The sequence below is a fragment of the Nostoc sp. NMS9 genome (genome assembly GCF_017114995.1).
Classification (GTDB): Bacteria; Cyanobacteriota; Cyanobacteriia; order Cyanobacteriales; family Nostocaceae; genus Nostoc.
The window spans coordinates 173,014-277,475 of sequence record NZ_JABXKL010000091.1 but is presented as its reverse complement, the minus strand read 5'-3'; the positions used below and the strand labels follow the sequence as shown (position 1 = coordinate 277,475).

Genomic DNA, 104,462 nt, shown 5'->3' with positions numbered 1-104,462 from the left:
TGTTTATTAAACTGGACTTAATTTATTACTTTAGCATAACAAGTAATGAAGAACCAAAAGTTGAAGGAAATTTACAATCCAAGCCGCGAGGAAAGCCACAATTTAGTCATCTAATAAATGCTGATATAGAGTTGACAGAATTAGTTGCATCACATCCAGATGCAACATTGATAGAATTGTGTGAATTATTTGCAGACAAGACTGGCAATTTCGTAGGTCGAAGTGCAATGTGTCGTGCGTTACAGAAATTAGGATTAAATCGGAAAAAAAAACAAAGCGGAGTACCCAAGCAGGCACGGAGAGAGTCCTGAATAAAAGAAGAGATTTTTGGGAAAAGGTCAAACATATAGAGCCAGAAAATTTAGTATTTTTGGACGAAACTGGCGTTCTACTTGGTTTAACAAGGACTCATGCCCGTTCACAAATTGGAACAAGAGCTTACTCTCTTAACCCTTTCTATCGTGGATCAAAAGTTACAGTAATTGGAGCAATTAGTATTAAAAAAGTAGTCGCATTAATGACAATGAATAATTCAATGGATGGCGAAGCTTTTGAGGTATTTGTTGAGAAGTTTTTAGTGCCAGAGTTATGGTCAGGAGCGGTGGTAGTAATGGATAATCTATCCGCGCATAAACTCGATTCAATTGTGCCAATGATTGAAGCTGTCGGCGCTTCAGTTCTTTGTTTATCCCCATATTCTCCCGATTTTAATCCAATTGAATTATGGTGGTCACAACTCAAATCTTTTTTACGCAGTTTTGCTCCAACTACAACAGAAATGGTTGATAAACTAATATCAGTTGCACTCGACTTAATAAATCCTCAACATTTAAGAAACTGGTTTGCTAATTGCTGCTACTGTACCTCATAACAGCCGGAACTGCTGTAATCCCAAAATACCTGGAAATATTGCCTAAATGGCAACATTGCCCTGCTGAGTTTAGGTATTGTCAGTGTTAAGTTTTCCCATTGTGGATTCTACACTTACGCTTGTCTACTAACTACGCTAGCTTTGTATAAAGTATTGCATTTATTACCTCGCAACTACTTAATCTATAATTTGCACTGTCATCTGCTTAACTTTATATATATAGGAGGAACGAATTTGGTATAACTAATCATTTGTCTATACCAAAATCTACGTTAAAAAGAGAACAGATTAAATATCTAAGCAAGAGACACTATAACTATGCAAAACTACATTATGGCCTCTAATAACAGTTTATTTGACTGCACATAGCCAATAATAACCAAATCTGTAGGTTTTCTGTAGTTGACTAGTGCTAGATTTAAGTTACTCTTAAAGCGGATCGCTTACTGTAGGAATCTACTCTGACAGAAGTGTATAAAGATATAGTTAAATTTAGCAATTCTGTCCGAGATTTTGGATTTGCAAACTGAATAGTTTGATACGGCCCTCAAAATCCCGATCCACTACCCTAAACAAGGTAGTCAATTAACGACTCAATATCATCTGTCTGGTAATTGTAATGAATAGTCTACAATACCAATGGGTGAGAAAATCTAAAGAAAATATAAAAGAAACTCAAATTACTGTGGTGTCTGGAGGATAAAAGTGTTTCTGAGACTAGCACATCAACATCGACAATTCGTCCAAGACTTGGTAATGAACCTGCAAGCCTTGGCGATTGTATTAGAGCGGCGTGGGTATCCTGCATCCTGCTATACCTGTGGCGACCAAATGAATAGTGCATCGTTTATGGTTAGCTTAGGTGATAACCATCTGATTCGATTTTTAGTGTCCGATTACGGCATTACTTGGACGGAAATGCGAGATGACCGCGAATTAATGAAGCTAGAGGGTGCAGAGGCAATTAGCCAATTAGATGAATTGGCCGATCTTGTCAAGCAATCTATGCAAAGTGATACAGGCTCTAAAACTCTTGCCAAGAAGTATTAAGGTTTCAGAGGTCGATAGCAAATTAGAAATTGATTATCGGTAATAGTGGCTTAGTTAGCGATCGCTCTTACCTATTTCTCCATTACCATTAAGTGATTGGCTATGGCTGGCCCATCGCATGTTTTTTTGTATCTGCCAAAATCTCACGAGCCGGATTTTCAGCCTCTAGCTGAAGGTGTTAAAACTCACCAAAGTCAGAGGTTGGGTAATTGAGCGTTCCTCTTTTGCCATAATCTCATCAAAATGCGAATTCAAAATACAGAATGGGCTACGCTTCGCTGCGCTAACAGGAGTAAAACACGCTTTATACTTGGGTAACAGACGAATCGTTGTGTACCTCACCAGCTTCAAATTTGCTGTATCATGTCAGATGCGATACACCTAAAGTCCATTCCCAATTAAAATAAAGGGTGCCCAATAGTACGGATGACTAAAGTCATTAACTGCTGCTACGGGTGCATTATGACTTATTTCCTTCCAGTTTCCAGTAATTAATGAGACTTGAGCTTGGCGTAAAGCTTCAGTTTTAGTCAGCTTCGCAGTAGAGAGAATACCATAAAAAGCACTCATGAGTGCTTGCGTACCACCATCATCTACAGACCACAAAGAGGCGATCGCGGCTCTTGCACCGGTTTGTTGCATCTGATAGCCAAAGCCCAAAATTTCCTCACCGTTACCTAACTTGCCTCCCAAGCCGGTTTCACAGGCGCTCAACACTACCAAATCTACATTCGGGAGTGACCAAGTGGCGACATTTCTAAAATTAATGCGATCGCCATTTCCGAATAAAATAAACGAATCTTCTGGTTTACCCACTACAAAGGCTGCATGAGTCGCTAAATGGACAATTGTATAATCATCCATTTGGGGTACAGCGACTCTAGGGGTAAAGGCATCGTCTAAAAGCTTCGTAGTTTCAGGAACTGCAGCTGCCAGACTTTCCACCTCCCGCGTTGCAAAGGGTAAGCCAGCAAAAGCAACCTGTCGATTCCCAACTTTGATTTGATAATTACCTTTAGTAAAAGCACCTGCTAAAACCCGCAAAGTCGATTGTTTTGGGGTGTTTAAGTTAGTCAGACTAGCAGATGTAATGTGATTCACATTGAAGCGCTGCACTAGCCATTGTTTACCATCATATAAACCAGTTAAAGGAATGTAGCGTAAGCGATCGTCTGGGGCGTAAATCAGAGTTTGCGTACCTGATAGCTTCAAGTCTTTCTCTATCGGTTTAATTAGCCAGTCATACAATTGGCGTGCAGGTGCTTTGATATTTCGACTGGGATTGATTAAAGCTTGGCGGAAAGCATCAATTGTTTGATAAAGGTTTTCGCGTTTTACAGCAACGGTGCGATGGATTGGTGGGGATTCAGGAGTTACCAAGACCAATTCCAAACTATCTTTTAAAATCAGTGGGTAGAATAGTGCCGATTTTTGCGGCAATCGCGCCAAGTTATCCCGAAGTTCGTTGAGACTTTCCAAATCCAAATTTTGCCGCCTAGCTGTACGACTAATTTGCTCTACCTGTGCTTTCACTGAAGGACTATTGATAAATTCGTTAAATCCATCTAGAAGTTGCTGTTGATTTAAGACTAGTTGTTCGATACGTTGTTTCTGTTCAAGCGATCGCTGTTGGGGGGAAATTTTACGTAATGTTGTCAGTTCTTTACCCAGCACAACAGCATTATCCACACTTTGATCAAGCTTTTGTTTAATTGGTTTTTCTGTTGCTGCTATATTAATACCTTTGACAGTACGTTGATTACCTGGCACTGTCTGGAGATATTCCTCTAGTTCTTCAACTTTGAGTAAATCCATTGTCCTTTGTGCTTCAGCAACACGTTCCTGTTTCAGCAATCGTTCACCCAAAATGCGATATGTCTGGCTAACAGTTATGTTGTAAGCATCTGGTTGCGGCGCACTCAGTGCTGATGGATTCAAGCGAGCTTTCTCACGATTAATCAAGCAATGCTTGTAGAAAAAAATTGCTAACTCTGGTTGGTTTTGGATATCGAATAAGTAACCTATGTTACTGTAGGTTTTGCCAAGTCGAACCAGATCCCCAAGTTCTTTGTTAATTAATAAGGCTTGCTGATAGGATTGAAGTGCTTCAGAATACTTTTTTTGACTTTGGTAGATTCTGCCAATATTGTTGAATGTTACCGCTTCCCAAGAGCGCTCTCCAAGGTCTCTGCTGATGCCTAATGCTTTCTGTAATTTCTGCAACGCTTCTTTCGATTGACCTTGCCGAGATTCTTCGATAGCTTCTTTGTTAAGCCTTGCAATTTCTGAGAGTTGATTATTCTTGGGTAAAGCTTGAGCTTTTTCTCCAGAGTCGTACCTCAACCTTGTATTTGTGTTTACCTGGTTATTGTCTGGATACACCATCCCAAAACCTAGTAAGTTAAGTAGAGATAAAGTAACAACACTCACATGCCCGAGATTAAGCTGCATAACAAAACACTCCCTATACTCGGAAGGTAAATATTAAATCAATAAGTCCGGCAACGCAATTAATTTTTATGCTATTCAATAATTTGGAAAATTTATAGGTACTAAGAAATTTGAAGATGTCAGAAGAAAAACCTGGTCAACCAAAATTACCACCAACCAGCGCTCTTGACAATCCATCGAGTCACGAGTTTGGGAATTGGTTTGAATATCCTGTCAGAGTGCAACCCCACCACACAGACTATGCCGGTCTTGTCTGGCACGGTTCCTATATAGCTTGGATGGAAGAAGCGCGGATTGAATGCTTGCGATCTATAGGGATTGAATTTGCTGATTTAGTTGCTATAGGCTGCGATTTACCAGTTGTAGAACTGTCGGTGCGCTATCACCGTTCAATTCAATTGGGTATGGCAGTGCTGGTAAAAACCCGCATGGCTGAGGTGACTGGTGTGCGAATCAATTGGGACTATGCCATTGTCTCAACTGATGGACAACAATTGTACGTCACTGCCAAGGTGACATTAGTGGCTTTAGATCGCGAAAGAGGCAAGATTATGCGTCAGTTGCCGCCGAGTTTTAAGGATGCATTGGCTAAAATTTCAGTATTAAATAATAATTGAACAACAAAGGTTGTAAACACCACATAAACTTTGACGCCAGTTGCATCAAAGTTAAAAATTTTGTCATTTCATATTGATCGCAAAAGAATTCAGGAGCCGGGAGTCAAAATTCAGAAGTGGAGTCTGACTTTCCGTTGAATCCCTCACTTTCTTTTTCCAACTCCTAAATTTAGGTTTCTGAATTCTTCTTCAAGCTTCACCTTTTATTAGCAAAAGGGAAGTATATATTGTTACTTCCCAGTTTGGATCTGCGACAGATTTTGAGCAAACTGCGTTACGTAATGCCAAATATCTTGGGGAGTAATGCCAAAACTAATATTTAATAAAACAAGGATTGCCGCAAGAGTTAATGCAGTGCTCACGGTTGCTTTCAGCAATTTCCATAATATTATGAAGACTATCCAAGCTACAATCAATGTAATAATCATATATATTAATTCCTTAATAATTGCCCTTGTCTGAGAAGGTCTTTATTTAGAAAGGGTAAATTTTTATCTGAAGTAAAAATTACTACTGCTAAAGCTATTAGACCTAATTTGGAATAGATACTAAAGCTAAGATTTTTGTCTAACTGTGCCAATGCCATATTAGCTGAAAATGATCCAATTATTCGGGTAAAAGGCAACTTATTTGGCAATTTGGCAGAATTACTGGAAAGACTTTTTTAAAGTTTTTGTATCAATAATCACAAGATACAAGAGTTAGATTAGGACTCCGATTTGATTTTTGAAAACATACTGAGACTGAAAAGGCTGTTGTATCAGGGTTTCATTTTAAATTTTGTTCAGAAATCAGACAGGAGTCCTAATAGTTGCTAAAAAAATCTATTCGGCAACTAGTAAGATAATTACTGCATCAACTCGAAGGAGTCAAAAAACTTTCTGACATCACTGACTTGAGGATTTTTATCGCTTCCAACGAAGAGTATATACAACCGTTGATTAACAATAAAAACTCTACCCGTCATAAAAATTCCTTCTTTTTCATCCCACAGCTTCATTTCTATGCCGGGATATGCACCTAGAGTAATATTTTCCTGACTTAGTAATTTTTTCGCATCTTCTAATATCCCTTGTAGAGCGAAATCCAATAATTCACTTGAAGGAATCTGAGTCACATAACTGTTAAAGTCAGCATAGCTAACCATAAATACATTTGTTTCATTAGTACTCAGATACATTTTTGTAGACTCAATAATGTCAGGCTTTTCACTTTTATCTGGTGTGATGTCTGAAATTTCCTCACCCGGCATGAGAATAGAGAATTTACCTTCATCTGGAGAGAATTTTTTCCATTCTGGTGCTGGTGCGATCGCATTTAGGTTGATGGGAAAGAGTGCGATCGCATTTATTAGGTTTTGGAAATTGTGCGATCGCATTTCTTGTTGATGAGATGAAGTGCGATCGCATTTGTGATGTTGGGGAAGTGCGATCGCATTAGGGTTGATGGGAAAGAGTGCGATCGCATTTATTGGGTTGAGGAGAAAGTGCGATCGCGTTTATTGGGTTGATGGGAGAGTGCGATCGCAAAGTTTCAGCCTATTTTCTCCAATAGTGCTTCATTGATAACCGTTTGATAGCCTACTCCTCGCTTTTCTGCCTCTTCTTTTGCCCAGGCTATGATTTTAGGATGAAATCTGATAGAAATCGGCTCATACTTTTCCTCTTCATCCTTAGCAGGTCGTCCACGCTTTCTCGGTATAATCCCAAACTGATCTGCGATCGCATCTTTGAATTTTTGGTTTTCTTCTGGTGTAACTCGTCTTGCCCTCTCAAAAGGAAACTCAGGTTCCTGACTCATATTGTTGACACTCCCTTTTTGTCGCTTTTCTTGCACTAATTATCTTAATTCGTTCACCTCGCATGGTAAAAACAACCACAACAATTGAGCCATCTTCCATTTCACCAATTGCCCATTCCCTTTCTTCTCGCTCAGAATGACTAGAGTCCTCCGTAAACAGGAGATAGGGGTCAGCAAAAACTGTTACAGCTTCCTTGAATTGAATACCATGTTTCAAAAAATTCGACTCAGCTTTATTCTCGTCCCACTCAAAACGCATTTATAGTATATACCAAAAATATTTGCCTTTGCTATCCTACACCGACTTGGACTTTGGGATGGAGTGCGTAGAAGCGATCGCATTTATTGAGGTTGATGGGAAAGTGCGATGTCTAACGACAAGCCTTACGGCTACGCATTTATTGGGGTTGAAGAGAAAGTGCGATGTCTGACGACAAGCCTTACGGCTACGCATTTATTGGGGTTTCTGGGAGGGCGATCGCGCTCATTGACAAGTTGAGATAGGATTAAAAAATAGATATACAGACTGTGAGTGCGATCGCCTAATATTATGCAAAAAATAGATATTACTGATCTATCTGTTACCATAAATCAACTACTTAACCAAGTTAAAAATGGCGAAGAAATAGTGATTATTAGTCACGGTAAACCCGTCGCTCGGTTGTCATCAATCTCAGATATCCCTCAACCTTTAATATCTCGCCACAAACTAAGAGCTACCCAATCTCAAACACTAGCCAGTAATGTAGAAATTATTCAAAGTTTACGTCAAGAGGCAAGGTATTGATCTACCTATACACAAGCTTTCTTGCACCTTTTTACATCCAATAAGCAACCAGTACATCAGTTGAGACGGTTATATATACAAGCATATTTTGAAAGCTTTGAAGGATTCGATTTATCTAAGGTTGGTGATAGTCTAACTGTTCGTTTATCTAAAGACAACCTATTAAATCGACAGGCGATCAAAATATTTGCTAAATTTAAAAAGGATGTTCTCAGCCAGTTACAAGGAGTGATTCGTCATAATGGTTAGAGAAATTAAATTCACCGAATTAGAGAAATTGCTCTTAGAGACAGGGTTTGTAACAATGCAGACCTTTGGCTCTCAAAAGATTTACCAGCATCCATCATCTGGTACATTAATAGTTCTGCCTGATTACGAGCAACAAGCGTATGTCAGAACATTGCATTTAGTTGCAGTGCGACGAATACTGTCGGAAAATGGCTTGATGGATAGCGATCGCTTCAACAATTTTTTGAACAAGCTAGCAAGCTAAATACCAGCTTTTTTGTACGTTTTTTTACTATTAGACCAGATATATTGTAGATTTGCTGTATTTAGAGAACATTTCCTCACCATCAAAATTGCAGACAAGCCTTAAGGCTATGCAGTGTAGTGATTTTGCAAAGAGTGCGATGTCTGACGACAAGCCGCTACACGTCTACGCGTATAGTTGAATGTAGTTATCGCATTTGTGATGTTGGAGAAGTGCTATACCAGGGCTATTTCATTTACAATTAAAGAAAATATGCCTAAACAATCGTTATGAATTCTTTCTCATCTGCAACACCACAAATTAAAAACCAAGACAATAGCGAAGTATTAGTAAACGTTATTGTTAAACAAGGTAGTGATGGGAGAACAATTGCGATCGTTCCAGGTTTACCAGAATTACAAGTAGAAGCAAGCGATCGCGCAACAGCCCTAAGCCAAATTCAGCAACGACTAGAAATCCATTTAGCAGGAGCAGAGATTGTTTCTTTACCTGTCAAATTACCATCTCTTGAGCCGAAAAATCCTTGGTTAGAAATGGCTGGAGTTTTTAAACATGACCCACAATTTGAACAAATGCTCGAAGCTATTGAAAGCTATAGACATGAATTAGATAAAAATATAGAAGATGATTTTCCACACGAGTAGAATAATATTTGGTTCGGTATAAATAAAATGACACTATGGGTGCTTGATACTGACCATATTTCCCTACTACAAAGAGGACATCCAGTTGTTATTAGCAAAGTAGCTGCTATCAATCCTTCAGAAATTTCAGTCACAATAATAACTATTGTCGAGCAGATGTACGGTCGTTTAGATGTTATCAAACGAGCAAAATCAAAACAAGAATTAGTCACAGCTTACGCTTTATTGAAAGAAACATTTAATCGGTTATGTCAAGGGAATATTGTTGATTTCGATGAAGCAGCATTTGATATTTATAAAAAATTACGTGCAGCAAAAATTCGTATTGGTACACAAGATTTAAGAATAGCAGCCATTGCGCTTTCTGTAAGTGCTACATTAGTAACACGCAACCGTAAAGATTTTGAAAAAGTTCCTGGTTTAAAAATTGTGGATTGGTCAATACCTTAAGACTTTGCGATGTCTGACGACAAGCCGCTCCGCATCTACGCATTTATTGGGATTTGTGGGAGGGCACTCCCTTGAGGTAGCTTTTTTTGCACTAATTATCGCCCCTGAATTTAACCGTTAGCCTTCAGCCTAATGCTGAAGGCTAAACAAGAATTGGTCAAGAGCCAGAAAATCTGCTTTTTGGGTACCTGAGTAAAGGTTTTTATCGCAAAGAAATTATCCGCGAGTGAGTTTCTAACTTTTCAGTCGCTGTTAAAACTTCTTGTCTTGCCCATTTATCTGCTGCCAAAATGTCATCTAAAGAGGGATTTGCACGGTTATCATTTTGATGGCGATCGCACACCCATTCGATACACCGGGGAATATCTAAAAACCGAATTTTTTCATCTAAAAATAAAGCTACAGCTTGCTCATTTGCGGCATTCAACACTGCTGGCATCGAACCACCAGCTTTACCCACAGCATAAGCCAACTGCATACAAGGATACTTCTGGTGATCTGGTTCACGGAAGGTTAAATTTCCAGCTTTGACTAAATCTAGTCGTTCCCAGTTGGTGTAGATGCGATCGGGCCAAGATAGGGCATACAGTAAGGGTAAGCGCATATCTGGCCAACCGAGTTGAGCTAAAACTGAAGTATCTTGCAGTTCAATCAGTGAGTGAATAATGCTTTGGGGATGAATGACAATTTCGATATTCTCATAATCCAACCCAAACAGAAAGTGAGCCTCAATTACTTCCAGTCCTTTATTCATCAAAGTAGCAGAGTCTACTGTGATTTTCCGCCCCATCGACCAATTCGGATGCTTGAGGGCATCAGCAACGGTTACATCTGCTAACTTTTCTACATCCCAGTCGCGGAAAGCTCCACCAGATGCAGTGAGCAAAATCTTCCGTAAGCCATCTTTGGGGACACCTTGGAGGCATTGAAAGATTGCGGAATGTTCGGAATCAGCAGGGAGTAATTTTACACCATGTTTTTCGACTAGGGGTAGAACCACAGGGGCCCCAGCAATCAGCGTTTCTTTGTTCGCTAAGGCAATATCTTTACCAGCTTCAATAGCTGCGATCGTGGGTAGCAAACCAGCACAACCAACGATCCCAGTGACAACGGTTTGGGCATCACCGTAACGGGCTACTTCTATCACCCCGGCGTCACCTGCGAGTAGAATCGGTTGGGGATCGAGGTCAATGATAGCTTCTTTGAGCGCTGGTAATTTATCTTCTGAGCAAATTGCTGCTATTTTCGGACGAAACTGCCGAATTTGAGCAGCCAACATCTCTACATTGTTCCCAGCTGCCAATCCCACAATCCGAAACTGATCTGGGTACTGAGTAACAATATCTAAAGTCTGAGTACCAATAGAACCAGTGGAACCAACAAGAGTAATCGCTTTCACAATTGCTTAAGGATTTACAGACAACTCCCACTATAAATTGCTTGGGACTCTTTAATCACAGCAATCACCATAATCAATACACTGATGCAAAGAAGCAAGTAGACAAAGAAGTTTCCCCGTGTCCTTGTCCCTGCAACAGTTCCAATCCGTTAACTTCAACTCGATAGACTGTTAGCTACAAGTACATAGACGTAATTAAAGGTAAAATAAAACTTTTGTTCGTAGTGACTGATTTATCGCTCTATGTAAGATTCTCAAGGACTAAAGCCGCTTACTCCAAGCTTTAATTTAATCAAGCCCTTCTACTTAAAGTACTAAAGTTGCTCATTATTCATATATAGCGATTTTCATTTGAATGAGGTACACGGATAGGGGCCTACAGCTAGCTATGCGCTCCTACATGAATAATTTTTCTTTCTGTACCTTACCCATCTGGTTACTGCTGTAACTAGACAAATATAGTATTTATAAATACTATATTTTAAAAGATAAATTCCGAAAAAATTGGCAAAAGTAACCAAATAGGAAATAATTTCAATTAATCGCTAATCTGTCCAGTTTGTCAATTGTGTTGGTGGAGGATTTAATATGCAAAATATTACTCATAAATTGCTGTGTTACAGCCATAGGTAAAAGGATGCACAAAGGAGTTTGTTGAAGCACTCAACCCTATGGTCAAAGTTCAGATAGTTATAAAAAAAGTTTTATGGAAAAATGATTTCCTGTTTCCAGCAGCAATATGGCTTGCCAGTCGAATATTCATCTGGACAGCTATGTTGCTGATTGCGCCAAAACTACCGTTACCAGCAGAGGAATTTTTGCCTCATTTTGGCTGGGGGGTTTTTGATGCCTGGGATAGTATGCATTACCGAGCGATCGCAACTTCTGGTTATGAATTTGTGAATGACGGCAAGCAACATAATCTGGCCTTCTTTCCCCTGTTTCCCTTAAGTATCTGGGTTTTGATGAAGTTGGGCTTACCGTTTGAATTGGCAGGCACATTAATCAACAACTTGGCATTTTTTGCAGCACTTTACTGTTTGTACTTTTGGGTCAAGGAGCATCATGGCATCAATGCAGCGCACTGGGTGACTGCTGTGCTTTCTTTGTATCCAGCTTCGATGTTTACGGGGGTGATTTACACAGAGGGACTGTATTTGTTTTTGAGTACGGCAACTTTGCGGGCGTTCGATCAAAAGCAGTATGGCTGGACTGCCTTTTGGGGCGCGATGGCGACAGCAACACGTCCTACAGGTATGGCACTAATTCCAGCATTGGCGATCGCAGCCTGGAAAGAACGCCGACCACCCGTTGCCTATATAGCTAGTTTCACTACTGCTATTGGCATACTTCTATTCAGTTTGTATTGTGCGATTTATTTTGGCGACCCTTTAGCTTTTATCGAAGCACAGCGGGGATGGCGACCAACTCTGGGGTTTGATTGGCAGGGTTGGTTAAATATGTTCATGCAAATTGCCGTTGGCAGTAAAAATTGGCAATTTGGCTGGGTTCAAAACTCCTCTGGTGCGATTCAAGACCCCTGGTATCTCTTGTTATTTGGCGTGATTGTTGCCAGTGGCTATCTTTTATGGCATTTCCATCAACGTTTTAGTTCTGTAAAATTATTTTATGGCTTTTATGGTTTAGTCTTCTTTTTGTTGATTCTGGCAAGCGAACAGTGGATCAATAACTTCCTCAACTTGTTCATGGTCTTAGGTGGTGGCTATGTGTTGTGGCGCTTACACACGCAACTGACCCCAGTTACAGTTATTTATGGCTTTTGTGGTATTGGTTTGCTGCTAGCTTCTGGAGGCACTATCTCCTTAAGCCGTCTCGCCTACGGTATTGTGCCTTTGAATATAGCCATTGGTGTGCTGTTATCTCGCCATCCTCGTCAGGGATATTTAATATTGGGCGCTTTTGTGACACTACTAGCCAAAATAGCTATAGGATTTGCCCAAGAGCATTGGGTTGGTTAGAGGGTTCGATCCATTATTGCTAAGAAATTGAATTTAAATTTCCTAATGAATGTATCCAATCAAACGAAGATAGCGATCGCTTCATTATTTCTAGGTGTAGGTGCCATATCTTTTGGCTCTATTTTTATGAAATTGAGCGAAATTGAACTCAGCCCCAGTGCCACTGTATTTAATCGCTTTTGGCTTGCTAGTATGGTCTTCTTGCTTTGGCATGGATACAAGGCAATACGGCAGCGATTTTCTGGAGACAAACCTATAGAACAGCAACCCTATACCAGTCAGGATCTTTTGCTATTGCTAGGTGCTGGTATTCTTTGGGCTGCCACTTTAGTTTTGTTGGCTTGGTCGCTGACTCAAACTAGCGTTGCGATTTCTAGTGTGTTGCATAATCTCGCTCCCATATTTACTAGCTTAGGGGTGTGGCTGTTATTTCGTCAGGGTTTTGAGAACCAATTCCTGATTGGGATGATTATTGCCCTTGGGGGAGCGATCGCTATTGAATTTGAGGAGTTGCAAATTGCTACAGATGAGGTTCAAGGAAGCTTGGCTGCGATCGTTTCGGCGGTTTTCTTAAGTGCATACCTGCTGATCGTAGAAAAATTACGAACCAAATTTTCTCCGGCCACAATTCAGTTGTGGATCTGTGCGATCGCGGCTTTAGCTATCTTCCCTGTACTTTTGTTTACTCAAGATCAGCTTTTTCCTTCTACAGTCAGTGGGTGGCTTTGGGTAATTTTTTTGGCGCTGATTTGCCAAGTTTTAGGTCATGGGCTTTTGACCTATAGCCTTGCCAAGTTTTCCTCCGTGGTTGTCTCCTTAGTGCATCTGTTAGAGCCAGTATTTAGCGGCATTTTCGCTCTGGTAATTTTTTCGGAAACATTAACTTTCTCAAATTGGGTAGGTTTCGCTGTAGTTTTAATGGGTTTATACTTAGCCGTATCTAGCCAAGAGGCTGTTAATTTGCCGTTCCAAGAATCAGTCAAAAATATAATTAACACTTTCGTTCAAAGTATGACGATCAAACTGTCATTACTAAAGCAACAATTCTCCGAAACACCAGCTTTATTAGGAACTGTCTCATTATTGTTTGCTCTAATTCCCATATCTTTAGCACCATCTCTGACTAAATTGTGTCAACAAGAAATTGGTGCAAATGCTGTAGTATTTCATCGCAGTTGGATTGCGACAGTTGTCTTTGGGCTGTGGAATGGACTTGAGGCTTTCCGCTACCAACAATCTATTGAAGGAGGCAGGAGTCAGGAGATAGATAGCGCATTAGCGAGTCCGCGAGCGTCGGTTAATATTACTTCTGCCTTGCTTGATAACCAATCCATAGAACAGAAGCCTTTTACAAGTCAAGAAGTGTGGCTATTGTTGGCAATGGGAACCTCTGCTGGAACCTATCTTTTATTATGGGCTTGGTCGCTGAGTCAAACTAGTGTTGCCAACGTGGCTTTACTGTCTAATTTGAACTCCTTATTTGTTGCTTTGGCTGGGTATCTATTATTTGGTCGGCGTTTCGACAACAGATTCGTGATTGGTCTGGTCATTGCTTTGGGAGGAGCGATCGCATTTGAACTCAATAAGGTGCAATTTGCAACTGATCAAATATTAGGTGATGCATTAGCATTGTTAACTGCGGTTTTCATGGCTACGTGTATGTTGCTGATAGAACGGCTCCGAACCAGGTTTAGCACTGCAACTATCATGCTGTGGCGCTGTGGAGTGACAACAATGTTTCTACTACCAGTCCTCCCATTCCTCGAAAATAGACTATTTCCTTATTCCTGGACGGGTTGGTTTTTCATCATTTTCCAAGCTCTTTTTTGTCAAGTGCTGGGTCAGGGACTTTTGGCTTATAGCCTCAGCAGAATCTCTTCAGGCGTTGTCGCCGTCACGCTTCTTCTAGAACCAGTCCTAGCTTCTATTTTTGCTTGGTTCATTTTTTCAGAACAAGTAGGTTTGTTTGACTGGGCGACTTTTGCTGTAGTTTTAGCGGGTATCTATCTAGCCCAATCTAGTCAATCAATTGTTCCAGCAACGCATGAAGGCTCATAGCATTATGACAGGTAGTAAACACAGATAAGCTGTTCGATGTTTAATTTGTATAAGTAAGGTGAGCATCTTCCCCAAATTACAAAACTTTGATGAAATCAATACCAATTCAATTAATAATTGCAATATATCCTTTGGTAGAATGTTGCATTGCAACGTCTCTACAATAGTCTATCTCTTGATTTACAATGCTTTGCAAGTAAATAAAGTACACCCCTCGCCAACCCTTCCTTTTGGTAAGTGGAGGGTGCATGGCAGCACGGGTGGAGTACTTTTATACTTCACCAACTTAAAATATGCCGTACTATTTGGACACGGTCAACTGGACTGATGCAATTTATGATGAAAACTTCCGACAAAACATTATTAAAATTAGTGAAATCTCCGTTTAATAGGTTCTTAAACTCTCTGCCATTCCCGGTTCCTGGATACTTGCCTATTGGGATTATATTAGCAGTGGTGATTCGATTGGTTTGTGTTCCAAATAAATCAGTGGATTACAAGTTTTTTTTAGCACGCTGGTATGATTTCATTGCATCTCATGGCGGATTGAGCGCTCTTAAATATAGTTTTGCCGACTATACACCCCCCTACCTCTATTGGATTTTAATTGCTGGCACCCTGCTTTCTGGATTGCCGAAAATTTTCGCAATTAAGCTTTTTGCGATGACTGTTGATTTTCTTTGTGGCTTTTTAACTTACAAAATTGTTCGACTAAAATATCCAGAGGGTAGTAAACCAACCTTTGCTTTTTTGGCAGTTATTTTAAGTCCGACCGTTATATATAATAGTGCCCTCTGGGGTCAATGTGACAGCATTTATACAACCGGATTGATTGCCTGTATTTACTTTTTATCTATTCAAAAAGAAATTCCTGCCTTACTCAGTTTTGGTGTAGGACTTTCCTTTAAGTTGCAAGCGATGTTTTTAGCACCTTTATTATTAATTTTTTTGGTCAAAAAAAGAATTAATTGGTATTATTTACCATTAATTCCGGCGGTATATATAATTTTAGTTTTGCCATCGTGGTTGATGGGAAGACCGATACAAGAATTGCTGTTAGTATACTTTAACCAAGCTAATAAATATAAACAATTGGCTAAAGGTGCGCCTAATCTTTATCAATGGATTCCTAACAATTTTTATAATATTGTTGTTCCTATAGGTTTAACATTAACTGTATCTGCAATATTTTTATTGGCATACATTGTTTATAAAAGTAAGCTAAAAATTACTCAGGACAGACTGATACACTTAGCCACCATCTCAGTTTTGTTTATGCCATATATTCTGCCCAAAATGCACGAAAGATATTTTTATCCTGCCGATATCCTTTCGATTATCTTTGCCTTTTACTTTCCTCGATATTTTTGGGTAGCTATAGTTGTGCAAATGGCATCATTTTTCAGCTATTTGGGAACTCCCATATTTATCCAGTTATTTTCAATACCTTTAGGTTTTGCTCTCTGGTTTGTTGTGCGAAAGTGCGATCTGATTTATCCAAAGCTAAATTTTAGAGAATATGTACCTAAAGGATAAATTAATTAAGATTAAAAAAGTAAGATATCTTAGATATTTAACTTATGGTGAAATCAGTGTAAATCCTTTAGCTGATCCGATAATTTTACTACCAGTTAAATTGATTTGCTGTAAAGCCCCATTGTCTAACAACAAATAAGATTTATTAGATAACATTTGTTGTAAAGTTGGGACAGTTGCATGAGTTACCTTACAATCGCAGTAAAAGTCTAAACTAGGACGCCCATAAGCAAAAGAAGTATAAATTTGTGTTCCTGTTGAAACATTTGCCCGAATTAATTCTGCTATAGGTTTAACTGGAAAAGCTTCCTTTAATTCCCAAATCCATGATTGTGAACTCATCAACATTGCTAAAACTAAGTACATCCCAGAAAATAACACTGGAATAAAGTTACGATCGCACTGTTTAATTAGCCATGCTGCGATGCTCATACTTATTGCTAAAACAATGCTCATGACTATTAAAATAGGCTCTTTCTTTGCAAGAATAAAGTAAACACAACCTCCGAAGCCAGCAATAGCAATAATAGCCAGAAATATTGTCAAACTTCGCACCTTAAAATGACCGTACTGCCAAATTTCGCTAAGTTTAGCACCAATTGCCAAAGCTAAAAATGGATATACAGGCATAACATACCACGGCAGCTTAGTTCTCATTAAAGAGATAGTTCCTAAGTATACAATTGTACCAATAATAATTAAGCCACCCCAGGTAGTATGACGTTTTTTCCAAGCTAGATAAAAACCTCCTGGTAAAAATAGTAGCCAAGGAAAACTATACTTAATTAACTCAATTAAATAATACCAGGGTGGCCCACTATGACCTTCAACAGATTGTGTAAGGCGATCAAAGGTTTGTGTTTGAAAGTTCACTTGGAAGAAAGTTTCGCCATAATGTTGCCATTGAGCAGCAAACCAAGCGATCGCTGGTGCATTTCCTAAAAATATTCCCACTAATAAATAGGGGCTTGTTAACAAAGCAAACTGCCGATCTGCAATTAGGAATAAACAAGCGATCGCTCCTAGCGGCAAAACCATCATCCCTTTCGTGAGAGTGATTAACCCTAGACAAAATCCCACACCGAGAGCGTACCGACGATTCTGACGTGCTTTTAGCAAACAAAATAACAGCAGCAAGAAAAATGTAATAGTTGTACCATCTAGCATTGCTAGCCTTCCGTGACGCACCACAGGTAACATCGTCAGGTAAACTAAAGCGCTAAACAGAGCTGGTAAACTTTGGTTAAAAAGCAAACATCCCACCAAGTAAAGCAAAGGCACTCCCAAAGCAGTTAATACTGCACCCGCTAGACGCGTTGTCCACTCATTCACGCCCCCAATAGAGTAAGTCCAAGCAATTAACAAGTGCATCAAGGGTGGCTTATTATAATAAGGTTCTCCTCCCAAAGTGGGGTAAAGCCAATGCATTGAACCAAGTGGGGCACGCCAAATTTCTCGGGCAACCTGTGCCACAGTACCTTCATCCCAATCTCGTAAAGGGGAGTTTCCCAAAAATATCAGCCATAGAAATAGAGATATTACCAGTAAGCTAAATAACCATTCTTTTTCTCGGAATAGACGCATATCTAAAATCGGGATAATCATCTCAAACCTCTAGGATATACCCACGAAAACTTGCTTTATATGGCATCATAGCAGCTTCTTAAACCAGTCTTATGCTACAGCAAAGTTTTGTTCAGCCTTTGCTGAAATAATAGGTACTTTGACATGATTTCATAATTTCTGAATAACAGATACAATTTATGACAAAAGCTTCAGACAAGACATTATTAAGATTAGTGAAATCTCCATTTAATAGGTTATTAAACCTTTTTCCATCGCCGGTTTCTGGATACTTAACTATTGGAATTATTTTGGCAGTGCTGATCCGATTGGTTTGTGTTCCTAATCAATCGTCTGATTATAAATCTTTTTTAGCACCTTGGTATGATTTCATCGCATCTCATGGCGGATTTAGCGCTCTTAAATATAGTTTTGCCGATTATACACCCCCCTACCTCTACTGGATTTTAATTGCTGCCACCCTGCTGTCTGGATTACCAAAAATTTTTGCAATCAAGCTTTTTGCAATGGCTGTTGATTTTCTTTGTGGCTTTTTGACTTACAAAATTGTTCGACTAAAATACCCAGAGAGTAGTAAATCAATCTTTGCTTTTTTGGCAGTTATTTTGAGTCCGACTGTTATATATAATAGTGCGCTCTGGGGTCAATGTGACAGCATCTATACAGCAGGGATAATTGCTTGCATTTACTTTTTGTGTATTCAGAAAGAAATTCCCGCCTTACTCAGTTTTGGTGTGGGGCTTTCTTTTAAGTTGCAAGCAATGTTTTTGGCACCTTTATTATTAGCTCTTTTATTAAAAAAAAGAATTCATTGGTATTATTTACCATTAATTCCAGCAGTATATCTAATTGCAGTTTTACCACCTTGGGTTATGGGAAGACCTATACAAGAATTGCTGTTAATCTACTTTAGTCAAGCTAATAAATACAAAGAATTGGCTAAAGGTGTACCTAATATTTATCAATGGATTCCTAACAATTTTTATAATATTGTTGTCCCGATAGGTTTAACGTTAACTGTATCTGCAATATTTTTATTAGCATATATTGTTTATAAAAGTAGATTAGAAATTACTCAAGACAGACTGATACACTTAGCCACCATCTCAGTTTTGTTTATGCCATATATTTTGCCCAAAATGCACCAGAGGTATTTTTATCCTGCTGATATTCTTTCAATTATCTTTGCCTTTTACTTCCCTCGATATTTTTGGGTAGCTATAGTCGTGCAAATGGCATCATTATTTAGTTACTTGGGAACTCCCATATTTATCAAGTTATTTTCAGTCCCTTTAGGTTTTGCTCTCTGGTTTGTTGTACGAAAGTGCGATCTGATTTATCCAAAATTACAAGTTGGATTTTCTTCTAATCTTAAATAAAAAAATTAGTAAGGCAAGTAGAATTTAAATAACAGAAAGTTGTCAAAAATGAATAATATCAAAGTAATTATAGGCATTAGTACCTTAATTTTATTTATCTCCAGCAGCTTCCGACACGAATTATTTAATTCATCTGGGGATTTAGCATTTTTTGACCAATGTATTTACTTAATTAGTCAAGGAAAACCGCCAGTTTCTTCTGTACTTGGTTTTCATGTTTTAGCCGATCATGCTGCTTGGATTTTATATCCTTTGGCTTTATTGTACAAAATTTACCCTACTGTTTATTGGCTATTTGCAGTACAGTCTATTGCTTTAGGGTTAGGTGCTTTATCTACATATTTTCTTGCATTGCAAGCCAGTTTAAAAGAAAATTTAGCAGTCGCCATTATGGCTGTATATCTAATGTATCCGGTGGTTTACAATAGCAATCTCTGTGATTTTCACCCAGATACGATCGCAGTCCCTGCACTTTTGACAGCAGTTTTGACTGCTAGATCGAAAAAAATAGCTTGGTTTTGCGTCAGTATTCTTGTGGTATTGGGTTGTAAGGCTGTACTGTCACTGACTGTAGTGGCGATGGGAATTTGGTTACTCTTGTTTGAAAAGCGACGTTTATATGGTGCGATCGCAATTATTAGTGGGACAATATGGTTTTTGATTGCTAACTGGATGATCATCCCTTATTTTGGTAGCGAAGCAGCGTTATTGAACCGTCATCTTTATCGCTATAGCTATTTGGGAAACTCCTTTTCCGAAATGGTACAAATATTACTTTTTCAACCACAAATCATACTTAACAACCTTTTTTCAATTCTAAACTTAGAATATTTATGTTTTTTACTATTACCTGTTATTTGGGGTTTAAGACCACAATATCTCATGCCTTTGATAAGTATAATTCCTTGCATAGCACTAAATTTACTCGCCGATCATCCCTCACAAAAAAATCTAGTTTTACATTACTCTTTACCAGCAATTCCATTTCTTATTTTAGTTTTAATTGCTAGCCTAGCAGCAGGTAAAGCATGGCTAAAACAAAGAAAAGCAATTATTTTGTGGTCTTTAGTTTGGTTTTTAGTTTTCGGTAAATATGGTTTCTTTAGCTCAAAATATCTCCACAATATAGATAATTTGGCAGCCACAAAAGAGGCGATCGCTTTAGTGAAGACTAAAGATAGCGTTTTAACTACAGATATAATTACTCCACATTTAACCCACAGAGAGTTGATTAGTTTTAAATATAATTCTTCTCAAGATATTGCTGAATTGAATAAGTTTCATTATGTCTTGCTTAATGTTCGCCATCCAGGTTGGGCTGCAACTTCAGAATCTCTTTTTAACTTAGTAAATATATTGAAAAATCAGTCAAATTTTAACTTGGAATATCAACAAGATGATGTATATCTTTTTGAAAAAAGATGAAAAATCATTCAGTACTTCAGTTAAGACCATTTCACTGGTGACAATATGAGCAGGCTGTAAAGCTTTTGAGAGATTAATCGCTTTGTTATGTAAATCATTACGAGGATTAAGCAACGCAACCCAATACCCTGTATCTGCAAACACAACCCGCATCAATCTTTTCCTTGTTTTTGTTTCTGGTAGTAATCAAATCTCCTAGCTAAGTCTGTAGGTAGTTTTTGCCATTCTTCATCAGGGACTTGGGCAGAGATTTCAGCTACTAATTCCCAAATAGGAGGAGCATCAGGATCAAAAGAAAGTTTATTTAATTTGGATATCTCGCTGAACTGAATGGCGGTTGACAGGTTCTCAGAACCATCTGATGGAGATATCGGCATATATTACGGTTGAAAATTTTGTTTTACTATTCTATTAATTTTACCTGTTTCTTGCATATCTGAGTTTAGATGATGAGGCTTGAAAGGCGATCGCTTTATTTACTCAACTTAGTTTATTCTCCTTTCACCGCAGCCTCAATTGCTTTCACAAATGAAGCAACCCACCACTGATCTGAAACTTTTTGAAGTGCCTCAAATATAGATGCACTTTGATTTTTTGGCTTATTGCTCACAATCTGGAGAATCTGCTCTGGTTGAAGCGGTTGCCAAGTTTGGCGACGAGTCTAGCTTTTGAGATATTATGCGTCTGCGATCGCCTTCAAAATCTCAACTTTTAACCTTTGAACTCGGAAGTTGCACCTTTTTACTCGAATGTTGAGCTTCTGAACTCGGAAATTGCACCTTTTTGCTTGAACGTTGAGCTTCTGAACTCGGAAGTTGCACCTTTTTGCTTGAACGTTGAGCCTTTGAACTCGGAAGTTGCACTTTTTTGCTTGAACGTTGAGCCTCTGAACTCGGAAGTTGCACCTTTTTGCTTGAACGTTGAGCTTCTGAAGTTTAAGTTTCGGGTTCTGAGGTTAAAACTTGAAGGTATAAGGTTGGATGATAGTGATTGAAGAGGCGGTTTTCTGATTACCAGAAAGGTGATTAAGCTATTTTTTCTTCAATTTTGGAGTTAAATGCTCTGCAATGTTCTCTAATTGAATTGCATTACATCCAAATTTATAAGCTATTTCAATTGACTTCCCTGCTCCAAGAGCATCATAGAATCCTGTAGCAAACTTGATCGCAGCAGTATCTCCCACTGAATCACTCATACCAATTACATAATTAATATGCTGGACAATTGCGTTTGCTTGCACCTCAGAAAGGCAAGCATTCAGAAGAACACATTCTACGTCTTCAGCAAACAGTTCAAATAAACTTGCGAGAGCCTCTGTACTCACTAGTTTTGATTTACCTTCTTCGTCTTCTATCACTAGTCCTTCATCTCCAGCTCCATGTCCGCAGAAATGGACAATCTGTGGTCGAGTATCTAATAAAGCTCTACGTATATCATCAGTCCTAATAGCCCCTCTCTTCTCTAATCTGAATTGGTCACGCTTCTGAGATCGACGTAATCCCTCATCAATTTCACGCACCTCTTTATCCAAGCGTAATCTTGCCTCATCAACTGGGCTGGATGCCAAGATCAGAATTGTTTTCATAGTCTGTGATTCCTTTTTGCTAACAATCTGAAGAATCTGCTCTGGTTGAGGTGGTTGCCAATTTTTTCGCCGTTTAACGCTCTGAGCTTTCAGCAACGTTTTTTTAAGCCACGTTAATTCAGGAAACTCCTCAGCAATACGCTCAATCTCGATACACGCCTGAGATGTCCCAGTTTCCCTAAGTTGTGTTAAAACACTGTCTCTTAAGTTAGCAACGCTCTCTCTAGCGCCCATATTGTGAGCAAGAACATCATTACTGTAATCAGGATCTCCAGCATGAGGATACTGACAAACTAGCCAGATGTATAAATCCGCTAGCTGTTTTTCAGTCAGCTTCAAATGCAAACCATGCGAGTAGCGGTAAGTGACTGCTTCAAATACTTCTCGCCCAAAGTCTGTATTTTGGTGGATAGCCGACCAAATAACCGCCCAGCTAGTAGGTTCTGCACATTCAACTAATACCCTACCTGCAACTACAGCTTTCTGGTGTGCTTCTTCTTCTAAAGGTAGAGGAATAGAAACAAGGGATTTAGCAAACTCTCTAGCTCCAATCGATTCACGCTTTAAAAGTTCTTCAAGTAACTGTCCCATACATTGAGGTTTAATTGCTGTATCTCTAGCCTTTTCTAAAAGAACAGCTTTGAAAGGCTCATCCCAGCATTTCTCAAATTTATTAAGAATAAAGATATAGCCATGTTCCTCATTCTCCTTATTAATAATGGACAGCAGTGTATTTAGGGTTTCAGAGGGAGCATTTATGTATGCCCGCTTAACTAATTCGGTGTAGTAATGTTCTCTTTGGGTGGTGCTGCTATGAGGAAAGGCAACAATAACAGATGCCCACCGTTGCCATATCTCAGATGATATAGTGTCTAAAAATTCTGGAGTTTCTTGTAAAAGCAATAGTAAAGCTTTACAGCCAGCTAATGCTGGACGATCATACGTATTTGTCCCTATCCAGTCATAAGCTACTTGATTATATTCTTGAATATACTTTTTAGCGCCGTTGATAATTCTTTCACGAGTTTTTATATTAGCTTCTTGCCATCCAGGAAGTTTTGTTAAATCTGATTCAAGCTCTTGTTCATAAAATTGACTATCTGGCTTAAGCATCATCTCCATATTTATTTGCCACCAAGCTAATAGATTTCCTGACTCTAGTTGCTCTAAAAATAGAAGCACTCGTTCTTTAGGTGGTGGGTCTAAAATAGGTTTTTGTCTATTATTCTGTTGTTCTTGCATCATTTGATAGTCAGCCTTCAGTATTTCAGGCTGTCTTGCAAAATAAAGTGCAAATTCTCCATGCAAGATATTATTAGTCTGAGTAACTGTAAAAATAGCATCTCTCTGCTTTACATCTTGACCATTAAATTTCCACTGAATTAGCGCTGCCCAAATTCGCTCTTGCTGAGAATCAACATTTTGAAGTTTTCCGAGCATCCAAAAAACATCTTCTGTTGAAAGGATATTTTCTGTTAATGAATGCAATAAAAAATATATATTTTCTCCTGATTGGGAAACTATTATAACTACCTGCTCAATAAGCTTGCGCCGTTTTTCAACATTCTTAACAAGTGATAATTCAAATTGTGCTTGGATCTCGTTGTCGAAAGTTATGATTTTCTGGTGTTCTCTCCACTGTATTAGAGCGACTTTAGTAAAACTTTCTGCTATGTCAGGTAATTCCAGATGTTCCCAAGCTTTTAGCATTATCGCATCTGCAAGTCTTTCAAATGAGTGTCCAAAGCACCTAAGACCTTGCTTTTCGACCCACTTAAGAGCAACTAGCAAATCACATGACTGTAGTTTTGGTACGAGTTCAAAGTCAAGAAATACTCGATACGATCCTGTAAAGTTTCTCTTCTTAGGTGGAGTTAAGACATTAAACAATTCCTCTGCTGGTAGATGACCTGACCAAATGGCTCTGAAAATATACCCTTTAAGTTGGTCATCCTCGTCTTCTGGCATTTGACTAAAAATCAGAGACTTCAGCTGCAATCTTGCACTCGCATTACCAACTGTGCAGATTGCTTTTGCTGCACTAGCTCGTAGGTAAATTGATTGGGATGAATCAAGTGCTAGGTTTACCAACTCCTCCTGAAGTTCATCTACCTTACAAGCCTCAGCAATGTCTATCGCTACATCTCGTACATCGATTGGCTTGCTTAAATCCTGAATATATGGAAGCAATTGTACAGCTAACCCGGAATGTTTAAACTTCTCGTATGTGGGATAATTATCTCTATGTGAATCAAATAGCTTTCCCTGCTCATACTGTTTTAATAAGTTATCAACTATTGCTGCTCGAAGATTTGCATCTGTAGGTATGTCGCTTTGCAACAGTACATCAGGATCAGTCTTCATAATTTCCTGAAGTACGTCAGTCCTCATACTAGCTAGCCATGCTGCTGTCTCATGAAGTTGTGGGATTAACTTACATTCAGGATCTTCAGGTGAAACAATCAGTTTCATTACCTGATTCAAAGGTGTTTCGTGCTGAACTAAGTACCATGCTGCAAGAAATTCAGCATAGGTTTGGTGTGCCCATCCCATACGACTTAATTCACCACAAGATGAGAATAAACCAGTATCTAAAACTTCTTCAACAGCTTCTTCACTAATTTCAAACTCTTTACTATCAAGGCTTTCTGTTCCCTGGCATATCTTCTCAATGAGTACGTCATCTTTTGGAACACCACTTTGAATACCAATCCAGATAGCAAATTTATTACCATAAATTGTGATAGCTGCAAGCCTAGCCGCAATAATTAAACGTTGTTGTCGCTTAAGATTACCTTTTAATTTCGATGAAATCCGGCTCTTATTCCGTTCTTCACAAAGCCAGAGACATCCTTCAAGATAAAGTTCATGCAACCTTTGATTAGGAGGAAATTTACCATTGTAGCTACGATAAGTTTTAATCAGAAATTCTAATGTAATTGGTTTAATAGCCAAAGGTACAACATTTTTCCTGTTAATTTCTTCTAGAAATGCTTCAGGATTGTCGATGCCTTCAATCTTTGCGGCTTTACTCACATCTACACGCCGAAGTGGAGCTAGTTCATAAATTCCTACACTATCTTTACCCCAAATTTGCTTGAGTCCTTCCTCTAGGACTGGTTGCCAAACAGCCGTTCGACAGGCAATACGAAGATGTAAACGCTGGATATGATTCTGATAACGTTTGAACTCGTCAACTAGGAGCGTTGCTAATGTATCTATTCGTAGCAAGCATTCATCAAGACTATCTAAAAAAATATGTAACTGATGAGTGCCTTTTAACCATTGAGTAAATTCTGGGCTGTCAAATAATCTGCAAACTAGTCTGTCTTCACTTCCATAGGAACGGATATCTAACGAAAGTACCTGACCACCTTGTTTTTGAATTTCGCTAATAATTTCATTTTTCTCTGCCTCTATAGTATGGCTTTTACCAATTCCTGGCTCACCCAAGAGCGCTAAACATGGTAAGTCGGATATAGCCTCGAAGGTTACTAAATCTGGATTGTATATTTTGCCCCACTTCTCTTCTGGGTCGCACAGATAACCACCATCAGCTAGATTAAGGCGACCTGACCGAGGACACCAGAACCGCTTCCATTTGTAATCTTGACTTGGCATTTTCACCAACAAGAGGCTGAAAACATTTTTACTATGTTAACCTCACTAACCCTTAATAATGCCGCTTCAGAGACGAGTGTTCGAGATAAATATTTTTGCGATCGCCTTCAAAATCTCAATTTTCAACCTCTGAACTCGGAAGTTGCACCTTTTTACTCGAACGTTGAGCCTCTGAACTCGGAAGTTGCACCTTTTTACTCGAACGTTGAACCTTTGAACTCGGAAGTTGCACCTTTTTGCTTGAACGTTGAGCCTCTGAACTCGGAAGTTGCACCTTTTTGCTTGAACGTTGAGCTTCTGAACTCGAAAGTTGCACCTTTTTGCTTGAACGTTGAGCCTCTGAACTCGGAAGTTGCACCTTTTTGCTCGAACGTTGAGCCTCTGAACTCCAAAAATTGAGCTTCAGAACTCGAAATGTCGTGCTTTTAACTCCAACATTCAAGTTCTGAAGCTCTAATGTTTTACTTTTGACGTGCAACTACCAACTTATTTTCTACAACATTGGTTCTTTAAGCTCGGACTTTACAGGTTTACGAGTGAATCGTTTTCCCATTTCCGCAACCACTGTATCTAAACCCGCCCCTTGTCCACTGGCTTTGGCGTAGCTATACACCTGCAACGCTGCTGCATAAGCTTCACTGCCCACTGCCAAAGAAGTATCATCCACGAGTTCTTGCAATTGTGTTAAGGATAACAACACCGGATACAACGCTTCAAATAATTGTACGTCTTTCCGCATCTCTTCCAAATCGAACGATCGCGGTAAAAACTCTGGGTTCTGGACCGCCACCTCTAATGCAATGCTTACAAAGGCGCGACTCTTATCGCCCATCTTAGGTAAAGTCTTGCGATCGTCGGAACTCAAATCAACTAAAAATGGTAACTTTTCTTTAATCGTGCTAATCGCTTGTAACACAGCATCTCTCTCTGTTTGTGCCAGTGTTGCACTAATTGGGGTCGTGGACATAGAAATCACTCTCCAGTATGTTTCTTAAATCTAGAGTGCCCACATATACAACTAAAATTTCTATTCACACAGCAAAGCTGATCATCGTAATAAAGACTGATTCGGCGTTAACTGGCTCTCAAAACGGCTGTAAACAATTTGGGTTGGATACCAACAAGAAAACCAGTACAAATCTTGCATAACTTTGCAAGAATTACTCTCATCTGCTAACTCAAAGTGAACCAGAGCTAAATTATTCAATCCAACAACTTCTCGTCCTTCCTGAAACCAACGAGATTTCCAAAATATCAGGGGTTGCAACCATTTCCATTTGGTATTTTCGGCTCGTTTCCAAGGAGCGATCAATGATAATATATCTGCTGTGTAGGTAGAAGTCTGAACACTGTTTCTAGGTATCCACTCCAGCACACAATGCCAGTCAGGATCATTCAGCAGCTGACGATTATGGTGTAATTGTTTCTCGGAAATTTCTACCATATTGGGTGGGTTGATCCAGCCTATCCAATGTCGTACCTGTTCTGGGAGGAGCCAATCTTTCAATCGTGTATGAATCAGCCGCGTCAAAATCTCTTCATTCTTCAATGCACTAGCAGTTAACTGTACCAAGACAGATTGTAATTTGGAATGGGTGCGTGCATAAGATAAGTGAGCAACAGAACTGTAGTGAATATCCCCAGATAGAATCACGACTTGTTGACGTTCTTCAAACAAAGTAGTTAGGAATTTCGCCAGTGCTTCAACATTAATGTTCCAGGCATCTCCAACATCTGTTGAAAAAACTTTCTCCTGTTTTAAGTGCCAATGATGAATCCAATCAATCACTTGTAATCCAAATACATTAGTGGGCGCAATCACAAATGTAGTTTTAATCTGAGTTTGTTCATCTATTTGTTGTAAAGGTAAAAGTAGTTGTTGCTCAAAAGCCTTTGGACACAACAGCATCGGCGGCGCAATTGGTTTTTGATCGGCTGGATAACCCCGCCATGTACGCGTATCCAGCACAATTACTTCATGGCAATCGCTGCGGACTATGTAGTGCCAAGTCAGCGCTTCAGGATGCCGATCTAGAATAAATACTGTACCGTCTCGGACTAAAATAGGTAAGTCTGTATGGGGATCGTTGGCTGGCATTCCTACATAACGAGCGATCGCCTCATCAGCCTTTGCATCTGTTCCTTGAGAAGCTGACCAAGCTTGTGCAGCCACCAACAGCTTTTCACCTGGTTTTCCTTCCGCAAATTGCCCAGGTGTATTGCCCCATCCTTGAAATACTGTGTAGGCTAACAATGCATTTTGGACTATTCTTCGCCCTAATGGACGCCCCAGCACTCGCAAACACCAAGCTTGGTTTAAATTCCAGTCATCACTAACATCATGGTCATCAAAGATGCTGTGTATGGGGATATTGGCAAGGGCGCGGCGCACTTTCCAAAGGGTATAAATGAATTGTCGCAAATGCTTGACTGCGCGATTCCAGTCTTTGATAGCATGGCGATCGCTCGTTACTTGCTGTCCTTTGGGAAATGTTGTCGGCCAGCACACTGGCGACCAAGCTAGTAAATAAGTAGCGTAATATTCACCCAGACTGAAAAGATGACTGTTGACTTTCTCAGCTTTATTATGTAATCCTGCGGTCAAACCAGCTTGATTTGTCGCCACATCAGCCCGCTCTCCAGGTATTAGTTGCTGGGGAGTGCAGTACATTCCATTTACAGGAAGTTGTTCTTCCCAACCCAAGAGGGCATCACCAAGAGTAGTGGCAACCCACAACGACGGATCTGCTACATCGTCACCGTAAATTTGATCTCCGGTGAGGAACAGTTGGTGAGGGCGGCGTTGGGGTTGATTTGCTGACGCCTGAATCATACTGTCGAGAATCGGCAATGCATCAAACCCATGACCATGAGGTTTACGGCAGGAAGCATGGACAATTTGCAAATCTTGAAGATGGCTTGGCGGCAGAACAAAGGTTGGTTTTTGATGATCGAAGTAGCTAATGCTGACTGGAGGAGAGGAGTTTGAACATAATGCTTGTTGCAGAGTTTCCGTGGTTTGGTCAGCAAGAGTAAACTGGAGGTCGTATGCATAGATGCGACCTCCAGTTAGGCGATGTCCAATTGTAGACCGAGCCGTGATGGCAAGTACATGAAGATACTTACCCAGAGCAAAGGTAGAGCGTTCTCCCTCCAATAAGCAATTTCCTAGTGCTTCACCATCATTTGTTGTGTGATAAACCTTAAGTTCTACCTGACAAAACTGTTTCAGTGCCACCCATACTGTCACTGACTCTGGCTCAGTATGTTTGAGGATTGGCCCCCCTAAAATCAGTGGTAGTTCTTGTAAAAACTCATCCCCAACTTGATACTTCATTGCAAACAGTTAACAAAGTGACGGCGTTTTAGATGTGTTACTTTGCTCCTAAATTGGTAGCCCCAACTCATCTAATCACCAATAATGCATTAATTCTCATCTGTTTAACATCAGTTCATAGCGCAAATTGATTGCAGCCTAAAAGCTCAGGGACGAGCTAGATACCCATCCCTTAACAATTCAAAATTCAAAATTCAAAATTCAAAATTCAAAATTAAAGACAGTTGGAGTTGGGGATTTAAACCCCAACTCAACTGATACTACGTGTAGACGTAGGGGTCTTAAACCCTTGACTTTACGATAAAAGTGATTATTTGAGTTAATTAATTCCGCGCGATACCTTCTTCCCGCGCGGCGCGTTGCACAGCAGCAGCAACAGCAGTAACGACGCGCTCATCAAAGACTGAAGGAATAATATGTTCCCGATCCAAGTCTGAAGGCTTAACTAAAGAGGCGATCGCACTTGCAGCTTCTAAGTACATTTTGATGGTAATTGTCTGTGCCCGACAATCCAAAGCACCACGAAATACCCCAGGAAAAGCAAGGACGTTATTGATTTGATTTGGGTAATCACTGCGACCGGTAGCGATGACGGCAACATCTTTACTGATTAATTCTGGCTGAATCTCTGGAATCGGATTTGCCATTGCAAACACAATTGGATCTTTCGCCATCGATTGCACCATTTCTGGTGTCAAAACTCCTGGTGCGCTAACACCAATAAATACATCTGCCCCTTGCATTGCACCCGCTAATGTACCCTGACCTTTCACAGCAAATTCGAGTTTTTCCTCTGTTAAATCGGTGCGACTGGTAGAGATAATCCCTTTAGAGTCGCACATCCAGATTTTTTCTGCCCCAGCTTTACGGAGTAACCGAGCGATCGCCACTCCCGCTGCCCCAGCACCATTAATCACAATCTTGATTTCTGCTAAGGATTTATGTACCAGTTTCAGGGAATTAAATAACGCTGCCAAGGTGACAATTGCTGTACCGTGCTGATCGTCGTGAAAAACGGGGATATCTAACTCTTGGCGTAATCTCTTTTCGATTTCAAAGCAGCGAGGTGCAGCAATATCCTCTAAATTCACACCCCCAAATACCGGAGCAATATTCTTAACTGCCTGGATAATTTCTTCTGTATCTTGGGTGGCGAGACAAATGGGAAAAGCATCCAGCCCCGCAAATTCCTTGAATAGCATTGCTTTGCCTTCCATGACTGGTAGGGCTGCTGCTGGGCCGAGATTTCCTAAACCCAAAACGGCACTACCATCGGTAACAATAGCAACGGTGTTTTGTTTGATGGTTAAGTTGTAAACTTCCTCTGGGTCTTGAGCGATCGCTGTACAAATTCGACCGACTCCGGGTGTGTAAGCCATTGCCAAATCGGAAACACTTTTCAGGGGAATTCTACTGGTAATGCTGATTTTGCCACCGCGATGCAAATTAAAGGTGCGATCGTAAACACTGAGTAACTTGATATCTGGCAATGCTTTGACTGCTTGCACAATGGTTTCAGCGTGTTCAGTACTAGCAGCATCTACAGTTAGATCGCGGGTAGATTCTTTGCGGGTTTGCTCGATTAAATCAATTTGACCGAGATTACCACCAGTGGTTGCGATCGCATGTGTTACCGACGCCAACATCCCTACACGATTGGGAATCTGCAAGCGCAGTGTCAAACTAAAACTAGAATTAGGAGTTAGGTCTGCCATGTTGATTTTGGATTTTAAGTTTTAGATTTTATATTGAATTGAGACAAAAACTAAAATCTGAGATTTGTAGTTTGTGGAAACACAATGTATGTAAACCCCTGGGATAACCTTCAGTAGTTAGTTTACTCACTGCTTACAGTTTTGATAATTATTTTTATTTATACCAATGCATTTACTAATATAAATGAGTAACAATTTAGTAATTGTACCCAAATACACCAGATATTTTTTTAATATTTTATCTGTGTAAATATTTGTATAACTATAGCTTCATGCATAAAAAAAGCGCCCTCTAGACAGAGAGCGCAGTGAATTTTAACTTACAATTAACCGTGAATTACAGGGCGTAGGCGTAGCCCGTCGTAGACATTGTTGCCACAGGTACTGCCTCACCCGCCGCCAAATCCAGGGGGAAGTTGTGAGCATTGCGTTCGTGCATCACTTCTATACCCAAATTGGCGCGGTTTAGCACATCTGCCCATGTATTAATTACATGACCTTTGGAATCAAGAATTGATTGGTTAAAGTTGAACCCGTTGAGGTTGAACGCCATTGTACTGATGCCCAATGCCGTTAACCAGATACCAACTACAGGCCAAGCAGCCAAGAAAAAGTGTAAAGAACGCGAGTTGTTAAAGCTGGCATATTGCCAGATTAACCGCCCAAAGTAACCGTGAGCCGCTACGATGCTATAGGTTTCTTGTTCTTGACCAAACTTGTACCCATAGTTTATAGATTCAGCTTCAGTTGTCTCTCTGACTAAAGAGGAAGACACCAAAGAACCGTGCATTGCTGCGAACAAAGCACCACCGAACACCGCCGCTACTCCTAATTCATGGAATGGGTGCATGAGAATGTTATGCTCGGCTTGGAATACTAACATGAAATTAAAAGTGCCGCTAATACCGAGAGGCATCCCGTCAGAAAAGCTACCTTGACCAATTGGGTAAATTAAGAAAACCGAAGTTGCAGCAGCTACAGGCGCAGAGTAAGCAAGGCAAATCCAAGGACGCATCCCCAGACGATAGCTTAACTCCCATTGCCTACCGAGCCAGCAGAAGATACCAATCAAGAAGTGCAAGACAATGAGTTGATAAGGGCCGCCATTGTAGAGCCATTCATCCATTGAAGCAGCTTCCCAAATGGGGTAGAAATGCAAACCAATTGCATTAGATGTAGGTACAACAGCACCAGTGATGATATTATTGCCGTATAATAAAGAACCAGAAACTGGCTCCCGAATGCCGTCAATATCAACGGGTGGTGCGGCAATAAAGGCAATAATGAAACAGATGGTAGCGGTCAATAGGGTAGGAATCATTAAAACGCCGAACCAGCCGATGTAAAGCCGATTATCGGTGCTAGTAATCGATTGACAGAAACGATCCCACAGGTTGCCGCTTTCGCTTTTTCCTAGAGTTGTGGTCATAACTGTGTTGTTTATAAATGGCTGATAACAAACTTTCCCAATTTTTAAGAATTGAGAATTAAGCTGTTTTCAAAGACTTTCGCCAAATACCTTCTCCCTAATCGCCAGGACTCTCTGCAATTACCTCACACCAAAAATACTGTTAACTAATTTCCCAAGGGAGACTGTCTGAAAAAAGGGAAAACTTTCCCGGCTCCTAATATCACGTTTTACATTAATAATTTGTATTTTTCAAGACATTATTTTTAAGTTTTGCTAAGTTAAACTCTCAACAAACTCAGCGTGTTCTTTTGAATTTAACCCTTGTTGCAGCACTGCTAAAACTTTCGTCATATCTTCTGTGATTAGTGATGTTACAGCTAACCACAAACCTGGAAATACCCTACTTTTAATCACACCATCTGCATCTGCCACGAGTGGTAAATATTCACCATTTTGCAAACAAAACCAGTCGAGTTTATTCTCTAAAGTCTGCCAGACGATATATTCCTGCACTCCGTTGCGGCGGTAGGCGCGTTTTTTGTCGTACAAATCAATCGATGCACTACTGGCTGCTACTTCTGCTACTAATTCCGGTGCGCCTTCTACGTAATCATCTTCACTTATTTGTGCCTGTCCCCTGTTTGGTTTATCTATCAACAGCAAGACATCAGGCTGTGGTTCATTGTCTAAATCCAAGCGCACAGTAGCATTGTCGCCTAGCTCTACGCCTGGGGTGGAAACTTTGTAATTTCCTAACCAGACAATTAAGTTTCCATGAGGTAAACCATGACTTCTAAAGCGCAGTGGTGATGCCACATAGACGACTCCTTCAATTAATTCTGCTTTTTTATTGGGCATTGCTATATACCGACGCTCGAATTGGTAGCGGGTTAAGCGATCGCCACTTTCTAAAGGAGGGATAAAAGCGCTATTATCTAAGCCATGTTCCACAGAAGCCGCCATTACCTAATTCCTGATCACAGGAGTTGTAGCTTGAATTTAACATAGTGGAGCGCGATGTCTTCTACAAGCCGCCGAGAGGGCGTCTATGCAAATGGGAAAATGAGAGCAAGCAATAAAAATCTTTCTCATTTAACCATGACAATTATCTTTACAGAAGCTGACTTTGATGAACTATGGCTTGAAGGTTTAGAAACAGGTGAAATTACCTGTCAATCCAACGATTTTGAATATGTTGAAACCTGGCAACATGCACTTAAAAAAGGCTTTATTCAAGTCATCGAGTTACGTCCTGGACTCTACTTGCAGTTTGGTAATTATGAAACTCCCATAACTTGGGGAGACGAAGGGCAACATTCTGAGTCTTTTCCCTTGACTTTAGCCTTTATCGTGACAGGCGGTTGCAGAGAGCAAATTTACGGCATTAAAGAGGATAATTGCGAACAGGCGGGAGAAAATTATTTATTTTTTTTGCCCGGAACCCGCGAAATTGAGGTACACCCTACCGGACTTTTGCAAAATATCCGCATTCGAGTTGAGTCTCATTTGCTGCGAACTTTAACTGCGGGACAGGAAGATTCTCTTCCCGATGTCCTCAAACCATTAATCGAAGTCGACTCAGTGCCTTTATTTCATCTAGATGTTGGCAAGATGACATCTGCAATGCATTTAGCAGTGCGACAAATTATCCACTGTCCTTACCAAGGAATGATGAGACGTGTCTACCTAGAAGCAAAGACATTGGAACTCATTGCTTTGCAGTTTAGCCAACTGGTTGAAACTGACAAGTCTAGGGATCAGTACTTTAGCCTAAAACAGGATGAGTGCGATCGCATTTATCAAGCTAGGGAAATTTTAATCAATAATCTCCATAGCCCAGTATCTTTAATCGCTTTAGCGCAACAAGTGGGACTTAATGAACGCAAACTCAAGCAAGGATTTCGTCATGTATTTGGTAATACCGTCTTTGGATACTTGCATGATTACCAAATGCAGCAAGCACAAAAACTACTGTTAGCAGAAAAAATGACTGTTGCAGGAGTTGCAGCTAGAGTAGGTTATGCCAGCCCCACAGCTTTTTGTGCTGCTTTCCGACGCAAATTTGGCATTAATCCCAAGGCTTACCAGATAGCAGGTAGAATCTCTCTGGGTTAAGCTTCCATAACTTTATATTACCCCCCGCCTATCGCGTCCCCCCTTACCAAGGCTACTGTGTGAATTACCACCCTTAATCCCCCCGATGTATTGGGGGGAAACAGAAATCTAGTTTCCTCCCCTTTATAAGGGGAGGGTTAGGGAGGGGTCAAATTCATCCATAAACAGTCCGGCTTGAAGAGAAAAAAGTCCGGCTTGAAGAGAAAATCATTGCCAAAATCCCATATACTACTTGCAAATCTTTTTTAATTAGCTGAAAAAATTTAGGTACTCTTGCCAGTCAGATTAATAAGTGTGGTGTGTGGGACGACAATGTTTAAACGACAACTCTTCGTGGTAAGTGTACTTTCTGTGCTACTAATTCAACCTGCTTTTGCAAAAGTAATTGAGCAGATTCCCCAAGTAAAGGAGGACAAAAAAGGGTCAATAGTGGTTAAAATCCCTCGATTGCGTGAGATTGATAAACCAGCGACCAATATTAAAGATTTGCTATCTCAATCTTCAACTCCTAACGCCCAGTCACCAGTACAAGTGACAGGAGTACGGGTAAACAATACCAAGACTGGTATAGAAGTAATTCTCGAAACCAAAGAAGGTGAAAGACTAAAGCTAATAAGTCGCAATGAGGGGAAGATATTAATTACAGATATTTCTAATAGCCAATTAGCTTTGCCAAATGCGAAGGAGTTTCGCTCTGACAATCCAGTTGCAGGAATTACCGCCGTTACAGTTACTCAAGTAGATGCCAATAGTATTCGGGTGACGGTAACGGGTGAAGAGGGAGTGCCAAAAATCGAGTTGTTTAATAGTGATGAAGGCTTGATTTTTGGTTTAACGCCAACTGTGTCTACCGCACAGCAACCCCCAGCGCAAAACTCCACCCCGCCTACGGCACTCCCAAGGGAAGGGGAGGAGTCACAACAAACACAGCCAGATCAACCATCAGCTTCTACTGACGAACCGATCGAACTGGTGGTTACAGGTGAGCAAGACGGATACACTGTGCCAGAAGCATCAACTGCAACTAGGACTGATACACCTTTACGTGATATTCCCCAGTCGATTCAAGTGATTCCTCAACAAGTGATCAAAGATCAGGGTATTACGCGAATTACCGATGCGACTCGCAACGTTTCAGGCACAACACTCGCATCTGGCTATGGTAACCTGATCGGAGATGTTCGGTCTCGGGGCTTCTCTAGTGGTTTCTTAAGGGATGGATTTGCCACTCAGCCTTTCTTCGTCGATGGTGGCAATATTGAACAAGTAGAGGTACTAAAGGGGCCTGCTTCGGTGCTATACGGGGCATTAGAGCCAGGTGGAATCGTGAATTATGTCACCAAGAAACCCTTGAGTACTCCTTACTATGCAGTCGATTTAACTGCCGGAAGCTACGACTTCTACAAAAGTACGATCGATTTGACTGGGCCTCTTAGCAATGACAAACGATTGCTGTACCGCTTGAATGTTTCCTATGAAAACTCCGGTAGCTACCGAGATTTCATTGACAATGATATCGTTTTTATCGCTCCCGTTGTCACCTATCAGGTTAACGACTCAACCGACATCACCTTAGCCTATGAATATCTAAACGCGAAACTAGGGTTCGATCGCGGCTTGCGACCTGTCTCTGCCTTTTTAAAAGTGCCCATAAATCTGAATATCGGCGAACCTGATGATTTTCAAGACAACGAGGAGCATCGCCTCAATTTAACGCTAAATCATCGGTTTAATCAGAATCTACGCCTCAGAAGCGGCTTTCTCTACCTCTCTGAGAAATACAACAGTATTGTAACTCAACCCGGAGAACTGGACGCAGACGGTCGCACGTTGACAGGTCGAGAGTACTTTGGCGGACCGAGTGACGTTGACAACTATGCGTTGCAAACGGATTTGATTGGTGACTTCAAAACTGGTTTGATCGCCCATCAACTGCTGTTAGGGTTGGAATGGCGCAAAAGGTATCAGGCTGATCAGGGTATCGGTGGGGTTTATGAGGGGTCATTCGATATTTTAAATCCAGCCTATGGCTTACCACGCATAGCAAATCCCAATAGTTTCTTCGAGCAAACTACCACCACCACCGGCATTTACCTGCAAGATCAGGTGACATTGCTCCCAAATCTCAAATTACTAGCTGGCGGTAGATATGATTTTGTGGAATACAGTAGTGGGGACGGTCAATCCGCGCCGACTGAATTTTATGATAGTGCTTTTTCACCCCGCGTTGGCATTGTCTATCAACCGATTGAACCGATTTCGCTCTATGCCAGCTACAGTAGTTCTTTTGTTCCCAATAATAATTCTAGAACTGCGAGTGGACAACCGCTAGAGCCTTCGCGCGGGACTCAGTATGAAGTAGGCATTAAAGCTGAACTTTTTGATAAACGATTGTCAGCCACGCTTGCAGTGTATGACATCAGCAAAACCAACATTCCGACTACAGACCTTAAGAATACCACTGATGAATACTTTATCGCAATTGGAGAAGTGAAAAGCCGAGGGATTGAACTGGATATTGGGGGGGAAATTTCACCAGGCTGGAGAGTTATTGCTTCCGGCTACTTAAATGATGCGTTTGTGAGCAAAAGTTATAATAATCTTCCCGAAGGTCGCCGTCTGACAAATGCACCAACTCAGGGAGCGAGTTTGTGGACAACATATCAATTTCAAAAGGGTGACTTGAGAGGGCTGGGAATTGGGGCAGGGATGTTTTTTGTGGGCGATCGCACTGCCAACATCGACGATCCATTTACCCTTCCCTCTTATGTCAGAACCGATGCTTCTATCTCTTATAAACGCGATAATTGGCGGGCTGCGCTCAACTTTAAGAACATCTTCAATGTCAAATATTATGAATCAAACGACTACCTCACCTTCCCCCAAGCACCATTTACTTTACAGGGAACCATTTCTGTGGAGTTTTGACCCCACCCTAACCCTCCCCTTATAAAGGGGAGGGAACATGATTCTTCTTCTGCCCTTATAAAAGATTCTTCTTCCCCCCAATACATCGGGAGGATTGAGGGGGGTAAAAATCAAGCCTGACATTATACAAAGGAGCGTCTGCCTTGAGTTATAAAAAACTACGTAACATTTTATTGATTCTGCACCGCTACATTGGTTTAGCAGTGGGACTGATTGCGATTATGGTTGGTTTAACAGGAAGTCTGCTAGTTTTTCAGCATGAAATTATTAGCATTCAACTACATCAACGGATTGGAGCGATCGCTCCTCAAGGTGAGCCGTTACCGATTGAGACAATTATCAATACAGTGAAATCTGCTTATGCTAATCAACCGGATGCCTTTCTCCAAAGGCTTTATCTACCACCAAAACCCGATGAGCCATTCAATGTTGTGTATGCAACCAAAGAAAACGATTGGATCGAAAATTACGTCCATCCCTATACGGGAGTCATTCTTGGCAATAATGTACAAACCAATGGCATAGAACACTTTTTCAAAATCGCTTATGATCTGCATTTCACCCTATTAGCTGGTGATATCGGTCTGAAAATTACTGGTATCGTTGGCTTGCTTGGGTGCATTCTCAGTATTACGGGCATTATCCTCTGGCCCGGTTGGCGAAAGCTGAACGCAGGCTTCAAAATTAAGTGGAATGCTCACCCCATGCGGGTGAACTTTGACATTCACAAAGTGGCAGGGATTGTCGCCGCAGTTTTTCTCGTCTTAACGTTTTTTACAGGTTTCTGCTGGAATTTCGGCGAGTTCACGTATCCGCTCATCTATGTTACGACGTTTAGTTCAGAGCAGGCGGCCGATCCTGTTTCTAAACCGATTCCCGGACTGACTCCGTTAAAACTGCCAAAGCAACTTAAAACGGCTCAGGCAATATTACCCGATGCATCGCTCCGAAGCATTGATTTCCCTGCAAAACCGGAAAGTGCCTTAAGGTTTCGCTTTAAGCTGCCCCAGGAAAAGGATGAGTACGGCAATAGTAACGTGTATCTCGACCAATACAGTGGTAAGGTTTTGCGGTTCAATAATGCGCTGAAGTCGTCGTTGGGTGATCGCGTCCTCAACTCCTTTACTCCTCTGCATTACGGCACTTTTTTGGGACTTACATCCCGCATACTCTATGTATTTGTCGGACTTACACCGTTGATTTTGTTCATTACTGGTTTTGTAATGTGGCGCGATCGCTATAGAACAAAATCTACTACAGGATTTATTAAACGCTCCGTTTTAAAATAATTACAACAAAAAAGCGCCCCCCATTTCTGGAGGGCGCTTTTTATTTAGCTAATACTGAAGTATTAACCGTTGATAGCAGGAGCAGTCATTGCTACAGGAGCAACTTCACCAGCAGCTAAGTCTAGGGGGAAGTTGTGAGCGTTACGCTCGTGCATTACTTCCATACCCAGGTTAGCGCGGTTGATTACGTCTGCCCAGGTGCTGATGACGCGACCTTGGGAATCAATGATTGATTGGTTGAAGTTAAAACCGTTCAGGTTAAATGCCATCGTGCTGATACCCAAGGCGGTGAACCAGATACCGACGACAGGCCAAGCTGCGAGGAAGAAGTGCAGTGAACGGCTGTTGTTGAAGGAAGCGTATTGGAAGATTAAACGACCGAAGTAGCCGTGGGCTGCAACGATGTTGTAGGTTTCTTCTTCTTGACCGAACTTGTAACCGTAGTTAAGAGATTCGGTTTCGGTGGTTTCACGCACCAAGGAAGAAGTTACTAGAGAGCCGTGCATTGCAGAGAACAATGAACCGCCGAATACACCAGCCACACCTAACATGTGGAAGGGGTGCATCAAGATGTTATGTTCTGCTTGGAACACAATCATGAAGTTGAAGGTTCCAGAGATACCCAAAGGCATACCATCAGAGAATGAACCTTGACCGATTGGGTAGATCAAGAATACTGCGGTAGCAGAAGCCAAAGGTGCGCTGTAAGCTACGCAGATCCAAGGACGCATACCTAAGCGGTAAGAAAGTTCCCACTGACGACCAAGGTAGGCAGCGCAACCGATCAAGAAGTGGAAAACTACCAACTGGTAAGGGCCACCGTTGTACAACCACTCATCTAAGGAAGCAGCTTCCCAGATTGGGTATAAGTGCAAGCCGATGGCATTTGAAGAAGGAACAACTGCACCAGAGATGATGTTGTTTCCGTAGATCAAAGAACCTGCAACTGGTTCGCGGATGCCATCAATGTCCACAGGAGGAGCAGCGATGAAAGCAATTACGAAGCAGGTTGTAGCAGCTAGTAGGGTTGGGATCATGAGTACACCAAACCAACCGATGTATATACGGTTGTCGGTGCTGGTAATCCACTCGCAGAAGCGATCCCATACGCTAGCGCCGGAGCGCCGTTGTAAGGTTGTGGTCATTGTTTTATAAGTGCTATGGGTTGTTAAATATGGAACAAGCGCTTTGATTTTCGCCTGTTGAAATACAGTTTACATGAATTTACTTGGACGCGAACTGTGACTTAATATTCTGTAATCTAATTCTTTAACAAGCTCATCGAACTGTAAAGTTTTCCTACTATTAACAATAGTGATAAAAGTAATGGATTGAGGCTTTTTAAGCTATTTCAACAATAAACTAGCTATCACTTTCAATGATGCGGTCGCCTGGTTACTTTCCTTTACACTTCTTTACAATTAGCCTGTGGGAAAAATTTTAAGTCTTGCTGATTTGTAACGAGATAATAAATTCTATGTTGCCTGATGGTTGAGTTAAAAATCAAAGTAGATGTAGGGCAAACTGCCTTCTGGAGCTAATAACCAAACAGCGTAAAAACATAGGGGGACAAAGACAAGCTTAAGGGGCCAGTTAAACTCTAACTTCAGTATTCGATTGAAGGCATAGACTACAGCCATAAGGGCAGCTAAAGCTAGAAGTACCCAAGCGAGTTGGGATTGGCTCATATTTAAGGCTTCGACATAGACCTTTTCAGCAAACTGGGCGTCAGCCGGATAACCCCAAAGATGCCGAATTACCAAAGAAGAGTCTTGGAGGTTAGGTAGACGGAACCAAATCCAAGAGGTAAAAACCATCAGTTGAGTTAAGAACCAAGCGACAAAGATACCCAGAGGATTTTGCCAGAATTGTTCTAGATTTTCAAAGCGATCGCTTATAGAATCTGTGAGTCGATGAACCACCAAAGCTAATCCGTGGAATATGCCCCAAACGACATAACCCAAAGCAGCACCGTGCCAGATACCAGCAATCAGCATCACAATAAATAAATTCCAGCAGGTACGGACTAAACCCCGACGGGAACCACCCAAAGGAAAGTAGACATAGTTACGTAGCCAATCTCCTAGAGTCATATGCCAGCGCCGCCAAAATTCTGAAATATTGGTGCTGAAATAAGGGAAGTCAAAATTTTCAGGTAGAACTAAGCCGAAAAGCATAGCACTACCACGGGCAATGTCTACGTAACCGTTGAAATCTAGATATAACTGCAAGCCATAAGCGAATGTAGCTAACCAGATATCGGTACTACCCGCCCGTTGCAAATTACCAAAACATAAATCTACGAAAATTCCCAAGTGGTCTGCAAAAATACCTTTTTTGACTGCGCCCCTAGCAATCAACCACAGCGCTTCAGCTACTCTATTAGTACTGGGTAATTCTAGTGTATGAAATTGATTTGCTAAGTTGTGATAGCGCGTAATCGGCCCTGAAATCAGTTTGGCGAAGAATAATTTGTATGTAGCAAATTTGAGAAAATTATCAGTAGCAGGGGCACCGCGATAGACATCTATTAAATAAGCAATACATTCAAAGGTGAAAAATGAAATTCCCAAGGGTGCAATTAATTTAAAAGAGCTATCTGGTGAGTTTGTTTGGACATGAAAAACAAACTTGAATAAAGGGGTAAAATACTTAAAAGCTAATAGCAGTAAAACATTTATACTTATGCCCAGCCACAAAACCTTTAGACGGCGACGATTCCAATCAACTTGAGCAAATTGCCACTCTTCATTAGAAATTTGCCAATCAAGAGAATGTTTTCCTGGTGATGTATTGTTCCCAATTTCCAGTCCGACACGGAAATTAATAAATGTTAATGCTAATAGTAATGGTATGTATTGAATGTGCAAAGATGCATAGAAAACCAAACTAGCAATTAGCAGTGTCCACAATCGCAATTTATGTTGTGCTAAAGACCAGTAAATTCCTAACACACTCAACAGGAACAGCCCATATAAAATTGATATAAAGTTCATTTTTTAGTCATTTGTCATTTGTCATTTGTCATTGGGCATTGGGCACTGGGCATTGGGCATTGGTTATTAATCAATAATTCTTCTTCTCCTGCTTCCTCTGCTCCCTTATCCCCATTCCCCACTCTCTACTTTACTGGCCAAGGAATCATCGGATCGTTAGCTAGCTTTTTCGAGACTTCGTATGCACCAAAGCGGTTGAGGTGGCTAGGATCAGAAAAGAAATCATTTACTTTTGTCCACTGTTGGCTCAAATCACGATAAATAAAGTTGGGATTATTAGCCAAACGCAACATATATTGCTGAAATTGTTGCTCATATTGTTTACGCACTGGATCTAAATAATCTCCCGTCAGAGGCATGTTGACAAATACTAAGGAAATTTTCTGAGACTGGGTAAACTGAAGCACTTCTTGAAAAGCAGTATCTTGCTGTCCTTCTACTTGGAAAGATTTATAGTCGTTGTCATAATTTCCGGTAACTCTAGAATGTTTTTGATAGTATCTAGCAGGATTAAAGCGAATAGACAAGGGTAGAAAGCCATCAAAGTCAACCGCTTGCTGGGAAATACTCTCATCTGAAGTACCGTCTGTCGACTGTTTTTGTGATACAACTGTCTGATTCTTACCAAATAAGAGCAATTGTTTTTGTAGTAAACTTTTAATTTGGTCGCGGTTTTGATAGCTAGCAGAAACAGATGCTATAGCCTGATTTAATGACTGATTTACAGCTTCATAAGTACTAATCTCCTGTTTTTCTTCATTTGTTTTTTCTTCTGCCGAATTTACCGTATTTTCTAGCAAATCATTGCTATTTGCCGTTACTGCTGTTTTTTGGAATGCTTGTTTATAACCAGCTGATGCAGCGAGCGATTTAAAGGTAATATCCTCGCGCCCACCGTTGAAAGCACGCGCACCATCTGCCCAGATAATTATTTTGGGTAGTTCTGATGGTTCCAGGACGTGACGAATCACAAAGTCTACAACTTGTGCAGTAGCACCGTTGATCCCAAAGTTAAACACGTCAAGATTTGGATAGCCTTGAGTTGCTAAAGCTTTAGAAAGTGCTGCGGGATCTACTCCTCTGAGGGCGCGGGAGGAGCCAATAATCAATATATCTGGCGGACTACCAGTTCTAGCTAAACGCTGTTTATAAAGTGCTAGTTGCTCGTCTAACTGCCTGACATTAAAACTTGGCATCTGCGATCGCGCTGCTAAAAGAATAGCTGTTGCGGTTGCTTTTTCCTTCAGTGGTGCCGCTGCCAAATTATTTTTTGGGGTATCATCACTCTGGGTAAATTCCGAAGCATTAAATACAGAACTCTGATTTGGAGGAGATTTTGTCTTGGAAGTGCTGCTAAAAAATGTCGTTTTCTCACTCTGATTTTTCCCAGATGTCAAAGATGCCTTTTGCTCGGAAGATGAAGATGGGAGGGTGGCACTAGCGACTTTTGGCGAACTGGGCGTATTACGTGCAATAATTTGACCCAATACCCAATCAGTTTGGAGGGTGAGCAATAATCCCAGTGTTCCCCAAACCAGAGCAATTTTAATTCCTTGAACATCATGGTTATGTTCTGCTGACTCGTTGCTTTCGGTAAATAGCTGGCTTTTCAACAGGAATTTCCTCGCAGTTGAACTCGCCGTTGCTATCCAATCTCGCGCTACTTCTGTTACAAAATTTTGAACTTCTTCTGTCGTTAAGTCTGGGCGCAAAATTGGCTCACTAGTCTCAGATGTTACTAAATCGTTAATGTATATAGAAGTAGCAGCAAATTCTGGGGTTGCTTCTGGTACTAAACGTTGGCGATGTTCAAGATCGACGCCATAATGCCAAAAAGGTTCTTTATTCCCAGCACGGCGACCGTAGATACGTACTCCTATAATACCGGAAATTTTTAACTGGCGGATAAACTGCGTAATTTTACTTGCTACTTGTTGCCGCTGTGGACAAACAGGTGCATCACACATAATGTGCAATAAACCATTTTTGTTCAGTAGAAGTACGCGAATTCCACCTGTCAATAGTCGCCAATCCAAATCAGGATTGAGTAAGCGCTCTAGTAAAAATACGATCGCTGGTTCATCGCCACTATTTGCCAAATCAAGTGGTGATATGGCAAAGGCGGGATGGTTGGCTGCGGGTAAAGCCAGCCAATCAATCCAAGTGGGTTCCTTGTCGCCTGCTTTTTGTCCGTATACAGTGGCGGCGAGAATGCCTTGAGGAGCGATCGCTTCTAGCTGCGGTAAAATCGTCTCTAAGCACACTACCTTGTCTGGGATAGGGGCAGTTCCTAAAGGATCAAAAGCTGGGATACAAAAAATATGTAGCGTTGATTCTTTCAGAGAAACTTGGACACCAACTTTTAACCCTGATAGTACTTCAGCTAATAATCGAGCGATCGCTTGGACATCACCCCAACGCGACCATTCTTTAAGCATCACCTCTGGTGGTGTCAAATCTACCCTCAGCAGCCAATCAGGGACAGTTTCGCCGCTCACCTGAGAAACAATTACGGCATCTTGGTAGCCGGAAAGCTTGAGATAACGCAACTTTTGTGCTATTGGTTCGGCAAGCAACGATGCATCAGGGCTATAGCTCGACTGGCAAAATATCCACAGGCGATTTTCTTCTGGCTGAGAATTCTTTGGCTTATATAGCTTAATCTTTGCCTGTACTGATACACCTAGCGTGCTCAGAGTTTCGCTCAGATATCGAGCGATCGCTTCTGGATTGCCTTGGCGTGCCAAACTTTCGTTAGAGACAATTAGCGCCCCACCCGATTGTTTTGATTTTTCCGAGTCTGCTAGCAGCGCTTGTTGCACCTGATCGAGATGCTTATCTATTTGATTCAAGTGAACTCGATGGCACCATGAGGGGCGCTGTTCCCCTTTTCTGCGGCCATAGACAAATACTTGATATATTGAGGTTTGTTCGCTGCTTGTGAGGATATCTAAGTTTGTTTGCTGTAGTGCTTGCAGCAAATCAGACAAAGTACGCCAACGCTGCGGACATTCTGTACCTTCACAAAGAATATGAAGGTTATTTCCCCGCAACCGGACTTTCACTCCGAAAGTGTTGATCCCTGTTGCTTGGCTTACCCATTGCACTAAGGATTGCTGGCGATCTGGTACTACTGTTTTCATGCTCAGTTAACTTTACAGGAAGCGATGGTTGGGGGATAGTGCCTGCACTTGTAAACTAGAACCATAGGTCTATCACACTCTGACGTTTTTTTTTAACAATTTTGTTACCTTCGTAGCTCACAAAATCGGACAAGATAGTCTTGTATAGGTTGCAAGTCTGACTAATGTTGAGTTTTGCGTTTATTTTACTAATAGGGAGTCAGAAATCAGAAGTTAGGAGTTAGGAGTCAGAAGTTAGAAGTTAGGAGTTAGGAGTTAAAAGTTAGGAGCCAGGAGTCAGAATAATTCTATATGACTGGTTGATAACTTGTCCTTTAAAGCCGGCCTTGCGTCCCACTGCCCTAACGCCCCTAATGGGCGAAACAAACAATAAGCTTATCTCATTTAAACTCCCTCCCTTTATTGTTGGAGTCATCTTAGCTTTTAACTCCTAACTCCTAACTCCTAACTCCTAACTCCTTCTTACTCATAATTCCCATAACCAAAAATTAGCAATGCCTCCTACCAACCAACAGTCTTCACCTAAACCCGCATCCAATCTGGATTTGTTTCCCATTCCTCAATCGTTCCTTTTACAAATAGGTACAGCGTCTATATTACTGCTGCTGATTACTGGAAAAACTACAGTAAGAGCACTAGAAGCCATAGGAGAAGCTAGCGAAGAATTATTTCGAGGCGATCGCCTACCCAATCTAGACTTCCCAGATGAACACGAAATCAATCAAGATGAGAAGATATACACCAAATAATTATTTGCTCAGGAACAACCCGGTGAGCATTAAGTGCAAAACCTAGAACCGTAAACAGTAATTAGCTTTACAAGAATAGAGAATATGGGTTCCCTTTTATACTCTTCGTCTCAAACTGCGGATATATACCCGGTGTCGGAATTATTTTTGCGTCATCGTCTCCAGGTAGTGGAAGAATTGTGGGAGTCAGTTCTCCGGCAAGAATGCGGTCAAAACATGGTAGATTTGTTGCGCCAGCTGCGTGATTTATGTTCGCCAGAAGGACAAGCAACAAATGACCAAGCATCCTCAGCCGTCAAATTAATTGAACAACTAAATATCAACGAAGCAATTCGCGCGGCTCGTGCTTTCGCTCTGTATTTTCAGTTGATTAACATCATTGAGCAGGAATATGAACAAAGGCAGCAATTGAGTCGGTATGAGGCAGAAACAGAGGCTATAGAGCCAGAAACAGCAGCCAATGTTAACTATTCGTCTAATCAAAGAGAAGATGACGCGCCTGTTAGCAAGGGAATAGCAGCAGCCTTCCTTAGAAAGAATTATCTCGAAAAGGCGCAAGTCAAACCAAAAGGTACTTTTGCTGCCTTGTTTCCCTATTTATTCAAACTGAATGTACCACCCCAGCAAATTCAACGTCTAATTGCACATCTGGATGTGCGCTTAGTTTTCACAGCACATCCGACGGAAATTGTTCGTCATACCATCCGGGATAAGCAGCGACAGGTGGTACAACTTTTGCAAAAACTGGATACCTTGGAAAACCATTCTGGGACTACGCCAGGAGCATATCCTTGGGAAGCAGTAGATGTCCGCGAACAATTGCTCGAGGAGATTCGCCTGTGGTGGCGTACAGACGAACTTCATCAGTTCAAACCCACAGTGCTAGATGAAGTAGATTATGCCCTGCACTACTTCCAAGAAGTTTTATTTGATGGCATTCCGCAACTGTATAAACGTTTCAAACATACCTTATCCAATACCTTTCCTTGGCTAGAACCACCAAGTAAAAACTTTTGCTCTTTTGGCTCTTGGGTAGGTTCAGACAGAGACGGGAACCCATCAGTCACACCCGAAATCACCTGGAAAACGGCTTGCTATCAGCGCAAAATGGTGATCGGAAGATATATTCAGTCAGTGAAAAATCTGATTGAATTGTTGAGTGTGTCGATGCACTGGAGTGATGTTTTACCAGACTTACTGGAATCTCTAGAATTGGATCAGTCCCAGTTGAGCGAGGTATATGACGCACTGGCGCTGCGTTATCGACAAGAACCCTATCGGCTGAAACTGGCTTATGTTCTGAAACGGTTGGAAAATACTCGCGATCGCAATCTAGCTTTGTACAATCGGGAAACGCCAACAAATCAAGATAGCCCCCTGTATCGTTCGGGAGCCGATTTTTTAGCAGAACTGCGAATGATTCAGCGCAACTTGACAGAAACAGGTTTAAGTTGTCGAGATTTAGAAAATCTGATCTGTCAGGTAGAAATTTTTGGCTTTAACTTGACACAGTTAGATATCCGCCAAGAATCATCCCGTCACGCCGATGCGCTCAACGAGATCCTCGAATACCTGCAAATATTACCCCAACCTTACAACGAACTATCTGAGGAGCAAAGAGTTGCTTGGCTCACAGGCGAACTGCAAACCCGTCGGCCACTAATTCCGGCAGAATTGCCATTTTCGGAAAAAACCAACGATGTAATTGAAACCTTTCGCGTCGTGCGATCGCTCCAACAAGAATTTGGTCTCAACATCTGCCAAACTTACATTATCAGCATGTGCCGCGACGTGAGCGACGTGCTGGAAGTACTACTGTTAGCCAAAGAAGCCAGACTTTTTGACCCCGCCATTGCCGTCGGAACTATTCAAGTAGTCCCCCTATTTGAGACAGTAGAAGATTTACAACGCTCCAGAAGCGTCATGCGGAAACTATTTGAACTGCCGTTATATCGCGCTTTATTAGCTGGTGGTTACGAACAGACAAAAGCAGAGGATACCAATGAAAATTCACCCTCCCCTGCTTCCCTGCTCCCCTGCTCCCCTGCCTCCACCTCCTCCGTCACCCCCAACTTGCAAGAAGTAATGCTGGGGTATTCTGACAGCAACAAAGACTCTGGTTTTTTAAGCAGCAACTGGGAAATTCATAAAGCTCAAAAATCACTGCAACAAATAGCAGAAAACTACGATCTGAATTTGCGGATTTTCCACGGCCGCGGCGGTTCTGTGGGACGGGGTGGCGGCCCCGCTTACGAGGCGATTTTGGCTCAACCAGGTCATAGTATCAATGGGCGAATCAAGATTACCGAACAAGGAGAAGTTTTAGCTTCCAAATATTCCTTGTTGGACTTAGCTTTGTACCACATGGAAACCATCACCACTGCTGTGATTCAAGCCAGCCTGCTGCGGACAGGGTTTGATGATATTGAACCCTGGAATGAGATTATGGAAGAATTAGCAGCGCGATCGCGTCAACATTATCGTGCTTTAATCTACGAACAGCCTGATTTTGTTGATTTCTTCCACGAAGTAACTCCCATTGAAGAAATTAGCCAGTTGCAAATTAGTTCCCGTCCCGCACGCCGTCCATCTGGTAAGAAAGATTTAAGCAGTCTGCGAGCTATTCCTTGGGTATTTAGCTGGACACAAACTCGCTTTTTACTTCCTTCCTGGTATGGCGTTGGCACAGCATTACAAGAATTCTTGAACGCAGAACCAGAAGAACACTTGAAATTGCTACGCTACTTTTACGTTAAGTGGCCCTTTTTCAAGATGGTGATTTCTAAGGCCGAGATGACTTTGGCAAAAGTAGATATGCAAATGGCACACCACTACGTCCAAGAACTCTCAAAACCAGAAGATCAACTTCGTTTTGCCAAGGTGTTTGACCAAATTGCTAGCGAGTTCTATCTGACAAGGGATTTGGTGTTAAAAATCACCGATCACAATCGACTGTTAGATGGCGATCCTGTATTGCAACGATCTGTGCAGTTACGCAATGGCACAATTGTCCCCTTGGGATTTATCCAAGTTTCACTACTCAAGCGTCTACGGCAGTCCCAAAATACTACTGCTACTTCTGGAGTAATTCATTCTCGTTATAGCAAAGGCGAGTTACTGCGAGGAGCATTGTTAACTATCAATGGTATTGCAGCCGGGATGAGAAATACAGGTTGATGGGAGTCCGGGAGCAGGGGAAGCAGGAGGGAAGCAGGGAGCGGAGCGGAAGTTGCAGTAAGCATTTCTCCTTTGCCCCTCCGCCTCTTCCCAATGCCCAATGCCCGAATGTTTATTAAAACATCTAACTTGGATTCACGCAGGGGTAACAAACATCTACTATTGAATCATTGTTCCCATAACCCAGTTCAATGCGTAGTTTCTTCCCAGTAAGGCGGATTACCAAATCGTTTGATTAAAAAATCGATAAATGCTTTGACCCGCAGCGAATTTCTGCGATTTGGCAAATAAAGCGCATAAATGCCCATATCTATACTGGTTTGGGGATATACTTGACAATCGGTTAGCACTGCTTGCAACTTTCCTTTTCGGATGTCTTCACCAATTAACCAAGTTGGCATCAAAATCAGACCCGTCCCATCCAAACAGACTTGGCGGAGTACCTCAGAATTACTTGATATTAAGGAACCACTTACTTTAACCTCACAAAATTCGGTATCTCGTTTGAATCGCCAGATATCATACCCCATGAAATAAGTAAACAATAGACAGTTATGATTTGCTAACTCGTCTGGATGTTTGGGTTTACCATGCTGTTTGAAATACGTTGAACTACCGCAAACGAGGCGTGTATACGAGGCAATCTTACGCAAAATTAGATTTGCTCCAGACCGATCGAGATTTCCAATGCGGATTACAATATCTAAATCTTCTTCCACCAAGTTAGACAATCCATCGCTCAATCTCAAATCTAGCTTTACTTCTGGATACTGAACAAAAAAATCATTGACAATAGGTGCAATATGCAGTCTTCCAAAGGCAACTGGTACGCTGACTTTCAATAGTCCGCGTGGAATATCCTGCTCCATCACACACTGGTTTGCTTCCTCCACATCTTGCAAAATGCGAACTGCCTTATCGTAATATTTACGACCTTGCGCCGTAAGGGTAACGCTGCGAGTTGAGCGGTTGAGTAGTTGGGTATTGAGCATTTCTTCCAGAGCATTTACTTGGCGAGTCACAGAAGATACTGCCATCTGCATCTGTCGTGCAGCTTCAGAAAATCCGTCAGTTTCTACCACTTTGACGAAAGCACGCATCGCTGCAAATTGATCCATCTGTTTCCCTATACTTTTGCATAAAACGCAAAGGTGTTTGGCATATTAGCTCTATTATCATTCTTTATGGATGGAGTTATCGTTAAGAGGTCAGAAATTAATGCAAAGAAACCCGTGACCTTAACAATTGAAATCACTTCAGACTTTATCTGTCCCTGGTGTTTGGTGGTAGATAAACGACTCGATCGAGCAATTGAGCAACTAAAATCTCCGGTTAAGATTAAACGCCTTTGGTATCCGTTCGAGTTAAACCCCACCATGCCAGAAGCAGGGATGGATCGTAAAACCTACCGTTCTAACAAGTTTGGTAGTTGGGAATATTCACAAGCGCTAGATGCTCAAACGATGCAGGCGGCTACCCATGACGGTATTGAATTTCGCTATGACTTAATGCAGGTTACTCCAAATACTCTAAAAGCTCATCGCTTGAGTTGGTTTGCCGAGCTTGAAGGCAAAGCGACAGAAATGGTAGAGCGGATTTTGAACGCTTACTTTATGCAAGGAAAAGATATTACCGATGTCGAAACTCTAGTTAAACTTGCAGCGGAAGTTGGGTTAAATGCTGACAAAGTTAGAGCATTTCTACATTCTAATGAAGGAGTTGAGGAAGTAAAAGCCCTAGAGGAGCAGGCAGCAAGCCGGAATATAAGGGGAGTACCGTCGATCAAAATTGGTCGAGAAACGATTGTTGGAGCGCAAAGCGTTGATGTTTTTTTGACAGCCTTACAAACTGCGGTAAATGAATTAGAAGCCGTATAACAAAATACAAGGGGTTCAATGACTATAAAACCAACAGGTAATCGAGCAATTATTATTGGTGGATCGCTCGGCGGTTTGTTTGCAGGAATTATGCTGCGCTCTATTGGTTGGGATGTAGATATTTACGAACGCTCTGATCGCAATCTTGATAGTCGCGGTGGTGGCGTTGTACTACAAAGCGATGTTATTGAAGCCTTTGAGGGCGCAGGTATCTCTACTCAATCGCTGGGCGTAACAGCGCACGAACGTTATTACCTAAACTCCGATGGTAGTGTTAACCAACCGATGCCAATGCGTCAAATGTTGACCTCTTGGAATTTGCTTTACGGTTCTATGCGTCGGCATTTTCCCTTTGAGCATTATCATTACAGCAAATACTTAACCGATATTCAGCAAAACGGCGAACAGGTTACAGCAATCTTTGCTGACGGAACTCATGACACAGCAGATTTATTGATTGGTGCAGATGGCCCAAATTCGACTGTGCGACAACACTTCCTACCAGATGTTCATTATCTTTACGCGGGATATGTCGCTTATCGGGGACTTGTGAACGAAAATGAACTGGAATCAGATGCGGCTACTTTGTTTACAGAACGATTTGTGTTCTATCAATTTCCCAACTCTCACATACTGCAATATGTGATTCCGGGCGACCACGAATCTTTAGTACCTGGAGAACGCCGCTTTAACTGGGTTTGGTATGTCAATTACGATGAGATAACCGAACTACCTCGTATTTTGACAGACAAGGAAGGCAAACATCGGGATTATTCTATTCCACCCGGAATGTTAGCACCAGCAGTGGAGCAGGAGATGCGTTTATATGCCAATACGGTACTAGCTCCCCCATTCCAGAAACTTGTTGCTGCAACTCAAGAGCCTTTTGTCCAGGCGATTTTAGACTTGGGAGTGCCACAAATGACCTTTGAACGGGTGGCGCTAATTGGCGATGCTGCCTTTATTCCCCGTCCCCATACGGCAGCAAGTACCGCAAAAGCGGCGGCTAATGCAATTTCTCTTGCTCAGGCGTTAGTTAGATACAACCATAATGTTATTAAAGCTTTGCCAGCTTGGGAGCCGAGTCAACTAGCTTATGGCAGACAACTTATGGCATCCGGTCAGCAAATGGGCGATCGCTCTCAATTTAGTTATGGCACAAGTCGATTTGGTGAAAATTTAGATCCTCTCCAACAAAAAGCGTAGAGTAAACTGATTTAAACTACTTCAGGAAACTAAAATGCCACAATTGGAGAGTAAAAAACAAGTTCCCTTAATGAGTTTGAATCGTTTTGAGGCATTTAGTGATGGTGTATTTGCAATTGCGGTGACTTTGCTTGTGATTGAAATTAAAGCACCTGACCTATCTCAAGCAACCTCCTCTGAAGCTGTTGCTAAACTACTCCAAGTATTTCCTCACGTTTTGAGCTATGCCACCAGTTTTATTGTTATTGGCGTAATTTGGATTAATCATCATGCACTCTTTCATTTCATAAAAAGAGTTGATCGCACTATTTTAGTAATCAACTTACTTTTATTAATGTGCGTTGCTTTTATCCCCTATCCTACGGCGCTTATTGGTGAATATGGAACCTCGCTACCCGTGGTTGTTTTTTATGGACTGACACTAGCACTGACTGGATTTGCTTACAATGCGCTCTGGTTTTATGTTGTCCGTCGGTACATTACGAGTGAAAAAATCATCCACCAAAAAACTGTTCAAAAAGCAACTATTTGGACTCTTAGTTATCCAATTTCTTATCTTGTTGCCGCAGGCTTGGCTTTTATCAATATCAACTTGAGCATTGTACTTTATATCCTTATTCCCTCGTTCTATCTTTTGCCTGGAATTATCGACAAGCAATTGATGGAACAAGTCTGAAGTAATCGGACAGACTTGTCCCAAGTAACTATTGAGGAATTAGCATTGTAAGTAGTGAGACATAAAAAATTATAAGATAAGAGGGGACAGTAATAGATGCTAGAAAATGCCTTCGCCATTAAGAATTCGGTTGACTCCAGAAGAAGACAAAACGTTGCAGGAGTTAAGCCTTGCAGATAATGTACCTGGAAGAGTCATTTAGGAGAGCGATCGGATTAGGGCTGAATGGAGATGGGTTAACAGTTCCTGAGATTGCTTGTCATCTCAAGATTTATGAGCATACAGTTCGAGCGACATTACGTCGATGGGAAAAAATAGGATTAGGTGGATTATGGGAAGCGCCTGGACGTGGAGGAAAACGCAAATGGAGTTTAGAGGATATTCACGCGATTGAACAATGGTTAGGTGAAGAGGGCAGCTATACAAGCCGTCAACTAGAAGAACCTTTGGCTGTTGAGCGTGGAATCTCGCTCAGTAGTAGACAAGTTAGCCGAATAAAACTAAGGATTCTACCTTAACTTAGTGCCATTCGCCCTAATGACTAATGATAAAAAACAGAATTTTAATTTGCACTTTTTTGGCGCTGTCATCAGGTTTTTTTGGTGCTTACACCAGTGGGCAAATCACCATAATGCTGCATAGCCAAAAGTGTCAAAACCAACCTTGGGGTTTAAAGGAGATGTGCAACGCTTGGATAACACCAGGAGCCATATGGCAAGGTAGCACAACAGGACTTTGGACAGGCACTATCTTAGGGGCGTTTGTTGGCGGCTTGGTAACACGCCAAACTCGTGATTAGTTTTGGCGAATAGAATTCGCGCCTACACAAACAAAGCCCACCTGCGTGGGCTAAGAGAAAATTAAGGTTTTTTAACCCACCAAGGTGGGTTTTACCTATCGGTGAACCTATAGCAAAAAAGCCAGTAGGCAGGTTTGGCGTCAACAAGGCTGGTAAAATCTACCCATAGCGAAGAAGAGTAAATTACCATGCCTACCGAAACTAACCCAGGAAATCAAACTACTACAGGGGCTGATGCGATTGATGAAGCGATCGCACAGGGAATTGATTTTGATGGTTCTCCCATTCCACCTGCCAAGCTAGAACTTTATGGTAAAGTTATGGCGCTAGAAGGCAATAGACAGCGCAGTGGTGTATCTAATACGATGCGATCGCGCATTGTGCGAATTGGCGCAAAACACATTCCCCAAGCAGAACTCGACCAATTACTCGTAGATGCTGGTTTCGCACCCCTAAAAGAGAAAGAAATTGCCTTTTTCTATAGTGGTAAATAAAGTTAGGAGTTAGGAGTTCGTTGAGATAAGAGACTCTAGCGATGTCTGGCGACAAACTCTGACACTCCTTCGCACAGCGTAATGCTGCTAATTCCCTACCGCCACACGTCTGGGCTTAACACATCAATTCAATTTTTTACCTCACACATCCCAAATTGCCATCTGTATTTTGGCTTCTTGAGTTTTTTTCCATCGCGTCGAAAAGTGTATCTTCAGCAAGATATTGTCAACTTTGCCTTGTGTTTGAATTGGCAGGTGGCTATATGTACTTAATTAATGGCTGAAAGACTCGGAGAACACATGTCAGGAACTACGTCAAATTCAGAAATGCAATACCGAGTTATCGGCAGTACAGGAGAGAAAGTTTCTGCTATCGGATTGGGTGGTTGGCACATTGCCTTGAAGCACGTTGATGAGCAAATGGGTATCCGCATTGTTAGAACAGCCATCGATCGTGGCATCACCTTTATGGATAACAGTTGGGATTACAACGGTGGAGTCAGCGAGATTCGCATGGGAAAAGCGCTACGCGATCGCTACCGGGATAAAGTTTTTCTGATGACGAAAATTGATGGTCGCTCTAAAAAAGAAGCTGCAAAACAATTAGACGAATCACTCAAACGCCTGCAAGTTGATTGCATCGATCTCGTTCAGCATCACGAAATGATTCGATACGAAGACCCCCATCGAATTTTCGACCCAGAAGGGGCAAATGCTGCCTTCATTGAGGCGCGAGAAGCTGGAAAACTCCGATACATCGGCTTCACTGGGCACAAAGATCCCCATATTCATCTACATACGCTGGAAGTTGCAGCCGCTCACGGGTTTAAATTTGATACAGTGCAAATGCCGTTGAATGTCATGGATGCCCACTACCGGAGTTTTGCAAAGCTGGTTGTACCAGAACTTGTGAAACAAAATATCGGCGTTTTGGGGATGAAAAGCTTGGCAAACGGTATTCTTTTACGGTCAAAAACTGTAACGCCAATTGAGTGTTTACACTATGCTTTGAATCTACCCACATCGGTTGTGATTACTGGAATTGACAGCATGGAGATTTTAGAGCAAGCTTTTGAAGCAGTGCGGACGTTCCAGCCAATGAATGACGAGCAGGTGCGATCGCTCTTAGCAAAAACGGCAGAAGCGGCATCACGTGGCGAGTTTGAGCCGTTCAAAACCTCATCAATCTTCGACAGCACTGCCCAAAATCCAGATTGGCTGGGAGAGGAGCCAGAGCGCATCCAGCAATTGATGTCAGCGTGATGCTTTCTTAGTGTTGTCTGTGGAGGAAGTTCACACATCGACTATGCTACCACTGATATCTTTCTGGTTTCATTCGCTCCCAAGCAAAATTCATTTTTACCCAAGCATCCCGCCAGTAACTTTTAAAACTATGTCCTCCGGCTTTGAGTGCGCGATGATGACCAATCCAGACTAGAATCACTGGTACATAGTAAAGAAATTGCTGCATAAGATAAGTGAGCTTCCGTAACCATGCAGGGCGGTTTTTGTGTAGAACTGCTAAACGCTCGTATTGAAAACGAATATGCTTTACTTCGTCTCTCAATATTTGTTGACACAACTGCTTTAGAACTGGGGAATTTGTGGCGTTTTGAATTGCTTTGTAATAGACCAATGCTAGAGTCTCAACCATGATGACCGGAGTTGTCCAAATCTCTATCATTGGGATTGCATAGCGTATTTTCCGAAACAGCGTGTCGCCCCAGTTACGCTGCAACCGAGGGATTTGGGCAAGGTCAAGAAACCGTCCTAAGTCGCCTCCGTGACGTTGTTCTTCTTTGATGAATAGTTCAATTACATCAACATATCTGGGATCTTTGATGCGCTGTGCATAGTTTTGAGCAGTAGCCACTAAGTGCAACCCATCTGATGTCTCACCCAACTGCCAAGCTGCTAAAGAATCTGCTATGGCATTCTGTTCAGCCTCTGTGATTTCTGCACCCCGCTTCCAAGGGATTTCTAATTGAAACTCAGCATTGGCTTTGTAGTAGGTGTACCACTCATCAGATGTTGTGATTGAAGACAAGGTAGGTAACAGCTTATGAGGATTCATTAAAACTCCAGATGTGTGTAGCATTGTATTGTTTTAATGATTCCCAAAACTTACTGTAAACTCCTTAGATTGTAATTGCGATCGCCACGCTATCTAATGCAACCTCCTGCAATGCCATTGTTTCGCCTAACAATGCCATTGTTTCGCCTGACAATGCCATTGTTTCGCCTGACAATGCCATTGTTTCGCCTGACAATGCGATTGTTTCGCCTAACAATGCGATTGTTTCGCCTAACAATGCGATTGTTTCGACCTGCAAAAATTAACTCACGCTTTTTTTAACCTTGTTCTATCTAAAAATCTCACTTTACTGTTAGTTTTTTTGTTCTAATGGGCACATTAAATATATACTCTAGATCAGTATGTATATATGCCCGCCCAAGATAAAACCCGTCGTTTGCCTTCTCAGTCAATTAGTCAAGATATAAACTCATTGCACGGTTTGCAAACCATTAGCACATACAACACAACCCGTACTGATGCCTCTGTAGCAAACTTACAGCAAGCTTATCAAGCTATGTTGGCGCAGCAACAAGCCGAAACTGAAAAACTAACTTTATATCGTGCTGCTGCTGATGCTGCACGATTGGCAGAATGGGAATTTCACAATGCTGTATTAGCAATGAAAGAAGTGATTCGCGGTCAATATGGCTCAGATAGCGATCAAGCTCAAGCCGTTGGACTGAAAAAAAAATCAGAACGCAAGCGTCCCAATCGTAAAAAGTCAGTTGCGATGGCGTAACCGCCCCCTGGAAGCGATCGCAAGTTAATTAACTGAAGGGCGATCGCTAATTTTTCTGTCGGTGCGTTAGCGTAGCTCACCGTAGGTATCGCCCATGTTCAAAAACTGTAAACTGTTGAATTCGACCTTTAATTACCAGGAAATAATCTTTACTCAAAACTCAATCTATCAAAATAGTGAATTCATTTCATAACTATTGATGCAAGAACTTCTATCTAGGGATCGATATGGCTAATAAGCTAAATGAAGTAGAAATAGTATACTAAATCACATGAGATTGTATTGTATGAAATTGAATTATGTTACAAAACAGCTTTCCACGGTAAAACGCTGGATGGCTACAACACTGTTTTGTATGTTAGCGATCGCTTTTGTTTGGCAAGGTGCATTTTTCTCGAACACCTCAGCAATGGCTGCTCCTGCTGGAACCTTGATTGCATATGATGATGCAGATCGCGCTCAAGATAAAGCTAATAGAGATGCTGGACGAACCAAAAATTTCATTGATGAGACGGCAGATAAAGTTAAGGACGCTGCCAAGAGCAATGCCAATAAAGTTGACCAATCAACAGACAATGGTAGTTTTATTGAGCGTAAAGCCAAGAAAGATGCCGCTACAATTCAGAGAAGAGCAAATGAAGATGCATCTCGTACTAAAGAAGCAGTAGACAACACAAAGAATGTTGTTGAACGTACTGTTGAAAACATTAAGGATGCTTTTGGTAAATAGAGGTATATATATATAGCAATCCCATTGGATTTGCGAAAACCGAAAGCTTGAAATTTCCGACTTCTTAAAGAAGTCGGAAATATTGTTGTTTGTGAATAATTTTGGAAAGTCTCAGGTTATGTGAATATTATTACAGCAATTTACAGGTATTCAAACCATTATGGTAGGGTAGCACAGCTAGTTTTGCTTCACTACAAGGGATTGTACTTAAAATCTACTAATTACCCGGACATTATATTTAGATAAAAGAATCGAGTAGCTTTAGATACATGTTTTCATAGCTATAGGAACTTGCGATCGCTGATAAAATTAGCTGCTGTCACCGCAGAAGAGTAGAAACTATTGTTAAATATTTACTAGCAATTATGCTAGATATATAGTTGTAAATAAAATATTTGACTTTCTTTTGTACTAACTTAAGATGGCAAAATTGAGTAATCTGCTTAAAAAACTTCCGCAAATTACTCTTAATAAACTTGTTTTTCTATACGCGTTGCAGGCTATATTTAAGTAGCATTACCCATTAAAAAATGTGTTATAACTTTAACTGATTGCGACCTTATTTGACGAATTGTTAATGGTTAACAGATTTTTCACCATTATCAATTAAGAAGTTATACTTTCCACTACAACTTAGTAACAATGTAAGAGTTTGATTCTGTGGACAACCCGACCGTGGGAAAATCAAAATACCGAGACTCGAAGTTAGAGAGGAAAACCTTATAATATGCATCTGAGCGAAATCACCCATCCTAATCAGTTGCACGGTTTGTCTGTTCGCCAACTGCAACAGATTGCCCGTCAGATTCGAGATAAGCATCTTCAAACAGTAGCAGTTAATGGTGGACACTTGGGGCCAGGGTTGGGTGTTGTCGAATTAACACTAGGACTTTACCAAACACTGGACTTAGATCGAGATAAAGTGATTTGGGATGTAGGACACCAAGCTTATCCCCACAAACTGCTTACAGGACGTTACGATCGCTTCCACACCCTCAGACAAAAAGACGGAGTTGCGGGCTATCTCAAGCGGGGTGAAAACAAGTTTGACCACTTTGGGGCTGGACACGCTTCTACAAGTATTTCAGCAGCATTGGGCATGGCTTTAGCGCGAGACTTGAAAGGGGAAAAATTTAAAGCCGTTGCTGTGATTGGCGATGGCGCACTGACTGGAGGCATGGCTTTAGAAGCGATCAATCATGCCGGACACATGCCGAAAACTAACCTGTTAGTTGTTCTCAATGACAACGACATGTCCATATCTCGCAACGTCGGCGCGATTCCTCGCTATCTCAACAAAATGCGCCTCAGCCAACCGGTGCAATTTATTAAAGATAATCTTGAGGAACAGTTTAAGCAAATTCCTTTCGTTGGCGAATCCCTTTCCCCTGAACTCGGACGCATCAAAGAAGGTATGAAGCGCTTGGCGGTTCCGAAGGTAGGTGCAGTTTTTGAAGAACTCGGCTTTACCTACATTGGGCCAGTAGACGGGCATAATCTCGAAGAATTGATTGCCACCTTCCAACAAGCACATCAGATACCAGGCCCAGTTTTGGTACATGTGGCAACAGTCAAAGGCAAAGGTTATGAAATTGCCGAACTAGATCAAGTTGGCTACCACGCCCAAAGCCCCTTCAATGTCGCAACTGGCAAAGCCATTCCTTCTAATAAACCCAAACCTCCGGCTTATGCCAAAGTCTTTTCTCACACTCTGGTAAAACTTGCCGAACAAAACCCGAAAATCGTCGGCATTACTGCGGCTATGGCAACGGGGACAGGTTTAGATAAACTTCAAGCAAAACTGCCGAATCAATATATAGATGTCGGCATTGCGGAACAACACGCAATTACCCTAGCAGCAGGACTTGCAACCGAAGGTATGCGCCCCGTTGCTGCTATTTATTCCACCTTCTTGCAACGTGCCTACGACCAGATAATTCATGATGTCTGCATCCAAAACCTGCCAGTATTCTTCTGCTTGGATCGGGCAGGAATCGTGGGATCTGATGGCCCCACCCACCAAGGTATGTATGATATTGCCTATCTGCGTTGCATTCCCAACATGGTAATCATGGCACCCAAAGACGAGGCAGAACTGCAAAGCATGGTAGTAACTGGTGTTGAGCATACCAGCGGGCCGATCGCAATGCGTTATCCTCGTGGTAATGGCTACGGTGTTCCCTTGATGGAGGAAGGTTGGGAACCTTTGGAAATCGGCAAAGGCGAGATTCTGCGTACAGGCGATGATGTGTTAATCGTTGCTTATGGCACAATGGTCTATCCAGGAATGCAAGCCGCAGAAATTCTCAGCGAACATGGCATTGAAGCAACTGTAATTAATGCGCGTTTCGTTAAGCCTTTGGATACCGAGTTGATTTTGCCTTTAGCTAAGAAAATCGGTCGTGTTGTCACCTTAGAAGAAGGCTGTGTGATGGGTGGCTTTGGTTCTGCCATCGCTGAAGCTTTACTAGATGCAGATATTCTCGTTCCTGTCAAGCGATTCGGTGTACCAGATGTATTGGTAGATCATGCTGAACCCAATGAATCTAAGACAGAACTCGGTTTAACTAGTCATCAAATAGCAGAGAGAGTGTTGCAAGCTTTCTTTAAGCAACAAGTATCTGCTGTGGTTTAGTTAATTTTGTTTAACTACATCCTCTACTTCCTAGAATAATCTTATAAAAATAACCTCTAAAACAGGGGTTATTTTTTTGAGTATCAATTTCTCTAGCAACTAATGAAAATTAGCTATGAAAATACCAATAACATACCAAATTAAGACTGAGCGCTGTATCCTCAGATGTGTCTCTTCCCAAGATATTCCATACGTGTTTTCGGCTACGCAGTTTCCAGGTTTTAACGACGGTATGCCTTGGGAACCTCCAGAATTCATCGAAGAACTTCACGAACACCTTCAACAAAGTTTGCAATCTTGGGAATCTCATTTAGCCTATACTTTCACAATTCAATGCGCTAGTACTAGTAGATTTATCGGGAGAATTTCTATTAGAAAAAATCATGAATTAGCTCGGATTTGGAATCTCGGTTTTTGGACACATCCAGAACACCAAAGTCAAGGTTATATGACAGAAGCAGCTCAAGCTATTATCAAGTTTGGTTTCACGGTTTTGGCAGCAGATCGTATTGAAGCGTACCATGCTTTATGGAATAGGAGTAGTGAGAAAGTATTAAAACAAATTGGGATGCAATTTATTCGCTATATTCCAGAGGGTTTTCAGAAGCGTAACCAGTGGGTGGAGGTAAATTTATTGGCAATTGAAAGAAAAGATTGGCAGACTTCATCCTTTAGCTGACACCAATGTAGCGTGTTAAACTACCAAAGTGCTAACAAGCACTCATTAGCGATTTGATGCTTATTAACCAACTCTTTCTATGACAGCTTCTACAAACCAGGTTTATCCCATTATTTGGCACAATGACTCAGTGTCACTAATTGACCAAACTCGCTTACCAAACGAATATACATTTGTGGAAATTCACCGCAGTGAAGATATGGCGCGGGCAATTAAAACCATGATTGTGCGAGGTGCGCCTGCAATTGGTGTGGCTGCGGCTTATGGAATGTATCTTGGTGCTAGAGAAATTGAAACAAGCGATCGCCACGAATTTTTAGATAACTTAGATAAAGTAGCCCAGTTGTTGCGTTCTACTCGTCCAACAGCGGTAAATTTATTTTGGGCAATTAGCCGGATGATCAAAACTGCCTACGAAACGCTGGGAACAGTAGAAGATATCAAGCAAACCCTTTTCCAAACAGCCCAAGCAATCAACATAGAAGATTTACAAACCTGTCAAGCGATCGGCGACAATGGTTTGGCAGTCTTGCCCAATACGCCACAAAAGCTGAGGCTGCTTACTCACTGTAACGCTGGGGCGCTAGCTACTGCTGGATATGGCACTGCTTTAGGTGTGGTACGTTCTGCTTGGAGGGAAGGACGTTTAGAACGTTTATTTGCCGACGAAACCCGTCCCCGCTTACAAGGTGCAAAACTCACCACTTGGGAATGTGTGCAAGAAGGGATTCCAGTAACATTAATTACTGATAATATGGCAGCCCATTGCATGAAACAGGGTTTGATTCATGCTGTAGTTGTAGGTGCAGATCGCATTGCTGCCAATGGTGACACTGCCAATAAAATTGGTACATATAGTGTAGCGATCGCAGCTAAAGCACATAATATACCCTTCTTTGTGGCTGCACCCCTTTCTACCATTGATTTTGAATTAGCTGATGGCAGCAAAATTCCCATTGAAGAACGCGAACCAACAGAAATCTATCAAGTTGGTGATACTATTCTTACACCTGAAGGTGTAGATTTTTACAATCCAGCTTTTGATGTGACTCCGGCTGAGTTGATTACAGCAATCATTACAGAGAATGGAGCGATCGCACCTGATAAATTAGCGAAATCACAGTTAAAGCAATTAGTGTAATTGACGATCTCTTTACTAATAGTCTGTTAAGCGAAGTTTGAAGGGTAAAGGAACGAACCGCATTCGCGTTAGCGTCTCCCCTTGGGAGAAGGACACAAAGAAAGCAAAGGAAGAAAAGAGAGAAATACAAAGTTCATTTTAAACAATACAGCAAAGAAGACAGTCAATAACTCAAATGCGATCGTAGATAATTTTTGACCTCACACCTGGGGTCTACTACGATCGCTCCCACTGGCAATGACTCAATCAGAAAGGACATAATCCTTTCCTGATTGAAAAAATTTAGTCAGTTTGAAATGACCAGGTAATGTCAGATTCCATGATATTGCCACCCAAGTCTTTTAAACCATTTGCCCCGCCTTGAATTGTGACAGTGTAGGTTGTGTAATTTTTTAAAGGACTCGTGGGTGTAAGTGTCGCTGTGAAGTTCTTGTTGTCATAACGAACCTGGACGGGTACAAGTTTATTATCGCTATCACGCATCTCAAACCTATTTTCTATAGAATTTAAATCTATACTCTCGTTAAAGATGGCTATAATGGGGGATTGTATTTTGACATTGGTCTCATTCTTGGGGGGCGTAGTCTTAATCAATTTTGGTGGGGTTATGTCCAATGATGTCGATGAAGGTGAGGGTGGTTTTTTATTAGCAAGGTCAGTAAAAAACATTGTGGAAGAGGCGATAATGGCTGCAACAATAGTTGCCACTGCACCTATTGTTGCCACTAAGATAGGTACTGAGGCGTCTTTATTTTGTCGACTCATAGATTTCGTCTATCTAAATTTTACAAAGTTAAATCCTTTTCCGAAGTCGTATGCTATTCATCGTTAATAGTTGATGACTTTTTGCAGCTTTTCTTGCTGTTATCTTGTGAGATATTTCTTGACTGGCATGGGGCTAGATGCTTATTTATCTAATTCCTATTTTTTTATGCAAATTAAAAGTACAACAGTTTAGAAGTGAACCTCTCCATCGCTTGAACTAAAGTTTAATTATTTCCCTCTCCGAATCGGAGAGGGACAGGTTTTGCGTAGTAAAACCAGGGAGAGGTCTTTTATTAGACTAATTAGCCCTAGTGTATTTAACCAAAATGCTGAATAATTGCCTCGGCAAATTCAGAACATTTTAAAGGTTCAACTGGCGGTTCTAGCAACCGGGCTAAATCGTAGGTGACTTGACTACTCGCGATCGCATCGCTTAAACCTTTCTTAACTAAGTCTGCCGCTTCTTGCCAACCCAGAAATTCCAGCATCATCACACCAGACAAAATTACTGAACCAGGATTAATCCGATCTAAACCGGCGTGTTTGGGTGCAGTGCCGTGGGTAGCTTCAAATATGGCACTAGAATCACCAATATTTGCGCCTGGCCCCATTCCCAATCCCCCAACAATTGCAGCAGCCGCATCAGACAAGTAATCGCCGTTCAAGTTCATAGTCGCCAAAATCGAATACTCATCCGGTCTGGTTTGGATTTGTTGAAAAATACTGTCAGCAATCCGATCATTCACTAAAACTTTATCTTTCCATTTGCCATCGCCGTGGGTTGCCCAAATTGTGTTAAGAACAGTTTCAACTTCCTTGACAATTTCCGCTTTCTTCTCTTCGGTGAGACTATCAAACCCAGGATCAATTTGGCGGGCGTTTTCTTCCAAGGAAATATTTGGATTTTTCTCCTTGTTACTCAAAATCCAAGATTCCCGTTCAATGACAGTTTCTTGGCGAAATTCACTGGTTGCTAGTTCATAACCCCAATCGCGGAAAGCCCCTTCGGTGTACTTCATGATGTTGCCCTTATGCACCAAAGTCACCTGTTGCTTGTGTTTGGGTAATAGCAAAGCGTGTTTGATGGCACGTCTGACCAGGCGTTGAGAACCAGTTTTGCTGATGGGTTTGATGCCAATACCAGAATCAAGAGGAATGCGTTTTTTCCCATGTTCTGGGGTGGCGGGGATCAGTTCTTCATTGAGAATTTTAATTAAGCGATCGCCGATTTCACTACCTTGTCGCCACTCAATGCCTAAATAAATATCTTCTGTATTTTCCCGATAAACAATTACATCCAGCTTTTCGGGATTTTTGTGGGGTGAGGGTGTACCTGCATAGTAACGGCAAGGACGCACGCAGGCATACAAGTCAAAAATTTGCCGCAGGGCTACATTTAAAGAACGAATTCCCCCACCGATCGGAGTAGTTAAAGGCCCTTTAATAGCTACACCATATTCTTCAATTGCTGTTAGAGTATCTTGAGGTAAATACTGGTAGGTACCGTATAAATCACAGGCTTCATCACCAGCGTAAACCTTAAACCAGCTAATTTGACGCTGACCCTTATATGCTTTGGCTACAGCAGCATCAAGAACTTTTTGGGTAGCAGGCCAGATATCTATACCTGTACCATCACCCCGAATAAAGGGGATAATTGGATTTTCTGGTACGATTGGTTCACCATTTTTGAAGGTGATTTTTGCTCCGGCTGCGGGGGGGGTAATCTTTTCGTACATCGTTCACACACTCCTAATCGATATGCTGCTATTCAAAAAATCTTTATGTGGCAGGCTTGTATATTTTGCTATGTCTTTTGTTCACCAAGCTATAAAGCACAGATTTTCCCCCTATTCCCCTTGTACATTATTTGGGGATTAAGTGTGGGATTTCAGTGAAGCGATCGCAATTTTGTACGATCAAAAATAGTAAACTACTTTTCGCTATCAGTGCTTCACTTTGGAGAATGCCCGATAGCTTACCGCTCTTTCACTGACCGTTAACACAAGAATGGCATGACAGACCCAATGATTTTATCAGGCCCTGCTAATGACATCGACTCCCTCCGACTACCGTTAATCGCTGGGTCTGAAAAAGTCCAACAACAGATAATCCCACAATTAGCTGAGTTGGGTAATGAGGGATTAGACGTGTTGATGGAATTTTTACTGAAACGACGTGAGAACCCAGCGACTTGGGTTGATGGCAAAGCTTACCAAGTCCTTTATAACTCTGATGCACCTCAAGTCAAAGAATTTTTGCGCTCCTCTTTTCCTGAGGGAATTGTACCTCTAAAATCAGAGTGCGGGATTAACTACAATTCTTTGCAACAGCTACTTGCTGTTCAAGACTTCCAAGCCGCTGATCGCGTTACCATCGAAAAAATGTGTGAACTATCAGGGCCAACGGCTGTACAACGAAAATGGTTGTATTTTACTGAGGTAGAAAATACCTCGGCTGTTGACTTGCAAACCATTAATAACCTCTGGTTAGTCCACTCCGAAGGTAAATTTGGCTTTTCAGTGCAGCGAGAAATCTGGTTAAGTTTGGGTAAAAATTGGGAGAATTTCTGGCCGAAAATTGGCTGGAAAGCAGGTAATACCTGGACGCGATACCCTAACGAGTTTACCTGGGATTTGAGTGCGCCTAGAGGTCACTTACCCCTCTCTAATCAACTTCGGGGAGTACGAGTATTTGCCTCTTTACTCTCTCACCCAGCTTGGACACAGTTATGAGTTAGAAGTTATTAGTTATGAGTTGAAGAGGTTTTTAATTTAAAACTCAAAACTCAAAACTTAAAATTCCTAACTCCTAACTCCTAACTATTAACTTTAATCAGATAATGGCAAACGTTCGTCTAGAAGATATTAAGCGTAGATTCAATAACGTCACTGCGATCGAGGACATTACCTTTGAAATTCCTGATGGCGAGTTTTGGGTTTTAGTTGGGCCATCGGGTTGTGGTAAGTCTACAATTTTGCGAACGATCGCAGGTTTAGAAACCGCTACATCTGGCAAACTCTTTATTGGCGATCGCTTGGTGAACAATATCCCAGCCAGACAACGGGATGTGGCAATGGTGTTCCAAAACTACGCTCTCTATCCTCACATGAGTGTGGCACAAAACATCGGCTTTGGCTTGCAAATGCGGAAGGTTGACCGAAAAATCATTCAAGAACGGGTGATGAATGTGGCGCGATCGCTTTCTCTCGATCACCTGCTGGATCGTAAACCCAAACAACTTTCGGGGGGACAGCAACAACGAGTAGCATTAGGGAGAGCGATCGCTCGTGAACCCCAAGTGTTTTTACTTGATGAACCTTTATCTAATTTAGATGCTCAATTGCGCGATGATACCAGGGCAGAATTGAAACAACTACATCAAGAATTAGGTATTACAACTATTTACGTCACCCACGATCAAGTTGAAGCGATGACTTTGGCTGATAAAATTGTCGTGCTAAATCGAGGACGGATTCAACAAATTGGCGATCCCCAAACCATTTATGCAAATCCTGCTAATCAGATGGTGGCAAGTTTTTTAGGCAGTCCACCAATGAATATTCTACCTGCAATCTATCAAAATAACGGTTTTGATGTGAGCGGACAGTTATTAACGATTCCAGCAGTTGTGAAAGAAAAATTGCACTTGCGTCAGGGACACAGTTTTGATTTGGGGATTCGTCCAGAGCATATTTTTATTAACGAACCGCCAAGTCGCCAAGAAGGAAATGAGAGTCAGCTGATTGTAGAGGTGAAAGTGGTGGAACCTTTGGGAAGGGAAACTTTGATTCGTGCTGGCTTACCTGGTTCCGCGGTGGTGTTGAATATTCAGGTGAGTGGGGATGTGCATCCGCGTCCAGGCGATCGCCTTTCTCTACAACTTGATTTAAATCATTTGTTTGTATTTGATCCTAAAACTGGGAACAGAATCTTATAAAGAGTTTCTGAAACTGCCAAAAATAATCGCAAATTACCAATTTTTTGTAGCCATAATCTAAGAAAATAAAAACTGCAATAGAGACTTAATAGATTCGCTGCAAAAACTTATATGACTATTAACCGACGCCATTTCTTGTTTTTACTCACAGCAGGTGTGGGTGCTTTTGCATTAGATGCTTGTGCATTGGCAGAGAAATCTCCTCAGGGAAATACTACAACTCCCGACGCAACACCAAATATAACAGCAAATACAACACCAAATACAACAGCAAATACAACGCCAAATACAATAGGGGCTATCCAACTACCACCTTTACCTTACGCTTACGAAGCACTGGAACCACACATTGATGCCAAAACGATGCAATTTCACCACGATAAACACCACGCAACTTATGTGAAAAACCTGAATGCAGCGTTAGCCAAACACCCAGAACTCAAAGGCAAAACTGTTGAAGAACTGTTGCAAAAACTTGACAATGTACCACAAGATATTCGTAGAGTAGTACGCAATAATGGCGGTGGTCACGTTAACCACTCAATGTTCTGGGAAATTATGAAGCCGAAAGGTGGGGGAGAACCAACAGGAAATATAGCCTCCGCGATTAATCAAAATTTTGGTTCTTTTGCAGCTTTCAAGAAACAGTTTAACGAAGCTGGTGCTAGTCGTTTTGGTAGTGGTTGGGTTTGGCTAGTGCGTAACAAGGGTGGCAAGTTGGAAGTGGCAACTACAGCTAATCAAGATAGTCCCTTAAGTGCAGGTAAATATCCCATCCTGGGTAATGATGTATGGGAACATGCATATTATCTCAATTACCAGAATCGCCGCGCCGATTATTTAGATGCTTGGTGGAACGTGGTTAATTGGGATGAGATTAACAAGCGGTTTGCAGCAGCAAGCAAATTTGCTTAAACATTGGGACAGGGAGATATAGCAAAAAATAAAAAGTTTATCTTCCGCTCCTGTCAAAGTAATTCGTAATTATAATCAGTGTGGGCTGCTGTAGCCTTTACAATTACGAATTAGTTAAATAGGCTTTTGAGTAGGTACACCAATAGCACGCGGAAACTGAACTGGTGTGGTGCTTATTTTACGCAAATACACACAGTGGCGGATGCTGTGACTCAGGGGTGTTGTAAATTGTTCGATTGATTCAATGACGCCACCCAACTGGTTCACAGCATTCTGTAAAGCAGCTGTTTCATCCTCTGTCCAATTACCGCGATAAATTATAGCTAAACCTCCCTGTTTGAGCAGTGGTAGGGTATATTCTGCACAGACAGAGGCTGCCCCTACAGCACGGATCAATGCAATATCGTAAGCTAGTCTATGCCGGGGATGATGACCGATTTCTTCAGCCCTACCAACAAAAGTTTTGGCATTGGTAAGGGCAAGTTCAGTTAATATATTGTCGAGAAAAGTAATTTTTTTCCGAGTGGAATCGAGAAGAGTAATTGTGCAATTAGGTACAGTAATTGTCACTGGAATACCTGGAAAACCTGCACCTGTACCAATATCGATGAGAGCGGGAGAAGCAGGGGAGAAATTTGCTGATAACAGAGGTGCAATTCCTCGCAAAGAATCCCAGAGATGTTTTTCCCAAAACTCTTGGGGTTCAACGATCCGAGTTAAATTTAGTTGGCGATTACCTTCTAGGATTAACTCATAAAGCTTTTGAAATAGCGCTTGCTGTTGGACAGTTGGTTGCCAATTGAGAGTTTGCTGCCATATTTCTGCCATCTCAGGCAATAAGTTTGTCATTTGTCATTTTGTCATTTGTCATGGGGCATGGTTATTCTCCTTCTCCCCCTGCTGTTTTCTCACACAGTTGGTAAAGGTTCTTTAACTTTGGATTCTAGTGACTTTGGGTCTACTGATTCTAGTTCACCGTGGTTGAGTGTCCAGCAACGGTCTGCGATCGCTAACAGATCCCCAGCATCGTGTGTCACGATCAACAATGTCCAATCTTGTTTCAGTTTCGCTAATAAATTTACCAGTTGCCGACGCATTGACCAATCTAAACCAGCTGTGGGTTCATCCAATAACAGTAAATTTGGCTGGCGAATTAATTGCACTGCTAAAGCTAAACGTCTTTGCTGACCACCACTCAAAGCATGGGGAGCAGCAGATAGCGATAAATGCTCTAATCCCACCTCACTCAGCGCCTGTCTGACTCGTTCTGACCCTAACTCAGGATGTCCTAAACGCAATTCTTCTAAAATCGAACCACCACAAAAGTGTCGCTCTGGAAACTGAAATACCAACCCGGCTAATTGTTGTAGTTGTTCGGCTAGAAGTTCTTGTTCCCGCCAAAAGAGAGCGCCAGTAGTGGGTTCGGCTAGTCCCGACAAAATTTCTAGTAAGGTACTTTTACCCGAACCACTTGGGCCAATAATCAGACCTAGTTGCTGAGGTGCTAATTCTAAATTGATCGATTTGAGAATCGCTGTTGGGCACGCTGTCGGATGATAATTTACATTTCGGAGATAAAGCATTTGTTAAGATTACCAAAAAGCCAGCAAATTACTGATTAGTTAAACTGAGGGTGTCTGGAAAATTCTGAAAAAAAATTTATAGCGCATTACCTGGATTAACACCTTAATTTAGCAGCAAGAATTATCCACTTTTTCTCCATTGTGGCAGACTAAGCCTTAAATAATAGCTAGACCTTGCCTGGAAGCATGGAAAGATTACCAATATATAAGAAAATTTTGGTTGAAGCACAGGCAAGTTAAAATTAACCATTTTTGCATTCTAAGTAACACATACAACTATTTCAACCGCAATTATTCTGAGGGTTAAAATGACTAAAAGGTTTTCTTCGCCTCGATTAGTAGTATCTGCTAAACTCACTACCTTTGCTCAGACTGCTTTTGCAGGTGCGATCGCACTTAATTTGTGGGTAAATCCTTCTTTGGCTGGCGATCCGTTTCGCAATCGCGAACCTCATCAAATTGGTGACCAAACAGAAGCAGCTTTTAAAGCAATTTTTCAACAGGGCAACTATCCAGCAGCAGATCGTTATCTGGAACAAGCACTATCCAAAGAGCCAAATGAACCTCTAGCTTATGCTATGAAGGCATCTTTAGCATACGGAAATAAGGATTGGGCTAAACTTAACACCTATAGTCAGAAAACTCTAGAAACAGGACAAAAACTGATTTCTAACGATCCATTGCGTGGTAATTTATACACTGCTGTTGGTCATTTTTTAGAAGGTGCAGTAGTTATCACCCGTGAAGGTACAGTCAACGGTGTACCCCAAGCCTTGAGTCGGCTGCGACAGGTTTATGAATATTTAGACAAAGCCGAAGCAATTTCTGCCAACGATCCAGAACTGAATTTAATCAAGGGTTATATGGATTTATTATTGGCGGTTAATTTGCCTTTTGCTAGCCCAGATCAGGCAATTCGACGCTTAGAACAAAATGCTGCTCCTCGGTATCTAGTTGATCGGGGTATTGCTCTTGCTTACCGAGATTTAAAAAGGTATCCACAGGCACTAGATTATGCCAACCGGGCGATCAAAACCACATCCGATAATCCAGAAATTTATTATCTCAAAGCCCAAATCCTTAAACAACTGGGACAAAAAGAAAAAAGCCAGCAGATAATCCAGGAAGCGATCGCTAATTTTGACAAAGCATTGACTAAAAAATCTCAACTCCCAGGCGATTTAGTTAAACAAATTGAGCGTGAACGCAAAAATGCTGTTAGCCTGAAGAATCCTGAATAATTGGGCATTGGATATTGGCGATTAAGTTTTTTCTCTATTTTCTATGCCCAATGCCCTATTCCCCATTCCCCACTTTGATATGCTTATTTCCAGAAGAGTAATTGAGATATTAGACCAAAATGGAGATTCAGTTCCGCGAAATTAATCCTTTTGATATGTGGATTTGGCTGAAATTCAGCACAAATCCTTCTGCGCGTGAAAAGCAGTATGTAGAAGAAGTTTTCAATTCCTGGTTTTATCTGGGTAAATTGGGTGCATTTAATGCAGAGAATCTCCAGGTACAGGACACTGGACTCGATATCAGTTACATGAATTATGATGAACAAGGGTATGACAAAAGCCTGCTAGCACTGATGCACAACATCGGTGAGTTTGAATATGAGGGACAGTGGGGACGTTGTTGGTTTGACTTAGGAACCAGTGATGCGATCGCATTGGATATTTTAATCAACGCCCTTACACAGCTAAGTCAGGAATATGTCACCATTGAAGAATTGTACATCGGTGGTGAAAATGCAGATTGGCCTATTGAGGATAGCGAAAGTCGTCCTCAGTCTATTTATGATAATTAGTTACAAAAATGAATAAAGCTGGCGAAATTCGGGTAATAGCTTTGGGGCTAATTCAGGATGGCGAACGCATATTTCTTTCTGAAGGCTACGACCCTGTAAAGCAAGAAAGATTTTATCGTGCTTTGGGTGGTGGTGTTGAATTTGGCGAAACCAGCCGTGTCGCCTTAGAACGGGAGTTTCAAGAAGAAATTCAGGCAGAATTAACGAATATTAAATATCTCGGTTGTATAGAGAACCTGTTTATATTTAATGGTAGGCAAGGTCATGAAATTATTCAGCTTTATCAATGTGACTTTGCTGATTCCAAATTTTATCAACTGGAAAGTTTAGTTTTTTCAGAATCGCCACATCATAAACATAGAGCGTTATGGATAGATATCTCTCGTTTGAAATCTGGGGAATTCAGATTAGTGCCTGAAGTCTTTTTTGAATATTTGTAAATTATCTGGAAATCGGACTCAGCAAAAACACAATATACTGGTTGACGTTACGTTAATTCTGCTTTAGATTTTGCCACCATTCCCGCACAGTAAGCACTCATATTATGATCAAAATTGGGAATGTGATCGCACTGTGTAGCTACAACACAGAGAGCAACTTGTTATACTCTGCGTGTGAACCTAGCCAAAACCAAATAACGGTATCTCCATCTAACTGTCCAACTGCTCGATAACTTTTGCTAATCTGTGCTGAATAAATTGGTAGTTCTGGATGTATTTTTTTGAAGCGCAAGCTTGGATGGCTCGGATCTTGTTTGAAGAGGCGGTATGCCTCACGGGTTTGCTCTTGAACTTGCTCAGGTAGATAAGCAAACTTTTGACGAAACTGAGCAGTTATACGTGACTTCACAATGTATCTGGATCTAACTCTTGGGTTTTTCCTGCACGGTATTCAGCCATTGCCTCAGTCGCAAGGAAAGCGAGTCCGTCAGGAGAACGGGCGAAAGCTTCATCCCAAGAGCGTTCATCTTCTAGTTCTTCCAAAATCATCGCCGCGATCGCATCTTGCTCATTGGCAGGCAAGTTTTTTAGTTTGGTGATCGCTTGTTCAAGTAGCTCTGTCATGGCTGTTAATCGTTACGAAAGTCATACTATAAATTATCTCTGCTTGCACTCTGTTGGGGTTATTAGGGTGCGATCAATTAGGGTGAGAGCAAAGCGCGATCGCTCCCCATAGCCGAAGTAGTAAAGTTTGAGTAGAAGCAAGTGTTGAGTTTATTCAGGAAACACAAACTACGTCGAAGGCGATTGCACTAATGCCTCAGTTACGCAGAGAATTGGATATTTCTTAAGAATGGGTTCTATAGTGATTTCTGTCAAATGTACGCTTAACTCAAGCATATAACCCGTTTCTGTAAAGCAATAAAGTGCTGTAAATGAGTCTGTATTGGCAGCTTGCCATAGTCCGATAATACGACCAACACGTTTTAATTCTAAGTAAACCTTTTCATCATTTGTAATGAACTTAAGGCAATTCGGTTCATTTTCTTTGATAGTTACTATTCCAGATTCTAGTTTGATTTGTTTGCCTTCTAGAGTGAGCTTGTTACTGCGAATCGCTTCCCACCCAAAATGACTTATCATCACGGCAACTTTATACCCTTGCTTATATAGCTCTTCTGCTTTTTTATGCTCTTTCTGGACACTTCGCTCAAGTTCAGCCTGAATATAGTATGGATATCCAGCATCAGCAGCGTCGTAAGTTCCTGTATGTTCTTTTAAGAGTTTAAGACCAGCAGCCGGAAGAGGATTCCATAAATGAAGATTTGCAATATTAACCTTAGCCACAGATATTCCAGCTTCAGCTGCTTTAGCAAAGGCAAGATATGCAAGTGAATAGAGTTTTAACTCAGAAAACGCACGCCCTAAATTATTTGCAGCAGTTCCTTGAACATCAACCTGATCTGCACATTTAGCGAAATAAGTAAGCAAAGAAGACCATTTATTATCGAGAGCCAACTCTGTGAGGGCGTTGAGCATAATTGAAGAGTCAGCTTTATCGCTTAGACCAGTTAATAAAATAACTAGTTTCTCAAGAAAGTGAGGCTTTTGGTCAAGATTTTGCCACGTTTCTACAGCTTGATATCTAAGGTCTCTATCTTCACTTACCATTGCTTGTCGTAAGGTGTCAAGTGCTATCTCTTGCTCGCCGATTTTGAATCTCTCCTCAGCTAAAAAAAGAGTTGCTCGGTTAGAAAAGAAAGTAGCATTATTGGCTGTAGCTAGACGTAGGCATTCTTCATAATAGGAGATGGAAGCAGCGACACGAGATTCAAATAAGCCAAGCCAAAACTGGCAATGGTAAGTATTACGTAATTCAGGAGCTAGCGACTCTAGCTCCTTTAGAGGGTTACGTCCTTCCTGATCACTATTTAGCAACCTCGTAATTCTAATCGTTGCTTTCTCTTCGTTGGTGGATGCAGTTTCTTCAAGCTGATCAAACAGCGTGTTAGCTTCCTCTACTTCTCCACGTTGCAAAAGCTTAATTGCTTCAGATAGAGATGAAGACTCTTCTATGTTTTCTTCAACAATCTCTAATAGAGATGAAGACTCTTCTATGTTTTCTTCAACAGTCTCTAATAGAGATGAAAACTCTTCTATGTTTTCTTCAATAATCTCTTTTTTTTGATAAGCTTCAATTCGTTTAGAAAAGCTTGATATCGTTGACTGAAATGTGTCTTAATATTACCGCCGATCGCCTGAGCGACTGCAATTAAGAGATGCTTAACTTGTTCTCGATCAGATGCTCGCACTGTTTGATAGTCAGCCATAGTACTAGCTAGCTCACTTGGGCTTGTACCAACTAGTAAGGGTGTATACAACTGATTGCGTCCCCAAGCAGCTCCAGCTTCAAAGAAAAGCCACTCACGTTCCTTGGATTGCTGAGTAATGATAGCAAGAAATGCTCGTGAAGACTGAGCGGCTGCTTGTATCTGGGGTTTATAACCAATGTTAGATGGGCGTAGACCACCTGCCCCAGCAACAAAAACGTGAGGTTGGGGTTTTATTGATCCCTCAATCAGTTCCTTAAGAGCAACTGCAAGTTCTTGATCGGGGCTAGTACGATAGGAAATAAATACCTCAAATTCACTGGAAACCTTTTCAGTTTTGGAACTACTATTGCTTGACTGGCTTATTTGAACTACTGAGGATTGTAGAGATGCATGAACATTGTCTGACATAATTTTCTGATTCAGTAATTGTTCTGAGCGGGCAGCCTTGTAATAAGTTTTTTGAGCAGCAAGACCAAGTATAGCTTTCTGTTTTTCAGAAGCAATATAGTTTACTTTAAAAAATAAAATGAAGGGAGGTGTGAAATTGCGTGATCGCTCTCCACAACAATAACTATTATTTAACTACTGCTCAAAGAACAGCTACTTTAGCGATCGCACCTTGCATTCTCCCGAAAGCATCAATCAAATTCTGCAATTGTTGATCTGCCTTAAAAACTCCTAAACCGCGCACCGTAACTTTACCAGGAGAATACACAAAGCGCGTTTTGAGCTTTTCTGGTAAATGTTGCCACCAATAAATTCCAAGCTGGTTTCTCCATCGGCGTTTCTAAAACGACGTGCTGCTTGTTTTCTGGTTTAATCCGGCTAAATCCGAGTTTTTTCGCTAGCTGTTTGAGTTCCATGACTCGCAAAAGTTGATTTGCAGACACTGGTAAACTACCATAGCGATCGCCTTTAAATCCTAAACTTCACCTTGTAACTCCTCTAGGTCATCTACTGTCAGTGGTGCTTGGCCACTGTGGCGCACATACAATACATTAACTGTAGTACCTCGAATCGTAAAAAGTACTCGGTATACATTTTTGGCTTTTCCATAAAGAAGTTGACGTACTTCTTCTGGAAAAATTTCATGTTCGACTGCTAAAGCACAACGTTGGGGCTTCTCTTGTAGGGTAGCAATAGCATTCATCAATCCTCGAAACCAACGATCGGCAAATTCAGGATTCCGCTCTTGATACCAGCGATAAGCTTGCTCAATCTGAGTTTCTGCGATTGGGGTAATCTCAACCTGAAATGCCATACTTTTGCTGCATTTCTTGGGCAAAATCCCCAATGGGGCGAGTTTGACCAGCGTTGAGTTCCTCGAAACCTTGTCCAATTCCAGCAATTGTCTCCAACTGATCAATCAGTTGGCGTAATTTGGTAGGGTCGATTTTGCCAGGATCTAGAAAGGTAACGAGGACTTGGGAGCGATCGCTAACATCTTGCGGTAAATGGGTGAGGTGAATTTCTCCATCCTGATAAATGCCTTCGATAGTTTTTATCATGAGTTGAAGTTGGGTTAGTATTTCCTTTTATTCTACTAACTAGACTCAAAGGGCTGGGTCTGGAATCCCAGCCTGCTCAAAATGACATAGGTTTTCACTTGATGATTAATCTTTTTCTAACGATCAAACAACTGCCGCCTCTGGAATCACACCCTGCATTCTCCCGAAAGCATCAATCAAATTTTGCAATTGTTGATCCGCCTTAAAAACTTTAACCCGCGCACCGTCACTTTACAAGGAGAATAGACAAAGCGCGTCTTCAGATTGTCTGGTAAATTCGCCACCAACAAATTCCAAGCGGGTTCTTCCATCGACGTTTCTAAAACTACGTGCTGCTTGTTTTCTAGTTTAATACGGCTAAATCCAAATTTTTTCGCTAGCTGTTTGAGTTCCATGACTGGCAAAAGTTGATTTGCAGACACTGGTAAAGTACGATAGCGATCACTGAAATAGTAGAGTTTGAGACAGTTCTACAATAAAGGCAAAGACGTTGAGGTTGAACTAACCTAATGCGTATACCTGAAACAAACCCAAAGATACCAATGCCTTCACCAAGCCTCTACGAAACTGATTTTTACGCTTGGACACAGGAACAAGTAACTTTACTTCGCAATGAGCAGTGGAGTCAGATTGATGTGCAAAATCTGATTGAGGAGATTCAATCTTTGGGTAAACAGCAACGTCAAGAACTACGAAACCGTCTGAGTGTGTTGATTGGACATTTACTAAAATGGGAGTACCAGTCAGGACGCCGTAGCCGTAGCTGGTTAGCAACACTTCGTATTCAACGCTTAGATATTGCTGAACTGCTTGAAGACAATCCTAGCCTAAAGCCCTATCTTGAAGAAGCACTTCGCAAAGCCTACCTTAAAGGTGTCGAATTAGCTGTTGGAGAAACAGATTTGCCCAAGCGTACTTTTCCGGTAGAGTGTCCCTACAGTTTGTCAGAGATTGTGGACTATGACTTCTACCCTGGTGAACCAAGCAAGTTAGTAGATGAATCAGAGCAGTAATTTGATGCTGAACACGGATAATCTGTAATATCACGTCATGAGTTGATAACAACGAGATCATGTGATTGCTGTTGTAAATAGTCACTCCCAAAACAAGCAATTTACTTTGTACTGATCTTTTAGTTGCTTCAGGTTCTCTAAACTGCCCTAGTTGCATCATTCATAAGTTTTGTTCAAGCATTTATAACAAATCTATAATCTTTTATTGCAAATGTTGGCTCATACATAAGTTTTATTTAAGCATTTATCACAAATGTATAAATGTTTATCGCAAACGTTACTTCATTTATAAGTTTTATTTAAGCGTTTCTAACAAATCTATAAGCGTTTATCGCAAACGTTACTTCATTTCTAAGTTTTGTTTAAACATTTCTAACAAACGTATAAACGTTTATCGCAAACGTTACTTCATTCTTAAATCAATAGGCTTCGTGTTAAAGGTAATTCGAGACAGGAGAACCCCGGTAAATAAGTCCGAAACCGGGGTTCTAGATTAAAATGTGTTTACCATAATTCTTTTAGCCTTTTAGTTTGATTCAAATCATCAAACAACAGCCGCCTCTGGAATTGCACCCTGCATTCTCCCGAAAGCATCAATCAAATTCTGCAATTGTTGATCTGCTTTAAAAACTCCTAACCCACGCACTGTAACTTTACCAGGAGAATAGACAAAGCGCGTCTTGAGATTTTCTGGTAAATTTGCCGCCAACAAATTCCAACCTGGTTCTTCCATCGGCGTTTCTAAAACGACGTGCTGCTTGTTTTCTGGTTTAATCCGACTAAATCCGAGTTTTTTCGCTAGCTGTTTGAGTTCCATGACTCGCAAAAGTTGATTTGCAGGGACTGGTAAAGTACCATAGCGATCGCTCCACTCAGCAGCAATTAGCTTTAATTCTGATTTAGATTTAGCTGTGGCCACCGCCCGATAAGCACTCATCTTTTGATCCAAATCGGTAATGTAATCTGCTGGGATAAATGCCGTCAGGTTGAGGTCAATCTGAGTATCCTCCACTTTCGGAATTTCTTGTCCTCGGATTTCCCGAATTGCTTCTTCCAGCATTTCCATGTATAAATCAAAACCGATGGCATCCATTTGACCGGATTGTTCTGCCCCTAGCAAGTTACCCACGCCTCTGATTTCCATATCGCGCATCGCTAGTTGATACCCAGAACCTAGCTGAGTAAATTCCTGAATCGCTCGTAAACGTTGCCGTGCCGCATCAGATAATGCCCGTTGCTTCGGATAAAATAACCAAGCATGAGCTTGGATACCTGCACGTCCCACACGACCGCGTAATTGATACAGCTGTGCCAATCCAAAGCGGTGAGCATCTTCAATCAAAATGGTGTTGACTCGCGGAATATCTAAGCCAGATTCAATAATTGTCGTACAAACGAGGATGTCTGCATCGCCATTACTGAAAGTGAGCATGGTTGATTCTAACTCGCTTTCATCCATTTGACCGTGAGCGATCGCAAACCTAGCTCCCGGTATCACTTCTCGTAAATTGGCTGTTGTCTCTTCAATCCCATCTACTCGTGGAACTACATAAAATACCTGCCCACCTCTATCTAATTCTTGACGAATTGCAGTGCGGATGCTTTCGGAATTAATCGGTGATAGATGGGTTTTAATCGGGCGTCTGGTTGGGGGTGGTGTAGTAATCAAACTCATTTCCCGAATTCCCGACAAGGACATATACAAAGTCCGGGGAATGGGAGTGGCGGAGAGGGTAAGCACATCAACCTGAGTTTTTAAGCTTTTAATTTTCTCTTTCTGGTTGACCCCAAACCGCTGTTCTTCATCTACTACCAACAGTCCTAAATCGCGGAATGCCACACCTTTACCTAAAAGTTGGTGTGTACCAACGACTACATCTAATTCACCCGTTGCCAATCGCTTTTGAATATCACGGCGTTCTTCAGCAGACCGAAAGCGGTTGAGCAAACCGACATTTACTGGGTAGGGAGCAAAACGTTCTTTGAGTGTATGGTAATGCTGCTGTGTTAAAATAGTCGTTGGCGCAAGGAGTGCCACTTGTTTACCGGCGGTGACTGCTTTAAAAACAGCACGAATCGCCACTTCCGTCTTCCCGAAACCGACATCGCCACAAACTAAGCGATCCATTGGGCGATCGCTTTCCATGTCGCGTTTTACATCTTGTACAGCTTTGAGCTGATCCGTTGTGGGTTGGTAGGGGAAAGAATCTTCTAATTCCTCCTGCCAAGGCATATCACTTGGAAAGCTAAAACCTTGTTGTTGCGATCGCGCTGCATAAAGTCTCAACAAGTCCACCGCCAATTTTTTAATCGCTTTGCGGACTTTATTCTTGGTATTTTCCCAAGCTTTACCGGTCATCCTGTTGAGTTCCGGTGCTTTATCACCTGCGGCACGGAACCGAGATAAAGCACCTACTTGATCGGCTGCAACTCTAAGTAACCCGTCAGCATACTGCACTACCAAATAATCACGGGTTTCATTATTAATCGTCAAACTTTCCAGCTTGACAAATTTGCCAACACCATGATTTCTGTGAACCACATAATCGCCTGGACGCAGCTTATTGGGATCAACTTGCTTAGAAGTAGCTTTGTGGCGCTTGCGGATATAGCCGGGAGTCGCCAAAGAATGCTGCCCAAAAAATTCCCGATCTGTAACAATTACCAATCGGTAAGTAGGCAGGATAAAACCTTCTAGTTCCGCAAGACCAGAATATTTGAGGGCAATGGGAATATGGTTGATTTGGAGCTTATCTATTGCTTGGTAGTCGCGGGGATTGGGGATAAACTGAGCCGGACAATCATGTTCTTGCAACAGCGAGACGGAACGCGAAGGTTGAGCAGAAAGCAGCCAGATCGAGAAATTGCGATCGCGTTCTTGGCGGATGGTTTCAGCTAGTTTAGCAAACTGGTGTGGTGTGGTTGGAACAGGACGGCTGGCAAGGTTGATCCCACTATTTTCCTCTGACAGTTCCGATAAATATAATGTTTTAAACTTGGCAACATCAACCAGACAGTCATCAAACGAACGGTGTATTTTCGGCAATGTTAGGGAAGTAGACTCTTCCCCATCCCCCATGCCCAATCCCCCATGCCCAATGCCCCATTGTTCCTGGGCATTTTCTACCCAGCGATCGCTATGAGCATGGCACTGTTCTGGCTCATCAATGGCAATCAGGGTATTTTCTGCTAAGTAGTTTAGCAGAGATGCTGGTTGCTCGAAAGCTAACCCCAAAAAACGACGACTACCTTCAATCAGTGATGAGTTCTCAGTGCTAAGTTCTGACTCAGAATTTAACTCATAACTCATAACTCCTAACTCAGAACTCTTTTTCAGTGCAGCCATCACCACAGGAGTAAAGCTAGTGGGGGTAAGAATTAACTGGTCAACTTTGTCGAGGGCGGAACGTTGGGTTGCTGGGTCAAATTCCCGCATTTGCTCGATTTCATCGCCAAACCATTCCAACCTGACTGGAAACTCAGAAGAAACCGGGAACACATCAACAATATCGCCCCGCCGACTCCATTGCCCTTCCATTTCCACCAAAGGAACTCTTTCGTATCCCAAAATAGTTATTTTCTCACTGAAGGCATTCAAATCTAATTCCATCCCTTTTTTCAGGGTAAGACAGAATTGTTGAAAAGCTTCTGGTGGAGGCAAATGAGGTTGCAGCGCCCCTTGAGTAGCCACAATCGCCATCTTGGGTAATTGAGAATTAGAATTTGGGGGTTTTTCTTCCCCATTCCCCATGCCCCATTCCCCATGCTCCATTCCCAAATCTGCCAATACCTGCATTTGCCCCCAACTCATTTCAGTTTCCGGGTCAAAAGGTTCGTAGGGAGAAGCCTCGGAGGTGGGGTAAAAATGTACTGTTTGCCATCCCATTGCCTCCAGTTGTGCGTAAACGCGTCCAGCTTCTTCCAGAGTGGCGCAAACCACAAACAAATCCTTGCCCCGAGACTGCGCTAATGCCGAAGCCACTAGAGTCTTGGGCAGCCTGGGAATGCCATTTAACCGCAATTCTTGTTGTCGATTCAGCTTAGAAATAAATTCAGTGGTGAGCGGCGATCGGCCTAAGGCACGCACAATAGAAGAAAATGACATAAGTACTACTAGCGATGGGAGTCTTTGTGGGTCAGCAAATCTTAAGGCAGTTATATGTCAACTATTTTAAAAGTGTTAACAGCTTTCTTATTCCTTCAGTGGAAGAATAATGCACAGTGACTAATAAACTTAAGAACTATAACTACTACTTTGTATATAGTCAAAGTATTTATCGAAGCACCTTTAATACTAGATACTAGGGATTGAGCTACGTTTGCTCTGATAAGCGGCAATTTTAAACATGTCCTCCATCACTTTTGAAATTTTAATCATTTTGGTGCTAATTATTGCCAATGGCGTGTTTTCTATGTCTGAGATGGCGATTGTCTCGGCACGGAAAGTTAGGCTACAGCAGCTTGCCAATCAAGGAGATGCCAAGGCAATGGCAGCATTGAAATTAGCGGAGTCTCCAAATCATTTCCTGTCAACCGTTCAAGTAGGTATTTCCCTGATCGGTATCCTAACTGGTGCTTTTGGAGGAGCAACAATTGCCAACCGACTGGCAGTCTATGTGCGACTTGTACCTTTGTTAGCACCTTATAGTGAACCGATATCTTTTGGAGTAGTGGTTTTGATCATTACCTATTTGTCACTCATTGTTGGCGAATTGGTACCAAAGCGTCTGGCATTAAACAACCCAGAAAGAATTGCATCGACTGTAGCTATTCCAATGCGTGCCTTATCGGCGATCGCTTCCCCAATGGTATATCTCTTAAGTGCTTCTACAGATTTGATCCTGCGAGTATTAGGAATTACAGCTTCTACCGAGCCGCAAGTCACCGAAGAAGAAATTAAAATCTTAATTGAGCAAGGTACTGAGGCGGGAACCTTTGAGGAAGCCGAACAGGATATGGTAGAGCGAGTCTTTCGTTTAGGCGATCGCCCTGTCAGTTACTTAATGACACCCCGTCCTGATATTGTTTGGCTAGACTTGGACGACTCTGCCGAAGAAAATCGCCAAAAAATGGTTGATAGTGCCTATTCTCGGTATCCAGTTTGTCAGGGGGGACTTGACAATGTGCTGGGTGTTATCCCTGTCACCGACTTATTAGCCAGGAGTTTTCGAGGGGAACCACTAGACTTGACTATCGGATTGCGACAGCCTGTATTTGTGCCAGAAAGCACCCGTGGCTTGAAAGTTTTGGAATTGTTCAAGCAAACTATCACTCACATGGCGTTGGTAGTGGATGAATATGGTGTGATTCAAGGATTAGTCACTCTCAACGACATCATGAGTGAAATTGTGGGTGACGTTCCTTCAACGGATGGACAGGATCAACCACAAGCTGTGCAACGCGAAGATGGTTCCTGGCTTTTGGATGGGATGTTGCCTGTAGAGGAGTTTTTGGAACTTTTTGGTATGGAAGAGTGGGAATCTGAGGAACGCGGCAGTTATCAAACATTAGGCGGTTTTGTGATCACCCATTTAGGTCGTATTCCTGCCGCAGCAGATCATTTTGAATGGCAAAGTATGCGAATTGAAGTAATGGATATGGATGGTAATCGCGTTGATAAGGTGCTAGTCGTACCGAAGGCAGTTAAATCAGCAGATATGAAAAAATCTGATTAGGATTGGGGATTAGGGATTGATAATTATTAGACTTGTTGCATAAATCAAAAAAAGAACCCCTCCCCGCCTTTGACTTACGTCAAATTCTCCCCTCCCCGCCTGCGGGGAGGGGTTGGGGGTGGGGTGTTAGGGGACTTTTGCAATAGGTCTATTGTTTACTATTTCCCATAGGCCATAATAATAGCCAATGCCCTATTTATGCAATTTATCAAGTGCGGGATAGACGTTTGACCGCTTCACCCGCTAACATCTGATGAGCTTGTTTCAGGAATTGGGGGATTTTATCGGCGTGGGGATTACGGGTAAGAGATTTCCTTAAGTCTAATTCATCTAGGCGATCGGCTTTGTTGCCGGGAAACCAGTGGCCACCATTGCCAAGCAGGTTATAGCGCATTTTAGCGTACTCTACTAAATCGTAGGCGATCGCTAAATTCCGCAGCCACAAAATCACCCGAATATTTACCTCACCAGGGGTTTCGTCAAAGTTTGGTAGATTTGTTTCCCAGGATTTTACCCAATCTTCTCCCAAAGTAGCGATCGCTTCTGATTCCAACCTTGCTAAAATTGGTGGCAAAATTTCTGATGACCGATCTATTAATTCTAAAGTCTTCAGGTGCTCATCAAAATCTTCTGGTTTTGCTGCTCCTAAGCTTAGTGTATGCACCTCTTGATGACTCAAACAAAACAAATCATTAAACACCATTGGACTCAATGGGGCGCAAAGATTGACTAATTTTTGTGGAGGTTTATACAACAAACCTCCTTTATCAGAAGGGCTAATAATAAACACACCCATATCGTGACGTTTAGCTGCTTCAATTGCTGCCCAATTCCATTGATTAATGTAGTACCAGTGCAGGTTCACGTAATCAAATTGATTGGTATTAATTGTCTGCACAATCATATCTGTCGAACCGTGTGTGGAAAAGCCAATAAATCTAACTTTTCCCTCTGCTCGCAACTGCTGCGCTACTTCCAAACAGCCACCAGGACGGATGCTGTCATCTAACGATTCAGGATGATTAATGCCGTGCAACCCTAAAAGGTCAACATAATCTAGCTGGAGATTTTTCAAAGATTGTTCCAATGTCTCCCGGAATTCTTTCGCATCTGCCTTTGGATTGATTTTAGTCTGAATAATCAACTTTTCGCGGGGAAACTTGGGCAATATTCTCCCCAATTGCATTTCAGAAGTGCCATAACCACGGGCAGTTTCAATATGATTAATCCCAACCTCGATTGCCCTTCTAATAGTTGCTTCCAGATTTGCCTGGTTATCAGCAGGAATTTCATGATTGGGAACATCCTCCCATTTGAACTGATATCTCATGCCACCGCAGGAAAACACTGGCATCTGTAATTCTGTGCGTCCAAATCTTCTATATAGCATCAGTGGATTGTGGATTGCTTACCAACTTAAAATCTAAAAACGATAGTCATTCCAGCTTTTAGTGCCACAATCATTCCCTCTGTTCAATCTGTGACACTAGCAATATTCATCGCATTCTTAAATCGGTCAGGTCTTTTGGTTATTGGATTTTTACCTACCAATATTCCAGTTCCACAGAATAATTATCTCACCCTAGTTACCACTAGCAGGAATTTTTCTATTATTCTCTCAAGTTTAGACCATGAAATGGCAAACCGACCCAGCAGTGCTGAGTTGTGGGAAGCTGAACTAACGGAAAAGTTCAAATTAATTCTTTGCAGACTGAGACTGCACCTGAGTTAAGCAATTTCTCAATTTTTCAGCTAACACTTGTACATGGGGTTCATTAAGTATGTCAAGGTGAGATCCGGGAATGTAATGGATATCTAATCCTTCAACTACTAGGTCGCCCCAACCGAATTGAGGATCGTATTCTATGCCTATAGCTTCGTCCCGATTTTTATCCTCTGTCCGCAAAAGAATAGCTCGACCAAGGTAAGGTGAAAAAATATAGTCCCTAAGGGCTTGAGTGTTAGTATCTATAACCTTTAAATGCTTGTCAGTTTCAGGTACATGAAGTACATCTTCCAAGTAACGGTTATATGTATTTTGCAGTTCTTGCTTACGCCAATAACTCCATCTCACAACCTTTTGCCAAAGGTAGTTAGGCCCTTGTTGAACAATATTATTTAAATGCAAAAAAACTCGCTTGAGAAATGGCGCCTGCCAGCTATAACCTATACGACAACTATCAAGCATAACTAAAATGCCAATTTGTTCGCCTTGCTCTTGGAGTTGCCGAGCCATCTCAAAGGCAACTGTACCCCCAAAGGAATAACCTCCGAGAAAATAAGGACCATGAGGTTGAAGGGTCTGAATTTCTTGAATGTAGTGCGTTGCCATATCTTCAATGCGGGTATGGAGAGGGTATTTCTCATCTAGTCCCCGTGGTTGTAATCCGTAAAACGGTTGTTCTGTCCCCAGATGCAATGCCAATTCACGAAAACATAAGACTTCTCCACCCAGTCCATGAATACAGAAAAAAGGTGGCTTGGAGCCGTTGGGTTGAATTTCTACTAGGGATGACCAACTAGATTTTGATTGGTCTAAGGTATTTACTAAAGCCGATTTTTTTGTTAAATCTTCTTCTTGGCAGATTATTTTGGCTAGAGCCTCTACAGTCCCTGACTGGAAAAGAATGGCAAGTGGCAGGTCTTTACTAAATGTCTTTTCAATTTGCCAAAACAGTTTTACTGCTAAGATAGAATGTCCTCCTAGCTCGAAGAAGTTATCCCTAACACCAATCGGCTGGACACCTAAAATTTGTTCCCAAATTTGGGTTAACTGGTGTTCCACTTGATTGCGAGGAGCAACAAAGCTGGCTTCTGGTTCTTGTCTCGATAAGTCTGGTGCTGGTAGGGCACGCCGGTCTACCTTGCCATTGGGGGTTAAGGGCATGGTATCCAGCATGACAAAAGCCGAAGGTAGCATATACTGTGGCAATTTTGTCGAGAGGAAGCGCCGGATATCAGTAATCGCAATTGCTGAATCTTGATTGGGTATAATGTAAGCTACCAAACGTTGATTGCCAGGGACATCTTCACGGGCAAGGACTACAGTCTGGAGTATATCTGGATGTTGGGCTAAAACTGTTTCAATTTCCCCTGGTTCAATGCGTATCCCCCGGATCTTGACTTGATGATCTCGGCGACCGAGAATTTCTAGAGAGCCATCTGGACGATAGCATCCGCGATCGCCTGTATAATAAAGCCAATCGTGGCGATCATTCCGAAAAGGGTTTTTGACAAACCGAGAACGGTTTTCTTGTTGGGCATTGATGTAGCCCAAACTGCGGAATGGAGTTCGGATTACAATCTCGCCCGGTTCACCAATACCGCACGGTTGATGATTTGGTGTAAAAACCAGTGCTTGGGTTTGAGGCAGCGGCAATCCAACTGGCTGTACACCAGGGCTACACTCAACAGGTACTCGGTAATAACATTTCGCCAAAGTTGTTTCTGTCGGGCCGTAGAGATTAACTATTTCACCTGATTCGGGAAAAGCATCCCGCCAGCGAAGTACAAGGGTTTCTTTCAGAGGTTCTCCAGCCAAGAACAACCAACGTAAGTTACGTAAAGAGACTCCTGACGGCACATTTGCTAACCATAATTGCGCCAGGGAAGGAACTGTATGAAGTACAGAAATTTGCTCATTTTCCAAATAACGCAGAATTCTAGTCGGTTCTAGGTTCTCCTCTTGTTCCGGTAAACAGAGGGTTGCACCGCTAGTTAAAGGTAAGAAAATATCTCTAAGAACGACATCAAAAGAAAGACCAGTTAATTGGGCAACGCGGTCTTGCTGATTAATTTCAAAGGTCTGTCGCTGCCAGTTCAGAAAATGCGCCAACCCTTTATGACACCCCAACACCCCTTTTGGTACACCAGTAGTGCCGGAAGTAAAGAAAATATAAGCTGTATCATCGGCAGCGATTTCAGGTAGATTTACTGCTTCAATGCTCTTTTGAGAATTTATGGCTTCTCCTGTGTCTGGGTTGACACAGATGCTAGTTAAAGACTCCCCTATCTTTTCGTCTTCTCGACGCTGACCATCAATATATAATATGTATTTAGCTTTAGCTTCCTGTAGCATCAGCCGCTGGCGTTGGCTAGGAAGTTTTGGATCGAGGGTGAGTAGCACACCACCACTCAAGAGTACGCCAAGCATACTGGCAATTAGCCCAAAGCTGCGTGTCCCAAACACGGCTACGACATCTCCCCGCTCTACTCCGTGAGATAACATAACCTGTGCTAAGGTTTGAGCTATTTTGCCCAATTCCCCATAATTCCAAGTGCGAAATCCTTGACGAAGTGATGAATGTTCTGGGGTACGATTTACCCAAGAGGTAAACATTGTTGTCGTCAACTCATACTGTGGTTCTGACAAAACCGCCCTTGGTTCTGGCAGCAAAGGTCTTGCTTCTGGTGTCACCAGGGAATATAAACTAATCTGTCTCTCTGGAGCAGCAACAATTTGATTCAGCAAGTGATGGAATTGATGAAGCATTTCCATCATCCGTTCTGAAGTAAACAGATCGGTGTTGTAAACTAAATCAAGTTGGATTCCTTGGTTTTGTTCTGTAACGTAAAGGGTTAAGTCGAACTTAGAAGCTGTTTCTAGGATCGAGACTGGTTCTATACCCACTCCAGGTAGTTCCAGTTGGATGTCCCTTAAGTTGAGCATATTAAACCACACTTGAAATAGTGGGTTGCGACTGGTATCTCGCTCTGGTTGCAGTTCTTCTACGAGTTTCTCGAAGGGCATATCTTGATGGGCATAAGCAGCTAATGCCATCTGGCGGACTCGATTTAGCACTGAACGAAAACTGGGGTTCTCGGCAAAATCAGTCCGTAAAACAACGGTGTTAATAAAAAATCCAATTAACTCTTCAATCTCAGAACGGTTACGTCCGGCAATGGGAGAACCGATAAGAATGTCTTCTTGGCCAGTATAGCGGTGCAGTATTGTCCCAAAGGCTGCCAGCAATGTCATGAATAGAGTCACACCCTCCTGATGCGAGAGTTCTGTAAGTGATGCACTCAAAGTCTGTGGTAGCATCAGAGATTGGGCTGCTCCTTGGTAAGTTTGCACTGGTGGCCGTGGTCGGTCGGTAGGCAATTCCAGTACAGTATTAGCACCTGCTAATTGGGTTTTCCAATAGTTAATTTGGCTGGAAAGTACATCACCTGATAGCCATTGGTGCAGCCACACAGCAAAATCCGCATACTGAATGGACAATTTTGCCAAGGGGGAAGGCTTACTGTTTAAAAAAGCTTCATAAAGCGCTATTAACTGCTGCCAGAGAATACCAATTGACCAGCCATCTGAGGCGATGTGGTGCATCATTAACAAGAGTATATGCTCCTGTTCGTCTACTTGCAGCAAAGTAGCTCGCAACATCAAGTCAGATTCTAAGTTGAAGGGGCATTGCACCTCTTGATTGAGGAAAAACTCTACTTGATCTTTTGTTACCTTAATGATTTTAAGTTCCACTGGCCGAGGCATGCCAATTACTTGTATGGGGCTACCATCAAGTGATGTCATAAAGTTGGTTCGTAATGCCTCATGATGGATAACGATCGCATCTAGTGACTGTTGCAATATACCCATGTTTAACTTACCCGTTAAGCGCTGTGCATTGGAGACAATATACGCTCGGCTGTTGGGTTCCAACTGCTCCAAAAACCAGACTCGCTGCTGGGCAAAGGATAAAGGGGCTGATTCCCGATTCGCTATTTGGGGAATAGTCTGATTTGGGGGATCATTTTCTGGAGTTTGGTTTTGGGCAATCGCTTGAGCTAAAGTAGCGATCGTGGGATTCTCAAATAATAGTTGCAACGGTATTTCTATTTGAAAAGCTTGGCGAACTCTAGACATCACTTGAGTGGCCAGCAGTGAATGACCTCCCAATTCAAAAAAATTGTCGTGGATGCCTACTTGTTCCAGACGCAAAACTTTCGTCCAAATGCCAGCCAAGACTTCTTCTGTCGAATTCTGAGGTGGAACAAAGTTAGTTGACAGCCTAATATCACATGTATCTGGTGCAGGTAAGGCGCGGCGGTCTATTTTCCCATTGGGATTTAATGGTAGAGTGTCCAAAAATACAAAGAAACCAGGCACCATGTATTCAGGCAACCGAGTTTCCAAAAAGCGACGCAATTCAGCCTGACTAGGAATTTGCTCTGGACTGGCAACAATATATGCCACGAGTCGCTTGTCCCCAGGAACATCCTCTCTGGCTATGACTAAAGTCTGTTTCAGTGCCGGATGTTGAGCTAATATGGCTTCAATTTCTCCTAATTCAATTCGGAAGCCACGTATTTTAACTTGGTGGTCAATCCGACCAAGGAACTCGATATTACCATCGCTCAAATAACGTGCCAAGTCCCCAGTTTTGTAAAGGCGTGCCCCAGGTTCAGAGCTAAAAGGGTTGAAAATAAACTTCTCTGTGGTCAATTCTGGACGGTTAAGATAGCCTCGCGCTAGACCAATACCGCCAATGTGCAGTTCACCTGATTCACCAACAGGCACTGGCTGCAAATTTTCATCGAGGATGTGAATCTCTGCATTGGTAATCGGACGACCAATGGGTGCAGTAGCATAATTAGTGCCCCGTTGGCAACTCCAGAAAGTGGTATCAATGGAAGCTTCTGTCGGCCCATAACAATTATGTAAAACATTATCCAAATTCAGTTGCGCAAAGAAGCGTTCTATAAGTTCGCCAGGTAAAGCTTCACCACCGCAGGTAATGTGTCTGATAAATCGGCAATTCTCAATTCCCTTCTCTTCCAATAAGACACGCAGTATGGAAGGTACTAAAGCCAGAACTGTTATTTGCTTCTCAGTAATCACCTTCACAAGGTAGGCAGTGTCTTGATGTCCACCAGGGCGAGCCATAAACAATTGACCTCCAAAGCACAATGGCCAGAATATCTGCCACACTGAGGGGTCGAAGCTAAAAGAAATAGTTAGTAAAACTTTGTCTGCGTGAGTTAATCCAAAAGTTGTTTGCTTCCAGTGGAGTTGATTGCAGATACCACGGTGAGGGATCATTACACCCTTGGGCTGTCCTGTAGAGCCAGATGTGTAGATTACGTAGATGAGGTTATCAGGCGTAGTTTCATTTACAGGATTTCCTTGACTGTTTTGGATATTCCCTTGCCAGTTTGAGTCCAGACAAACCACTTGTGCCTCATGTGGTGGTAAGTTCTTGACCAATTTTTCTTGGGTTAACAATACTGGTGTCTGGGTGTCTTCCAGGATGAAGGCTAAACGTTCTGAGGGATATGCCGGATCTAAAGGCACATAAGCGCCTCCAGCTTTGAGAATGCCTAGTAGTCCTACAATCATCTCTAAGGAGCGCTCTAGGCATATACCTACAAGTACTTCTGGCCCAACGCCTAAAGTACGTAGGTGGTGTGCTAGTTGATTCGCCCGTTGGTTTAACTGCTGATAAGTAAGTTCTGTATTTTCATATACTACTGCAATGGCTTGGGGCGATCGCTCTACTTGCATCTCAAATATTTGATGAATGCACAGATCCTGATGATCAACTACTTGGGTATCATTCAATTCCTGTAAAACTTGAGTGCCGATGATGTGAGTTAAGGTATTTAAGGTAATATTTTGTTTATATTCTGATGTTTGACTATTTATCTGCATTTTCTATATTAAGTTCAGTGGGCATAAAATAATTAAAGTTTTATGAGGACATAAATAATTAAAGGTTTATGACTAAAAGAGATGTGAGCAAATATAGCCCCCAATCTATAGAAAATAAGCATAATACTATTAATTCTCACATAACCAATATATAGCAATTTTCAATGATACACACTCTAGGAGCACACAGATATGTTGTGCACCCCTACTAATTGTTTGGACTCCAAGGAATTGCAAACAGCTATAACACTTACCAAACTCAAAAATTGCTTGCGCTTTAGTTTTTAACTATTACCAGTGCCTTCATTTCAGCATTGAGCAGGGGTTGATGATAATTTTTTTGGAGATCTGGCACAGGTTTTCCATCTACAATAACTTTGTAGATTTTTGCATGGCAGTTGCGCGGTAAATTATCAATAATTCTTGTTTTAAATGCAGCAGGACTATAAGTTCTAGCAAAGCCTTCATATGCACCCCATCCAGCAAAGCTTGCAGTATTGTCAAAAATTGTGATTGCTTTGTCAAGATTGGACTTCTGAATCCGTTTATTATTCCAGATTTCTGCATATTCGTTAGTTAAAAATAGGGGCGCAATGACAAGTTTCCTGCCCACTTTCAATAAACGTACTGCTTCTTTAATAAACTTAATATCCAAATCATCTTGAAAATGCTCAAAAGAGTGATGGCAGCTAATTCCATCTAAAGATTCATCTGGAAGAGGGATCGCATCAATAGAGCCACCAATGTACTTAATTCCATCTGTGACTTTTCCGTCCAATAAAGAGTCTTGACAGTAAGCAGTCAATTTGAAGTCCGAAACTGCCATTAAAGCCTTTATATATTCAGCTTTTTCACCACCAGCAGCATCTAGTATTTTATCACCTTCTTTCAAATCTAACAGAGTCATTGTCGTCAGGTATTCAAGTGGCTTGGAATGGATGTAATCAAGCTGATTATATTTACTCAGTACATCTGAATTTACAAAATCCCTATAATCTTTTTCAGAAAAAGATAAATTGTTTATTTCTGTCTGTGCTTTTCCTATTTCCGAATCATTTGTGGCTCGTAAAATTTTATTAACTTTTAAATTGTTGAGACGCAAATTTGTCAGCAAACGCCACTTTTTACTGTTTAAAAACCTGCCCAATCGATTTATTATATCTAATTTGCTAGTCACCATACTTTCACCCCATGTTTTATTGATTGAAATGAAACTCTTAATTACAATTGAATGCAAAAGATCAAATTTCTGTTTTAGCTAATAAACACAAACACTTACACGCAATTATAAAGGTACATTATCCTATCTCAGTAAAATCTACTGAACGAAAAATATTTTTTACAAAATCTTTATTTTGTCTCTAATTATATAAAATTAATGTAAAGTCGTAATATTATTTTTTTTGAATAATTTAGGTGAACTTCATGAAACCTAACTAGGTAGGTTTCAGGTTTCATTTGTGTAACATCAGCCTTCTAGTCCAAACTACAATCTCGTCGTTAAGGTTACTGCCCTTTTGAGACTTCATTTAGAAATGTCCATGAAACTGACTCAAGTTTAACCACAAATAGGCAATTATGTAAACTTTTGTTACACATATCAAATTTTTAATGCATTTTGTTATAAATTATGTGTATATTTTATGAGTTCAGTAATTATGCGTAAAAAAACATATACACTTAAGATAAATTAAGATAAGCTTATAAGCGAAAGCTGAATTAGTCTACATTAATATGCTAGAGTAATTTCTGAGGGCATATCAATGATTCTATACCTCTAATAAGCAAAACTCTCCAAGATATCTGCGATATCTATCATAGTTAATTCAGCTCATGTATTAGTCACCTCAAAAATTATAATATTATTTTTATTTTGCTTACTTGCTTGATTATAAATATCAGGAGTTTTGTTTAACTACTAATCTAAATTCACCAACAAATCCTTTTTTTTGCAATTAAGTTTTCCAGACTAAAATGTGATTGATTATAGGCTGCAATGAAAACTAGGTATTTCGGTAGTAACGGCACTCAAACCGACGTTGGAGGATGCTTTTGATAAAAAACTTAAAGTTACTTCAAAGAAAATGGTTGAGAGTAGACTAGAAAGTCCAGGTTTGTTTGTAAATAAAAATATGAGATATCCAAATTGTCTTGTATATTAAGCCCCTATAAATCAAATTTTACCTACACCAAGTGTTCCTAACTAGTTCCTAACTATGAGTAATCAAAGCATTACAACAAATAATAAATTCAGTGAAGTGCCTTTGGATTTACGTGCATCGACATTTGTCACGGTACGTAAGGGTTCATGGTGGTTGAGATTAACAACATTATTCTTAGTAGACTGTACTCTTTTATTTCTAGCTTGGGTTTTAGCAGAATATCAATCTACTTCTGGAAATTTTACTTGGTATATACCGAGTCATTATTTACCGATTTTAACAGCTATTGGGATTCAAATAGGATCGCTGGCTGTCGAAGGTATTTATCGAGAAGGTCAAAAACGCTATGACTATTTCAATATTATCAAATCGCTAACTTTTGCTCATGGATTAATCCTTTTAGTTAGTTTTTTGTATAAACCAGTTGTTGATATCACACGTCCAAGATTAATATTATTACCTTGGTTGCTAAGTATCTTTTTTGTTTGTACTGGTAGATACGCTGTAAATATTACTCTTGAATATCTACGCAAGCAGAAAAAAATAGTCCGTTCTTCTGTTTTCATTATTTGTGACCCTCAAGATCACGATCAGATTGCGAGTTTTATAAAAAAAGAAAAGCATTACATTGTATCTGGAACTGCGAATGCTAATTCACTAGACAGATATAAGCGTCAGCAAACTTTAACTCAGCTTAATCAACTAGGAGTGACAGAAGTTTTTATATCTTGGGATGCGCTAAAAAATAGAATGTTTTTGTGCTGGTTATTTCAAGCATCTGGGATACAAGTACATATTTTACCGATGGAATTAAAACCAATTTATAAAAACGTACAATTCAATAAAATAGGGGGAATGCCTTGTCTGAGTTTGGATTGTCCGATAATTACAGGTAAAGATTTTTGGATAAAGCGTAGTTGTGATTTTTGCTTTGCGACTTTATTTGTAATGTTATCATTTCCCATTTATATAGCTATAGCTATAGCTATAAAACTTGACTCTCCAGGCACAGTATTCTACAAACAAACGCGTATAGGTTTACATGGTAAACAATTTAAAGTATGGAAATTCAGAACGATGAGGTCTGATGCGGAAAAATTACAGAAAGAATTAGAAGCTTTAAATGAAACGAAAGATGGAATCATCTTTAAAATTAAAGATGATCCTCGTATTACCCGTGTTGGAAAATTTCTCCGTCGTTACAGTTTAGACGAATTACCTCAACTTTTTAACGTTATCCTTGGAGAAATGAGTATAGTAGGACCTCGCCCTTTACCTACCAGAGATGTTGAAAAGTTTTCTGAACATCATTTTATTCGACATGAAATTTTACCTGGTATTACAGGTCTTTGGCAAGTCTCAGGTCGCTCAGATATTTTAGATTTTGAACAAGTGATTCATCTCGATATTAGCTACATCGAAAATTGGTCGCTTGGGTTAGACTTTGAAATCCTCCTTAAAACAGTTATGGTGGTTTTGAAAAAAGACGGTGCTTACTAACAGAAACAATTCATAGCAGTACAGCTATGATTAGAGAATTACTTTACGTATTAATCAATAAATTTATTCCAATGTTCAGTTTAATTTCTAGCGGATTAAATTTAGATTTTTCTATCTTACTGAGTAATTAATTACTTGTTTTGTTTGAGGGCGCTCTAGAAAAATCTATATCTATAAAGATATATCCGAAAAAAATCATGGTGACTCAAAATGAAAGAATTAAGCTGAATTAAGAATTATAAGAATGGTAGAAAAGTACAAGTTCATAAGTAATTCGTTCTCAATGATACTCAATCGGTTAACACAAAGTATTACAGCCTTTGTATTAACCGCTTCCATTGCTCGTACTCTAGGAGCTGAAGCTTTAGGGCAGTATCTACTAGCATATAGCTACTATTTTATCTTTGTGGGCATTGCTTCACAAGGGCTAAAAACATTGTTTACTAGAGAACTAGCTCGTGAGCCACAAAAAACACCTGTCTATTTAATAAGTGGTACTTGCCTACAGTTAATATTTAGTTTTTTCAGTTATGCGGCATTGGTGATTGTAGTATTTTTACTTCCCTATAGTTCCAAAACCTCGATTGTTTGTTACATAATGGGCTTAACAATCATTCCCTTTGCGCTTTCTAATATCACAGAGGCAATTTTTCAAGCTAAAGAAAAGATGCATCTGATTGCGATCGCTACAGTGCCAGTCTATATTTTACGCCTAATAATAATGATTTGGGCAATGCAATTAAAATATGGAATTGAATATTTGGGGGTGATTTTAGTTGTTTCAGAAACACTAATTTTGGTAATTGAATGGATTTTTATCGCCCGATTAGTAAAAATAGAATGGCAGATTGATAAGATTTTTGTCTTTAATACAATCAAAAGTGCGCGTACATTTTTTGCTATTGAAGCAATAGCTGTAGTTAGTGGCAGAATTCAAATATTGATACTTTCATTGTTAGGCAATGAGTTTTTAGTAGGTTTATTTGGCGGAATATCACAATTATTGCAACCCTTTATGATTATTGCTAATAGTATAGGTTTAGCAATATTTCCAAGACTTTCAAAGGCAGTAGAGCAAGGACGGGAGAAGCAGAGGCAGATAGCTGAAAATATTATCGAAATCCTACTAATCATAGCATTGCCCTTATATCTTGGAATCTTATTGTTTGGCAAAGATTTACTAGTTTTTCTCTATAATGCTAGCTTTGCTGAAGCAAATATAGCCCTTATTATAAGCGCTGCATCACTCGTTTTTTTGCCCTTTACACGCTCACTGACTTATTTACTTGTAGCCAATGGTTTTGAGATAGTGAACCTACGTGAAGTAGTTATTACCACTACATTAGGGAGCTTGGGAGGCGTGCTATTAGTTTCACACTATCAGTTAGTAGGTGCAGCTTTAATGGCATTATTAATGACTATTTCTGGTTTTGGCCAGTATATTTATTTCACCTATACTCGCCTATTTTCACTAAATTTATGGCGAATTATGCGCCGACCGTTAATAATAACTATTTTGATGCTACCTATATTAATTTTATTACAAAAACTTGGCTTAGACTTTATATTAACTCTAATTATTGCAACTTGTGCCTATGCTTTATTTGGGATTTATTTAGGTATTCGTGCCTTTGGAGGGTTTCGTTTTTTATGGTTCAAATTGTTAAAATAGCAGTAATTAGTTTCCGATAAATTTTTATCATTAACTCAGAAAAACTGGTGAAAAAAATAATTTAAGTGCGGGTAGAATTTTAATTATGATTAAAGTTGCTTTATTACATTTTTGCTTTGAAGATTACACTATTGAATTAGCAAACAGTCTGGTTAAATATGTTGATTTAACGCTAATTCATCCGGAAAAAGTCTCAGATGTCTGTAGCAATGTTCTTGATCCCAGTATCCGCGTGATTAGCTTTAAAAAACCACGGATTCGCGACCCGCGCAACCTATTGTCTATGTACGCAATGATGCGTATTATCAAAGACATACAGCCGGATGTTTTGCATGTGCAAGAAACTAACGATCCTTGGTATGATTGGACTTTGTTACTCAACAAAATGCCGCCACTGGTGACAACCATCCACGACATATTCCGTCACCCAGGAGATAGCATGGCTGTATTCGGTTCAGAGTATACCAGGCGTATTGCCTTCTATCGTTCCCAACAATTGATTGTCCATACTCATCAATTAAAAAAGATTTTAACTGAACAATTTCGTATACCTCAAGAGCGAGTCAATGTTTTACCACATGGGGAACTTGGTAGTTTGTATCAGCGTCGTCTGAGTAATCACAATAGTCAGACTCGTGAGCCAAATACATTGCTATTTTTTGGACGCATCTGGCCCTACAAAGGATTGAAATATTTACTTCAGGCTATGCCATTAATTGCTGAACGTATACCTGAAGTCAAGCTGATTATCGCTGGACGGGGAGAAAATATAAAACAATATTTCCCTAATGGTTATGATGAAAAACGCTATGAAATTATCAATGACTTTATCCCCCTTGAAGAAGTAAGTAATCTATTTCAACGCAGTACGGTAACAGTTTTGCCATATATAGAAGCCTCTCAAAGTGGTGTAGCAGCCTTATCTTATGGAATGGGAACACTAGTTGTAGCCTCTGAAGTCGGGGGATTAAGTGAGATAATTCAGCATAAAAAAGATGGGTTATTAGTTCCACCTTGTGATGTCCAATCTTTAGCTGATGCCATTATTTATTTGTTAAGCGATCGCGACTTGCAACAACGTATGCAAACTGCGGCATTAGCTCGTTGTCAGGAAGATTTAAATTGGTCAAATATTGCCGCTCAGACAGCTCAAATTTATTATAAAGAAATGAATATGCAAAAGAAATATTAGTTAATTTATTATGAGGAAAATCCTAATTTTTGCTGAACAGGTATTCACAATTTTGAGCTTGCTGATGTATTCAGGGGCAATTTTTGTTGTTGTACTGTCAGGAGGGGCAGGACAGACTGATTTAGTAGAATATGATAGCTCTGTGATTCGGATTATTTATTCTTTTATCTACGCAGTTACCTTAGTACTACTAGTTTTGCGTTGGAAAAAAACTCTTTATTTCCTTAGTAAAGACTTTTGGCTTTATTCTTTAATTTTATTGTCAGCTTTTTCTATTATTTGGTCTTTTGAACCATCAACAACATTAAAAAATAGTTTTGCCCTCATTAATTCCAGTTTATTTGGATTATATTTTGCTTCGCGATATAGCTTAAAACAGCAGTTACATTTACTTGCTTGGAACTTTGCAATTATTATAATACTTAGTTGCGTTTTTGCTATAGCCTTGCCTCAATACGGGATACAGCATGATTTGGGCAGCTCGAAGTGGCGTGGAGTATTCACACACAAAAACGGTCTGGGAGCAAGAATGGTAACGAGTAGTATGACTTTTTTGATCCTTGGTTATCAACATCGAAGACATAATTGGCTTTTTTGGGGTGGGTTTTGCTTGTCAATACTACTTTTACTGCTTGCGTCTTCAGGTTCATCTCTAATTAATCTATTAATTCTAATATTGGCATTTTTTGCTTTTCAAATTTGGCGCTGGTCATACCAGTTCATGGTACCAACCTTAATAATGATAGCTACTATCAGCCAAGGTTTATATTTTTGGTTGTCTAATGATGCTGATATCCTATTCAGTGCAATTGGGAAAGATGCGACACTGACTGGTCGAACACAGTTGTGGCCATTAGTAATTGATATGATTTGGAAACATCCTTGGCTTGGTTATGGTTATGGTGGATTCTGGCAAGGATGGAATGGCGAATCTGCTTATATTTGGCTTGCAGCTGGATGGACGCCAAGCCACCCCCACAATGGCTATCTGGCTCTTTGCCTAGATCTGGGTCTTTTAGGGTTAGGAGTATTCTTTTTAGGATTTTGGCGCAGTTATCTGCAAGGATTTGCTTGGGTGCGTAGTAGTAAAACAGCATTTGATATTTGGCCACTTATACACATGACATTTATACTCTTATCTAGCCTCACTGAGTCTAACTTAGTGGAATCAAATAGTTTGACTTGGATACTCTATGTGGCGGCATCTTTCTCAGTCAGAATGTAAAAATCAGATGATTAATCAATATAACTGTAACCAGCTAGTAACAGCAAAACTGATAGCTATTATGATGTAGACATGCATATTTATTGTTCAACCCAGTTTCGTCAAGTATGAATATAGGTTCCATAAATAAGGTATATTTTAGACTTGACAAGTGAGTGTTTTACTAAAGTAACGTTTCACATTTCCCCTGCCTATCACCCATAAATTCAGGGTTTCGACCCTTGTTCCGAGTGAGTGAATAATTACTTACTAAACTAATTAAAAATTGAAATTATTATGGCATCACCGAAGAAAGTACTAATTATCGTTGAAAATCTCCCAGTTCCCTTTGATAGACGGGTATGGATGGAAGCAACTACTTTGCAAAAAGCTGGGTATGAAGTTAGTGTAATTTCACCTACAGGTAATGGCTTTGAAAAAGATTACGAAATTATTGAGCAGATTCACATTTACCGTCATCCTCTACCACCGGAAGAAAGTTCTGTCATTGGCTATCTCCGAGAGTACAGTTGGGCGATTAACTGGCAATTCCGTCTAGCTCAAAGGGTATGGCGAGAGCGTGGTTTTGATGTCATACATATTTGTAATCCGCCCGATTTACTTTTCTTGGTAGCAGCATGGTTTAAATTATTTCATGGTATATCTATTATCTTCGATCATCATGACCTCAGTCCGGAAATGTATGAAGCTAAGTATCGGCGGCGCGATATTTTTTATCATGGATTACGCTGGGCTGAACGCTTGACCTATGCCACAGCAGACATGGTAATTTCAACGAACGAGTCACACCGAGAGGTAGCTCTTAACCGTGGGCACAAGAAACCAGAGAAAGTATTTGTAGTTCGTAGTGCGCCGGATCTTTCGCGCTTTCGCCGAATGCCTCCAAACCCTAATTACCGTAGAGGTAGAAACTACTTAATAGGTTACATGGGTGTCATGGGAGAACCAGAGGGTATTGATTATCTCCTAAGAATGGTATATTACATTGTCCACAAAAAAAATCGCTCTGATATTCACTTTATGCTAATTGGTAGTGGACCTATGGCAGAAAAGCTCAAAAACTTATCTAAAGAGTTAGAAGTGAATGAGTTTGTAGAATTTACAGGGTTTAAGCAAGGTGAAGAACTCTTAGAGCGGCTTTCCAGCTGCGACGTGTGTGTAGAGCCTTCTCCAACATCTGCTTATAACGAAAACTGCACCATGAATAAAATCCTTGAATATATGGCAATGGGAAAAGCAATTGTCCAGTTTGATTTGCGAGAGGGAAGACGTTCTGCACAAGAAGCATCTCTTTATGCCAAGCCTAACGATGAGGTAGAATTTGCCGAGAAAATTTTGGAACTTTTAGATTTTCCTGAACGTAGAGAAAAGCTCGGAGCCGAGGGGCGACGCAGAATGGAGGAGATTCTGGAATGGCAATATCAAGCTCCAAAACTGTTAGATGCTTACGATAAAGTTTGGCAAAGTAGGTAACTACTTTAACTTTCAGAATTACTATACTAAGTAACTGGATTGAGTAATGGGTAGATGTTTATGGTCAAAAATTACAAACTAACTAAAGGTCGAGTTTGTTTACTTAATTTTGAAATTTTTGCTTTGGCTAAGATAGTTGATCTGACAAGGAATATAGCTGTATAATATCCAAGTAAAAAATCAAGCCTTTGATAATCCAGAGATAAATTTGAATATTAATGGTTGATTGCTAATGCAACAAACTTTTAATTGAACGTCCTGTTACTAAAGGGTTGATTTATGGGACGGCAGTTATAGTTAGGACGTAATTAACTTACCTAAAATCCCAAAATTAACAAATTCTTTGCTGAATAAAGGTACACAGACCATCGTTACACATTTGCACCAAATGGGGACTAAATTTTTAACTTAAATACGTCTATACTACAAGACAGTTCAGTTAAGTATTTCTTGCTTCTTTGTCTTTGCGTCTTTGGCGGTAGCCTGCGGCAAGCCGTTCCGCATCTACGTTAAAAAAATGATTTTGATAAAGAGTTAAGCTTTAACTTAATCGTATTGGTCTATACTATATTTTATATTGTAAAATTATACATAATCAGTATTGTCAATTGCACTGGTTTGTGGCTGTTCTAAGTCAATTTTTAGTTTCTTGTTTAAGACCTGTACTTTGGAAGATTTATGTCAGAAAAATCTATGGAATCTAGAGAATCTATTGATTTAGACCTTAATCGTTACTTGTTGATATTGAAACGGTGGTGGCTACCGGCTTTCAGTATATTTGTGGCGACAGTTATTCTGAGTGCTATATCTACACAATTTCTGAAGCCAGACTATGAAGCAGAAGGAAAACTGTTATTCAGAGTTCCGAGTTTTAAAGTAGCAGGCAATAATCTTTCCCCTGGTACCTCTGAAGGAGGAGACTCAGGAGATTTGAAACCATTGGTAGCAACTCAAAATCCCATAAGCAGTCAGATAGAAGTTATTTCTTCCCCAGCTTTATTGCAACGGATAATAGACAAACTACAACTAAAAGACAACGAAGGTGAACCTCTGGAGGTGAAAGAACTACAAAAACTCCTGAACCTAAAAATTGTTGGTGGGACAGATGTATTGCGTATTACTTATAGAAGTCACGATCCTGAAGAAGCAGCGGCAGTAGTCAACACAATTATGAGGTTTTATTTAGAAAATGATATTCTGACAAATCGCTCTGAGGCAGGAGCAACTCGTCAGTTTATGGCCAAGCAACTTCCTACAACTCAAGCTGCTGTTAATAATGCAGAAGTAGCGCTACGTATATTTAAACAAAAGCATCAGATTGCAGATTTATTAGAGGAGACAAAGTCAGCTGTTGCGACTATTGGAAATCTAGACAATGAGATGAATACTGTCAAGGCTCAACTGGATGAGGTAAATGCCCAAACCAATGAACTGCGGCAGAAAGTAGAGCTAAATTCTCAGGAAGCGATCGCTGTGAGTGCCCTCAGTCAGTCACCAGCAGTACAGGGAATTCTTACACAACTCCAAGAGACTGATCGGCAGTTAGCGGTTGAGCGCAGCCGTTTTCTAGATGACAACCCTATAATTATTAACCTAGAAGCAAAAAAAGCTAATTTAAAATCTCTCTTGCAACAGCAAGTTGGTCAGACTATTGGCAATCAAACACAAGTTCCCCAGAGTCTATTGCAGATTGGAGAACTCAGACAAAGCCTGATACAAAACTTTTTGCAATCAGAAATACAACGTTTTGGCTTAACTCAAAGACTCTCCTCTCTATATAATTCTCGTGTCAAGTACGAACAGCGGGTGAAACTTATACCCCAGCTGGCACAAAATCAGCGAGAGTTGGAACGGAAAGTTGAAGTTGCAGAATCAACCTATCAAACTCTATTGAAAAAGGTTCAAGAATTACAGTTAGTTGAAAATACAAATACACCTAGTTCCCGGATTATTGCTCAGGCTTTAGTGCCCGAAGATCCTACATTAACCAAAACAATAATTGTTTTGGTGCTAGGAGTCATGTCCGGTTTATTTTTTGCCACCACAACTGTACTCTTTCTGGCGATGAGAGATAGATCTCTAAAAACACTTAAAGAAATTAGAGATGTATTTGGATATACTTTGCTAGGAATTGTTCCTTTGTCTGTTAAAAAGCTTCGTTCCCGTTATTCAAATGCAGAATCAATATCTCAAACAATTGCCGTCAGGGATACTCCCCACTCTTTAACGAGCGAAATGTACCGGATGATTCAAGCAAATCTGAAATACTTAAGTTCAGATAATTTGCTCAAAACCATTGTGATCACTAGCGCAGTTCCTAAAGAAGGCAAGTCTACAGTTTCAGCTAATTTGGCAGCAGCGATCGCTCAACTAGGACGTCAAGTTTTACTAATCGATGCAGATATGCGAGTTCCTTCTCAGCATCATCTCTGGCAACTAACCAATGAAGTTGGTTTGAGTGAGGTTCTTGTAGGTCAGGCTGAATTTGACATTGCCGTATCTAAGGTAATGGACAACCTTGATGTTTTAACTGCTGGAGTTAGACCTCCCAACCCACTTGCTTTGCTAGACTCAAAACGGATGGCATCACTCATTGAGAATTTCTCATCTCAGTATAAATATGACTTTGTAATTATTGATGCCCCTCCACTACTTTTGGCAGCCGATGCTTTGACTTTAAGCCAAATGACTGATGGTATTTTGTTAGTAGCTAGACCCGGAGTAATCGATTCTAACAGTGCTAATGCTGCTCAAGAGATATTAGAGAGATCCAATTACAACGTTCTAGGTTTAGTAGTCAATGGAGTCATTGATAAAAATGAATCTAGTAGTTATAAATATCATTCTCACGAATATTTTAAACCAAGAGAGTTGACAAAAGAGCTTAAGGGACTGGCAAAGAAATAAAGCTTCCAAAAAATTATTTTAGGAGCTAGATCAAGTTCGGATAAATATTTATTAATAAATACTGACGCAAAGACGCAAGAAGTTTTAAATAATAAGTAATTAACCGGACTTATAATTATATAGCGCTCCTATATCTGATAAGGTATATCTTCATCAGTATAGGAAACGCTATATTAGGAGCTATAGATAATTTTTAGGATGGTAGTCCGATTTCTTTAGGTATTGCCATTCCCGTTTAATTGGGTTCATTAGGGTTTTTGCTAGCCTCGGAAGTAATATGTGTAACTCAGTTTGCTCCATGCACAAAACCTTATTCATCCAAATATCTCCAGTAGCCGCACATAATTTCAGCATCTCTATTCTTCTTGTTTATGCGGTCGTGCTATTGGGTCTTGTTTTCCCTTGTGGCTCTTCCCGATCCGTCTCCAATTGGGTTGTAGACAAAAAGTCTGTATAAACAAGAACCTTATCATACAACCCAATGCCATACTTTTAACTACTACCGCTTTTCGTATGCTCCTCTATCGGGTGCAAAACCGGACACACGAGGATTGCCTAGAAAATCGGTTGTCAAACTACTCCACTTTAAACCACTATTAATTGCCGGACTTGTTGATTTCAATCTAAAGTCACGAGCCGAGGCATTAACAAACTGTGGATCTGCAATCATGTCGTGAGATCCTGTAATCTTGATCGTCGAATTATTGGAATAAACATTGTAGTCATAACTGACGTTGACATTTTTCATATTGCTATTCACAGCATTACCAGGAGAAGCATACATGATGTTATTGAAAATTCTGACATCAGACGAATAACCAGCATAAATTTCACCCTTTGCCTTTTTTTTAACTTCTGGACTTTGCTGATTCAAATATGCCGTGTTGTTGATAATATCGATATGCTGACTATCATGGGCATGAATACCTGAACCGCCATTCTTGTAGGTGATATTGTTGGCAACTAAAATCCGTCCTCTATATCCTTTTGAAACATCAACAATAATGCCATTACCGTCTGATATCTTTCCGACTTCAATCCAAGGAATATACATTCGATTATTGTAACTCCTGTTATTGGTCACAAATATCTTGTATCCTCGGTTGTTGTCAGAACTCCAATTATCAAGCATGGAAATGCCACTGGAACCATGAACTGTGTACCAAGCGTTATTGAAAACAGTGTTATTATCCACTTTCACATAATCAGTTTGGATTGCTGAGATACCTGCTCCTCCACAATCATGTACTTTGTTATTCAGAATATTTATGTGATGAGGATGACTTTTGTCTTCTCCTATGCTTATACAATTTCCGTCAGTAAGCTCTGGATTTAATAGTTTCTTCTTCTTCTTTCTTGACAGATATGACGCATACGCATCATCATAGTTCATCTTAGCATTGTTCCCTATGACCTCCAGCCCGTTAATCTCGATATATGAAGCTCCATTTGAAATCGAGATACCATTCCATGTATTATGCTGAATTTCTGGAAAATCCCCAGGATATGCTTTATATTTAATCCATGCATTTGCAGTTCCAGAACGTTTAATACTTAGTACAGCCCCATTTTTGGGCCCATTCTTGTATTGCCCGTTCATAATAAGTACCGTGTCGCCAGGATTAGTAAGGTTTGCTGCCCTTTGAAGTGTCCTAAAAGCGGATGAGGTAGAGAGTCCGCTATTTCTGTCGTTTCCGTTACCACTAACATAGTATGTTGTTGCAGTTGAAATACGACTGATCAGCTTGCGACTAGGTAATGGTATTTCCTGAACAGTGGATGACTGCGGAACATCTTTAAATAAAGACTCTGTTATTCTCTGTCCTTGAACCAGACCTGTTAATGCCCAAGGAAGTACAAGAGATGCGCTCAAACTGAGAAAACCGAAACCATGAATCATCATAGGGAAAAAATAGGGTATGTTGCAAAAACTCAATCGTTAACGGTCAGTAACTCTAGCCTTAGTTAATAACCCAGCATTTGATACGGTCGTATCACTGCCACTTGTAAGTTTATACACGGTTTTATAGGTTTAAACCTGCGCATTTTCGCGTAAATATGGCTGAACCACCTTTTGAGCTTGTGTTCCAAAAAATCGCAAACATCTGATAAAATCACTGAATAAAAAATATCAGTATCCAGAGTTACCCTATTCATGAACACCAAGCAACCGTACAAATGGCGTCATTTCCAATTCGACATCATTCTACTGTGTATACGCGGTATCTGTAGTTAAAATAGTATATCTGTCATCAATTAGTTAATTTACTTAAATAATTCTTATGATAATAAGAATCACTAAATGACTAAAAATAAGTTATGGAATAGTACTTACGGAATCCGCTTTCTAAAAGATTCTCATTATCATAAGAAATCCGAGTACCTAGAATAAAGATTGCAAAAGCCGATCAATGCACATTAAGAATTTACAGTGAGAGTTATAAAGTTTACAGTATTTCTCTATGGGTAATATTACTTGAAATTATTATAATGACAGATATATAGAAGTGGTCAGATAGATAGCTTAGAACATTAGCAAATCAGAAGAGAGCAGCTGTCAGAGTATTTATAGCAGACTTGTCCTAACCAGTATGACAGCCCCTAGAAAACGCAATTTGCAAGAAGCGATGCCTTGTGGAGCGTTTGTTATGTGTAACTTGCTGTTGATTCAAGGGTAGTGCAATTTTAGGGACGAAGAGGGTTGGGCAACGCCCCCAATTTGCATCTATCTCTTAAACTAGAGTCCGAATAAGTTCAAAAGATTAAAGATAACACCTAGAGGTCCAGTTATAGTGTTGACGGTATCGCCAGTCTTAGCTGAACCAGATCGGTTGACTACTACAACGTCATTATTGCGGAGTATGGGATTAGTTTGCTCATTAATCCCAGCGGAGAAATCCACTTTTACTATACGTTTAGTGACAGAACCATTAGGGTTGAGGCGAATCAAATCAACAGCACTACTACTAGCTCTGGCATCATTAAATCCGCCGGCAGCGAGTATAGCTTGATTTAAAGAGCTATTTGGCTGAACATCTGTTAGACCTGGTTTTTTA

85 protein-coding genes and 1 pseudogene (1 of these 86 running past the window's edge) are annotated in these 104,462 nt (G+C 40.9%); 47 read left to right on the top strand and 39 right to left on the bottom strand.

Going from position 1 to position 104,462, the window contains the following annotated elements:
* The 3 genes from HWQ40_RS30390 to HWQ40_RS30380 all read left to right on the top strand — a co-directional run.
* A partial coding sequence (locus HWQ40_RS30390) for a hypothetical protein (protein ID WP_292785511.1) occupies positions 1-311 on the top strand: 311 nt, incomplete at its 5' end.
* Positions 230-871, top strand: a complete 642-nt coding sequence (locus tag HWQ40_RS30385) for an IS630 family transposase (protein ID WP_292785509.1) — start codon at positions 230-232, stop codon at positions 869-871. The genes HWQ40_RS30390 and HWQ40_RS30385, both read left to right, overlap by 82 nt.
* A 705-nt stretch (positions 872-1,576) precedes the next feature.
* The gene (locus tag HWQ40_RS30380; protein WP_094350113.1) at positions 1,577-1,921 is read left to right on the top strand and encodes a DUF1815 family protein; all 345 of its coding nucleotides are present in this window, start codon (positions 1,577-1,579) and stop codon (positions 1,919-1,921) included.
* Between the two features lie 381 nt (positions 1,922-2,302).
* Here HWQ40_RS30380 and HWQ40_RS30375 read toward each other — a convergent pair whose 3' ends face one another.
* Positions 2,303-4,372, bottom strand: a complete 2,070-nt coding sequence (locus tag HWQ40_RS30375; protein WP_292785507.1) for a CHAT domain-containing protein — start codon at positions 4,370-4,372, stop codon at positions 2,303-2,305.
* A gap of 116 nt (positions 4,373-4,488) precedes the next feature.
* On the opposite strand from HWQ40_RS30375, the gene HWQ40_RS30370 reads away from it, so the two are divergent.
* Complete coding sequence (locus HWQ40_RS30370; RefSeq protein WP_292785505.1) at positions 4,489-4,989, top strand: thioesterase family protein; 501 nt, start codon at positions 4,489-4,491, stop codon at positions 4,987-4,989.
* A 230-nt stretch (positions 4,990-5,219) separates the two neighbouring features.
* On the opposite strand, the gene HWQ40_RS30365 is transcribed toward HWQ40_RS30370, so the two are convergent.
* From HWQ40_RS30365 to HWQ40_RS30350, 4 genes are all read right to left on the bottom strand, one after another.
* Positions 5,220-5,417: a hypothetical protein gene (locus tag HWQ40_RS30365; RefSeq protein WP_292785503.1), complete on the bottom strand. Its 198-nt coding sequence runs from the start codon at positions 5,415-5,417 to the stop codon at positions 5,220-5,222.
* 419 nt (positions 5,418-5,836) lie between these two features.
* Complete coding sequence (locus tag HWQ40_RS30360; protein WP_292785501.1) at positions 5,837-6,367, bottom strand: hypothetical protein; 531 nt, start codon at positions 6,365-6,367, stop codon at positions 5,837-5,839.
* Between the two features lie 155 nt (positions 6,368-6,522).
* Positions 6,523-6,789, bottom strand: coding sequence for a BrnA antitoxin family protein (locus tag HWQ40_RS30355; protein WP_292785500.1), 267 nt, complete (start codon positions 6,787-6,789; stop codon positions 6,523-6,525).
* Complete coding sequence (locus HWQ40_RS30350) at positions 6,773-7,048, bottom strand: BrnT family toxin (RefSeq protein WP_292785498.1); 276 nt, start codon at positions 7,046-7,048, stop codon at positions 6,773-6,775. The genes HWQ40_RS30355 and HWQ40_RS30350 overlap by 17 nt, the downstream gene beginning before the upstream one ends.
* Positions 7,049-7,156: 108 nt before the next feature.
* Between HWQ40_RS30350 and HWQ40_RS30345 the strand changes: the two genes are divergently transcribed.
* From HWQ40_RS30345 to HWQ40_RS30320, 6 genes are all read left to right on the top strand, one after another.
* Complete coding sequence (locus HWQ40_RS30345) at positions 7,157-7,288, top strand: hypothetical protein (RefSeq protein ID WP_292785496.1); 132 nt, start codon at positions 7,157-7,159, stop codon at positions 7,286-7,288.
* Positions 7,289-7,339: 51 nt separating this feature from the next.
* Positions 7,340-7,576, top strand: a complete 237-nt coding sequence (locus HWQ40_RS30340; RefSeq protein ID WP_292785494.1) for a type II toxin-antitoxin system Phd/YefM family antitoxin — start codon at positions 7,340-7,342, stop codon at positions 7,574-7,576.
* Positions 7,577-7,636: 60 nt separating this feature from the next.
* Entirely contained in the window at positions 7,637-7,825 is a 189-nt protein-coding gene (locus HWQ40_RS30335; protein WP_292785492.1) for a hypothetical protein, read from the top strand.
* Entirely contained in the window at positions 7,818-8,069 is a 252-nt protein-coding gene (locus HWQ40_RS30330; RefSeq protein ID WP_292785490.1) for a type II toxin-antitoxin system HicA family toxin, read from the top strand. Before HWQ40_RS30335 ends, HWQ40_RS30330 begins: the two co-directional genes overlap by 8 nt.
* Before the next feature lie 269 nt (positions 8,070-8,338).
* Entirely contained in the window at positions 8,339-8,713 is a 375-nt protein-coding gene (locus HWQ40_RS30325) for a hypothetical protein (RefSeq protein WP_292785488.1), read from the top strand.
* 27 nt (positions 8,714-8,740) lie between these two features.
* Positions 8,741-9,163: a type II toxin-antitoxin system VapC family toxin gene (locus tag HWQ40_RS30320; RefSeq protein WP_292785486.1), complete on the top strand. Its 423-nt coding sequence runs from the start codon at positions 8,741-8,743 to the stop codon at positions 9,161-9,163.
* A gap of 202 nt (positions 9,164-9,365) precedes the next feature.
* Here the strand turns inward: HWQ40_RS30320 and dxr are convergent, their stop codons facing one another.
* A complete protein-coding gene (dxr, locus tag HWQ40_RS30315; protein WP_292785484.1) occupies positions 9,366-10,562 on the bottom strand; it encodes a 1-deoxy-D-xylulose-5-phosphate reductoisomerase in 1,197 nt (398 codons plus the stop codon).
* 671 nt (positions 10,563-11,233) lie between these two features.
* On the opposite strand from dxr, the gene HWQ40_RS30310 reads away from it, so the two are divergent.
* The 3 genes from HWQ40_RS30310 to HWQ40_RS30300 all read left to right on the top strand — a co-directional run bounded on the left by HWQ40_RS30310 (position 11,234) and on the right by HWQ40_RS30300 (position 16,135).
* On the top strand, positions 11,234-12,541 hold the full coding sequence (locus tag HWQ40_RS30310; protein WP_292785482.1) for a mannosyltransferase family protein: 1,308 nt from the start codon (positions 11,234-11,236) through the stop codon (positions 12,539-12,541).
* Between the two features lie 45 nt (positions 12,542-12,586).
* The gene (locus HWQ40_RS30305; protein WP_292785480.1) at positions 12,587-14,599 is read left to right on the top strand and encodes a DMT family transporter; all 2,013 of its coding nucleotides are present in this window, start codon (positions 12,587-12,589) and stop codon (positions 14,597-14,599) included.
* Between the two features lie 336 nt (positions 14,600-14,935).
* Positions 14,936-16,135, top strand: a complete 1,200-nt coding sequence (locus HWQ40_RS30300) for a hypothetical protein (protein WP_292785533.1) — start codon at positions 14,936-14,938, stop codon at positions 16,133-16,135.
* 42 nt (positions 16,136-16,177) lie between these two features.
* Here HWQ40_RS30300 and HWQ40_RS30295 read toward each other — a convergent pair whose 3' ends face one another.
* Positions 16,178-17,719, bottom strand: coding sequence for a glycosyltransferase family 39 protein (locus HWQ40_RS30295; RefSeq protein ID WP_292785531.1), 1,542 nt, complete (start codon positions 17,717-17,719; stop codon positions 16,178-16,180).
* A 179-nt stretch (positions 17,720-17,898) separates the two neighbouring features.
* Here HWQ40_RS30295 and HWQ40_RS30290 point away from each other — a divergent pair, with 179 nt between their 5' ends.
* Both HWQ40_RS30290 and HWQ40_RS30285 read left to right on the top strand, forming a co-directional pair.
* Positions 17,899-19,098 (top strand): hypothetical protein, encoded by a 1,200-nt coding sequence (locus HWQ40_RS30290; protein ID WP_292785478.1) that lies wholly within the window; start codon positions 17,899-17,901, stop codon positions 19,096-19,098.
* Between the two features lie 48 nt (positions 19,099-19,146).
* Positions 19,147-20,523, top strand: coding sequence for a DUF2079 domain-containing protein (locus HWQ40_RS30285; RefSeq protein ID WP_292785476.1), 1,377 nt, complete (start codon positions 19,147-19,149; stop codon positions 20,521-20,523).
* A gap of 152 nt (positions 20,524-20,675) precedes the next feature.
* On the opposite strand, the gene HWQ40_RS30280 is transcribed toward HWQ40_RS30285, so the two are convergent.
* Together HWQ40_RS30280 and HWQ40_RS30275 are read right to left on the bottom strand one after the other, a co-directional pair.
* Positions 20,676-20,900: a hypothetical protein gene (locus tag HWQ40_RS30280; RefSeq protein WP_292785474.1), complete on the bottom strand. Its 225-nt coding sequence runs from the start codon at positions 20,898-20,900 to the stop codon at positions 20,676-20,678.
* A gap of 653 nt (positions 20,901-21,553) precedes the next feature.
* Positions 21,554-25,729, bottom strand: a complete 4,176-nt coding sequence (locus tag HWQ40_RS30275) for a CHAT domain-containing protein (protein WP_292785472.1) — start codon at positions 25,727-25,729, stop codon at positions 21,554-21,556.
* 33 nt (positions 25,730-25,762) lie between these two features.
* Between HWQ40_RS30275 and HWQ40_RS30270 the strand changes: the two genes are divergently transcribed.
* Complete coding sequence (locus HWQ40_RS30270; RefSeq protein WP_292785470.1) at positions 25,763-26,128, top strand: hypothetical protein; 366 nt, start codon at positions 25,763-25,765, stop codon at positions 26,126-26,128.
* A 94-nt stretch (positions 26,129-26,222) separates the two neighbouring features.
* Here the strand turns inward: HWQ40_RS30270 and HWQ40_RS30265 are convergent, their stop codons facing one another.
* From HWQ40_RS30265 to HWQ40_RS30245, 5 genes are all read right to left on the bottom strand, one after another.
* A complete protein-coding gene (locus HWQ40_RS30265; RefSeq protein WP_292785468.1) occupies positions 26,223-26,696 on the bottom strand; it encodes a hypothetical protein in 474 nt (157 codons plus the stop codon).
* 81 nt (positions 26,697-26,777) lie between these two features.
* Positions 26,778-29,066: a PhoD-like phosphatase gene (locus HWQ40_RS30260; protein ID WP_292785467.1), complete on the bottom strand. Its 2,289-nt coding sequence runs from the start codon at positions 29,064-29,066 to the stop codon at positions 26,778-26,780.
* Positions 29,067-29,389: 323 nt separating this feature from the next.
* On the bottom strand, positions 29,390-30,781 hold the full coding sequence (locus tag HWQ40_RS30255) for a malic enzyme-like NAD(P)-binding protein (protein WP_292785465.1): 1,392 nt from the start codon (positions 30,779-30,781) through the stop codon (positions 29,390-29,392).
* A 337-nt stretch (positions 30,782-31,118) separates the two neighbouring features.
* Positions 31,119-32,210 carry a photosystem II q(b) protein gene (gene psbA, locus HWQ40_RS30250; RefSeq protein WP_292785463.1) on the bottom strand — a complete coding sequence of 364 codons (1,092 nt, stop codon included), beginning with the start codon at positions 32,208-32,210 and terminating at the stop codon, positions 31,119-31,121.
* A 255-nt stretch (positions 32,211-32,465) separates the two neighbouring features.
* Positions 32,466-33,155, bottom strand: a complete 690-nt coding sequence (locus HWQ40_RS30245; protein WP_292785461.1) for a Uma2 family endonuclease — start codon at positions 33,153-33,155, stop codon at positions 32,466-32,468.
* A 99-nt stretch (positions 33,156-33,254) separates the two neighbouring features.
* On the opposite strand from HWQ40_RS30245, the gene HWQ40_RS30240 reads away from it, so the two are divergent.
* The 3 genes from HWQ40_RS30240 to HWQ40_RS30230 all read left to right on the top strand — a co-directional run bounded on the left by HWQ40_RS30240 (position 33,255) and on the right by HWQ40_RS30230 (position 38,524).
* Positions 33,255-34,307 (top strand): AraC family transcriptional regulator, encoded by a 1,053-nt coding sequence (locus HWQ40_RS30240; protein ID WP_292785459.1) that lies wholly within the window; start codon positions 33,255-33,257, stop codon positions 34,305-34,307.
* Between the two features lie 312 nt (positions 34,308-34,619).
* Positions 34,620-37,235 carry a TonB-dependent siderophore receptor gene (locus HWQ40_RS30235; RefSeq protein ID WP_292785457.1) on the top strand — a complete coding sequence of 872 codons (2,616 nt, stop codon included), beginning with the start codon at positions 34,620-34,622 and terminating at the stop codon, positions 37,233-37,235.
* Positions 37,236-37,378: 143 nt separating this feature from the next.
* Entirely contained in the window at positions 37,379-38,524 is a 1,146-nt protein-coding gene (locus tag HWQ40_RS30230; RefSeq protein ID WP_292785455.1) for a PepSY domain-containing protein, read from the top strand.
* Positions 38,525-38,586: 62 nt separating this feature from the next.
* On the opposite strand, the gene psbA (HWQ40_RS30225) is transcribed toward HWQ40_RS30230, so the two are convergent.
* The 3 genes from psbA (HWQ40_RS30225) to HWQ40_RS30215 form a co-directional block, all read right to left on the bottom strand.
* Positions 38,587-39,669, bottom strand: coding sequence for a photosystem II q(b) protein (gene psbA / locus HWQ40_RS30225; RefSeq protein ID WP_292785453.1), 1,083 nt, complete (start codon positions 39,667-39,669; stop codon positions 38,587-38,589).
* Between the two features lie 351 nt (positions 39,670-40,020).
* The gene (locus HWQ40_RS30220) at positions 40,021-41,520 is read right to left on the bottom strand and encodes an MBOAT family protein (RefSeq protein WP_292785451.1); all 1,500 of its coding nucleotides are present in this window, start codon (positions 41,518-41,520) and stop codon (positions 40,021-40,023) included.
* A gap of 125 nt (positions 41,521-41,645) precedes the next feature.
* A complete protein-coding gene (locus HWQ40_RS30215) occupies positions 41,646-44,663 on the bottom strand; it encodes a DUF1574 family protein (RefSeq protein WP_292785449.1) in 3,018 nt (1,005 codons plus the stop codon).
* 494 nt (positions 44,664-45,157) lie between these two features.
* Between HWQ40_RS30215 and HWQ40_RS30210 the strand changes: the two genes are divergently transcribed.
* Both HWQ40_RS30210 and HWQ40_RS30205 read left to right on the top strand, forming a co-directional pair.
* Positions 45,158-45,412 carry a hypothetical protein gene (locus HWQ40_RS30210; protein ID WP_289798942.1) on the top strand — a complete coding sequence of 85 codons (255 nt, stop codon included), beginning with the start codon at positions 45,158-45,160 and terminating at the stop codon, positions 45,410-45,412.
* An 84-nt stretch (positions 45,413-45,496) separates the two neighbouring features.
* Positions 45,497-48,589 carry a phosphoenolpyruvate carboxylase gene (locus HWQ40_RS30205; RefSeq protein WP_292785447.1) on the top strand — a complete coding sequence of 1,031 codons (3,093 nt, stop codon included), beginning with the start codon at positions 45,497-45,499 and terminating at the stop codon, positions 48,587-48,589.
* Between the two features lie 188 nt (positions 48,590-48,777).
* Here the strand turns inward: HWQ40_RS30205 and HWQ40_RS30200 are convergent, their stop codons facing one another.
* The gene (locus tag HWQ40_RS30200; protein WP_292785445.1) at positions 48,778-49,707 is read right to left on the bottom strand and encodes a LysR family transcriptional regulator; all 930 of its coding nucleotides are present in this window, start codon (positions 49,705-49,707) and stop codon (positions 48,778-48,780) included.
* Between the two features lie 114 nt (positions 49,708-49,821).
* Here HWQ40_RS30200 and HWQ40_RS30195 point away from each other — a divergent pair, with 114 nt between their 5' ends.
* From HWQ40_RS30195 to HWQ40_RS30165, 7 genes are all read left to right on the top strand, one after another.
* Positions 49,822-50,466: a DsbA family oxidoreductase gene (locus tag HWQ40_RS30195; protein ID WP_292785443.1), complete on the top strand. Its 645-nt coding sequence runs from the start codon at positions 49,822-49,824 to the stop codon at positions 50,464-50,466.
* An 18-nt stretch (positions 50,467-50,484) separates the two neighbouring features.
* A complete protein-coding gene (locus HWQ40_RS30190) occupies positions 50,485-51,672 on the top strand; it encodes an FAD binding domain-containing protein (RefSeq protein ID WP_292785441.1) in 1,188 nt (395 codons plus the stop codon).
* A 34-nt stretch (positions 51,673-51,706) separates the two neighbouring features.
* The gene (locus HWQ40_RS30185) at positions 51,707-52,348 is read left to right on the top strand and encodes a TMEM175 family protein (RefSeq protein ID WP_292785439.1); all 642 of its coding nucleotides are present in this window, start codon (positions 51,707-51,709) and stop codon (positions 52,346-52,348) included.
* Between the two features lie 179 nt (positions 52,349-52,527).
* On the top strand, positions 52,528-52,866 hold the full coding sequence (locus tag HWQ40_RS30180; RefSeq protein ID WP_292785529.1) for a helix-turn-helix domain-containing protein: 339 nt from the start codon (positions 52,528-52,530) through the stop codon (positions 52,864-52,866).
* 26 nt (positions 52,867-52,892) lie between these two features.
* A complete protein-coding gene (locus tag HWQ40_RS30175; protein ID WP_292785437.1) occupies positions 52,893-53,147 on the top strand; it encodes a hypothetical protein in 255 nt (84 codons plus the stop codon).
* A 188-nt stretch (positions 53,148-53,335) separates the two neighbouring features.
* Positions 53,336-53,641: a DUF4090 family protein gene (locus HWQ40_RS30170; protein ID WP_100898458.1), complete on the top strand. Its 306-nt coding sequence runs from the start codon at positions 53,336-53,338 to the stop codon at positions 53,639-53,641.
* Positions 53,642-53,941: 300 nt separating this feature from the next.
* Complete coding sequence (locus HWQ40_RS30165; protein ID WP_292785435.1) at positions 53,942-54,904, top strand: aldo/keto reductase; 963 nt, start codon at positions 53,942-53,944, stop codon at positions 54,902-54,904.
* 46 nt (positions 54,905-54,950) lie between these two features.
* On the opposite strand, the gene HWQ40_RS30160 is transcribed toward HWQ40_RS30165, so the two are convergent.
* Positions 54,951-55,715: a ferritin-like domain-containing protein gene (locus tag HWQ40_RS30160; RefSeq protein ID WP_292785433.1), complete on the bottom strand. Its 765-nt coding sequence runs from the start codon at positions 55,713-55,715 to the stop codon at positions 54,951-54,953.
* A gap of 64 nt (positions 55,716-55,779) precedes the next feature.
* Positions 55,780-55,974 carry a hypothetical protein gene (locus HWQ40_RS30155; protein ID WP_292785431.1) on the bottom strand — a complete coding sequence of 65 codons (195 nt, stop codon included), beginning with the start codon at positions 55,972-55,974 and terminating at the stop codon, positions 55,780-55,782.
* Positions 55,975-56,085: 111 nt separating this feature from the next.
* Between HWQ40_RS30155 and HWQ40_RS30150 the strand changes: the two genes are divergently transcribed.
* The 5 genes from HWQ40_RS30150 to mtnA all read left to right on the top strand — a co-directional run bounded on the left by HWQ40_RS30150 (position 56,086) and on the right by mtnA (position 61,642).
* Positions 56,086-56,457: a hypothetical protein gene (locus HWQ40_RS30150; RefSeq protein WP_292785429.1), complete on the top strand. Its 372-nt coding sequence runs from the start codon at positions 56,086-56,088 to the stop codon at positions 56,455-56,457.
* 286 nt (positions 56,458-56,743) lie between these two features.
* Entirely contained in the window at positions 56,744-57,187 is a 444-nt protein-coding gene (locus HWQ40_RS30145; RefSeq protein ID WP_292785427.1) for a hypothetical protein, read from the top strand.
* A gap of 727 nt (positions 57,188-57,914) precedes the next feature.
* Positions 57,915-59,822: a 1-deoxy-D-xylulose-5-phosphate synthase gene (gene dxs / locus HWQ40_RS30140; protein WP_292785425.1), complete on the top strand. Its 1,908-nt coding sequence runs from the start codon at positions 57,915-57,917 to the stop codon at positions 59,820-59,822.
* Positions 59,823-59,937: 115 nt separating this feature from the next.
* Entirely contained in the window at positions 59,938-60,501 is a 564-nt protein-coding gene (locus tag HWQ40_RS30135) for a GNAT family N-acetyltransferase (RefSeq protein WP_292785423.1), read from the top strand.
* Positions 60,502-60,580: 79 nt separating this feature from the next.
* Entirely contained in the window at positions 60,581-61,642 is a 1,062-nt protein-coding gene (gene mtnA / locus HWQ40_RS30130; protein WP_292785421.1) for an S-methyl-5-thioribose-1-phosphate isomerase, read from the top strand.
* A gap of 282 nt (positions 61,643-61,924) precedes the next feature.
* Here mtnA and HWQ40_RS30125 read toward each other — a convergent pair whose 3' ends face one another.
* Both HWQ40_RS30125 and HWQ40_RS30120 read right to left on the bottom strand, forming a co-directional pair.
* Positions 61,925-62,407: an Ig-like domain-containing protein gene (locus HWQ40_RS30125; RefSeq protein ID WP_292785419.1), complete on the bottom strand. Its 483-nt coding sequence runs from the start codon at positions 62,405-62,407 to the stop codon at positions 61,925-61,927.
* 317 nt (positions 62,408-62,724) lie between these two features.
* Positions 62,725-64,146, bottom strand: coding sequence for an NADP-dependent isocitrate dehydrogenase (locus HWQ40_RS30120; protein WP_292785417.1), 1,422 nt, complete (start codon positions 64,144-64,146; stop codon positions 62,725-62,727).
* A gap of 276 nt (positions 64,147-64,422) precedes the next feature.
* On the opposite strand from HWQ40_RS30120, the gene HWQ40_RS30115 reads away from it, so the two are divergent.
* From HWQ40_RS30115 to HWQ40_RS30105, 3 genes are all read left to right on the top strand, one after another.
* A complete protein-coding gene (locus HWQ40_RS30115; RefSeq protein ID WP_292785415.1) occupies positions 64,423-65,142 on the top strand; it encodes a GUN4 domain-containing protein in 720 nt (239 codons plus the stop codon).
* Positions 65,143-65,249: 107 nt separating this feature from the next.
* The gene (locus HWQ40_RS30110; RefSeq protein ID WP_292785414.1) at positions 65,250-66,347 is read left to right on the top strand and encodes an ABC transporter ATP-binding protein; all 1,098 of its coding nucleotides are present in this window, start codon (positions 65,250-65,252) and stop codon (positions 66,345-66,347) included.
* A gap of 111 nt (positions 66,348-66,458) precedes the next feature.
* The gene (locus tag HWQ40_RS30105) at positions 66,459-67,262 is read left to right on the top strand and encodes a superoxide dismutase (RefSeq protein ID WP_292785413.1); all 804 of its coding nucleotides are present in this window, start codon (positions 66,459-66,461) and stop codon (positions 67,260-67,262) included.
* Positions 67,263-67,376: 114 nt separating this feature from the next.
* On the opposite strand, the gene rsmG is transcribed toward HWQ40_RS30105, so the two are convergent.
* A complete protein-coding gene (gene rsmG / locus HWQ40_RS30100; RefSeq protein WP_292785412.1) occupies positions 67,377-68,111 on the bottom strand; it encodes a 16S rRNA (guanine(527)-N(7))-methyltransferase RsmG in 735 nt (244 codons plus the stop codon).
* A 59-nt stretch (positions 68,112-68,170) separates the two neighbouring features.
* Positions 68,171-68,845 (bottom strand): ABC transporter ATP-binding protein, encoded by a 675-nt coding sequence (locus tag HWQ40_RS30095; protein ID WP_099100939.1) that lies wholly within the window; start codon positions 68,843-68,845, stop codon positions 68,171-68,173.
* A 308-nt stretch (positions 68,846-69,153) separates the two neighbouring features.
* Here HWQ40_RS30095 and HWQ40_RS30090 point away from each other — a divergent pair, with 308 nt between their 5' ends.
* The 3 genes from HWQ40_RS30090 (at position 69,154) to HWQ40_RS30080 (ending at position 71,098) form a co-directional block, all read left to right on the top strand.
* Positions 69,154-70,086 carry a Sll0314/Alr1548 family TPR repeat-containing protein gene (locus HWQ40_RS30090; protein WP_292785409.1) on the top strand — a complete coding sequence of 311 codons (933 nt, stop codon included), beginning with the start codon at positions 69,154-69,156 and terminating at the stop codon, positions 70,084-70,086.
* 119 nt (positions 70,087-70,205) lie between these two features.
* Positions 70,206-70,658: a DUF3531 family protein gene (locus tag HWQ40_RS30085; protein WP_292785407.1), complete on the top strand. Its 453-nt coding sequence runs from the start codon at positions 70,206-70,208 to the stop codon at positions 70,656-70,658.
* 8 nt (positions 70,659-70,666) lie between these two features.
* Positions 70,667-71,098: an NUDIX domain-containing protein gene (locus HWQ40_RS30080; RefSeq protein WP_292785405.1), complete on the top strand. Its 432-nt coding sequence runs from the start codon at positions 70,667-70,669 to the stop codon at positions 71,096-71,098.
* 139 nt (positions 71,099-71,237) lie between these two features.
* Here HWQ40_RS30080 and HWQ40_RS30075 read toward each other — a convergent pair whose 3' ends face one another.
* The 9 genes and pseudogenes from HWQ40_RS30075 to HWQ40_RS30035 all read right to left on the bottom strand — a co-directional run.
* Positions 71,238-71,507: a hypothetical protein gene (locus HWQ40_RS30075; RefSeq protein ID WP_292785403.1), complete on the bottom strand. Its 270-nt coding sequence runs from the start codon at positions 71,505-71,507 to the stop codon at positions 71,238-71,240.
* Positions 71,504-71,722 carry a hypothetical protein gene (locus HWQ40_RS30070; protein ID WP_292785401.1) on the bottom strand — a complete coding sequence of 73 codons (219 nt, stop codon included), beginning with the start codon at positions 71,720-71,722 and terminating at the stop codon, positions 71,504-71,506. Before HWQ40_RS30070 ends, HWQ40_RS30075 begins: the two co-directional genes overlap by 4 nt.
* Before the next feature lie 168 nt (positions 71,723-71,890).
* Entirely contained in the window at positions 71,891-73,135 is a 1,245-nt protein-coding gene (locus HWQ40_RS30065; RefSeq protein ID WP_292785399.1) for a hypothetical protein, read from the bottom strand.
* Positions 73,136-73,254: 119 nt separating this feature from the next.
* Positions 73,255-73,839: a TIR domain-containing protein gene (locus HWQ40_RS30060; protein ID WP_292785397.1), complete on the bottom strand. Its 585-nt coding sequence runs from the start codon at positions 73,837-73,839 to the stop codon at positions 73,255-73,257.
* Positions 73,840-74,020: 181 nt separating this feature from the next.
* Positions 74,021-74,146, bottom strand: a complete 126-nt coding sequence (locus HWQ40_RS30055) for a hypothetical protein (RefSeq protein WP_292785395.1) — start codon at positions 74,144-74,146, stop codon at positions 74,021-74,023.
* The gene (locus HWQ40_RS30050; protein ID WP_292785393.1) at positions 74,130-74,321 is read right to left on the bottom strand and encodes a hypothetical protein; all 192 of its coding nucleotides are present in this window, start codon (positions 74,319-74,321) and stop codon (positions 74,130-74,132) included. Before HWQ40_RS30050 ends, HWQ40_RS30055 begins: the two co-directional genes overlap by 17 nt.
* Before the next feature lie 32 nt (positions 74,322-74,353).
* A complete protein-coding gene (locus HWQ40_RS30045; protein ID WP_292785391.1) occupies positions 74,354-74,692 on the bottom strand; it encodes a type II toxin-antitoxin system RelE/ParE family toxin in 339 nt (112 codons plus the stop codon).
* Entirely contained in the window at positions 74,676-74,939 is a 264-nt protein-coding gene (locus HWQ40_RS30040) for a hypothetical protein (RefSeq protein WP_292785389.1), read from the bottom strand. The genes HWQ40_RS30045 and HWQ40_RS30040 overlap by 17 nt, the downstream gene beginning before the upstream one ends.
* Before the next feature lie 123 nt (positions 74,940-75,062).
* A pseudogene (locus tag HWQ40_RS30035) lies at positions 75,063-75,388 on the bottom strand (TRCF domain-containing protein); the annotation flags it as partial.
* A 93-nt stretch (positions 75,389-75,481) separates the two neighbouring features.
* On the opposite strand from HWQ40_RS30035, the gene HWQ40_RS30030 reads away from it, so the two are divergent.
* A complete protein-coding gene (locus HWQ40_RS30030; protein ID WP_292785387.1) occupies positions 75,482-75,952 on the top strand; it encodes a DUF29 domain-containing protein in 471 nt (156 codons plus the stop codon).
* 544 nt (positions 75,953-76,496) lie between these two features.
* On the opposite strand, the gene mfd is transcribed toward HWQ40_RS30030, so the two are convergent.
* The gene (gene mfd, locus HWQ40_RS30025) at positions 76,497-80,057 is read right to left on the bottom strand and encodes a transcription-repair coupling factor (RefSeq protein ID WP_292785385.1); all 3,561 of its coding nucleotides are present in this window, start codon (positions 80,055-80,057) and stop codon (positions 76,497-76,499) included.
* A 241-nt stretch (positions 80,058-80,298) separates the two neighbouring features.
* On the opposite strand from mfd, the gene HWQ40_RS30020 reads away from it, so the two are divergent.
* Positions 80,299-81,627, top strand: coding sequence for a hemolysin family protein (locus HWQ40_RS30020; protein ID WP_292785383.1), 1,329 nt, complete (start codon positions 80,299-80,301; stop codon positions 81,625-81,627).
* Positions 81,628-81,835: 208 nt separating this feature from the next.
* Here the strand turns inward: HWQ40_RS30020 and HWQ40_RS30015 are convergent, their stop codons facing one another.
* The 3 genes from HWQ40_RS30015 to HWQ40_RS30005 form a co-directional block, all read right to left on the bottom strand.
* Entirely contained in the window at positions 81,836-83,017 is a 1,182-nt protein-coding gene (locus HWQ40_RS30015) for an aldo/keto reductase (RefSeq protein ID WP_292785381.1), read from the bottom strand.
* A gap of 306 nt (positions 83,018-83,323) precedes the next feature.
* Positions 83,324-89,275: a non-ribosomal peptide synthetase gene (locus tag HWQ40_RS30010; protein WP_292785379.1), complete on the bottom strand. Its 5,952-nt coding sequence runs from the start codon at positions 89,273-89,275 to the stop codon at positions 83,324-83,326.
* A gap of 277 nt (positions 89,276-89,552) precedes the next feature.
* Positions 89,553-90,455: a methyltransferase domain-containing protein gene (locus HWQ40_RS30005; protein ID WP_292785377.1), complete on the bottom strand. Its 903-nt coding sequence runs from the start codon at positions 90,453-90,455 to the stop codon at positions 89,553-89,555.
* Positions 90,456-91,491: 1,036 nt separating this feature from the next.
* Here HWQ40_RS30005 and HWQ40_RS30000 point away from each other — a divergent pair.
* From HWQ40_RS30000 to HWQ40_RS29975, 6 genes are all read left to right on the top strand, one after another.
* On the top strand, positions 91,492-92,937 hold the full coding sequence (locus HWQ40_RS30000) for a sugar transferase (RefSeq protein ID WP_292785375.1): 1,446 nt from the start codon (positions 91,492-91,494) through the stop codon (positions 92,935-92,937).
* A 244-nt stretch (positions 92,938-93,181) separates the two neighbouring features.
* Positions 93,182-94,609 carry an oligosaccharide flippase family protein gene (locus HWQ40_RS29995; protein WP_292785373.1) on the top strand — a complete coding sequence of 476 codons (1,428 nt, stop codon included), beginning with the start codon at positions 93,182-93,184 and terminating at the stop codon, positions 94,607-94,609.
* An 85-nt stretch (positions 94,610-94,694) separates the two neighbouring features.
* Positions 94,695-95,801, top strand: coding sequence for a glycosyltransferase family 4 protein (locus HWQ40_RS29990; RefSeq protein WP_292785371.1), 1,107 nt, complete (start codon positions 94,695-94,697; stop codon positions 95,799-95,801).
* 10 nt (positions 95,802-95,811) lie between these two features.
* On the top strand, positions 95,812-97,026 hold the full coding sequence (locus HWQ40_RS29985) for an O-antigen ligase family protein (protein WP_292785369.1): 1,215 nt from the start codon (positions 95,812-95,814) through the stop codon (positions 97,024-97,026).
* 276 nt (positions 97,027-97,302) lie between these two features.
* Complete coding sequence (locus HWQ40_RS29980; RefSeq protein WP_292785367.1) at positions 97,303-98,499, top strand: glycosyltransferase family 4 protein; 1,197 nt, start codon at positions 97,303-97,305, stop codon at positions 98,497-98,499.
* Between the two features lie 678 nt (positions 98,500-99,177).
* Positions 99,178-101,406 (top strand): polysaccharide biosynthesis tyrosine autokinase, encoded by a 2,229-nt coding sequence (locus tag HWQ40_RS29975; protein ID WP_292785365.1) that lies wholly within the window; start codon positions 99,178-99,180, stop codon positions 101,404-101,406.
* Positions 101,407-101,905: 499 nt separating this feature from the next.
* On the opposite strand, the gene HWQ40_RS29970 is transcribed toward HWQ40_RS29975, so the two are convergent.
* Both HWQ40_RS29970 and HWQ40_RS29965 read right to left on the bottom strand, forming a co-directional pair.
* A complete protein-coding gene (locus HWQ40_RS29970; RefSeq protein WP_292785363.1) occupies positions 101,906-103,309 on the bottom strand; it encodes a choice-of-anchor Q domain-containing protein in 1,404 nt (467 codons plus the stop codon).
* A gap of 834 nt (positions 103,310-104,143) precedes the next feature.
* Positions 104,144-104,462, bottom strand: partial view of an SLBB domain-containing protein gene (locus HWQ40_RS29965; protein WP_292785361.1) — the final stretch only. It continues 1,151 nt past the right edge of the window; 319 of the gene's 1,470 nt are visible here — the last part of the coding sequence; the start codon falls outside the window, past its right edge — the gene reads right to left on this strand; the stop codon is at positions 104,144-104,146.

Coding starts and splice junctions, on each gene's coding strand:
- HWQ40_RS30375 (WP_292785507.1), bottom strand. CDS start 4,372: ATGCAGCTTAATCTCGGGCATGTGAGTGTTGTTACTTTATCTCTACTT.
- HWQ40_RS30370 (WP_292785505.1), top strand. CDS start 4,489: ATGTCAGAAGAAAAACCTGGTCAACCAAAATTACCACCAACCAGCGCT.
- HWQ40_RS30365 (WP_292785503.1), bottom strand. CDS start 5,417: ATGATTATTACATTGATTGTAGCTTGGATAGTCTTCATAATATTATGG.
- HWQ40_RS30360 (WP_292785501.1), bottom strand. CDS start 6,367: ATGCGATCGCACAATTTCCAAAACCTAATAAATGCGATCGCACTCTTT.
- HWQ40_RS30355 (WP_292785500.1), bottom strand. CDS start 6,789: ATGAGTCAGGAACCTGAGTTTCCTTTTGAGAGGGCAAGACGAGTTACA.
- HWQ40_RS30350 (WP_292785498.1), bottom strand. CDS start 7,048: ATGCGTTTTGAGTGGGACGAGAATAAAGCTGAGTCGAATTTTTTGAAA.
- HWQ40_RS30345 (WP_292785496.1), top strand. CDS start 7,157: ATGTCTAACGACAAGCCTTACGGCTACGCATTTATTGGGGTTGAAGAG.
- HWQ40_RS30340 (WP_292785494.1), top strand. CDS start 7,340: ATGCAAAAAATAGATATTACTGATCTATCTGTTACCATAAATCAACTA.
- HWQ40_RS30330 (WP_292785490.1), top strand. CDS start 7,818: ATGGTTAGAGAAATTAAATTCACCGAATTAGAGAAATTGCTCTTAGAG.
- HWQ40_RS30325 (WP_292785488.1), top strand. CDS start 8,339: ATGAATTCTTTCTCATCTGCAACACCACAAATTAAAAACCAAGACAAT.
- HWQ40_RS30320 (WP_292785486.1), top strand. CDS start 8,741: ATGACACTATGGGTGCTTGATACTGACCATATTTCCCTACTACAAAGA.
- HWQ40_RS30310 (WP_292785482.1), top strand. CDS start 11,234: ATGGTCAAAGTTCAGATAGTTATAAAAAAAGTTTTATGGAAAAATGAT.
- HWQ40_RS30305 (WP_292785480.1), top strand. CDS start 12,587: ATGAATGTATCCAATCAAACGAAGATAGCGATCGCTTCATTATTTCTA.
- HWQ40_RS30300 (WP_292785533.1), top strand. CDS start 14,936: ATGATGAAAACTTCCGACAAAACATTATTAAAATTAGTGAAATCTCCG.
- HWQ40_RS30295 (WP_292785531.1), bottom strand. CDS start 17,719: ATGCGTCTATTCCGAGAAAAAGAATGGTTATTTAGCTTACTGGTAATA.
- HWQ40_RS30290 (WP_292785478.1), top strand. CDS start 17,899: ATGACAAAAGCTTCAGACAAGACATTATTAAGATTAGTGAAATCTCCA.
- HWQ40_RS30285 (WP_292785476.1), top strand. CDS start 19,147: ATGAATAATATCAAAGTAATTATAGGCATTAGTACCTTAATTTTATTT.
- HWQ40_RS30280 (WP_292785474.1), bottom strand. CDS start 20,900: ATGCCGATATCTCCATCAGATGGTTCTGAGAACCTGTCAACCGCCATT.
- HWQ40_RS30275 (WP_292785472.1), bottom strand. CDS start 25,729: ATGCCAAGTCAAGATTACAAATGGAAGCGGTTCTGGTGTCCTCGGTCA.
- HWQ40_RS30270 (WP_292785470.1), top strand. CDS start 25,763: ATGTTAACCTCACTAACCCTTAATAATGCCGCTTCAGAGACGAGTGTT.
- HWQ40_RS30265 (WP_292785468.1), bottom strand. CDS start 26,696: ATGTCCACGACCCCAATTAGTGCAACACTGGCACAAACAGAGAGAGAT.
- HWQ40_RS30260 (WP_292785467.1), bottom strand. CDS start 29,066: ATGAAGTATCAAGTTGGGGATGAGTTTTTACAAGAACTACCACTGATT.
- HWQ40_RS30255 (WP_292785465.1), bottom strand. CDS start 30,781: ATGGCAGACCTAACTCCTAATTCTAGTTTTAGTTTGACACTGCGCTTG.
- psbA (WP_292785463.1), bottom strand. CDS start 32,210: ATGACCACAACTCTAGGAAAAAGCGAAAGCGGCAACCTGTGGGATCGT.
- HWQ40_RS30245 (WP_292785461.1), bottom strand. CDS start 33,155: ATGGCGGCTTCTGTGGAACATGGCTTAGATAATAGCGCTTTTATCCCT.
- HWQ40_RS30240 (WP_292785459.1), top strand. CDS start 33,255: ATGAGAGCAAGCAATAAAAATCTTTCTCATTTAACCATGACAATTATC.
- HWQ40_RS30235 (WP_292785457.1), top strand. CDS start 34,620: ATGTTTAAACGACAACTCTTCGTGGTAAGTGTACTTTCTGTGCTACTA.
- psbA (WP_292785453.1), bottom strand. CDS start 39,669: ATGACCACAACCTTACAACGGCGCTCCGGCGCTAGCGTATGGGATCGC.
- HWQ40_RS30220 (WP_292785451.1), bottom strand. CDS start 41,520: ATGAACTTTATATCAATTTTATATGGGCTGTTCCTGTTGAGTGTGTTA.
- HWQ40_RS30215 (WP_292785449.1), bottom strand. CDS start 44,663: ATGAAAACAGTAGTACCAGATCGCCAGCAATCCTTAGTGCAATGGGTA.
- HWQ40_RS30210 (WP_289798942.1), top strand. CDS start 45,158: ATGCCTCCTACCAACCAACAGTCTTCACCTAAACCCGCATCCAATCTG.
- HWQ40_RS30205 (WP_292785447.1), top strand. CDS start 45,497: ATGGGTTCCCTTTTATACTCTTCGTCTCAAACTGCGGATATATACCCG.
- HWQ40_RS30200 (WP_292785445.1), bottom strand. CDS start 49,707: ATGGATCAATTTGCAGCGATGCGTGCTTTCGTCAAAGTGGTAGAAACT.
- HWQ40_RS30190 (WP_292785441.1), top strand. CDS start 50,485: ATGACTATAAAACCAACAGGTAATCGAGCAATTATTATTGGTGGATCG.
- HWQ40_RS30185 (WP_292785439.1), top strand. CDS start 51,707: ATGCCACAATTGGAGAGTAAAAAACAAGTTCCCTTAATGAGTTTGAAT.
- HWQ40_RS30180 (WP_292785529.1), top strand. CDS start 52,528: ATGTACCTGGAAGAGTCATTTAGGAGAGCGATCGGATTAGGGCTGAAT.
- HWQ40_RS30175 (WP_292785437.1), top strand. CDS start 52,893: ATGATAAAAAACAGAATTTTAATTTGCACTTTTTTGGCGCTGTCATCA.
- HWQ40_RS30170 (WP_100898458.1), top strand. CDS start 53,336: ATGCCTACCGAAACTAACCCAGGAAATCAAACTACTACAGGGGCTGAT.
- HWQ40_RS30165 (WP_292785435.1), top strand. CDS start 53,942: ATGTCAGGAACTACGTCAAATTCAGAAATGCAATACCGAGTTATCGGC.
- HWQ40_RS30160 (WP_292785433.1), bottom strand. CDS start 55,715: ATGAATCCTCATAAGCTGTTACCTACCTTGTCTTCAATCACAACATCT.
- HWQ40_RS30150 (WP_292785429.1), top strand. CDS start 56,086: ATGCCCGCCCAAGATAAAACCCGTCGTTTGCCTTCTCAGTCAATTAGT.
- HWQ40_RS30145 (WP_292785427.1), top strand. CDS start 56,744: ATGAAATTGAATTATGTTACAAAACAGCTTTCCACGGTAAAACGCTGG.
- dxs (WP_292785425.1), top strand. CDS start 57,915: ATGCATCTGAGCGAAATCACCCATCCTAATCAGTTGCACGGTTTGTCT.
- HWQ40_RS30135 (WP_292785423.1), top strand. CDS start 59,938: ATGAAAATACCAATAACATACCAAATTAAGACTGAGCGCTGTATCCTC.
- mtnA (WP_292785421.1), top strand. CDS start 60,581: ATGACAGCTTCTACAAACCAGGTTTATCCCATTATTTGGCACAATGAC.
- HWQ40_RS30125 (WP_292785419.1), bottom strand. CDS start 62,407: ATGAGTCGACAAAATAAAGACGCCTCAGTACCTATCTTAGTGGCAACA.
- HWQ40_RS30120 (WP_292785417.1), bottom strand. CDS start 64,146: ATGTACGAAAAGATTACCCCCCCCGCAGCCGGAGCAAAAATCACCTTC.
- HWQ40_RS30115 (WP_292785415.1), top strand. CDS start 64,423: ATGACAGACCCAATGATTTTATCAGGCCCTGCTAATGACATCGACTCC.
- HWQ40_RS30110 (WP_292785414.1), top strand. CDS start 65,250: ATGGCAAACGTTCGTCTAGAAGATATTAAGCGTAGATTCAATAACGTC.
- HWQ40_RS30105 (WP_292785413.1), top strand. CDS start 66,459: ATGACTATTAACCGACGCCATTTCTTGTTTTTACTCACAGCAGGTGTG.
- rsmG (WP_292785412.1), bottom strand. CDS start 68,111: ATGACAAACTTATTGCCTGAGATGGCAGAAATATGGCAGCAAACTCTC.
- HWQ40_RS30095 (WP_099100939.1), bottom strand. CDS start 68,845: ATGCTTTATCTCCGAAATGTAAATTATCATCCGACAGCGTGCCCAACA.
- HWQ40_RS30090 (WP_292785409.1), top strand. CDS start 69,154: ATGACTAAAAGGTTTTCTTCGCCTCGATTAGTAGTATCTGCTAAACTC.
- HWQ40_RS30085 (WP_292785407.1), top strand. CDS start 70,206: ATGGAGATTCAGTTCCGCGAAATTAATCCTTTTGATATGTGGATTTGG.
- HWQ40_RS30080 (WP_292785405.1), top strand. CDS start 70,667: ATGAATAAAGCTGGCGAAATTCGGGTAATAGCTTTGGGGCTAATTCAG.
- HWQ40_RS30070 (WP_292785401.1), bottom strand. CDS start 71,722: ATGACAGAGCTACTTGAACAAGCGATCACCAAACTAAAAAACTTGCCT.
- HWQ40_RS30060 (WP_292785397.1), bottom strand. CDS start 73,839: ATGTCAGACAATGTTCATGCATCTCTACAATCCTCAGTAGTTCAAATA.
- HWQ40_RS30045 (WP_292785391.1), bottom strand. CDS start 74,692: ATGGCATTTCAGGTTGAGATTACCCCAATCGCAGAAACTCAGATTGAG.
- HWQ40_RS30040 (WP_292785389.1), bottom strand. CDS start 74,939: ATGATAAAAACTATCGAAGGCATTTATCAGGATGGAGAAATTCACCTC.
- HWQ40_RS30030 (WP_292785387.1), top strand. CDS start 75,482: ATGCCTTCACCAAGCCTCTACGAAACTGATTTTTACGCTTGGACACAG.
- mfd (WP_292785385.1), bottom strand. CDS start 80,057: ATGTCATTTTCTTCTATTGTGCGTGCCTTAGGCCGATCGCCGCTCACC.
- HWQ40_RS30020 (WP_292785383.1), top strand. CDS start 80,299: ATGTCCTCCATCACTTTTGAAATTTTAATCATTTTGGTGCTAATTATT.
- HWQ40_RS30015 (WP_292785381.1), bottom strand. CDS start 83,017: ATGCTATATAGAAGATTTGGACGCACAGAATTACAGATGCCAGTGTTT.
- HWQ40_RS30010 (WP_292785379.1), bottom strand. CDS start 89,275: ATGCAGATAAATAGTCAAACATCAGAATATAAACAAAATATTACCTTA.
- HWQ40_RS30005 (WP_292785377.1), bottom strand. CDS start 90,455: ATGGTGACTAGCAAATTAGATATAATAAATCGATTGGGCAGGTTTTTA.
- HWQ40_RS30000 (WP_292785375.1), top strand. CDS start 91,492: ATGAGTAATCAAAGCATTACAACAAATAATAAATTCAGTGAAGTGCCT.
- HWQ40_RS29995 (WP_292785373.1), top strand. CDS start 93,182: ATGGTAGAAAAGTACAAGTTCATAAGTAATTCGTTCTCAATGATACTC.
- HWQ40_RS29990 (WP_292785371.1), top strand. CDS start 94,695: ATGATTAAAGTTGCTTTATTACATTTTTGCTTTGAAGATTACACTATT.
- HWQ40_RS29985 (WP_292785369.1), top strand. CDS start 95,812: ATGAGGAAAATCCTAATTTTTGCTGAACAGGTATTCACAATTTTGAGC.
- HWQ40_RS29980 (WP_292785367.1), top strand. CDS start 97,303: ATGGCATCACCGAAGAAAGTACTAATTATCGTTGAAAATCTCCCAGTT.
- HWQ40_RS29975 (WP_292785365.1), top strand. CDS start 99,178: ATGTCAGAAAAATCTATGGAATCTAGAGAATCTATTGATTTAGACCTT.
- HWQ40_RS29970 (WP_292785363.1), bottom strand. CDS start 103,309: ATGATGATTCATGGTTTCGGTTTTCTCAGTTTGAGCGCATCTCTTGTA.